This is a genomic window from Occultella aeris (assembly GCF_902703175.1).
GTDB classification, from domain to species: Bacteria; Actinomycetota; Actinomycetes; order Actinomycetales; family Beutenbergiaceae; genus Occultella; species Occultella aeris.
In genome coordinates this window covers 55,769-170,781 of record NZ_CACRYJ010000058.1, presented here as the reverse complement: position 1 = coordinate 170,781, position 115,013 = coordinate 55,769, and the positions used below count along the sequence as shown (strand labels likewise).

The window sequence follows — 115,013 nt, the reverse complement described above, 5'->3', positions numbered from 1 at the left end:
CCTGGACTCCGCCGTCGAGCGGGCCGAGACCGCGCAGCAGGCCTTTGCCGCCCTGGAACAGCAGGCGGTCGGCGCTCAGGAGGGTGAGGAGGGTCTCGACGAGGCACACGAGGCTGCCCTCGCCGCTCTCGAGGCCGCCACCGAGAAGGTTCGCGAGCTGCAGGAGGAGGAGCGGGAGGCCGAGGGTGCCCGTGCCACCTGGACCGCGCGACGCGATGCCCTCGACCTGTCCCTGACCCGCAAGGACGGCACCGGCTCGCTGCTCGAGGGGAGTCCGGTGCCGGGCGTGCTCGGCTCGCTCGCCGACGTGCTCACCGTCGAACCCGGCTTCGAGAACGCGATCGCCGCGGCGCTCGGTCCGCTCGCCGACGCGGCCGCCGTCGAGTCCGTCGAGGTCGCTGTCGACGCGCTCCGGCACGTTCGCGAGCAGGACGCCGGCCAGGCCCGGCTCGCGATCGCGGCACGGCCAGACGGCGCCGGCTCGCAGACGTCCCGGAGTGAGGCGCCCGGCGGTGGTCGGTGGGCGGGTGACCTCGTCCGGGTCGAGGGTCCGATGGCGCCGACCGTGGCCCGGCTGCTGCGCGGGGTCGTGGTCGTCGAGGACCTGCGCTCGGCCCGGGCGGCGCTGGCCGGCGCCGGTGACCACGAAGGGACCGGCGGCGCCGGACTCGTCGTGGTCACCAGTGACGGCGACGTGCTCAGCCACACCGACGCGCGTGGTGGCAGCGCCGGTGGTCCGAGCGTGCTCGAGGTGCACGCCGCCCGCGAGGAGGCGCAGACCGAGCTCACGGCCGCGATCGCCCGGGCCGAGCAGACCCGGTTCGCGCTCGGCCCGGCGAAGCAGGCACAGGCGGAGGCCAAGGCCGAGTCGGACCTCACCCTGAACGCGCTGCACGACTCCGACGCCCAGCTCGCCGCGGTCTCCGAGAAGCTCGGCCAGCACGGGTCCGCACTCCGGGCCGCCACCGCCGAGGCCGAGCGGGCCCGGCCGGCCATCGAGGCAGCCGAGGCCAAGCGGACCACGTACGCCGCCGAGCTGGCGGAGATCGCCGAACGGCTCCAGCACGCCCAACGCGAACCGGACCAGGCCGCGACGGACCTGGAGGGTGCCACCGCCGCACGGGACGAGACCGCGGCCGCGGCCACAGCCACCCGTGCGAAGGAGACCGACGCGCGGCTCGTGCTGCGCACCGTGGAGGAGCGGGTCCGGGCGATCTCCGGTCGCGCCGAGTCCCTCGAGCGCGCTGCGAAGGCGGAGCGGCACGCGCGCGAGGTCGCCGCCCAGCGCGCCCGACGCCGCGCCGAACAGTCCCGGGTGGCAGCCGCAGTGCGGGCCGGTGCGGCCCGCGCGCTCGAGCAGATCGAGTCATCCCTTGCCCTCGCCCACACCCAGCGGCAGCAGGCCGAGGACGCCCGCGCCCAACGGGATGCGGAGCTGACCACCGTCCGAGCGGACCTGGACGAGCTGTCCAGGCAGTACTCCGAACTCACCGACGTCGTGCACCGCGACGAGGTGGCCCGGGCCCAGCAGAAGCTGCGGATCGAGCAGTACGAGCAGCGCGCCGTCGAGGAGCTGGGGCTGGACCCGCAGGTGCTCGTCGCCGAGTACGGACCGGACCAGCTGGTTCCGGCCGTTCCCGCGCCGGGCACGCCGGAGGACGAAGTGCCCGAGCCGCACCCGTACGTGCGCGCCGAGCAGGAGAAGCGGCTGCGCGCGGCCGAGCGGGCGCTGTCCCTGCTCGGGCGGGTGAACCCGCTCGCTCTCGAGGAGCATGCCGCGCTCGAGGAGCGGCACCGGTTCCTCACCGAACAGCTGAACGACCTGAAGAAGTCCCGAGCGGACCTCCTCGAGATCGTCAAGGAGATCGACGAGCGGGTCGAGCGGGTGTTCACCGAGGCGTACCGGGACACGGCCGAACAGTTCGAGGGCGTCTTCTCCCGGCTGTTCCCCGGCGGGGAGGGCCGGCTCATCCTCACCGACCCGGAGAACATGCTCACCACCGGCATCGAGGTCGAGGCCCGCCCACCGGGCAAGAAGGTCAAGAGGCTCTCGCTGCTCTCCGGTGGTGAGCGTTCGCTGACCGCCGTGGCCCTCCTGGTCGCGATCTTCAAGGCCCGGCCGAGCCCGTTCTACGTCATGGACGAGGTGGAGGCCGCGCTCGACGACGTGAACCTCGGTCGCCTGCTGGACATCTTCCGAGAACTGCAGGAGGACTCGCAGCTCATCGTGGTCACCCACCAGAAGCGCACCATGGAGATCGCGGACGCCCTGTACGGGGTCACCATGCGCGGCGACGGCGTCACGACCCTGATCAGTCAGCGGCTGCACGAGAACGTCGGATGAACGCCGCGCGACGTGTGAGTGAGGTCATGGTCACGATCCGGTGACGACCCGGCGAGTCCGGGCCGACCGGGTCCCGGCGCGGGTGATACTCACGTGGTGATGGATGCAATGGTCGTGGTCGCAATCGGCGTGATCCTCGCCGTCGTCGTGGCGGCTGTCCTGGTGCGCCGGCACGTCCCGGCCGAGGGCGTGTTCTCCTGGCTCGGCGAGTCGCTGCGGTCCGTTCGTGCGCGCGCCGTCCCTGCCGCCGAGGGCGACCTTCGGGAGCAGCGCGGGGTGGATCCCCAGCGGTCCCTGACGGTCGCCGACATCCTCGACCTCGCCGAGGACGGTCCGGCCTACCACACCCCCGTGGACCTGCGTGAGGTCATGGACCGGGCCCGCCCCGGCCGCTGACGCCCGACCCCACGCCGGGAGTGGCTCCGGACCGCCGGCGTGGGCCACACTGAGATCGTGCTCGAAGACATCTGGATCTACCTCGTCCTGGCCGTCGTGGTCATCGGCGGCGGCGCCGTCGCCCTGTTCCGGGGGCGCGGCGGCAAGCCGCGCGACCTCCCGCCGGGCTCGGGTGCGAGCGGCGGTGCCCGCTCGGGGACCGCCACGCTCGACACGGACACCGACGCTGCCGCCGGCCCGGTCGCCCCGCCCGAGGCGGACACGGACACCACGGCGCAACCCACCGCCGTCGAACCGGCCGAACCCGAGGCACCCGCGCTCGAGCACCCCGAGCCGGCCGCCGGCCGCCTGGTCCGGCTCCGGGAACGGCTGGCCCGCTCGGGTGCGCTCGGCTCGACGCTGCTGCGGCTGCTCTCCCGCGGGGACATCTCCGAGGCCGACTGGGAGGAGATCGAGGAGACCCTGCTCCTCGCCGACATCGGCGCCGGCCCCACCGACGAGCTCATGCAGGCGCTGCGGACCCGGGTCAAGGTGCTCGGCACCACCGACCCGGAGCAGGTCCGCGACATCCTCCGGGAGGAACTGCTCACCCTGGTCGACCCGGGCATGGACCGTCGGCTGGCCGCCAGCCCCGTCGTCGGCGACGACGGCGAACCGCACCCCGCCACCATCCTCATGGTCGGCGTCAACGGCACCGGGAAGACCACGACGGTCGGCAAGCTCGCCCGCCTGCTCGTGGCCGAGGACCGGGACGTGCTGCTCGGCGCCGCGGACACGTTCCGCGCCGCCGCCGCGGACCAGCTCGCCACCTGGGGCGAGCGTGTGGGGGTCCCGGTGGTCCGCTCGGACCGGGACGGCGCCGACCCCGCCGCCGTCGCCTTCGACGCCGTCAAGGCGGGTCGCGAGGCCGGCGTGGACGTGGTGCTGATCGACACGGCCGGCCGCCTGCAGAACAAGGCCGGTCTGATGGACGAGCTCGGCAAGATCAAACGGGTCGTCGCCCGGCAGGCACCGGTGGCCGAGGTGTTGCTCGTCCTGGACGCGACCACCGGGCAGAACGGGATGCGGCAGGCGCAGGTGTTCGCCGACGTCGTCGACGTCACCGGGATCGTCCTGACCAAGCTCGACGGGACCGCGAAGGGCGGCATCGTGGTGGCCGTCCAGCGTGAGCTCGGGGTGCCCGTGAAGTTCGTCGGCCTGGGGGAGGGGCCGGACGACCTCGCGCCGTTCGACCCGAAGGGCTTCGTCGACGCGCTCGTCGCCTGACCCGCCGGCGCTCCCGCCGAAGGGTGCGCGTCTCAGGATCCGGGATCCAGGTCTCGCGAAACCTGACGTTCACATCGATCGCGAATCTGTCACACGCCCGTAACACCAGCGGTGGGGCAGTGAAACGCCACTCCAAGAGTCTTCTCCACAGACCGGCCGCCCGGCCGGCGTGTGGAAAGGCGAGCGAATGGAAGAGCTCAACTACGGAGCCACGGCCTGGATGCTGACGTCGGCGTCCCTCGTGCTCCTGATGACACCCGGCCTGGCGTTGTTCTACGGCGGCATGACGCGGAGCAAGTCCGTCCTGAACATGATGATGATGTCGTTCGGCGCCATGGGTGTCATCGGCGTGATCTACGTGCTCTGGGGTTGGTCGATGTCCTACGGAGCGGACGTCGGCGGAATCTTCGGCAACCCGTTCGACCAGTTCGGGCTGGTCGGGACGATCTACGACGAGAGCGGCGAGTTCATCATCGACGGGTTCGGCGTCCCGGCGATCGTCGGCGTCGCGTTCCAGGTGACGTTCGCGATCATCACGACCGCCCTGATCAGCGGCGCCATAGCCGACCGCACCAAGTTCTCCTCCTGGATGGTCTTCGTGGCCCTCTGGGTCACCCTCTCCTACTTCCCGATGGCCCACATGGTCTGGGGCGGCGGACTCCTCTCCGGTGACGGGCCCTTCGCCGGGATCGCGGCACCGATCGACTTCGCCGGTGGCACCGTGGTCCACATCAACGCCGGTGTGGCGGGCCTCGTCCTCGCGCTCATCATCGGCAAGCGCAAGGGCTTCGGCACGGACCCGATGCGACCGCACAACCTGCCGCTGGTGATGCTCGGTGCGGCGCTGCTCTGGTTCGGCTGGTTCGGCTTCAACGCCGGCTCGGCATTCACCGCCGACGGCACCGCCGGTCTGGCCTGGGTGAACACGACGTCGGCGACGGCGGCCGCCATGTTGGGCTGGCTGCTCACCGAGCGCATCAAGTACGGCAAGGGCACGTCGCTGGGCGCCGCGTCCGGGGTCGTCGCCGGCCTGGTCGCGATCACGCCGGCCGCCGGTGCGCTGAACCCGGTCACCTCGATCGCGCTCGGCGCCATCGCCGGGGTGCTGTGCGCCCTGGCCGTGGGACTCAAGCACAAGCTCGGCTACGACGACTCGCTCGACGTGGTCGGCGTACACCTGGTCGGTGGGCTGGTCGGCACCGTCCTGATCGGAGTCTTCGCCACCGACGGAGGACTGATCTTCGGCGGCGGCTTCAACCAGCTCGCCGTGCAGATCATCATCGCGGTGGTCGCGATCGTCTTCTCCGGGGTCATCACCGCCGTCATCGGGCTCGCCATCAAGGCCACCATGGGCTGGCGGGTGCCGGAGGAGGATGAGGTCCGGGGCATCGACCTGGCCGAGCACGCCGAGACCGCCTACGAGGAGATCAACTCATGAAGCTCATCACCGCAGTGATCCAGCCGCACAAGCTGGACGACGTCAAGTCCGCTCTCGAGGCCGCGGGTGTCCGTGGCATGACCGTCAGCGAGGCCAGCGGCTACGGCCGGCAGAAGGGTCACACCGAGGTCTACCGCGGTGCCGAGTACACCGTGGACCTGGTGCCGAAGGTGCGCGTGGAGGTGCTCGTCGAGGACGGCGACGCCACCACCCTCGCCGGGGTCGTGGTCAACGCCGCCCAGTCCGGGAAGATCGGCGACGGCAAGGTCTGGGTCAGCCCCGTCGAGGACGTCATCCGGGTCCGCACCGGAGCCAGCGGTCCGGACGCCCTGTAGACGTGATGTCCGCGTCCCCAACCGGGCACGAGGAGGCCCCGCAGCCCCTGCTGCGGGGCCTCCGCCGGGCTCGGCTCGAGCACCCCACCAGCCCCGCCGGCACCCGCTACCGGCAGGCGCTCGCCGACCTCGTCGACGGCGCCCTGATCGACCTCTGGCACGACGCCGCGGAGCGCAGCGGCGTGGACGTGAGCACCGGTGTGGCACTGGCAGCGGTCGGCTCCCACGGGCGCCGGGATGCCGGCCCCACCAGCGACCTCGACCTCATGCTCGTGCACGACGGCCAGACCCACGCGTCCGAGCAGGTCGCGGCCCTCGCCGAGGCACTCTGGTACCCGATCTGGGACTCCGGGCTGGACCTGGACCACTCGGTACGGAGCCTTGCCCAATGCCGACACGTCGCGTCCGCGGACCTGCCGGCCGCCGTCGGGCTCCTCGACGTGCGCTGCCTCGCCGGAGATGCCACCGTGCTGCACCGGGCCCGCTCCGCCGTGCTCGCGGACTGGCGCTCGGCTGCTCGCCGCCGGCTGCCCGAGCTGCTGAACTCGACCCGTGCCCGCGCCGAGCGACACGGCGAGCTGGCGTACCTGACCGAGCCGGACCTGAAGGAGGCCCGCGGCGGGATCCGGGACGCCATCGTGACCTGGGCGCTCGCTGCGACCTGGCTGACCGACCGGCCACACGGGGACGTGGACGGCGCTTACGAACACCTGCTCGACGTTCGTGACGCGCTCGCCTCCGTGACGGGCCGGCACACGAACCGGCTGCTCCGGGTCCACCAGGACGACGTGGCCGCGCGGCTGGGCCACACGGACGCCGACGAGCTGCTCGCCGGGATCGCGCACTCCGCCCGCGTCGTCGCGTACTCCCTCGACACCACGGTGCGCCACGCGAAGCAGGCCCTGCGGCGGCCCTCGCTGCGGCTGCGCCCGGCGCTCGTCCGGGGTCGGCGGGTGCCGCCCCGGTTGCGCACCGTGGCCGACAACCTCGTCGAGCACGACGGTGAGCTCGTCCTCGGTATCGACGCGCGGCCCGAGGTGGATGCGGAGTTGGCGCTGCGCGCCGCGGCGACGGCGGCCCGCACCAGGCTGCCGCTGTCGCCGGTGACGATCGCCTCGCTGCAGCGCACGGTGGACCTGCCGACGCCCTGGTCGGCGTCGGCGACCGAACATCTGCTCGCGCTGCTGCGCAGCGGCGAGGCCCAGATCCCGATCTGGGAGGTGCTCGACCTGGCCGGGCTGGTCACCCGGTGGTTCCCCGAGTGGGCCGCCGTCCGGAACCGGCCGCAGCGCAGCCCGGTGCACATCTACACCGTGGACCGGCACCTGGTGCAGACCGTCGCGAACGTGCACGGCGTCACCCGCCGCGGCGAGCTCGACGACGGCGGCGACGCCGCCGACCGCGACACCGTCCTGTGGGCCGCCCTCTTCCACGACATCGGCAAGGTCGCCGGAGCGCAGGACCACAGCGAGGTCGGGGAGCGGATCGTGGGCCCGATCCTGGAACGGCTCGGCCTGCCCGAGCAGACCCGCCACGACGTGGGGCTCCTGGTGCGCCACCATCTGATCCTGGCCGAGACCGCCACTCGCGCGGACCTGGAGGACCCCGCCGTCGCCGCCCGCGTGGCCGCCGCCATGGAGAACCGCCCGGCCATGGTGCGGCTGCTGCGCGTGCTCACCGAGGCCGACGCCCGCGCCGCCGGACCCAAGGCGTGGACCGCCTGGCGGGCGCAGCTCGTGGACACCCTGAGCACGCGGGTGCTGGCCCAGCTGGCGGCTGCGCCGGGGACCTGACCGGCCCAGACCGGGGGCACCGAGCCGGGCCGCGGGCCGAAGGTCGGCGACGGGAAGATATCCTGGAAGGCAGTCCCGCCCACTCGCTTAAGGAATCCGCGTGTTCGCCAGCCTCTCCGATCGGCTCTCCGCCACCTTCAAGTCGCTACGTGGCAAGGGGCGGTTGTCCGAAGCGGACATCGAGACGACCGTCTCGCAGATCCGCCGGGCACTGCTCGACGCCGACGTCGCGGTCCCGGCGGTCCGTGCGTTCACCTCCGCCGTGCGCGAGCGGGCCACCTCGGCCGAGGTGTCGCAGGCGCTGAACCCGGCGCAGCAGATCGTCAAGATCGTCAATGAGCAGCTCATCGAGATCCTCGGTGGCGAGAGCCGCGAGCTGGCCTTCGCCAAGCACCCGCCCACCGTGATCATGCTGGCAGGTCTGCAGGGTGCAGGTAAGACGACGCTCGCCGGAAAGCTCGGCAAGTGGCTGAAGGAGGAGGGCCACACCCCGCTGCTGGTGGCCTCGGACCTGCAGCGACCCAACGCCGTCACCCAGTTGCAGGTGGTCGGCGGCCAGGCCGGCGTGCCCGTGTGGGCGCCGGAACCGGGCAACGGGGTCGGGAACCCGATCGAGGTCGCGCGCAGCGGTGTGGCGCACGCCCGGGACAAGTACTACGACGTCGTCGTCGTGGACACCGCCGGCCGCCTGGGCGTCGACGCCGAGCTGATGCAGCAGGCCGCGGACATCCGCGATGCCGTGAACCCGGACGAGATCCTGTTCGTGGTCGACGCCATGATCGGTCAGGATGCGGTCACCACCGCCCAGGCGTTCGCGGACGGCGTCGGGTTCACCGGGGTGGTGCTCTCCAAGCTCGACGGCGACGCCCGCGGTGGTGCGGCGCTGTCCATCCGGACCGTCACCGGCAAGCCGGTCCTGTTCGCCTCGACAGGGGAGAAGCTCACCGACTTCGAGCGCTTCCACCCGGACCGGATGGCCTCGCGCATCCTGGACATGGGCGACGTCCTGACCCTCATCGAGCAGGCCGAGAAGGCCTTCGACGAGGGCCAGGCCGAGGAGATGGCCAACAAGATCGCCGGCGACGGCGACTTCACGCTGCAGGACTTCCTCGGTTACATGCAGCAGATGAAGCAGCTCGGCTCGATGAAGAAGATGCTCGGCATGCTGCCTGGCATGGGTCAGATGCGCGAGCAGCTGGAGAACTTCGACGAGCGTGAGGTCGTGCGGGTCGAGGCCATGGTCCAGTCCATGACCCCGGCCGAGCGCCAGAACCCGAAGATCATCAACGGCTCCCGCCGGTCCCGGATCGCGAAGGGGTCCGGTTCCACGGTGAGCGAGATCAACGGGCTCCTGGACCGGTTCGAGCAGGCGAAGACGATGATGCGCTCGATGGCCCGGGGCGGCATGAAGGGCGGTATGCCTGGGATGGGCGGCCTGCCCGGCATGGGTGGGATGCCCGGCGGTGGGAAGAAGTCCCGTGGCCGGATGGCCCCGCCGCCCAAGCGTGGCAAGAAGGGCAAGTCCGGGAACCCGGCGAAGCGTGCGCAGCAGGAGCGGGAGGCCGCCGAGCGTGCGTCCGCCCCGGCGAACGCGCCCGCCGGGTCCGCGTTCGGGATGGGCTCGGCGGACCCGACCACGGTGGACCCCTCGGCACTCGAGCTGCCGAAGGGCTTCGAGAAGTTCCTCGGCCGCTGACGCCCCGGCCGTCATGACCTCCGCCGGTGACGTGATCGCGCTCAGCGGCACGATCGTCGCCGACGGCGAACGCGAGTACGGGCGCGCCTGGGTTCGCGACGGGCGTCTCACCCTCGGTGAGCCCGGTTCGAGCCCGACGGCGGACGTCACCATCTCCGGGTGGGTGCTGCCGGGACTGGTGGACCTGCACTGCCACCTCGGCCTCGGCCCGGACGGCGCCGTCGACGAGGCCACTACCCTGGCTCAGGCCGCGACCGACCTCGCCGCCGGGACTCTGCTCGTGCGGGACGCCGGTTCGCCCATCGACTCCCGCTGGCTGCAGCACGCCCCGGCGGGGACTCCCTCGCGGGCGCGCGATTCCGCGGCGCAACCGCCGCTTCCGGCCGCGGGACCGCGCCCTCGTGTGGACGCACCGGAGCTCATCCGGGCCGGCCACCACCTCGCCCGGCCGAAGCGGTACCTGCGCCACTACGCCACGGAACTCGACGACGTCGCCGACCTGCCCGCGGCGATGGCGGAGCAGGCCGCCTTCGGCGACGGCTGGGTCAAGATCGTGGGGGACTGGATCGACCGGGCTCGCGGGGTCGAGAGCGACCTCGAGCCACTCTGGCCGGCGGATGTGGTGGCCTCAGGCGTCGCCGCCGCGCACGGCGCCGGCGCGCGCGTCACGGTGCACACGTTCGCGACCGAGACCATCGACCCGATGCTGGACGCCGGCGTGGACTGCCTCGAACACGGGACCGGGCTGACCCAAGCCCAGATCGAGCGCGCCGCCGCCGCGGGCGTCGCGGTGGTGCCGACCCTGCTGCAGATCGACCGGTTCGCCTCGATCGCGGCCCAGGGCGAGGCGAAGTACCCGCGTTACGCGGCCCGGATGCGGGCCATGCACGCGCGGCGGTACGCCCAGGTCCGCGACCTCCACGACGCCGGGGTGCGGCTGTTCCTCGGCACCGACGCCGGCGGCACCATCGGGCACGGCCGGATCGCCGACGAGGCCGCCGAACTCGTCCGGGCCGGCCTGACCGCCGCCCAGGTGGTGGCCGCGGCCAGCTGGCTGGCCCGTGACTACCTCGGCCGCCCGGGCATCGCCGACGGCGCGCCTGCCGACGTGGTCGTCTACCCGGCCGACCCCCGCGAGGACATCGCCGTCCTGGCCCACCCGAGCGCCGTCATCCGCGCCGGGCACCTGCTCCCGCGCTGACCGCGCGCTGGCCACCCGCGCGCCAGCCGGCCGAACCACCGCGTTGGTCCCCAACCCCTCGAGGTCGTGCTGAGTTTCTGGCTGACTCGAGGCGTTGGCGACCAGGTCGACGAGCGAGCGGACCGGTCGGTGCCTCGTACCCGACCACGCCTTGACACCTCTTCGGTTCTATGGTTCATTAGTCGAGTAATGAACCAGTGAACGGAGGTAGTCGTGTTCGACGGTCGAGAACCCATCTACATCCAGATCGCGGACCAGATCCGCGGCGACATCCTCGCGGGGCACCTCGCGGAGGGAGAACAGGTGATGTCGACCACCCAGTACGCGACGACGTTCCGAATCAACCCGGCCACCGCGGCCAAGGCCTTCGCCCAGCTCGTGGATGAGGGCGTGCTCTACAAGCAACGAGGAGTCGGCATGTTCGTCGCCGAAGGGGCACCTGACCGATTGCGGGCCGGCCGTCGCGAGACGTTCCTCGAGGACCTGCTCGAGCCGGTCCTGGCCGAGGCCCGGGTCCTGGGCATCAGCACCTCGGAACTGATCCGCTGGATCGAGCGCTCCGGCGCTGCTTCCGAACTGACCACCACCACCAACAGCACCGAAGGAGAGCAGCGATGAGCGGCTTTGCCGTCTCCGTCCGCGACCTGACCGTCCGCTACGGTCGCACCACCGCCGTCGACAACGTCTCGTTCGACCTCGAACCGGACGGCATCTACGGCCTGCTCGGCCGCAACGGCTCGGGCAAGACGAGCACGCTCTCGGTGCTCGCGTCGATGCGCAGGCCCACGGCGGGCTCCGTGCTCATCGACGGCGCCGAGCCGTTCGAGAACGAACGCGTCATGGCCGGCGTCAGTCTGATCCGCGAGAGCGGCGACGTCCTCGCCAACGAGAAGATCTCGGCGAGCCTGGCCTATTACGAACAGGCCCGCCCCGCGTGGGATGCGCAGTTCGCGGACGAGCTCGTGGACGCGTTCGGGCTGAACCGGAAGAAGGCGATCAGTACGTTCTCGCGGGGGCAGCGGTCCGCGTTCGGGGCGGTGATCGGCCTTGCCTGCCGCGCACCGCTGACGATGTTCGACGAGGTGTACCTCGGCATGGACGCGCCCTCGCGGTACCGGTTCTACGACCTGCTCCTGGCCGACTACGCCGAGCACCCGCGCACGATCATCCTGTCCAGCCACCTGATCAGTGAGATCGAGCGGTTGTTCTCGGGCGTGGTCATCCTCGATGAGGGCCGGCTCCTGCTGAACGAGGAGGTGGAGGACTTCCGCACCCGCGGCGCCACGCTCACCGGCCCCACCGCGCAGGTCGACGCCGTCACCGCCGGCCTGCGGGTCGTCGCGAGCCGTTCGCTCGGCCCGACCAAGGAGGTCACCGTGTTCGGCGACCTCGACGGCGCGGCACTCGACGCCGCGCGGGCCGCGGGTGTCGCGATCGGCGGCGTCGGCGTGCAGGACCTGTTCGTCCACCTGACCGAGAAGGAGTCCCGATGACTGCCACCGCACCGCAGTGGGCCCGCGCCGCCCAGCGGATGACACGTGCCTCACTGGTATCGGTTGCCTGGTTCTGGGCCATCTGCGTGATCGCCGCAGCCGTGGTGACGCTGGTGCTCGACTGGCGGATGGGGGAGCCGCCGTTCTCGATCATGTCGACGATCCGCTACGGCGGGATCTGGTACCCGTTCTCCGTCGCCCTGATCGTGGTGACCGCCACGATCAACGTCCACGTGGCCGCTGGGATGACCCGCCGGTCCTTCGTGATCGGGGCACTGATCAGCAACGTCGTGATCGGGGTGGTCAACGGCGTCGTGATGACGGCGGTGTTGGTGATCGAACGCGGCATCTACCTGGACCAGGGCTGGTCCTTCGCGGCCACGTCCGCCGCGCCGATCCCCTCGGCGTGGGGAGTCTCCCTGGTGTTCCACTGCGTCATGTTCGTGGCCGGCGGCCTCTCCGGTGTCCTCGTCGGTCTGACCTACTACCGGTGGGGGGCCTGGGCGACCGCGGCGCTGCCACTGACGGTTCTGCCGCCCATCATCGCGAGCGGTCTCGACCCCGCCGCCCTCACGGTCGCCGTGATCGCGGCGACCACGGCCGCCACCGCCGTGGCCAGTTACGCCATGGCCCGCACCATCGCCATCCGCAAGCCATTGGAGATGTCATGACCATCGTCGTGCAGGTCGAGAACCTGCGTAAGTCCTACGGAGCCAAGACCGCCGTGGCGGACGTCAGCTTCGCCGTCGAACGGGGAGAGATCTTCGGGATCCTCGGTCGCAACGGCGCCGGCAAGACCACCACTGTGGAGACACTGGCCGGCCTGCGTCGCGCCGACGGGGGGTCGCTGTCCGTCCTCGGCATAGACCCCAGGAAGGACCCCCAGGCGATTCGGGCAGTGCTCGGCGTGCAGCTTCAGGAGGCTCGCCTGCCCGCCAAGATCACGGTCATCGAGGCCCTCGAACTGTTCGCGTCGTTCTACCCGGACCCGGCGGACCCCGAGGAGCTGATCGGCATGCTCGGCCTCGGGGAGCACCGGCGCAAGCAGTTCGCGAAGCTCTCCGGCGGGCTCAAGCAGCGGCTGTCCATCGCCCTGGCGCTCGTGGGCAGTCCGCAGGTCGCGGTCCTGGACGAGCTGACCACAGGCCTGGACCCCCAGGCCCGGCGCGACGTCTGGGACCTGGTGGAGCGGGTCCGGGACTCGGGCGTCACGATCATCCTCGTCACCCACTTCATGGACGAGGCCGAGCGGCTCTGCGACAGGCTCGTCGTGATCGACGAGGGGCGCGTGGTGGCCGCCGGCTCCCCGAAGGAGCTGATCCGTGGCGGCAGCGACGAGCGCACCTTCCGGATGCGGCTGCCCGAGGGCGCTGCGGACCCGATCGAGCTGATCGAGTCGCTCGCCGACGTCCATGCGGTCTCCACGATCGAGGACGAGCTGGAGGTGACCGGCACGACCCATGTGCTGCCCGCCGTCATCCTCGCGCTCGCCGAGGTGGGCGTCGTCCCGGACGAGATCCGAACCATGACCAGAACGCTCGAGGACGTCTTCGTGGACGTGACCGGGCACCCGGTAGAAGAGGAGCTGGCCGCATGAGTGCCACGACCGCAGTACGCACCACGTCCACGGCGCGCCCGATGCGCGGCCTGGGCGCCCTGATCGCCTCCGAGTTCCGCCTGTTCCTGCGGGATACCGGCAGCGTGGTCTTCGCCCTGCTGTTCCCCGCCGTGCTCATGGTCGGTGTCGGCTACGCCCTGCCCGGGATGCGGGACCCCATCACCGGCATGGGGCAGCCCTGGGACGGTCACCTGGCGATCCACCTGTACGTCCCGATCGCGCTGTCGTTGGCGGTCGCGACGGTCGCGCTGAGCACGCTGCCGACGCAGATCGTCACGGCGCGTGAGCTCGGCGTGCTCCGGCGCATCTCGACGACGCCGATGCGCCCGCAGGGCGTGCTGATCGCGCAGGTCGTCGTCAACCTGGTCGCGCTCGTGGCGGCCAGCCTGCTCGCCCTGGCGGCCGGGGCGCTCGCGTTCGGGATTCCGGCACCACAGTCCCCGGCCGTGGCGGTGCTCGCGTTCCTCCTCGGTGCCGCGGCAACCGCGGGAATCGGGTTGTTGATCGGGGCGCTCGTGCGGAAGGCCTCGGCGGCCGGCGGGATCGGGATGCTGATCTACTTCCCGATGCTCTTCTTCGCAGGGATGTGGACCCCCGGGCCGCTCATGCCCGACGCGGTCGCCACGATCGCTGCGTTCACGCCGCTCGGTGCGCTCAGTCAGGCGCTCAGCGCCGCCTGGTTCACCGGGGAGTTCCCGGCCCTGCAGATGGTGGTGATGGCCGCCTACATCGCAGTCCTGTACCCGCTGGCCGCGAAACTGTTCCGGTGGCAGTGACCCAGCGGCCGTGATCGTGGGCGTCACACGACACCCGGGGTGAGGCATCTCACCCCGGGTGTCGCCATGTCGCCGGGCGGGCAGGTGGAACGCACCCGTGCGGGTCTGGCAGAATGACCCGCTGTACCCGCTGGTGTTCGGCCCTCTCACCGAGCAGCCGGCGTGTCCCGAGCCCGATCCGCAGCGCCGGCCCCACTGGCGCCCTCGAACGGGCTCACCCACACATGAACCAGGAGTGACCACCACAGTGGCCGTCAAGATCCGTTTGAAGCGTCACGGCAAGATCCGGACGCCGTTCTACCGTGTTGTCGTGGCCGACTCGCGCACCAAGCGCGATGGCCGCGTGATCGAGGAGATCGGGAAGTACCACCCCACCGAGGAACCCTCCCTGATCGAGATCAACCGCGAGCGCGCGCAGTACTGGCTCGGTGTCGGCGCCCAGCCGACCGAGCAGGTCCTCGCCCTGCTCAAGGTCACCGGCGACTGGCAGACCTTCAAGGGTCTCCCGGGCGCCGAGGGCACCCTGAGGGTCAAGGAGGGGGCCGCCGAGGCCGCCGCCGCCGTCAAGGCTGCCGAGGACGAGGCCGAGCTGCGCAAGGCCAAGGCGTCCGAGGCGAAGGCCGAGAAGGCCGCCGAGGAGGCGAAGGCTGCCGCGGACGCGAAGGCCGCCGAGGCTGCCGAGGCACCTGCCGCTGAGGAGAGCGCCGACGAGCCCGAGGCCCAGGCCTGATGTTGGCCGATGCACTCGAGCACCTCGTGCGTGGCATCGTCGACCACCCCGACGACGTCGAGGTCACCTCGCGCACCCTGCGTCGCGGTGACCTGCTCGAGGTTCGGGTGAACCCCAGCGACCTCGGCCGGGTGATCGGCCGCTCCGGCCGCACCGCCCGCGCACTGCGGACCGTCATCGGTTCGCTGTCCACGTCCGGCGCCGTCCGGGTGGACGTGGTGGACGTCGACCGCCGCTGAGGCACGAGTGTCATCGAATCAGGCCCGCCCCGGCCATGCCGGGTGCGGGCCTGATCCGTATCCGGCGCCGGTCGTCTCGGTGCCACGGGCCGGACCCGTTCGCCGGGCACCGTGCCGATGCGCCATGATCGACCAGTGAACGCATCTGAGAGCCTGCTCCGGGTCGCGACGGTGGGAGGCGCGCAAGGTCTGCGCGGTGAGGTGCGACTGGCTGTGCACACGGACGATCCCCAGACGCGTCTCGCCCCGGGTACGAGCCTGCAGACCGAACCCGCCGCCGCCGGGCCGCTGACCATCGCCGACCTGAGCCACCGGAGCAAGCACTGGTACGTCCGTTTCGAGGGCGTGACCGACCGGACCGCCGCCGAGGAGATGCGTGGCGTGGTGCTGCTCGCCGAACCCCTGACCGACGTCGAGGAGGACGCGTGGTATCCCCACGAGTTGTCCGGCCTGCGCGCCGAGACCCCTGACGGCGAGACCCTGGGTGAGATCGAGGGGATCCGGCACCTCCCCGCCCAGGACGTGCTGATCCTGCGCGAGCACTCGGGCGAGCGCACCCTGGTGCCGTTCGTCCGCGCGATCGTGCCGACCGTGGACGTGGCCGGCGGCCGCGTCATCATCGACGCACCGCTCGGTCTGCTCGCCGGCTCCGACGTGCCCGACGACGCGGAACCCGGGCAGGGGGAGGACCGGTGAGCGGACGGATCGACGTCCTCACCATCTTCCCCGGTTACCTGGCGCCGCTGGAACTGTCCTTGGTGGGAAAGGCGCGCCGCGACGGGTTGCTCGAGATCGGCGTCCACGACCTGCGGGACTGGACGAGCGACCGTCACCGCACGGTGGATGACACGCCGTTCGGCGGTGGCGCCGGCATGGTGATGCGGCCGGACGTGTGGGGCGACGCGCTCGATGGCGTCCTGGTCGCCGACAGCCCGTCCCGCACCGTCCTCGTGCCGACGCCGGCGGGGGACCGGATGACCCAGGCCATGGCCGAGGAACTGGCGCTGCTGGTGTCCGCCGGCGGGCAGTTGGTGTTCGCCTGTGGTCGGTACGAGGGTATCGACGCCCGCGTGAGCGAGCACTACTCCGGCCGTGACGACGTGACCATCAGGGAGATCTCCCTCGGCGACTACGTGCTCAACGGCGGCGAGGTGGCCGCGCTCGTGGTGATCGAGGCGGTCGCGCGGCTGTTGCCCGGCGTGATCGGCAACCCCGAGTCGCTCGTCGAGGAGTCGCACGGTGCGGCAGGGCTGCTCGAGTACCCGGTGTACACCAAGCCGCCGTCGTGGCGCGGACTGGACGTGCCCGAGGTGCTGCTCTCCGGCGATCACGGCCGGATCCGGTCGTGGCGCCGCGCCCGCGCCGTGGAACGCACGGCCCGGCGCCGCCCGGACCTCATCACGGGGCAGGGCTCACCCGAGATCCGGCTCGCCCGCCCCGTGGACGCTGAGGCTATCGCCGACGTCGCCGCCCGCACGTTCCCGCTCGCCTGCCCGCCACAACTGCCCGCCGAGGACGTCCTGGCCTTCATCGAGGAGCACCTCACCGCCGTCGACTTCCGCCGCTACCTGCGTGACCGCAACCGTGACGTGCACGTGGCCGAGGTCGCCGGCGCCGTCGTCGGCTACACGATGACCGTGCACGGCGAGCCGGCGGACCCGGACGTCGCCGCCGTCGTCACCGGGCGCCCGACGGCGGAACTGTCCAAGTGCTACGTGCTGCCGGAACACCACGGGGCCGGGGTGGCCCGGGCGCTCGTCGCGGCAACGGCGGCACGGGCGCTCGAGCGCGGCGTGCACACGCTCTGGCTCGGCGTGAACCAGCAGAACGAGCGCGCGCAGCGCTTCTACCGGGCGTGCGAGTTCACCCGCGCCGGTACCAAGCGGTTCACCGTCGGGACGTACCGGGCCGACGACTACGTGATGACGCGCACACTCCGCCCCGCGTGATTTCCGCCTGCCCGGACCGTGTGGCAAACTAGGTCAGTCGCGCGGGCCGCGACGTGCTCTGCCACAGGGGAGCGCGACTTCAGCCGCCCACCAACGCGACCACCACTGACATCAGGTGGCTCCGGCCACCCTGACCATCGCGCGTGACCTGTGCGCACGAGCGGGAAGGCATCACCATGCAGACTCTGGACAGCATCGACGCAGGCTCCCTGCGTTCGGACATCCCCTCGTTCCGCGCCGGCGACACCCTCAAGGTGCACGTGAAGGTCATCGAGGGCAGCCGCTCCCGTATCCAGGTGTTCCAGGGCGTCGTGATCGCCCGCTCCGGCGGCGGGGTCCGCGAGAGCTTCAAGGTCCGCAAGGTCAGCTTCGGCGTCGGCGTCGAGCGCACCTTCCCGCTGCACTCCCCGACGATCGACCACATCGAGGTCGTCACCCGCGGTGACGTGCGCCGCGCGAAGCTGTACTACCTGCGCAAGCGCCACGGCAAGGCCGCCAAGATCAAGGAGCGTCGCGACACCCCCGCGAGCTGAACGTAGTGACCAGCGGGCCCGGCCCGCTTGAGGATGACGGGACGGCGCGGTGACGCAACGGCATGACGGTCCAACGGACCTGCCCGAGGAGTCACCCGCCGACCCGGAAACCGACGCCGCCGAGACCGACGCCGCGACGCCGTCGTCCATCACCGACGAGGCCGGCGGCGAAGGCGACGAAACGAGCGACGGCGAGCAGAAGCCTCGTCGTGGTGCGCTCCGGTCGTTCCTGCACGAGTGCGTCATCGTGCTCGTTGCCGCGCTGGCGCTGTCGCTGATCATCAAGACCTTTCTGGCGCAGGCCTTCTACATCCCCAGCATCTCGATGGAGGACACCCTCCTGGTGGGCGACCGGCTGGTCGTCAGCAAGCTCACCCCGGGGCCGTTCGAACTCGAACGCGGAGACATCGTGGTCTTCCTCGATCCGGGCGGCTGGCTGGACAACCCCGAGTCGGAGCCGCTGAACCCGGTGGAGCAGGTGCTCACGTGGATCGGGATCCTGCCCGAGCACGCCGACGAACACCTCATCAAGCGGATCATCGGAGTGGCCGGCGACCACGTCGTCTGCTGCAACGAGGCCGGCCAGATCACGGTCAACGGCGCCGCCATCGACGAGCCGTACGTGATCGACGGCGCCGCGCCGAGCAACGACCCGTTCGACGTCGTGGTGCCCGAGGGGCACCTGTGGGTGATGGGGGACAACCGGCCGCGATCGGCGGATTCGCGATACAACGCCGCGTCGGTTGGCGGAGGGTTCGTTCCGATACGTAACGTGGTGGGTACCGCCTTCGTCATCATCTGGCCATTGGATTCGATCACGTGGTTGAGCAACCCCGAGGAAACGTTCGCCGACGTCCCCGACCCGTCGTGAGCCGCCCGCCCACCAGGCTGCTGGAGCGTGAGCTCCTGGCCGGGGGGCGACGCTACGTGGCCGGGATGGACGAGGTCGGACGCGGCGCGCTGGCGGGTCCGGTGAGCGTGGGAGTCGTCGTCATCGACGTCGACACCGGTCGCAGCCCCGCGGGCCTGCGCGACTCCAAGCTGCTGCGTCCCGAGGCACGGGAACGCTTGTGCGCGCCGATCCGCCGCTGGAGCGTCGCGAGTGCCGTCGGTCACGCGGAACCTGCGGAGATCGATCGGATCGGCATCATCGCGGCGCTCCGGCTCGCCGGCACCCGGGCGCTGACCGCGCTGGTGTGCGACGGCATCGAGGCGGACGTGGTGATCCTCGACGGCAATCACGACTGGCTCAGCGCGCCGGCTGACCTGTTCACCCCGGCGCCGGTGACGCCGCCGGTCACCACCCGGATCAAGGCGGACCTGACCTGCTCCGTGGTCGCGGCCGCGAGCGTGCTGGCCAAGTGCGAGCGGGACGCTATGATGCGCGAGCTGCACGAGGACTTTCCCGCCTACGGCTGGCACGGGAACAAGGGGTACTCGGCGCCGGAGCACCTGGCCGCGCTCACCGAGCACGGTCCGTGCGAGCTGCACCGCAGGAGCTGGTCGCTGCCCGGCGTGGCCGTCGGCACCGGCACACCCGTGGTCACCGGAGGGGGCATGATGGACCAGTGAGTGCAGAGGACCTCGAGAACTACGAGACGGACATGGAGCTCGCGCTCTACCGCGAGTACCGCGACGTCGTCGGACTCTTCTCCTACGTGGTGGAGACCGAGCGCCGGTTCTATCTGGCGAACCAGGTGGACCTGCAGGTCCGCTCGGCCGGCGGCGAGGTGTTCTTCGAACTGACCCTCGCCGACGCCTGGGTCTGGGACGTGTACCGGTCCGCGCGGTTCGTGAAGTCCGTCCGGGTCGTGACGTTCAAGGACGTCAACGTCGAGGAACTGGCCAAGCCGGACCTGGAGCTGCCCCGCTAGCGAGGCGCGCACCGGAACGGTGCGCCGGCCCTCTCCACAGTCGGTCGGTGATGCACCGCTTTCCACAGCCGCGTCCTCAGCGTGATCCTGGCCGCGCCGACGCGGGCAGCATCGCCTGCGGAGGTGGTCGCGATGCTCGCGAAGGACGAGGTGGGCAGGTCCGGGGAGCTGCGTGCCCGCAGATGGCTCGAACGCCAGGGCTACGAGGTGCTCGACACGAACTGGCGCTGCACGGCCGGTGAGATCGACATCGTCGCTCGGGACGGCGATGACGTGGTGGTCGTCGAGGTGAAGACGCGGACGTCGCTGAGTTTCGGGCATCCGGCCGAAGCCGTGGACCGGGCCAAACTGGCGCGGTTGCGCCGCCTGGCGGGACTGTGGCTGGCCGAGCACCCGACCCGAACCGCAGGGGTGCGGATCGATGTGATCGCCATCTGGCACCCCACCGGGCAGCGGCCGCGCCTCGAACACCTGCGCGGGGTGAGCTGAGGTGGGTCTTGGCCAGACCTGGTCGGTGGCTCTGATCGGCCTGCTCGGTCACCCCGTGCAGGTCGAGACCCACCTGCAGCCCGGGCTGCCGCATTTCGGCCTCGTCGGCCTGCCGGACGCGTCCCTCGGCGAGTCCAAGGAACGCGTCCGGGCCGCGGTGAGCTCGAGCGGACTTGCCTGGCCGGCGTCCCGGGTGACGGTCAACCTCTCTCCTGCGGACCTGCCGAAGTCCGGGTCCGGTTTCGATCTGGCGATCGCCGTCGCGAGCCTCCTCGCCGCCGGGAAGATCGACGGCGAGGTGGCGCGGCAACGGGTCCACCTCGGCGAACTGGGCCTCGACGGCCGGATCCACCCCGTGCGGGGGATTCTTCCGGCCGTCGCCGCGGCGGTCGCCGCCGGTCACCCGCACGTGGTGGTTCCCGAGGCCAACGCCGACGAGGCCCGCCTCGTGCCCGGCGCCGTGGTGTACGGCGCCGCGCACCTCGGCCATCTCGCTCAGGACTACGGAGCCGACATCCCCGCGGCCCGGCTGCGCGCCATCGCCGTCGTCCCGGCACCGCGCTCGGCGCCGGCCCCGCCGAGGATGCCGGTCGTGAAGGACCTGGTCGACGTGCTCGGGCAGGGCGAGGCTCGCCGGGGGCTTGAGGTCGCGGCCGCCGGCGGGCACCACCTCTACATGGTGGGACCGCCCGGGACCGGCAAGACGATGCTCGCCGCCCGGCTCCCCGGGCTGCTGCCGGACCTGACCGACTCCGAAGCGCTGGAGGTCACGTCGGTGCACTCGGTGGCAGGCACCTTCGACGCCGCCGGCGGCCTGTTGGTCCGGCCTCCGTTCGAGGATCCGCACCACACCGCCACGCCGGCGTCGGTGGTGGGCGGCGGCTCCGGGCTGCCCCGACCCGGGGCCGCCTCCCGGGCCCACCGCGGTGTGCTCTTTCTCGACGAGGCTCCGGAGTTCAGCGTTCGCGTGCTCGAGACCCTGCGCCAGCCCCTCGAGGAGGGGCAACTGGTCATCCACAGGGCCCGCGGCGTCGCCCGGTTCCCGGCCCGGTTCCAGCTCGTGCTCGCGGCGAACCCGTGCCCGTGCGGCCGGTCGGTGGGCAAGGGCCTGGACTGCACCTGTACGGCGATGGCCAGGCGTCGCTACGAGGCGCGGCTGAGCGGTCCGCTGCGAGACCGGATCGACATCCGGCTCGAGGTCCCCCTGGTGACGCGCGCCGAGTTGAATGCTGCCGCCGCGCCGGAGTCGACGGCGGTGGTGGCCGCCCGGGTCCGAGGAGCGCGGGAGCGGCAGCGCGAGCGGCTCGCGGGCACGGGCTGGGCCACGAATGCGGAGGTGCCCGGGTCCTGGCTGCGGGAGCGGACCCGCCGCGTCGGGCCGGCGATCGCGGGCCGGCTCGACGCCGAGCTCGATCGCGGGCGACTCAGCCTGCGAGGGCTGGACCGGGTCCTACGGGTCGCGTGGACGCTGGCCGATCTCGCCGAGCGTGACCAACCGACGAGCACCGACGTGGGCGAGGCTCTCGCACTGCGGATGGTGGGCAGCCATGCCTGACCGGCTGCCTTTCGACCACCTCGACGAGCGGCTCGCCCGCGCCGCTTGGAGCCGACTCACGGAACCGGACGACCGGGCCGCGAACCGGCTCGTGGCGACCCTGGGGGCGGGTCCGGCCCTGGACTGGCTGCTTGAGGCCGCCCGAGGGCTGTTCCGCGCGGTGCCCACTGAGCCACCACGCGGTGGCTGGCGCACCGCGGCCGCCCGGTGGACTCCCCGGCTCACCGATCTCGACCCCCGGCGCGAGCTCGAGGTGATCGCCCGCCGCGGTGGGTACCTGATCCTGCCCGGCTCGCCGGCCTGGCCCGTCGGACTCGACCAGCTGGGTGAGTCCGCGCCACTGTGCCTGTGGGCCATCGGTGCCCGCAACCCGGCGACCCTGACTGCCTCATCGGTCGCCTTGGTCGGCTCCCGGGCCAGCACCGCCTACGGTGAACGGGTCACCACGGACCTCGCAACGGGCATGGCAGAGCGGTCCATCACCGTGGTGTCCGGGGGCGCCTACGGCATCGATGCGGCTGCGCACCGGGCCACGCTGGGCGTGTACGGACCGGCTCTGGCCGTGATGGCCGGCGGACTCGACCGGTACTACCCGAACGGGAACTCCCAGCTCCTGGCGCAGGTCGCGGCCACGGGAGCGGTGTTGGCCGAGGTGCCGCCGGGCACGGCGCCGATGCGGACCAGATTCCTGTCCAGGAACCGGCTCATCGCGGCGCTCGCCCGGGCGACCGTGGTGGTGGAGGCGGCCTGGCGTTCGGGTGCGCTCAGCACCGCGGCCAGGGCGGCCGAGCTGCACCGGCCGGTCGGGGCGGTACCCGGGCCGGTGACCTCCGCCGCCTCGGCCGGGTGCCATCGGCTGCTCCGGGAGTCCCGCGCGACCTGCGTCACCGACGCCGCGGAGGTCGCCGAGCTCGTCCAGCCGGTCGGGACCGCGCTGCCCGAGGAGCCGACGGTGGCCGCGGGGCTGCTCGATGATCTCGACCTCGAGCAGGCTCGGGTGCTGGACGCCCTCCCCGCCCGCGGCGAGGCGGTGTTCGGCGCCGTCGTGCGGAGCGCCGGGCTGGACGAGGCCTCGGTGCGGGCCGCGCTCGGGTTCCTCGAACTCGCCGGCCGGGTGACCCGGGAAGGCAGCGCGTGGCGGCGGGCGCGCGTTCCACGTGGGTGAGGGTGCGTGCCGGTGGCCCGGCCCCGGCCCGCCGCGTGGCAGGCTGATGGCATGTCTGCAGCGCGCTCGCGTGCCGGCGCGACAAAGCCGCGCCGGATCCCCGAACGCCCGGGCGACACCGCCGTGCTCGCCGCCTTCGTCGCGCATCTGCAGGCCCAGCGCGGGCTTTCCGAGCACACCAGCCGGGCGTACCGCGGCGACGTGCGCACGCTCCTGGACGCCGTCCCGACCGACGACGCCGACACTCCCACCGACCTGGACGCCCTCGACCTGACCGCCCTGCGTTCCTGGTTGGCGGGCCAGTCGGCGCGAGGCCTGTCCCGCTCCACTCTGGCCCGCCGCGCCGCGGCGGCGCGCACGTTCACCGCGTGGGCGACGCGGACCGGCCGGATGACCGAGGACCCGGCGCTCCGCCTGCTCGCGCCGCGCCCGGACTCGGTGGTACCGGCCGTGCTCGCCGTCGACGAGGCAGACACGCTGCTGACCGTGGCCAGGACCCGCGCCGACGACGGCGAACCCGCTCACGTGCGTGACTGGGCTGTGCTCGAACTGCTCTACGCGTCGGGCCTGCGGGTATCCGAGCTCGTGGGTCTCGACCTCACGGACGTCGACCAGGGCCAACGTCTGGTGCGGGTACTCGGCAAGGGCAACAAGGAACGCATGGTGCCGTTCGGGGTGCCCGCCGCCCGGGCGCTCACGCAGTGGGTCGACGTCCGCGGGGGACTGATGGACGCCGCGACGACGACGAACGCCCTGTTCCTCGGGCACCGGGGCCGGCGTCTGGGGACCCGGCAGGTCCGCAGCACGGTCCATGAGCTGGCGGCTGCAGCCGGGGTGCGCGACCTGGCGCCCCACGGCGTCCGGCACTCCACGGCCACCCACCTGCTCGAGGGCGGCTCCGACCTGCGCTCGGTCCAGGAGGTCCTCGGACACGCGTCGCTGGCCACGACGCAGCGGTACACCCACATCTCGGCGGAGCGGTTGCGTGCTTCGTTCCAACAAGCCCATCCGCGGGCCTGACGGCGCCCCGGTTCCGGTGCGGGCAGCCTCACGTGGCCGGCGCCATCTCACGTTGCCGCCCCGAGCAGGCCGACTAGCCTGTGAGGTATGGCACAGGAGCCGGAGTCCCGTTCCCCCGTCGACGTGGCTCGAGAGTACGAGGAAGCCGTCTCGCCGATCGTCGCCCCGTTCGTGGCGGCGCTCATCGACGCCGCCCGGATCCCCGTCGGCGGCTCGGTCCTCGACCTGATCTGTGCCACGGGCGTCGCGACCCGGGCCGCCGCCGAGGCAGCTGGTCCGATGGGACGGGTGGCCGGGCTTGACGACGATCAGAACCTGCTGGACGTCGCCGCCGACCATCGCGGTCTCGTGATCGAGTGGGTGCAGGCCCAGCCGGACGCCCTTCCGTTCCCGAGCCGGACCTTCGACCGGGTGATCAGTCAGCAGGGTCTGCAACGGATCCCGGATCTTCGCGTGAGCGTCGAGGAGGCCTGCCGGGTCCTCCGGGTGGACGGCGGGTTCGCCGCCACGGTTTGGCTGCCGCCGGACCGAAACCCATTCTTCGCGGCCGAGGCGCGTGCCATCGCCGCCGTTGCCGGGCCCGAGGCGCTCGCCGGGATCGAGGACCTCCCGGACCGGTTGGCGCTCGTGGCCCACGAACTACGCGCCGGCGGCCTCGTGGAGGTCACCACCGCGGAGGTGACCGCCACCGTGGACCTCCCCGCGGACGAGGGGTTCATCGCCGACCACCTGGCCACCTCCTACTGGGCCAGGGACCTCGACGCCGCCGGCCGTGCGGAGGCCGCCGCGGCCGTGCTGGCCGACCTGGCCGAGCACCGCACGAACGCTGGCACCGTGCGCCTGCCGTTCGTGTCCGCGGTGGTGCACGCGTTCCCGTGAGCCGCGCTATCGGGTCCGCTGCGGCGGACCGACCTCCCGCTCGCCGGCGACGGGATAGAGGCGGATCACCGGATCCGCGACCAACAACGTCAACGGATCGAGGTAGCGCTCTCGACCCAGCCGGGCACCCCAGTGCAGGCACCACCGTGCCGGTCCGCAGTGCGGGCCGGCGTCGCCGTCGGCGAGCCGTCCGATCACGTCGCCGCGGCGCACCGCGGTGCCCACCGTCAGGGTCGTCGTGACCGGCTCGTAGGTGGTCCGGATCCCGTCGGGATGGTCGATGGAGAGCACCGGCCGATCCACGACCCGGCCCGTGAACGCCACCACACCGTCCGCCGCGGCCAGCACGTCCTGATCCGGTGTGCCGGCGAGGTCCACGCCCCGGTGCCCGGGCGACCAGACCTGTTCGGGTTCGCTGAACGGGGTCAGCACCGCCGGTTCGGGGGTCAACGGCCAGCCGTACGTGCCGGCCGCCGGAGGTGTGGTCGGTCCGACGCCGGTCTGTGCGCCCGGCTCGTCGGTGGGCGAGTCGACCCGGGCCGCTCCGGGCAGCGCTTCGCCCGGGGGTGAAGGGTCCAGCGGCGCCAGCAGGGCGAGCCCGGCCGCCAGCGTGATCGCGAGGGCGCCGAGGGTGGTGGAACGGGTACCGGCCATCCGCTCAGCAAACCCGACGGATCCCCGCGGGCGTCGGCGCGACGGACCGCCTGGGGACGGCGAGTCATCCCGGACGGGGCTGTGTGGGGCCGCCCCGCGGATCCGGTAGACTCGCACCTGCAGGTGGTACGTCCTTCGGGACCACCGCCTGACATCGCGCGCTCACAGACCACTCCCAGCGGGTGGGGTCGTGCGGCATGGTCCGGATCCTCGATCCGGTGCCGAACGGCCGTGAGCACCAGGAATGAGCACCACCCGGTGACTCAGAGACAACCGAGTTGTGCCCGGCGCAAGCGCCGCGGCACGTGATGTGTGGGGTTCCGCCCCACGTCGAAAGGACGAGCCATGGCCGTCGTCAGCATGCGTCAGCTCCTCGAGAGCGGTGTCCACTTCGGGCACCAGACCCGCCGTTGGAACCCGAAGATGAAGCGCTTCATCTTCACCGAGCGCAACGGCATCTACATCATCGACCTGCAGCAGTCGCTGCTGGACATCGACCGCGCGTACGAGTTCGTCAAGGAGACGGTCGCACGTGGCGGCACAATCCTGTTCGTCGGCACCAAGAAGCAGGCGCAGGAAGCCGTGGCCGAGCAGGCCACTCGCGTGGGGATGCCCTACGTGAACCAGCGCTGGCTCGGCGGCATGCTGACCAACTTCGGCACCGTGAGCAAGCGTCTGCAGCGCCTCAAGGAGCTCGAGGAGGTCGACTTCGACGACGTCGCCTCCAGCGCCTTCACCAAGAAGGAGCTGCTCATGCAGCGCCGTGAGCGGGACAAGCTCGCCCGTACCCTCGGCGGCATCCGCGACATGGCCAAGGTGCCTTCCGCCGTCTGGGTCGTGGACACCAAGAAGGAGCACCTCGCCGTTGCCGAGGCGCGCAAGCTCAACATCCCCGTCGTGGCCATCCTGGACACCAACTGCGACCCCGACGAGGTCGACTTCCCGATCCCGGGCAACGACGACGCGATCCGCGCCGTCAGCCTGCTGACCCGTGTGGTGGCCGACGCGGCCGCCGCGGGCCTGGTCGCCCGTCACGGTGGTGGCAGCGACGCGGCCACCACCGAGGCCGAGCCGCTGGCCGAGTGGGAGCGCGAGCTGCTCGCCACCCACGAGGCGCAGCAGGGTGCTGAGGCCAGCGCCGAGGGCACGGCCGCCGAGGCGACCGCTGCCGAGGCGGCCGCTCCGGCCGCGCCCGAGGTCGTCGTCGAGGCGGCGGACGCTGCTGACGTGACCCCGGCCGTCGAGGAGGCCCCGGCCGTCGAGGAGACCCCGGTTGCCGAGGAGGCCCCGGTTGCCGACGAGGCCACCGAAGCAGCCGAGGAGACCCCGGCCGCTCCCGAGCAGGCCTGACGCACAGTCCCCAAGACACCAAGGATCTGGGAAGGATCAGATATGGCGAACTACACCGCTGCCGACATCAAGGCCCTGCGCGAGCGCACGGGCGCCGGCATGCTCGACGTCAAGAAGGCTCTCGACGAGGCCGACGGTGACGCCGAGAAGGCGATCGAGATCATTCGGGTCAAGGGCCTGAAGGGTGTGAGCAAGCGCGAGGGTCGCTCCGCCTCGGACGGTCTGGTCGTGGCCTCGATCAACGCCACGCCCGACGGCGAGGGCCAGGTCGGCGTGTTGGTGGAGATCAACTCCGAGACCGACTTCGTGGCCAAGAACCAGGTGTTCATCTCGCTCGCGGACCGGGTCGTCGCCACTGCGGTGGCCTCCGGTGCCGCGGACGCGGACGCGCTGCTGGCCGCCGAGTCCGACGGAGTGGCCCTGTCCACCGTGGTGGACGAGACCGCCGCGACGCTGGGCGAGAAGATCGTGGTCCGCCGGGTGGCCCGACTGGCCGGCGAGCACGTCACCACGTACCTGCACCGCACCGCCAAGGACCTCCCGCCGCAGGTGGGCGTCCTGGTGTCCTCGGACGCGGCCGGCGCCGCGGTCGCGCACGACGTGGCGCTGCACATCGCGGCCTACTCCCCGCAGTACCTCAGCCGCGACGAGGTCCCCGCCGACAAGGTGGCCGACGAGCGTCGGATCGCCGAGGAGACCTCCCGCAACGAGGGCAAGCCGGAGCAGGCACTGCCGAAGATCGTCGAGGGTCGCCTGAACGGCTTCTTCAAGGAGGTGGCCCTCCTGGACCAGCCCTTCGCGAAGGACCCGAAGAAGTCGGTGGGCCAGGTCGTCACCGAGGCCGGTGGCACGATCACCGGCTTCGCGCGGTTCCGCGTCGGCGCCTGAGCAGCAACATCCGGCGGTGGCCCCGGTCCTGATCCAGGGCGGGGGCCACCGCTGTCATACGCTCACCCCAGCACATCCACTCAGCGTTCTCACCCAGGAGGATCTCGCCGATGCCTGCGCTCACCCCTGCCCCGACCACACGTCGGGTCCTGCTCAAACTCTCCGGTGAGGTGTTCGGCGGTGGCAGCGTCGGCCTCGATCCCGATGTGGTCGCCTCGATAGCCCGCGAGATCGCCGAGGCCGTGCACGAGGGCGTCCAGGTGGCCATCGTTGTCGGTGGTGGCAACTTCTTCCGTGGTGCCGAACTCTCGCAGCGTGGCATCGACCGTGCCCGAGCCGACTACATGGGCATGCTCGGCACCGTGATGAACTGCCTCGCCCTGCAGGACTTCCTCGAGAAGGCGGACGTCACCACCCGCGTGCAGACCGCCATCACGATGGGGCAGGTCGCTGAGCCCTACATCCCGCTGCGCGCGATCCGGCACCTCGAGAAGGGTCGCGCCGTGATCTTCGGCGCCGGCGCCGGGATGCCGTACTTCTCAACGGACACGGTTGCGATCCAGCGGGCACTGGAGACCCACTGCGAGGAGGTCCTCGTCGGCAAGAACGGGGTCGACGGTGTGTACACCGCAGACCCCCGTGTGGACCCGACCGCCACCAAGCTCGACTTCCTCACCTTCGACGACGCGATCCAGAAGGACCTACGGGTCGTGGACTCCACCGCCCTGGCGATGTGCCGCGACAACCAGCTCTCCATGCGCATCTTCGGCATGGAAGGGCCGGGTAACGTGGCCGCTGCACTTCGAGGTGAGAAGATCGGCACATCAATGACGTCCGGTGCAGGAACCGACCAGAGCAAGGAGCAAGCGTGATCGACGAGACCCTCTTCGAAGCCGAGGAGAAGATGGACAAGGCCGTCGAGGTGGCGCGTGAGGACTTCGGCAACATCCGCACGGGTCGCGCGAACGCCGGCATGTTCAACAAGCTCGAGGTCGAGTACTACGGCGCCCCCACCCCGCTTCAGCAACTCGCCTCGATCACGATTCCCGAGGCCCGCACCGTCATGCTCTCGCCCTACGACAAGACCTCGATGACGGCGATCGAGAAGGCCCTGCGCGAGTCCGACCTTGGCGTCAACCCGAGTAACGACGGCGTCCAGATCCGGATCATCCTGCCGACCCTCACCGAGGAGCGCCGCCGCGACTACGTCAAACTCGCCAAGACCAAGGGCGAGGACGCGCGGGTCGCGGTGCGGAACGTGCGTCGGCGTGCCAAGGAGGAGCTCGACCGCATCGCCAAGGACGGCGAGGCCGGCGAGGACGAGGTGAACCGCGCCCAGGCCGAGCTCGACGCGCTCACCAAGAAGCACACCGACACCGTCGACTCGCTGCTCGCCGGTAAGGAGAAGGAGCTGCTCGAGGTCTGAGCGGCCCCGGCCATGGTTGATCCAAGTCCGCCACCTGCCACCGGGAGCGACGGAGTGCCGCTCTCGCGGCGCGCCCTGCGCGCCGCGGAACGGGCCGCCCGGCTCGAGGCGGAGCTCGACGGCAGCGCCGGCGATGCCGAACCAGTCGGGCCCGCCGCGGCGGCCGGTCGTGCCGCCGTGACGGGGCGCGCCGAGCCACTCGCGGCCCGAGCCCGGTCTTCGGCGTCGGCCGCGTCGGCTGCGTCGCCGGAGCCCGCGACGAGCTCACCGAACGGCTCGCCGGCCAACGCCGCGACGCCGTCGGGCAGTCCTGAGGACCCGGCGACCGGACCCGGCGGCGCCGGTCCCGGCCGGCCGGGCACCAGAACGGACGAAGGTCCGAGCACGGACGCCCCGGCAACGTCCGTCGGATCCGCGGGCTCGGTCGGCTCAGCGGGCTCCGGCCAGTCCGCAGCATCCGCGGTCTCCGCCGATGAGCCTGCTCCTGCCTCACGCGCCGGACGGAACCTGCCGGCTGCGATCGGGGTTGGTCTCGGCCTCGGTGCCGTGCTGCTCGCCTCCCTGTTCATCCGCAAGGAGGCCTTCGTCGTCCTCGCCGTCGTCGCGTGTGCGATCGCGCTGTGGGAGCTCGAGCGGGCGTTGCGCACCCGTGACATCCGGCTGCCCTACCTGCCGCTCGTGGTCGGCACCGTCGGCATGCTCGTCTCCGCCTACCAGGCCGGCATCGAGGCACTACTCGTCGCCTTCCTGCTCACGGCCGGCGGCGTGTTCGTCTGGCGGGTGCTCGACGGGGGCGGCGGCGATGCGTTGCGCGATGCCACCGCCGGTATCTTCGCGGCCGCCTACATCCCGTTCCTCGCCGGCTTCCTGATGATCATGCTGTCCGCCGACGACGGGCAGTGGCGGGTCCTGATGTTCGTCGCGCTCGTGGTCGCCAACGACACCGGTGGATACATCGCCGGTGTCCTGTTCGGCAGGCACCCGATGGCGCCCTCGGTGAGCCCGAAGAAGTCCTGGGAGGGTGCTGCCGGGTCGGTGATCCTGGCCGCCCTGGTCGGGGTCGGTTTCGCGGTCTTCGCCATCGACGCCACGTGGTGGGCCGGGCTGGCCATCGGCGTGGTGGCCGTCGCCGGTGCGACCATGGGCGACCTGTCGGAGTCCATGCTCAAGCGGGACCTCGGGGTCAAGGACATGGGCAAGATCCTGCCCGGGCACGGCGGCATCCTGGACCGGGTGGACTCGATCCTGATCTGCTCCCCGGTCGTGTTCGCCCTGCTCCTCGTGGTCGCGCCGGCCTGAGTCGCCGTAGCGCCGGGCCGACCCGTCCGGGCGCCCACCACGATCCGGTCCGGGCCGGTCCCCGTTCGTGCGTGCACGAACGAGGACCGGGCCGCTGGGCCAGGGCCGCCGCGGCCGCGGCTCAGCCGGCCACGGAGCTGAGTTCGTTCGGGACCACCGGCAGCACGGCGCTGTCGATCACCTCGGCGCCGAGCAGGTCCACCACGAACACGGTCGACGTGGCCGGGTCGGTGACGTATGCGAACGAGCCCTCGACGCGCAGCGTCGGGCGCGGGTCCTGCCACTGCTCGGGCTCGGCCCAAGGGCCGGTCACCGGCACCTCTGCGGTCACGGTGCCCGCCTCGGGATCGATGATACGCAGCGCACCGTCGGTGCCCAGCACGAGCGCCTCGCCGCCGGGGCCACGTGCGAGCGAGCGGAAGCTGTAGCTCACGCCGAGGTCCACGAGCCGGATCTGCGCCGTCCGGGTGTCGATCAGGGAGATCCGGGTGGGCCGTTCGAGGTCGGCGTCCGGGTCGGACTTGTAGTCGCCGAGTACCACGGGGGAGGCGTCCGAGCCGGCCAGGTTCCCGATCCGTCCGTACGCGTCCGGCGCGGCCGCGTGGCTGAACTCCGACCCGGTCACGATCAGCGCGCCGTCCTCGCAGCCGAACACGACCGCCTCGTCGGCGGCCACGGTCTCACCGTGTACGCCGGGGCAGGTCTCGGCGCGCGCGACCTCGGCTCCCTCGGCGTCCAGGAGCACCACGCCCGAGCGGGACTCGGAATCGCCGATGGTGTGCAGGAGACTGTCGTCGGCGCGCACCACCGCGACCCCGTGGTGGGCCTGCGGCGTGCTCGTGGTCGCGAGCACCGGCGCCTGTGCACCGGCCGCAAGCTCGTGCGGGTCCAGCACCGTGATCTCGCCGGTGCCATCGGCGAACAGCACGGTGCGCTCGGCGTGGGCGACGACGTGACCGGGGTGATCCGCCGTGATCACGACGTCGGTGAGGAGGGGATCGGTCGTGTAGGAGTGGGAATGATCACCGTGCGCCTGGCTGAAGGCGCCGGTGTCGAGCAGTTGGAAACCCTCGGCGACGGTCAGGAACAGGTGCCGGTCGTCGCCGGCGGGGTTCAGCCGGATGAAGCCCTCGGCCGGGAAATCCGCGAGCACGTCGAGCGAGAGGGCGTCGACGATCAGGACGCCACCGTCATAGGTGACGGCCAGCCGCGGCGACGGGCCCGCCGCCTCCTCGGTTGGCCGGCCGTCCTCGGGCGCCGCCTCCTCGCCGTCGTGGTCGTGCTCGTCATGGGTCGCGGTGCCGCCGGCGTCCTCGGTGGTCGCCGTCGGAGCGGCGCAGGCGCCGAGGAGGACGACGGCGGAGGTGAGCAGGGCGAGTGGGGCCAGTCTTCGTGTTCGTCTCATAGCGAGAATGATTCTCACTCTATTTAGCTCCCGTCAAGTCCGGTGGCGGCGCGGCGTGGCCGCGCGTCTGGGACACTGGGGGCACCATGACCACTCCCGTACAGCCCCAGGTCCTGCCCGGGCATGCCCCGGACGCCGGTGACCGCCCGCGCCTGTCCTTCGCGGTGCCGCGCCGCGGCAAGCCGCCCCGGCACCTCGCCGACCTCACCTCCGCGGAGCGCGCCGCCGTCGTCACCGAGCTCGGCCAGCCCGCCTACCGGGCCAAGCAGATCTCCACGCACTACTTCGGGCACCTCACCCGCGACCCGGGGGCGATGACCGATCTGCCCGCCGGGATGCGCGAGGACCTGGTCCCGCAGCTCCTGCCCGAGCTGCTCACGGAGGTGCGCCGGCTGGAGGCCGACGGCGGTGACACCGTCAAGACCCTCTGGTCGCTGTTCGACGGCGTCAAGGTCGAGTCGGTCCTGATGGGCTACTCCGACCGGGCCACACTCTGTGTGTCCAGCCAGGCCGGGTGCGGCATGGCCTGCCCGTTCTGCGCGACCGGTCAGCAGGGCCTGACCCGCAACCTGTCCACCGCCGAGATCATCGAGCAGGTGCGCCGCGCCGCCATCAGCTGCCGCGACGGCGAGCTGCCCGGCGGCCCGCGCCGGCTCACGAACATCGTGTTCATGGGGATGGGTGAGCCGCTCGCGAACTACCGCACCGTGATCAACGCCGTGCGCCGGATGGTCGACCCGACGCCGGACGGCCTCGGCATGTCCGCCCGGCACATCACGGTCTCCACCGTGGGACTCGTGCCGGCGATGAGGAAGCTCACGGCCGAGGGGATCCCGGTCACGCTGGCGCTCTCGCTGCACGCCCCGGACGACGAACTGCGCTCGCAGCTGATCCCGATCAACACCCGCTGGACCGTCGGCGAGGCGCTCGACGCGGCTCGCGAGTACTTCGAGGTGACCGGCCGGCGGGTCAGTATCGAATACGCCCTGATCAAGGACATGAACGACCACGGGTGGCGCGCGGACCTGCTCGCCGCCGAGCTGCTCAAGCGCGGCAAGGGTTGGGTACACGTGAACCCGATCCCGCTGAACCCGACGCCGGGCTCGATCTGGACCGCGAGCGACAAGGACGTCGAGGACGAATTCGTGGCACGCTTGCGCTCGGCGGGGATCCCGACCACGGTGCGGGATACTCGCGGGAGCGACATCGACGGGGCGTGTGGGCAGCTCGCCGCGGAGGTATGAGCCACGATGCACCACCGTGGGTCGGGCCCGGGTCAGCCTGGCCACCCCCATAGGCTGAGCACGTACGCGCCGGAACGAGGAAAGGATCGTCGATGGAGGGCCTGTTCTCCACCGTCGGGAGTCTGTCGAGCGGGTATGACCGTGAGCAGGTCGATGAGTTCTTCGAGAGGGCGAAGGCGTCCTACGAGGGCAGCGGCGAGGAGACCCTGAGCGCCGCGGACGTGCGCCAGGTCGCCTTCGACCTGGTCCGGCACGGTTACAACCCCGCGGCCGTCGACGCCGCCCTGGACCGGCTCGAGGGTGCGTTCATCCAACGAGACCGTTCGGACTTCATCGCCACCCACGGCCAGGAGGCCTGGATGGAGCAGGTGGCCGAACGGGCGACCACGCTCTACCCGCGCCTGGTCCGGCCCGACGGCGAGCGGTTCGCGCCGCCGGAGCGGGGCCGCGGCTACGACGCCGATGCGGTGGACGAGGTCCTGGACCGGCTCGTGGACTACTTCGACTCCGGTGCCAAGCTCTCTGCGGCCGAACTGCGCCAGGCGACCTTCCCCTCGGCACCGCGCTCGCGTGCGTACGGCGAGGGGCCGGTGGACGCCTACCTCGACCGCGCCGTGGACGTGCTGCTCGCCGTCGAATGACCCGCACCGTCGCGCTGCTCGGGTCAACGGGGTCGGTCGGGACCCAGGCGCTCGACGTGATCGCCGCGGCACCCGAGTCGTTCCGGGTCACCGCGCTCGCGGCCGGCGGCGGACACCGCCAGCTCCTCGCGGAGCAGGCGGTCCGGTTCGAAGTAGAACTCGTCGCCCTGGCCGACGGGACCGCCGCGGCGTTCGCCGACCACCTCGACGACGCCGCGCAGCGGCTCGGCCTGCCCCGGCCCCGGCCCGAGGTGCTCATCGGTGCGGACGCGGCCTGCGCCGTCGCCGGCGTCGGTGCGGACGTCGTCCTGAACGCGATCACCGGCTCGATCGGGCTCGCCCCCACCCTGGCCGCGCTGCGCGCCGGCTCCACACTCGCGCTGGCGAACAAGGAGTCCCTGGTGGCCGGGGGAGCCCTGGTGCACGCTGCCCAGCAGCGCCCGGACCAGATCGTGCCGGTCGACTCCGAGCACTCGGCGATCGCGCAGGCGCTGCGCTCAGGCGCAACGGCGGAGGTCGCCCGGCTGATCCTGACCGCCTCCGGCGGGCCGTTCCGGGGCCGGACCCGCGCCGAGCTCGCGGGTGTGACGCCGCAGCAGGCGCTCGCGCACCCGACCTGGGCGATGGGTCCGATGGTCACCACGAACTCCGCGACGCTGGTCAACAAGGGGCTCGAGCTCATCGAGGCGCACCTGCTGTTCGGCGTGCCGGTCGCGGACATCGTGGTGGTGGTGCACCCGCAGTCCGTGGTGCACTCCATGGTCGAGTTCGTCGACGGTTCCACGATCGCGCAGGCATCTCCGCCGGACATGCGGCTGCCGATCTCCCTCGGCCTGGGCTGGCCGGACCGGGTGCCCGGTGCCGCCGCCGCGTGCCGGTGGGACCTGGCCACGTCGTGGACGTTCGAGCCCGTGGACGACGGCGTGTTCCCGGCTCTGGCGCTCGCGCGCGCCGCGGTCGCCGCGTCCGCCACCCACCCCGGTGTGCTGAACGCCGCGAACGAGGAGTGCGTGACCGCGTTCCTCGGTGGCCGGATCGCGTTCCTGGACATCGTGGACACCGTCGCCGCCGTGTTGGACGAGCACGCCGGCACCAGCGCCGCGGACCTGAGCGTCGAGGCCGTCGAGGATGCGGAGCGGTGGGCGCGGGCGCGGGCGGGGGAGCTGCTCGCCAGACGCTGAGCCGCGAGCCCTCCCTCGCCCCGCCCGGCGGTGGTGCGATCTGCCCACAGGTCACCTGGGTGGATCGGTGGCTCGTTCTCAGCAACGCGACGTACGCTGAGGCGGCACTGCGCAGCCGGGACGGTCCCGGGCCCGGTGCACTGGGGTAGGAATGGACTTCTGGTTGGGCGTGCTGTTCGTGGCGGTGGGGCTGATCATCTCCATCGCGCTGCACGAGATCGGCCACCTGGTGCCCGCGAAACTGTTCGGCGTCAAGGTCTCCCAGTACTTCGTCGGGTTCGGCAAGACGCTCTGGTCCACCAAGCGCGGCGAGACCGAGTACGGCATCAAGATGCTGCCGCTCGGCGGGTACGTGCGGATGGTCGGGATGTTCCCGCCCGCCCGCGAGGAGGTCAGCGCGGATGCCGCCGCTGAGGCGAGGCTGCGCCGTCGGGGCCTTCGTGGACTGATGGACTCGATGGCCGAGGACGCCCGCTCCGCCAGCGCCCAGGAGATCGGCGAGGAACTCGCCGACGGGCAGCGGCACCGGGTCTTCTACCAGCTCAGCACCCCGAAGAAGCTGGCCGTGATGTTCGGCGGACCCGTGGTGAACCTGATCATCTCCACGGTGCTGTTCGCGATCATCCTCACCGCGTTCGGGACCGCGACGGCCAGCAACCGGATCAGCAGCGTCTCCGAGTGCATCGTGCCGGCGGCCGAGCAGCGCGAGTGCGCCGCCGGCGACGTGGAGTCGCCCGCGGCGATGGCCGGCTTCGAGCAAGGGGACCGGATCGTCTCCTGGAACGGCGAGCCGGTCACCGAGTGGGCGGACATCTCCGCCTCGATCACCGACGGCGGCACCGAGCCCGCGACGGTCGTCGTCGACCGAGGCGGCGAGGACGTCACGCTCACCGTGACTCCGGTCCTCGAGGACCGACCGGTCGTGGCCGACGGCGCCGTGGTCACCGACGCCGACGGCGAACCGGTGCTCGCGCCGGTGCCGTTCGTGGGCATCTCGGCGGCTTACGAGCTGGTGCCGCAGCCGTTGTCCGCAGTGCCGGCCTTCGTGGGGTCGGTGTTCACGGGCACGGTCGACGTGGTGCTCTCGCTCCCGCAGCGTCTGGTCGCGATCGCCCAGGCCGTGTTCGGGACCGAGGAACGCGACCCCGGCGTGGTCGGGCTGATCGGCGTCGGCCGGTTCGCCGGCGAGATCGCCTCGATCGACTCGGCCGACTACGGAGCCGCTGAGCGCACCGCGGACCTGCTCTCGCTCGTGGCGTCGCTGAACATGGCGCTGTTCGTGTTCAACATGATCCCGTTGCTGCCCCTGGACGGCGGGCACATCGCCGGAGCCCTGTTCGAGGGGGCCAGGCGCCGCCTCGCGCAGGCGTTCGGACGCCCGGACCCGGGGCACGCGGACACCGCGAAGCTGATGCCGCTCACGTACCTGGTCATCATCGTGCTGGGCAGCATGAGCCTGCTGCTGGCCTTCGCCGACATCGTCAAACCCGTCACGCTGGGCTGAGGCGTGCGCGGCGGGCGCGGTGTGATACTTGAGGCGTGAGCGTTCCGATCAGTCTGGGCATGCCCGAGGTCAAGGAGACCCCGCCGGTGCTGGCACCGCGGCGAACCACCCGCAGGATCCGGGTCGGCACGGTCGACGTCGGTGGGGGCGCCCCGATCTCGGTGCAGTCGATGACCACAACGCCGACGAGCGACATCAACGCGACCCTGCAGCAGATCGCCGAACTCACTGCGGCCGGGTGTGACATCGTCCGGGTGGCCGTGCCCACCACCGAGGACGCGGCCGCGCTGCCCGTGATCGCGAAGAAGTCGCAGATCCCGGTGATCGCGGACATCCACTTCCAGCCCAAGTACGTGTTCGCCGCCATCGACGCCGGCTGCGCAGCGGTGCGCGTGAACCCGGGCAACATCCGCAAGTTCGACGACCAGGTCAAGGAGATCGCCCGTGCCGCGGCCGATGCCGGCACCTCGCTACGGATCGGGGTGAACGCGGGCTCGCTCGACAGACGGCTGCTCGAGAAGTACGGCCGGGCCACCCCCGAGGCACTCGTGGAGTCGGCCGTCTGGGAGGCCTCACTGTTCGAGGAGCACGGCTTCCACGACTTCAAGATCTCGGTCAAGCACAACGACCCGGTGGTCATGGTGCGGGCCTACGAACTGCTCTCGGAGGCAGGAGACTGGCCGTTGCACCTCGGGGTCACCGAAGCCGGCCCGGCGTTCCAGGGCACGATCAAGTCCGCGACCGCGTTCGGCGCCCTGCTCAGCCAGGGCATCGGCGACACGATCCGGGTGTCCCTGTCCGCGCCCCCGGTCGAGGAGGTCAAGGTCGGCATCCAGATCCTGCAGTCGCTGAACCTGGCTGAGCGCAAGCTCGAGATCGTCTCCTGCCCCTCGTGCGGGCGCGCCCAGGTGGACGTGTACACGCTCGCCGAGCGCGTCACCGCCGGTCTGGAGGGCATGGAGGTGCCCCTGCGGGTGGCCGTCATGGGCTGCGTCGTGAACGGGCCGGGGGAGGCCAGGGAGGCCGACCTCGGGGTGGCCTCCGGGAACGGCAAGGGCCAGATCTTCGTCAAGGGCGAGGTCATCAAGACCGTGCCCGAGGCGCTCATCGTCGAGACCCTGATCGAGGAGGCCATGCGGCTCGCGGAAGCCCAGCCGGGCGGTGCGACCGGCGGCCCGGTCGTCACCGTGTCCTGACCCGCCGGGTGAGGCACAATCGCAACATGCCGACGTGGCCATGGCGCGCACCCCTGCAGACCCACCCCGATGTGGTGGTCCAGGACGCGCGCTCGGCGGACGTGGCCGAGTTGATCGCGTTCGCCAAACAGGACCCGGTCGACGCCGCTCTGCTGGGCGAGCACGTCGAGGCGATGTCCTCCTACGGGTTCTACCGCGACCAGCTCCTGTGCATCCGGGAACCCCACGGGCTGACCGGTCTGTGCTGGACCGGCGGGAACCTGGTGCCGTTGCGCCTGTCGGACGTCGCGGTCGAGGCCGTCGCCGATCACGTGCGGCGACGCTCGCGCCGGTTCTCCTCGGTGGTCGGCCCCGCCCACGACGTGATGCGGCTGTGGGAGGCGATGCGCGGCTTCGCGCCCACGCCAAGGGACATCCGCCCCGACCAGCCGTCCATGGTCATCGACGGCGACCCGCTCGTCGCACCCGACCCCGGGGTCTCACTGACGTCCGTGAACGACCTCGACCTGCTGCTGCCGGCGTGCGTGGCGATGTTCACCGAGGAGGTCGGCTACTCCCCGCTGATGGCCGGTGGAGGATACGAGCGCCGAGTCCGATCCCTGGTTCAGGGCGGTCGGTCGCTGTCCCGGATCGACGAGGGCCCTGAGGGCCGTCGCGTGGTGTTCAAGGCCGAGCTCGGCACCGTGGCGCTCGGCGTCACCCAGGTCCAGGGTGTCTGGGTGCACCCGGACCTGCGCGGCCAGGGCCACGCCGTCGCCGGCATGGCCGCCGTGGTCGCGTACGCCCGCGCCCAGGTGGCCCCGCTGGTGTCCCTGTACGTGAACTCCTACAACGCACCCGCGCTCGCGGCCTACCGCAGGGTGGGCTTTCGCGAGGTGGGGACGTTCGCGACGATCCTGTTCTAGGACCACCCCGCTGACATCGCACCTTTGCCCTTGAGATCGGACCACGAACGTGTCCGATCTCGACCCCGTAGGTGCGATCTCAGCGCCTGGGGTCGCGCGCCTCAGCGGAGCAACTTCGACATCCGCCGGTCGGCAAGGATCTTCCCGCCGGTCTGGCAGGTCGCGCAGTACTGCAGGGCCGAGTCGGCGAACGAGACCTCCCGGATCACATCCCCGCAGACCCCGCATTCCTGTCCGGCGCGACCGTGCACGCGCATCCCGGACCGCTTCGCGTCCTTGAGCTCCGCTGCCGGACGGCCCGAGGACGCCTCTATCGCGGGCCGGAGCACCTCCCCGATGGCGTTGTACAGCCGGGTCACCGCCTCGTCGTCGAGCGAAGAGCTGATCGCGAACGGGCTCATCCGCGCCGCGTGCAGGATGTCGTCACTGTAGGCGTTCCCGATCCCGGCGATCGTGCCCTGCTCGCGCAGCACGCCCTTGATCTGCTGCTTGCGTCCGGCGAGGATCGCCGCGAACGCGTCCCGGGTGAACTCCGCCGAGAGCGGCTCGATGCCGAGGCTCGCGATCGCCGGAACCTCCTCGGGGGAGGCCACCACGTACACGGCGAGGCGCTTGCGGGTGCCGGCCTCGGTCAGGCTGAAACCGGACCCGTCGTCCAGGTCGACCCGCAGTGCGACCGGCGACTTCGGCGACCGGGACACGCCTCCGGGGAGCTTCTCGTGCCAGCGCAACCACCCGGCCCGGGCGAGGTGGAAGACCAGGTGCAGGTCGCCGTCGGGCAGGTCCTCGACCCGCAGGTCGAGCCACTTGCCGCGCCGGGCCACCTCCGCCACGGTTCCGCCGGCGAGCGCGTCCGGCGCGGGTGAGAACGTCTTCAGCGTCTGGATCCCGAGCACGTGCACGGCGGCGACCTTGCGGCCGACGGTGCGTTCGGTGAGGAAGTCGACGAGGCCCTGGACCTCCGGTAGCTCCGGCATCGTCCCAGTCTGGCAAGGGAGTTCGGCTCATGCCAGGGAGAATCCTGGCCAGTTGCAGCGGATAGACTCGCCCGCGTGCTGATGCGGATGTCGAAACTGTTCCTGCGGACCCTGCGAGAGGACCCGGCCGATGCCGAGGTCGCGAGCCACCGCCTCCTGGTGCGGGCGGGCTACATCCGCCGCACCGCCCCCGGGATCTACTCCTGGCTGCCGCTCGGACTGAAGGTCCTCGCCAAGGTCGAGGCGATCGTGCGCGAGGAGATGGACGCGACCGGGGCGCAGGAGGTGCACTTCCCGGCGCTGCTGCCGCGGGAGCCCTACGAGGCGACCGGCCGCTGGACCGAGTACGGCCCGAACCTGTTCCGGCTCCAGGACCGCAAGGAGGCCGACTACCTCCTCGCGCCCACGCACGAGGAGATGTTCACCCTCCTGGTCAAGGACCTGTACTCCTCCTACAAGGAGCTCCCGCTCACGCTCTACCAGATCCAGACCAAGTACCGCGACGAGTCCCGCCCGCGCGCCGGCCTGATCCGAGGCCGCGAGTTCATCATGAAGGACGCCTACTCCTTCGACATCGACGAGGCCGGCCTGGCCGCCTCCTACGACGCCCAGCGCGCCGCGTACGAGCGGATCTTCACCCGCCTCGGCCTCGACTACGTGATCGTCTCGGCGATGTCCGGGGCGATGGGCGGCTCGCGCTCGGAGGAGTTCCTGTTCCCGTGCGAGATCGGCGAGGACACCTACGTGCGCTCGCCCGGCGGGTACGCCGCGAACGTCGAGGCGGTGCACACGCCGTCGCCGGAGCCGGTCGAGGCGGCCGTGGTCGCCGGCCTGCCCGCCGCGTACGTCGCGGACACGCCGGACACCCCGACCATCGAGTCATTGGTCGACGTGGCCAACGCCACGCAGGCCAAGCCCGACGGCGGCGCGTGGACGGGCGCGGACACGCTGAAGAACGTCGTGGTCACCCTGGTCTCGCCCACCGGCGCCCGGGAGCTGCTCGTGATCGGCCTGCCGGGGGACCGGCAGGTGGACGCCAAGCGCCTCGAGGCCGCCGTGTTCCCGGCCGAGGTCGAGCAGGCCACCGCGAAGGACCTGGCCAGCCACCCCGAGCTGGTCGCCGGGTACATCGGACCCGGCGTGCTCGGCCCGAACGGTACGCCGCGTGACTCCGACGGCACCGACAGTGCTGAAGGGGCGGTTCGTTACCTGCTCGACCCGCGAGTGGTGGACGGCACCGCATGGATCACCGGGGCCAACGCGGCGGGCAAGCACGTCTTCGGGCTCGTCGCCGGGCGGGACTTCACCGCAGACGGCGTCATCGACGTCGCCGAGGTGCGCGTCGGCGACCCCGCCCCGGACGGTTCCGGTCCGCTCGAACTGGCTCGCGGCATCGAGATCGGTCACATCTTCGCCCTCGGGCAGAAGTTCGCCAAGGCCCTCGACCTGAAGGTGCTCGACTCCAACGGCAAGGCCGTCACGGTCACCATGGGTTCCTACGGGATCGGGGTCACCCGGGCGCTGGCCGCCATCGCCGAGAAGACCTGCGACGACAAGGGCCTGTCCTGGCCGGTCCAGGTCGCGCCCGCCCACGTGCACGTGCTCGCCACCGGCAAGGACGAGGCCGTCTTCACGACGGCGGAGGGCCTGGCCGCGCAGTTGGAGGCGGCCGGCGTCGAGGTGCTCTACGACGACCGGGTCAAGGTCTCGGCGGGCGTGAAGTTCGCCGACTCCGAGCTGCTCGGACTGCCGTTCGCGCTGGTGGTCGGTCGTGGGCTGGCCGACGGCGTGGTGGAGGTCCGCACCCGCGCCTCCGGCGACCGGGAGGAGCTGGCGCCCGACGCGGCCGTGGCCCGCCTGCTGGAGTTGCTCGCAGGGGCGTCAGCCTAGGCCGGGATACGTCGCGATCCGCAGGTCCGGGTCCTGGCCGAGGAACGCGGCCTGCGTCGCCAGCGCGATCAGCGGCGCCCGGACGGCGGTCTCGGCGTCAGGCACCTGGGCGAGCCATCCGGGCAGCAGCTCGGCGATGAGTGTCTCCCGGGCACCCTGCAGGTCCGCGGTGTCGATCGAGTACGCCGCCACGCGGGGGTCCGCGTCGGTGCCGTCGATGCCGGCCGCGACGGCGACGTCCTCCGCCATGTCGCGCAGCGTGAGGGCCGCAGCGGCCGCCTCGCCGCGCTCGGAGGAGTCCCCGCGGGCCGCGATGACCTCCTGGGTGTAGCCGAGCGCGTCCAGGGTTCGTACCACCGGCGCCGCCGACGCCGGGAGCGGGTCCGGAATGTCGAGGTCGGCGGTAGCCGGATCGGCTGAGCCGTCGGGGCCGCCCGGCAGACCGAGGTCGGCGCGGAGCTCGGCGGCCCACAGTGCCCGGTTGATCGCGATCGAGGCGAGCAGGGTCGCCAGGTCCGCGTCGGCGTCCGGATCGGCGGCGCTATCGGCGGCCGTGGAGCCCTCGAGCGCGTCGAGCACGTCCTCACCGGTGACCGGGCCCGACGGCGTGGGGGCGGGTTCGGTGGCCTCGTCGCCGGAGTCGGCGCCGTCGGTCGCCGAGGGCCGCGGCGGCGCGGTCCATACACCACCGAGATCGGTCAGGTGGGTGGTCGCGTCGGAGGCAATGTGCGCGAGATCACCCGGCGCGTCCCCGGTCGCGCCGGACGCCTGCGCCTCCGCCCCGGCGGCCTCGGCGAGCGCCAGGATCTCCGCCGTCTCAAGCGCGGCCTCCTGCCGCAGGATCTCGCCGGGTTCGGGGCTCGGGACCTCCGGAGGCGGCCCGTCCAAGCGCACCCCGCACCCGGCCAGCAGGAGGGCGCCGGACACAAGCAGGGCGCCGAGGAGGCGCCCCTGGGAGTGGCGGACGGAGGTGTGCACGCGTTGATCCTGCCACGGCGCACACCTACGCTGGGGTGTTCGCCGCGGGGACCGCGCGCCGCCGGAGTTGGGCGGGCATGATTGGTCCACACACCATCACTGAGACAGTGACAACTTCACAAGGAGAGTCCGATGAGCCGATCGCAGGGCCCTGGCGCCGACGTGGGCGCCCTGTTGTTCGAGGCGCTTGAGCCGGCCGTCACCGATGGCGGGCTGTTCCTCGAGGCCGTGTCCGTGGTCGGCTCGGGCCGGCACCGGGTGGTGCAGGTCACGGTCGACCTGGCCGACGGCCCGGGCGGGGTCGACTCCGACCTCCTCGCCGACGTGTCCAAGGCCGTGTCCACGCGCCTGGACGAGGTCGACGACCTGATCGACGGCGCCTACCTGCTCGAGGTCTCCACCCCGGGTCTGTCCCGGCCGCTCACAGAGCCGCGCCACTTCCGCCGCGCCGTGGGCCGCTTGGTGACGCTCACCACCTCCGGTGGCACCCTCACCGGCCGGATCCGTGAGGCGGACGGCACCGCGATCGTCCTGCAGCCCCCTGCCGATCGCGCCGAGCCCCTCATCGTCCCCCTGGCCGACGTGGTCCGGGGCACGGTCGAGGTCGACTTCCACCGCGTCGACGACGCGCAGGACTGAGAGGAACGTTTTCATGGACATCGACATGAACACCCTGCGCATGATCGAGCGGGAACGGGACATCCCGCTGGACGTCCTCGTCTCGGCGATCGAGCAGGCGCTGCTGTCCGCGTACCACCGCACGGAGGGCGCCGCCGATGACGCACGCGTCGAGCTGGACCGCACCAGCGGTCACGTCACCGTGTACGCGCGGGAGCGGCTCGAGGACGGCGAGCCGGGCGACTACGGCCCCGAGTACGACGACACCCCGGCCGACTTCGGTCGGATCGCCACCTCGACCGCGCGTCAGGTGATCCTGCAGCGGCTGCGGGACGCGGAGGACGACGCCGTGCTGGGGACCTTCCGTGGCAAGGAGGGCGACGTCGTCGCCGGCGTGATCCAACAGGGCTCCAACCCGAAGGTGGTCCTGGTGGACATCGGCGGGATCGAGGCGGTCCTGCCGGCTCACGAGCAGGTGCCGACCGAGACCTACACGCACGGCGAGCGACTGCGCGCCTACGTGCTCGAGGTCACCCGCGGGCCCAAGGGCCCGTCCATCACGATCTCGCGCACCCACCCCAACCTGGTCCGGCGCCTGTTCGCCCTCGAGGTCCCCGAGGTCGCCGACGGCAGCGTCGAGATCGCGGCGCTGGCCCGCGAGGCCGGGCACCGCAGCAAGATGGCGGTGCACTCCAAGGTGGCCGGGCTGGGCGCCAAGGGCGCCTGCATCGGTCCGATGGGGCAGCGGGTCCGCGCGGTCATGGCCGAGCTGCACGGCGAGAAGATCGACATCGTCGACTACAGCGACGACCCTGCGACGTTCGTGGCGTCCGCGCTGTCCCCGGCCCGGGTCAGCAGCGTCGAGATCGTCGACGCGGCAGCCCGTTCCGCGCGCGTCGTGGTCCCCGACTACCAGCTCTCGCTGGCCATCGGCAAGGAGGGCCAGAACGCCCGTCTGGCCGCCCGCCTGACCGGGTGGCGCATCGACATCCGGCCCGACACCCCGGTGCCGGGGGACGCGTACCCGGGATCGCCGGGCGAGCAGGAGTAGTACACTCATCCGTGGGCCTCCGCGCCCGACACCCCCACCTGCAGACGCATGCCGTTCAGGTGTGCCGGATTCCGGCCACCCGTGAGCTAAGAGGTCATTGCGATGACTGAGAGCATCCGACGGTCCCAGACCGCCGGACCGGTACGCACCTGCGTGGGATGTCGCGAGCGGGGTCCACGGTCCGGCCTGGTACGCCTGGTGGCAGATCGAACGATCGCGGCTCACGCCGTCGTCGTCGATGTGACCACGAGCGCACCGGGACGGGGAGCCTGGGTGCATCCGCATCCCGACTGCCTGGACCGCGCCGTCAACCGCCGAGCGATCGGACGCGCGCTTCGACTCGAAGCGCCGGCCGAGGTCTCCCGGGTGGAGGAGTGGTTCGTCCGGAACGTGCGCACGACACCGTCGATCATCGAACAAGAGAGCGGGTCAGAAGCCGATGGGCACCCGATGAGTACCCAGCGATGAGTAAGCAGCACTAACGACGGTCCGTCCCTGTCTTGGGCGGACCGAGACAGGAGAGTTGTGGCAAAGGTCCGCGTCCACGAGCTAGCGAAAGAGCTCGGCGTCGACAGCAAGTCCGTGATGGCGAAGTTGAACGAACTCGGAGAGTTCGTCAAGTCCGCCTCATCCACCATCGAGCCGCCGGTCCAGCGGCGGCTCCGCGAGGCCTTCCCGGCCGCGGAGGCCGCACCGGCCGCCCCGGCGAAGAAGCCCGCCAGCAAGCCCGCCCCGGCCCCGCGCCAGGCGGCGGCGAAGCCTGCGTCCGAGGCCGTTCCCGCGGCTCCGGTCGAGCAGGCCGCACCTGCACCGAGCCAGGCCGCACCGGTCGCCGAGGCGCCCGCGACACCTCCTCCGGCCGCCGCCGAGGCTCCGGCCGCACCAGCTGCGAAGGCCCCGGCCCCCGGTCCGCGGACTCCGCAGGAGCGTCCCGACGAGGCCAAGGCCGACTCTGCCGACCGGCCCACGCCGGGCGCCCGGCCGGCGCCGCGCCCGTCGACGGCGCGTCCCGGCAACAACCCGTTCGCGCCGTCGCAGGGCATGCCCCGCCCCGGCGCCCGACCCGAGCGTGGCGAGCGCCCCGACCGCGGCGACCGCCCGGATCGTGGCGACCGTCCCGACCGTGGCGACCGCACCGGCGGCCCTCGACCGCCCCGTCCCGGCAACAACCCGTTCGCGCCGTCGCAGGGCATGCCCCGTCCGGGCGGCACCGGCGCAGCCGGACCGCGTCCGGGCGGCACCGGCGGACCGCGCCCCGGTGGTGCCAACCGGCCCACCCCGGGCATGATGCCCGGCCGTAGTGCCGTGTCCCGCCCCGGTGCTCCCGCCCGTGGTGGCGGCCCCGGTGGTGGACGTGGCGCACCCGGCGGTGGCCGTGGTGGCCCCGGCGGTGCTGGTGGTGGCGGTGGCTTCGGCGGCCGTCCCGGCGGCGGCGGTGGCCCAGGTGCTGGTGGTGGCGGTGGCTTCGGCGGCCGTCCCGGCGGCGGTGGCCGAGGAGGGCGTGGCGGCACCCAGGGTGCGTTCGGTCGCGCCGGTGGCCGTCCCGTCCGTGGCCGCAAGTCCAAGCGGGCGAAGCGTCAAGAGTTCGAGCAGCAGTCCGCGCCGTCCATCGGCGGCGTCCAGGTCCCCCGTGGCGACGGCTCCACCGTCATCCGGATCCGGGCCGGTGCGTCCCTGGCGGATTTCGCGGACCGGATCGATGCGAACCCCGCGAGCCTGGTCACGGTCCTGTTCCACCTCGGTGAGATGGCGACCGCGACCCAGTCGCTGGACGAGGACACGTTCCAGTCCCTCGGCGCCGAGCTCGGGTACGTCATCGAGATCGTCTCGCCCGAGGAGGAGGACCGCGAGCTGCTCGGCACGTTCGACATCGACCTCGAGGCCGAAGAGGCCGCCGAGGACGATTCGGACCTGGAGCCCCGGCCGCCGGTCGTGACCGTCATGGGTCACGTCGACCACGGTAAGACGCGGCTGCTCGACGCGATCCGCAGCACCGACGTGGTGGCCGGCGAAGCCGGTGGCATCACCCAGCACATCGGTGCCTACCAGGTGCAGACCCAGCACGAGGGCGCCGACCGTGCGATCACGTTCATCGACACCCCCGGTCACGAGGCGTTCACCGCCATGCGTGCCCGTGGTGCGCAGGTGACCGACATCGCGATCCTGGTGGTCGCCGCGGACGACGGCGTGATGCCGCAGACCGTGGAGGCGCTGAACCACGTGCAGGCGGCCGGTGTGCCGATCGTGGTCGCCGTGAACAAGGTGGACAAGCCGGACGCCAACCCGGACAAGATCCGCCAGCAGCTCACCGAGTACAACCTGGTGGCTGAGGAGTACGGCGGCGACACCATGTTCGTGAACGTCTCGGCGCGTAACCGCACCGGCATCGACGAGCTTCTCGAGGCCGTTCTGCTGACCGCGGATGCCGCGCTGGAACTGCGGGCGAACCCCAACAAGGACGCCCGTGGTGTGGCCATCGAGGCCAACCTGGACAAGGGGCGCGGCGCCGTCGCGACCGTGCTGGTCCAGTCCGGGACGCTGCGCGTCGGGGACGCCATCGTGGCGGGGACGGCCCACGGCCGGGTCCGCGCGATGTTCGACGAGCACGGTGAGACCGTGCCCGAGGCGAGTCCGGCTCGTCCGGTGCAGGTCCTCGGTCTGACCTCAGTGCCGCGCGCCGGTGACACCTTCCTGGTGGCCCCGGACGACCGCACGGCCCGTCAGATCGCCGACAAGCGTGAGGCCGCGGAACGGGCCGCCACGCTGGCCAAGCGCCGCAAGCGGATCTCGCTCGAGGACTTCACCCAGGCGCTCGAGCAGGGCAAGGTCGAGACCCTCAACCTGGTCCTCAAGGGCGATGTCTCCGGTGCCGTGGAGGCACTCGAGGACGCGCTGCTCAAGATCGACGTGGGCGACGAGGTCGAGCTGCGGATCATCCACCGCGGTGTCGGTGCGATCACGCAGAACGACGTCAACCTGGCGACGGTGGACAACGCCGTCATCATCGGCTTCAACGTGCGGCCCGCGGAGCGGGTCACCGAGCTGGCCGACCGCGAAGGTGTCGAGATCAAGTACTACTCGGTCATCTACTCCGCGATCGAGGACGTCGAGGCTGCGCTCAAGGGCATGCTCAAGCCGGAGTTCGAGGAGGCTCAGCTCGGTACCGCCGAGGTGCGCCAGGTCTTCCGTTCCTCGAAGGTCGGCAGCATCGCCGGTTCGATCATCCGCTCGGGCACGATCCGGCGGAACACGAAGGCCCGGCTGTTGCGCGATGGCGTCGTCATCGCCGACAACCTCACGGTCGAGTCCCTGCGTCGCGAGAAGGATGACGTCACCGAGGTCCGCGAGGGCTTCGAGTGCGGTATCGGCCTCGGGTACCGGGACATCCAGGAGGGCGACACGATCGAGACCTTCGAGATGCGCGAGAAGCCGCGGGCCTGAGCGTCGGCCAATCGGCACGGTGTCGGCTCCGCGTGGGCCGGGCGGGATCTCTCCCGCCCGGCCCACGCAGCCATCGTGATCACAACAGTGGTGCCGCTCAGGTACCGACCACAGGAGGAGGAGCACGGTCATGGCAGACAGCGGACGTGCGCGCAAGCTCAGCGACCGGATCCAGCAGATCGTCGCGACCATGCTGGACACCCGGATCAAGGACCCACGGCTCGGTTTCGTGACCGTGACCGACGTCCGGGTCACCGGTGACCTCCAGCACGCGACGGTGTTCTACACCGTCCTCGGCGACGACGAGGCGCGGGTCGACTCGGCCGCGGCCCTGGAGTCCGCCCGCGGGCTGATCCGGTCCGAGGTGGGCAAGCAGACCGGGATCCGGCTCACCCCCACCCTGGAGTTCGTCCTCGACGCGGTGCCGGAGACGGCCGCCCACCTCGAGGACGCTCTGCGCAAGGCGGCCGAACACGACGCCGAACTCGCACGTCTGCGCGAAGGCGCGGCGTACGCGGGCGAGGCCGACCCGTACAAGAAGCCGGCGACCGACGACGGCAGCAGCGAGGCCTGACCGGCCTCGCCGCCGCACTGCCCGGCCGGCCTCAACCGCGCCGGTGGCGGGGTAGGAACATGGACGCCCCGGTGGCGACGGCGAGCGTGGCCGCTCCGACGGCGAGCGCCGGTACCAGCCCGCTCGCGTAGGTATCGGGTTCGAAGCCGCCGCCCGCCCCGAGGAAGACCGCGGTCAGGACGGCCACGCCGAGCGTCACACCGATCTCCCGCATGGTCGAGTTGACGCTCGAGGCGGTCGCCCGCTCGGACTCCGCCACATCGGCGAGCACGGCGGTGGACAGGGGCGCGAACGTCAGGCCCATGCCGAGGCCGGCGAGCACGAACGCGGGCACCAGCGCCGCGTAGACGGACGGGTCGGAGTGGATGCCCCATGCCATCCACCCGAGCGCCACGGTCTGCAGGGCGAGGCCGGTCACCACGAGTGGGCGCGCCCCGATGCGGCCGACCAGAAAACCGGCGAGGGGTGCGACGAGCATGGGTGCTGCCGTCCAGGGCAGCGTACGGACGCCGGCCTCCAGGGGCGAGAAGCCCTGGGAGATCTGCAGGAACTGCGTGAGCAGGAAGACCGCGCCGAACATGCCGAGCGAGAATGTGAATGCGGCGGCGTTCGCCGCGCTGAAGCTCCGCAGGCGGTAGAGCCGAAGGGGCACGAGCGGGTGGTCCGTGCGCGCCTGACGCAGCACGAACAGGGCCAGGAGCACGACGGCGGCGGCCAGCATCGCGATGATGCGCACCGAGGACCACCCCGCCTCGTTCGCGTCGACGATCGCCCAGACCCCGACGAGGATTCCCGTTCCGGCCAGGAGCAGGCCGGGCAGGTCGAGCCGCTGACGCCGACCCCTGGTCGCCCTCAGGCCGCGGAGGACGAGGGGGATCGCGACGGCGGCGACCGGCACGTTCAGCCAGAAGATGGCCGCCCAGTTCACGCCCTCGACCACGGCACCGCCGACGAGCGGGCCGATCGCGATGCCGAGGCCCGACACGCCGCCCCAGATCCCGATCGCGAGCGGCCGCCGGTGGTCCGGCACGGCGTCGGCCAGGAGCGTCAGGGACAGTGGCAGGATCGCGGCGGCGCCGACACCCTGGAGCGCCCGGGCCGCGATGAGTGCCTCCGCGGACCCGGACAGCGCGGCGGCCACGGAGCCCAGCGTGAACACGACGATGCCGGCCAGGAAGATGCGGCGTCGGCCGAGCCGGTCGCCGAGCGTGGCCGCCGGGATCATGAACGTCGCGAAGGCGAGCGTGTACGCGTTCACGAACCATTGCAGCTGCTCCACGGATGGGTGCAGCTCGGCGGCGATGACGGGCAGCGCGCCGGTCATCACGAGGTTGTCGAGCGTCGCCATGAACATCGGCAGGGAGGCCGCGAGCAGCGCGAGCCAGACGGCCGCCCGCCGGGCGGTCGCCGGGGTGCCGGCCGGGTCGTCGCGAACCAGGGTGGTTGTCACAGAGGTCTCCGATCGGAAAGTTGGCATCAACTGATTACAAGATGCGAGAGTGACGGTAGTTATCCGCTGATAACCTGTCAACCATGGATTCCGACGAGGCCACTACGACCGAGGGGGCCCGCCGCATGAACCGGGTCGAGCGGCGCGAACAGATCCTTGCCGCGGCCATCGTCGCGTTCGCGGAGGGCGGCTACGCCGGTACGACCACGGATCAGGTGGCACGGGTCGCCGGGGTGTCACAGCCCTACGTCGTGCGGCTGTTCGGCACGAAGGCAGACCTCTTCGTCGAGGTGTTCGACCATGTCGCGGGCCAGATCCTGGAACGGTTCGAGCGGGTCGCGCCCGGTCCGGATGCGAAGGAGCGGATGGCGGACGCCTACACAGACCTCATCGGGGACCCGAACTGGCTCCGGGTCCTCATGCACGGATTCGTGGTCGGCGCCGAACCCGCCGCCGTCGGCACGCGCGCCCGTGAGGTCCTTGGCCGCGTGTTCGAGCTGTACCGCAGCCGTACCGGCGCAGACGTGGACGCAGCGCGCACCTTCGTGGCGACCGGGATGCTGCTCAATGTGCTCTCCGCGCTCGAGGCGCCCCGGCACGTGGACGAGGACGAGAACCTGGCCGCGCTGGTCGAGTGCTCGATCGGCCGGATCGCGCGGGGCACCCGATGATCGACGGGATCGTCCTCGTCGACAAGCCGGACGGTCTGACCTCCCACGATGTCGTCGCCCGGGTACGAAGGTTCGCCGGCACGAAGAAGGTCGGGCACGCCGGCACCCTCGACCCGATGGCCACGGGCCTGCTGGTGCTGGGCGTCAACCGCGCCACCCGGTTGCTGACGTATCTGGTCGGGGCGGACAAGACGTACCTGGCCACGATCCGGCTCGGGCAGGCGACCGTCAGCGACGACGCCGAGGGCGAGATCACGGCGACCCCGGGCCTGCCCGAGACCGACGACGAGGCGGTGCGCTCCGCCGTCGCCGGCCTCACCGGTGCGATCGAGCAGGTACCGAGCGCCGTCAGTGCGATCAAGGTCGATGGCAAGCGGTCCTACGCCCGGGTGCGCGCCGGTGAGGACGTGGACCTGCCGGCCCGGCCGGTCACCGTCCATGCGTTCGAGGTGCTCGCGCGGCGGCCCGGCGTCGCCGCCGACGGCACCCTCGTCCAGGATCTCGACGTCGAGGTGCGCTGCTCCAGCGGCACCTACGTGCGCGCGCTCGCGCGTGACCTCGGTGCCGCGCTCGACAGCGCCGGTCACCTCACGGCATTGCGCCGGACCCAGGTGGGCGACTTCGACGTGGCGCAGGCGCAGACCCTGACGGACCTGGCCGACGACGGCGTCCGCGCCCTGGGGATGAGCGAGGTCGCCCGTCGGACCCTGCCGGGCCGTGACCTGACGGACGCCGAGACCACCGAACTGCGGTACGGGCGCCGCGTGCCACCGTCGGGCCGTGACGGCGTGGTGGCCGCGTTCGCACCGGACGGACACGTGGTCGCGCTGGTCACCGACCGCGGCGAGGTCGCGCGTGCGGTGCTCGTGCTAGACCCGGCCTGATCGACGACTGCCTGATCGACGACCCGGCCCGATCAGTCACCCGGCGCGACGGTGCCACGCAGGACGCGGGTCTGCATGGTCGAGCCCGGCTCGATGCCGACGCCGCGCCACCACGCATCCAGTTCCGGCGACGGCGTGCGGGCGAGCAGGTCGGCGTACGCGCGGGAGGAGTGCGGGTTGACCGAGTCCCAGACGCCGGTGACCTCGATCGCTGCGTCCGGGGCGCCGCCGATCCGGGCGACAGGGTCGAGCGGGTTGCGGACAGAGACCAGCGTGGTGCCGGCCGGGACCTCGAAGTTCCCGCCGCCCGCACCGGTCGTGACGATCGAGGCGAGGTCGTAGCGGGCTCGGATGAAGGGGTCGGCGGCGAGGTCGAGCGCCGCGAAGCTGCTCTGGCTGTGCGTGGCCAGATGGACCGGGACGCCGTCGGGTACCCGGTCCAGCGCCGCAAGCATGACCCGCCGGATCGGGGTGTCCTTGCCGGACACCGCCCCGACCGCGCCGTACGCGCCCATCGGGTTCGCGCCGTCGGGGTCCAGGGACCAGTCCTGGGTGCCGGGCACGTACATCAGCGCGATCTGGCTGCCGTCCGGCCGGGTGATCACGTCGAGGCGCACCGCGCCGTCGTGCTCGTACAGGTCGGCCATGTCGTGGAGCAGATCGGTCGGTCCGGTGGGCAGGGTGTCGGCGATCACGACCTCGTCGGTGACGTCGGCGACCGAGGTCCGAGCGGCCCGGTCGTCCGCCACCCCGACCAGGTGTTCGACGAGCCGCGGCCCCGCGACCGCACTGAGGACGGCCCCGACCGGCCCGCCGACCGCGCTTGCGATCAGGCCGAGCAGGACCCGTCCGGCGCCGCGCGCCCAGCCGGCCTCGCGCGCCTCCCGGGCGGCGTCGGCAGCCGCGTCGGGGCCGGCGAACGGGTCACCGGTCGGGGCAGGTGTCGGTCCGGTGTCGACGGGTGCGGTGCTGACGTTCTCCTGCTCGACGGCGTCCCTTGCGACCTGCGCGGACGCGCTCAGCAGTGCGTCGCCGACGCCCCGTAGGCCGGGCGCGCAGCGCCCGGTCCAGTCGTCGGCGAAGCGCTGCCGATCCGGGCCCGACCAGGTCAGGGCGGCGACGGCGATCTCGACCCGGCCCGCGACGTCGGCAAGGGTCCGTGCCGCCGCCGCGGCCGCCGACGCCCAGTCCCGCAGCGCGGCGACCTCCGCGCCGTGGGTGACGCTCACGTCGTCCGCTCCGGCACCAGTGCCTGCACGGCACCCGCCAGGCCCGGCCCGGCCTCGACGGTTCGGATCGTGCCGCCGGCATCGGCGACCATGACCACGGCGTCGGTCCCGAGCCGAGCCGCGATCTCGGCGACGGCCTCGCCCGCCGGTGTGCCGCCGTCGACCGCAGCGATCTCGAAGCCGTTGCGACCGTCCGGGACGACGAGCAGCACCCGGTCCCGGCCGATCGCGGCGAGCGCGGCCAGTGCGTCCGCCGTTCCGACCGAGACCAGCGCCTCGGCCGAGGTGAGCACGTCCCCAGCGATGGCCGTGTCGGGCCGGAGCAACTCGTCGTCGCCCAGAGCGTGAGGCGAGCCCTGCGAGGCCGCTCCGGCGGGAGGGGACACCGGGACTCCGAGCGCCGCCGCCACCAGGGCTGCCGACCGGCCCGGCCGCAGCGAGAGCAGCCACGCAAGTTCCGCCGTCATGAGCCGGAGCGCCGCGGTGGGGGAGGTGGGCATGCCGCCGACGCTAGGGGGCCGACGCCGGGCCGGACCAGAGCGGGTTGGGCGGAAACTTCCGCCGCCTGCCCTACGTGCCCTCGCCTGCGCAGCCGGGGCGCTGTCGGGTTCGCCGCGCGGCCACGTCCGTCTCCTCGGTGCACCGCGTCGCGCTCGCTCGGGCCGTGGGAGAAGCAGCGGACACGCCGAGTGGATCCCGCGCGGCCCTGGGTCGCGGCCCCACCGAACCGATGGCGTGGACGAGCCCGCCCGGGGCGGCCCGCGTCGTTAGCGTGGGTGCATGACCGCCTTCCAGGATCCGACCGTCGCCTTGCCCTCGGTCCCCGTCCTCCGTCTCGACACGAACGAGTTGGCCCTGCTGCTCGCGAACACGCCCACACCCGCGGCCCGGATCAGCAGGGCCGTCTTCGGCCTCGACCCCGAGACCGACAGCGACAGCGGCAGCGGCAGCGGCGGCGGCGGCCCGGACGTGGCCCGGGGCCGAGAATCGCTGGTCGGTCGAGGGCTGCTCGGTCCGTCCGGAGTGGTCGGGGACGCGAAGCGGGTGTCCCACGTCCTCACCCACTCCCGGGCCTGGATCAGAGTCATCGGCGCATCCGGGGATGCCGCGCACGTGGTGCTGGGCGCGGGGCGCGCCGTGCTCAGCTCACCGATCCCGAACGGCCATGAGTTCGCGCCGATCGTCGCGTCGGTGGCTGTCGCCGAGGCCGTCGCCGACCTGGTCGGCGCGGTCGTGCAGCGCTCGGGCAGACCCGCGAAGGTCCACGTGGTGCGGCTCGGGGCGGCGCGAACCGACGACGTCATCGACGTGCCCGTCGACTTCCTGGAGCGGGACGTCGTGATCGACGTGGTGCGGGCGCTCGGCCTCCCGCTCAGCGACGTGCGCTGACCTGCCGGCACCGCCACATGGCAGAACCGCCACTTGACGTTTGGCATATCGCGATATATCGTGAGCGTGTCGACGAAAGGAAAACGACATGACTTACCACGATGACTCACACATCGGCGGCGCCCGTGGGCGCCGTGGCCGGGGTGTTCCCGGTGAATCCCGCGCCCGTCGCGACCGCTACGGCGACGCGTTCGAACCCGGGCAGATGCCCGACGACCTCGCGGGCCGAGGCTTCGGTCCCCGCCGGCGCCGCGGTGGACGTGGCCCGATCCCCGAAGAGGCCGGTGCGCCGGACTTCGCGGGCGGACCCCACCGCGGCCACCGTGGCCATGGCCGCGGCCGCCGCGGGCCACGTCCGCGTGGCGACGTTCGAGCCGCGATCCTGCTCCTCCTGGCGGAGGAGCCGCGGCACGGCTACCAGCTGATCCAGGAGATCGGCGAGCGTAGCTCCGGAACGTGGACGCCGAGCCCCGGCTCCATCTACCCGACGCTGCAGGCACTCGAGGATGAGGGATTGCTCACCATCGAGAACATCGACGGCCGGCGCACCGCGGCACTGACCGCAGCGGGCCGTGCGTACGTGGAGGAGAACCGGGCGTCGCTCGGAACGCCCTGGGAGGTCGGTGGCCCCGATGCCGCGTTGGCCGTCCGCCGCAGCATGATGGCCTTCGTGGATGCCGCGAAGCAGGTGGTCCGGGTCGGCGACGCCGCGCAGCAGCAGGCTGCCGTGGCGATCCTGGACGGCGCTCGCAAGGACCTCTACCGGGTCCTCGCCGAGGACTCCGAGTCCGCCGACAGCGACACCGACCAGTAGCGCCTTCGCGCGCACCCGCCCGGAGGTGGCACGCTTGGCCTCGGTGTCCCGACCGGGACCACATGGGAGGCGGACAAGAACGTGCGGCGCTGGAACGGCATCACGGAGATTCCTGCGGATCTGACCGCGAGCGTGCTCACCATCGGCAACTTCGACGGCGTCCACCTCGGGCATCGCGCGGTGCTCGCCGAGGTGGTGGCCGCGGCACGCGCCGAGGGGGTTCCGGCCGTTGCGGTCACGTTCGACCCCCACCCCGCCACGGTGCACCGGCCCGGAAGCGCGCCGACGCTGCTCACAGGACTCGACGACCGGTTGGCGCTGATGGCGCAGACCGGCCTCGACGCCGTCCTGGTCATCGGCTACACGGAGGAGTTCGCCCGGCAGGCGCCGGAGGAGTTCGTGCGCCGCTACTTCGTGGAGGCACTCCACGCGCGCCGCGTCGTCATCGGGGAGGACATCCGGTTCGGCTGGGGCAACGTGGGGGACCGCACCACGATGACCGAGCTGGGCCGCCGCCTGGGGTTCGAGGTCGAGGTCGTCCACGACGTCGCCGAGCCGGGGGAGCGGCGCTGGTCCTCCACCTGGGTCCGGGAACTGCTCGCCGAGGGCGACTGTGCGGGCGTCACCCGCGTCCTCGGGCGGCCGCACCGGATGCGTGGGGTCGTCGTCCACGGCGAGGCCCGCGGGCGTGAGATGGGGTTCCCGACGGCGAACCTCGACACCGGCGCGACCGGCACCATCCCCGCCGACGGCGTGTACGCGGGCTGGCTCGTGCGGTACCCGGGTGCGCCGGAGGAGGTCTCGTTGCCTGCCGCCATCTCGATCGGAACGAACCCCACCTTCGACGGTGTCCAGCGCCGCGTGGAGGCCCACGTGCTCGGCCGCACCGACCTGGACCTCTATGACGAGGAGGTCGTGGTGGAGTTCGTGCGCCGGCTGCGTCCGACTCTTCGCTACGAGGGCATGGCTGCGCTCATCGAGCAGATGCGCCAGGACGTCATCTCCGCCGCCGACGTGCTCGGTGTACCGCACCCGGCCCAGCTGCCGGCCTCCGGCTCCGCCACGCACTGAAGCCGGACAGCCACGCGATTCCTCGGGCCGGTCCAGCGGGTGATAACCTGAGCGTTGCCGTCAGATCGGCCGCGGATTCGTCATGCCCGGGAGAACATGCCCCGGAGCTCCGCGCAACGAGTACACCAAGGAGAACCGTGGCCCTCGATGTCGCAGTCAAGAAGCAGATCATTGCCGAATACGCCACCCACGAGGGTGACACCGGCTCCCCCGAGGTCCAGATCGCGCTGCTCTCGCGGCGGATCAAGGACCTGACCGAGCACTTCAAGGAGCACAAGCACGACCACCACTCGCGTCGTGGCCTGCTGCTCCTGGTCGGCCAGCGCCGTCGCCTCCTCGGCTACCTGCGCGACGTCGACATCGAGCGTTACCGCTCGCTCATCGAGCGTCTCGGCCTGCGCCGATAGTGACGTGACCGGCCGGCCCGGGACCCCAGGGTTCCGGGCCGGCCGGTTCATGTGCCCGCCGGTGCGCGGGCGCCGTATCACCCACAACTACAGACAAACCACCCACTCGGGGCTTTCGTTGGTCCTCGGTAGTGGCTTCCGGACAGGCGTCCGTGGGCCTCGATCGATGACCGCCGAGCCCCGGACGAACACGAAGGAGGGCACCCCATGGAGGGTCCCGAGATTCAGTTCGCCGAAGCCGTCATCGACAACGGCAGTTTCGGCACGCGCACGGTCCGCTTCGAGACGGGTCGTCTCGCCAAGCAGTCGGGCGGCGCCGCCGTCGCGTACCTCGACGAGGACACGATGCTGCTGTCGACCACGACGGCCGGCAAGTACCCCAAGGACCAGTTCGACTTCTTCCCGCTGACGGTGGACGTCGAGGAGCGCCAGTACGCCGCCGGGAAGATCCCCGGCTCGTTCTTCCGCCGTGAGGGCCGCCCCTCGACCGAGGCGATCCTGGCCTGCCGCCTGATCGACCGGCCGCTGCGTCCGCTCTTCGTCAAGGGCCTGCGCAACGAGGTCCAGGTCGTTGAGACGATCCTCGCGATCCACCCCGACGACTCCTACGACATCCTCGCGATCAACGCGGCGTCGATGTCCACCCAGCTCTCCGGCCTGCCGTTCTCCGGCCCGGTCGGGGCGGTCCGGATCGCCCTGATCGATGGTCAGTGGGTCGCCTTCCCGCGCTACAGCGAGACCGAGCGCGCCGTGTTCTCCATGGTCGTCGCCGGCCGCGCGGTGACCGTCGCCGACGGCAGCACCGACGTCGCGATCGCGATGATCGAGGCCGAGGCCACCGACAACGCCTGGACGCTCATCAAGGAGCAGGGTGTCGGCGCCCCGACCGAAGAGGTCGTCGCGCAGGGCCTGGAGGCCGCGAAGCCCTTCATCAAGGTGCTCGTCGAGGCCCAGCAGGACCTCGCCACCCGCGCCGCGAAGGAGGTGCAGGAGTTCCCGCTGTTCCCCGACTACCAGGGTGACGCCTACGCCGCCGTGGAGGCCGAGGTCGGCCAGGCACTGTCCGACGCCCTCGCCATCGCAGGCAAGCAGGAGCGCGAGAGCCGGATCGACGAGATCAAGGACGCCATGGTCGGCGCCCTGCAGAACGGTTTCGACGGTCGCGAGAAGGAACTCTCCGCTGCCTACCGCGCTGTCACCAAGAAGCTGATCCGCCAGCGCATCCTCACCGACGGCTTCCGCATCGACGGGCGTGGGCTGCGGGACATCCGCACCCTCTCCGCCGAGGTCGAGGTGCTGCCCCGCGTGCACGGTTCGGCGCTGTTCGAGCGCGGCGAGACCCAGATCCTTGGCGTCACCACGCTGAACATGCTGAAGATGGAGCAGCAGCTCGACACGCTGTCCCCGCAGACGCGCAAGCGCTACATGCACAACTACAACTTCCCGCCCTACTCGACCGGTGAGACCGGCCGGGTGGGCAGCCCGAAGCGGCGCGAGATCGGGCACGGCGCCCTCGCCGAGCGCGCGATCATGCCGGTGCTGCCGAGCCGCGAGGAGTTCCCGTACGCGATCCGTCAGGTGTCCGAGGCCCTCGGCTCCAACGGTTCGACGTCGATGGGCTCCGTGTGCGCCTCGACACTGTCCCTGCTGAACGCCGGGGTGCCGCTGCGCGCGCCCGTCGCCGGCATCGCGATGGGCCTGGTCTCGGACACCGTTGACGGGGAGACCCGCTACGCGGCGCTCACCGACATCCTTGGCGCCGAGGACGCGTTCGGCGACATGGACTTCAAGGTCGCAGGTACCCGCGAGTTCGTCACCGCGATCCAGCTCGACACCAAGCTCGACGGCATCCCCGCCTCCGTGCTCGGTGGTGCGCTCACCCAGGCCCGCGAGGCCCGGCTGCACATCCTGGACGTCATGGCCGAGGCCATCGACACCCCGGACGAGATGGCTCCGACGGCGCCGCGCGTGATCACCGTCCAGGTCCCGGTATCCAAGATCGGCGAGGTCATCGGGCCGAAGGGCAAGATGATCAACCAGATCCAGGAGGACACTGGCGCCGACATCTCCATCGAGGACGACGGCACCGTGTTCATCGGCGCGACGGACGGCCCTTCGGCCGAGGCCGCGCGTCAGGCGATCAACGCGATCGCCAACCCGCAGATGCCCGAGGTGGGCGAACGGTTCGTGGGGACGGTCGTCAAGACGACCTCCTTCGGCGCGTTCGTGTCGCTGTCCCCGGGCAAGGACGGGCTGCTGCACATCTCCCAGGTGCGCCGCCTCGTCGGTGGCAAGCGGGTGGAGAACGTCGAGGACGTGCTGTCCGTGGGTCAGAAGGTCGAGGTCGAACTGGCCGAGATCGACCCGCGCGGCAAGCTCTCGCTGCACGCCGTCATCGCAGAGGACGACGCCGAGAAGTCGGAGTCCGCGCCTGCGGATGCGTGACGTGTCCGAACTGATCCTCGGCCCGGCGGGATCGCCGGGTACGGAGATCACCGTGGAGACCGGAGCCGGCGCCGTCGTGCGCCGCTCCGTTCTCCCCGGTGGGATCCGGGTGCTGACCGAGGCCATGCCCGGTCAGCGCTCGGCCGCGATCGGTGCCTGGGTGGCCGTCGGGTCTCGTGACGAGACCGACGGCCACCACGGCTCCACGCATTTCCTCGAACACCTGCTGTTCAAGGGCACGCCCTCCCGAGACGCGATGGAGATCGCCTCGGCGTTCGACGCCGTCGGGGGAGAGGCGAACGCCGCGACCGGCAAGGAGCACACCTGCTACTACGCGCGGGTGCTCGACGCAGACCTGCCGATGGCGACCGACGTCATCCTCGACATGGTCACCTCCGCGACGCTCGACGCCGACGACTTCGACAGCGAGCGCGAGGTCATCCTCGAGGAACTCGCGATGAACGAGGACGACCCCGTCGACGTCGCACACGAGCGCTTCTCGGCCCTCGTCTTCGGGGACCACCCGCTCGGCCGTCCGATCGGGGGCACCCCGGAGAGTATCCGTGCCGTGCCCAGGGACGCCGTCCACGAGCACTACCGGCGCACCTACACGCCGTCCGAGCTCGTGGTCACAGCCGCTGGCGGGGTTGATCACGACACGCTCTGCGAGGCCGTCGCACGCGCCGTCGCCGCGGGCGGCTGGTCACTGAACCCGGCGGCCGCGCCGGCCCCGCGCCGCAGCCCGACCACCAACGGTCTGGACCTGCTCCCGGTGCAGGGCTCCGCCGCGACCGTGCGTCGCAGCACGGAGCAGGCCAACATCATCCTCGGCGGTCTCGGCCCGGTGGCGGGCGACGATCGGCGCTTCGTGCTCTCCGTGCTGAACGCGGTCCTCGGCGGCTCGATGAGTTCACGCCTGTTCCAGGAGATCCGCGAGAAGCGCGGCCTCGCGTACTCGGTCTACTCGTTCGCCTCGGGATACGCCGAGACCGGCACCTTCGGTCTCTATGCCGGCTGCGCGCCGGGCAAGGTGGCACAGGTCGTCGAACTCCTTGACGCAGAGTGGGCCCGCCTGGCCACGACGGTGATGGACGACGACGAGCTCGCGCGGGGCATCGGGCAGATGTCCGGTGGACTCGTCCTCGGCCTCGAGGACTCCGGCTCCCGGATGTCGCGCCTCGGTCGCGCCGAGATCACCATGGGCGAGTTCGTCGGCCTCGACGAGACGCTCGCGCGGATCCGGTCCGTGACTGCCGAGCAGATCCGGGACCTGGCCGCGGAACTGTACGCCGCGGCGCGCCACCTGGTCGTCGTCGGCCCGTTCGAGGAGGACGTCGCGGCCACCGCGTTCGGGGCTCTGCCGACCGCTGCCTGAGGCGAGGAGCCGGTGGGCGCGCGGATAGCATGGCGATCATGCCGAACACGCCGAACGCCGTCGCTGAGCCCATGATGATCGCCGTCCTCGGAGCCGCCGGGCGGATGGGATCGACCGTCTGCGACGCCATCGAGAGTGCCGGCGACCTCGTCCTCGGCCCCAGGCTCGACGTCGGCGACGATGTGGCGACCCTGGCCGACAGCGGGGCCGCGGTGGCCGTGGACTTCACCGTGCCGTCCGCCACCGAGGCGAACGTGCACGCCCTCATCGACGCTGGTCTGCACGCCGTGGTCGGGACCACCGGCTGGACCGAGGAGTCCCTCGGGCGGGTGCGCACCCACCTCGCCGACGACGGTCGCGGGCTCGGCGTCCTGATTGCTCCGAACTTCGCACTCTCCGCGGTACTCGCGATGCGGTTCGCGGCCCAGGCGGCCCGTTACTTCGAGTCCGCGGAGGTCATCGAGCTGCACCACCCGAACAAGGTGGACGCGCCATCCGGGACGGCCGTGCACACGGCCCGCGCGATCGCTGCCGTCCGCGCGCAGGCCGGCCTGGCAGCCGGCCCGGACGCTACCGAGACCACCCTCGACGGCGCCCGCGGCGCCGTCGTCGACGGCGTGCACGTGCACGCCGTGCGGCTGCGCGGTCTGGTCGCGCACGAGGAGGTGCTGTTCGGCAACCCGGGGGAGCAGCTGACGATCCGCACGGACAGTTTCGAGCGGTCCTCGTTCATGCCGGGCGTGCTGCTCGCCGTTCGCGCCGTGGCCGAGCACCCGGGGCTGACCGTCGGGCTCGACGGGTACCTGGACCTCGGCTGATCCGGCCGGGCCGGGCAGTCCCGGGACCCTGCGGATCGGCCGGATGACCCCGGCGCTCGGACCGGACCGGGATGGCCCTGTTCGGATGTCGGGGGTCGGGGTTAGATTGGCGACCATGTCAACGACGCGAGCTGTCGATGCCGATTTCGCCGAGATCATCGCTCCCTTCGAGCGCGAGATCTTCGCCCACTGCTACCGGATGATGGGCTCGGTCCACGATGCCGAGGACCTCGCCCAGGAGACCATGCTGCGTGCGTGGCGCGGCTACGCCCGGTTCGCCGGAGCCTCCTCGGTGCGGACCTGGATCCACAAGATCGCGACGAACACGTGCCTGTCCGCCCTGGAGTCACGGCAGCGCCGGCCGCTGCCGACCGGTCTGGGCGCACCGAGCACCGCGCCCGACGCGCCGTTGGTGGAACAGGACATCCTCTGGCTCGAACCGGCCCCGGACGGTGCGCTCGGTCACGACGACCCGGGGGACGTGGCCGAGTCCCGGGAGTCGGTGCGACTGGCCTTCGTGGCCGCGCTCCAGCTCCTCCCGCCGCGCCAGCGCGCCGTGTTGATCCTGCGGGATGTCCTGGCCTGGCGGGCCGCCGAGGTGGCCGAGGCGACCGGTCAGAGCGTCGCGGCCGTGAACAGCCTGCTGCAACGGGCCCGGGAGAAGGTGGCGCAGGCTGCGCCGACGCGAGAGGACGCGCTCGAGCCGCACTCCGCTGCCGAGCGGGAGCTCCTGGCGCGCTATGTGGACGGCTTCGAGCGTTACGACATCGCGGGCCTGGTGGAACTGTTCACCGCGGACGCGGTCTGGGAGATGCCGCCGTTCGAGGGCTGGTACACCGGTCCCGAGGACATCGGTGAGCTCATCGCGACCCAGTGCCCGGCCACCGGACCGGGGGACATGCTGCTGGTGCCCACCCGGGCGAACGGGCAGCCCGCCTACGGTCTCTACATGCGCGGCGAGGACGGTCGTCATCACCCGTTCCACCTGCACGTGGTCGAGTGCTCCGGCGGGGGAGTGCGGCATGTCGCCGCGTTCTTCGACACCTCACTGTTCGAGACGTTCGGACTCCCGCCCGTGGTGGACGCCCCGACCGCCTGATGGCGCCTGCGCCGGCTGCCGCAGTACCGGGCGGTGGTCAGCTCGCGGTCGTGAACACGGCCGCCGACTCGGTGTCGGCACCGGCGAGCAGCTGCTCCCGGTCCCGGCGCCGGCGGTCCGCGCGCTCCAGAACGATGCCCAGCCCGATCCCGAGCAGCGTGCCGGCCGCGACCCCGATCGCGATGTCCACGACGATGGTGCCGAGCGCCACGCCCACGGCCATGCCGAGTCCGATGCCGGTGCCGAGCCAGGAGCCACGCGGCGAGGTCACGGTGGGCTTCCGAGCGCCGGGGGTGCTGGTCTGGATCATGGCTCCAGCCTAGGAATCATGCCGATGCGGCGCGTCCGTCGCCCGGACGATCCTTGCCTCCACCCAAGGGTGGACGGCCATCGTCCGGGTGGTCGTCGAACGGTGTCGGCGACCCGCCGGCCTCATCCGGACGGATGAGGCCGGGGGCGGCTCAGTGCTGGGACTCGAGAGCCCGACCGTCGCCCTGGTCGTCGGCCGGAGCGGCGTCCCCGGCAGCGGACCGTGCGTTCGCGGCCCGCTGGTGGGAGGTGAGCGACATCCGGTCGATCAGCGCGAGCGCGACCGCCGAGAGGATGAACGCGATGTGGATGACGGTCTGCCAGAGCATGACCTCGGGGTCAGTTGTGTTGCTCTCGATGAACGTGCGGAGCAGGTGGATCGAGGAGATCCCGATGATCGACATCGCGAGCTTCGTCTTCAGCACGTTCGCGTTCACGTGGGAGAGCCACTCCGGCTGATCCGGGTGGTTGTCGATCCGGATCCGGGAGACGAACGTCTCGTACCCGCCGATGATCACCATGATCAGCAGGTTCGAGATCATCACCACGTCCACCAGCCCGAGCACGATCAGCATCGTGTCCGCCTCGTCCATCCGGTGGCCGGAGAACACCTCGGAGATCAGGTGCCACAGCTCCTGCATGAACATCACCACGTACGCCGCCTGTGCCACGATCAGGCCGAGGTACAGCGGCGCCTGCAGCCATCGGGACAGGAAGATCAGATAGCCGAGGGATGCTGCTGCGGGGTGGCTCGGGTTGTGGTCGGCTCGCTTGAGCATGGCCAGGGTCCTCTCGGTCCGTCGGTGGGATGTGGGTGCCCCACTGACGGCGGGGCGGCGCTGACTTTAGCAGTCGTTCGTGATCACTTCGTGACCTAGAACGAGCGCTCCGCGTTCACGGTTCCCAGATGTGAGGCAGATCGCTCACCGGGGACCTGACGCGGCCACCGGCGGACCCGGTAGGGGCCGCCGGTGGAGCCGGAGAGGTCAATCAGCCGGCGAGGTGGCTCCACTTGGGAGCGAGCCGGTCCCAGGGCCCGACGTCGGCCACGGTGCCATCGACCAGCACCACGACCCGGTCCGCCCGCGCGAGCGCGGCTCGCTTCGACGTCGCGCCGACCACGGTTGTGCCCCGTTCGCGCAGGGCTGCCCACAGCTCGATCTCGGTCGAGGCGTCCAGGGCGCTGGAGACGTCGTCGGCGAGCAGGAGCTCGGTGTCCGCGGCGAGGGCTCGCGCGAGCGCGAGGCGCTGCACCTGACCACCGGACAGGCGCACGCCGCGGTGCCCGACCAGTGCGTGTGGTCCGCCCGCCTCCTCCACGTCCTGCGTCAGGCGTGCGCCCCGGATCGGGCCGTCGAGGTCGCGGGCGTGGTCCAGCCGGACGTTGTCGGAGAAGGTGCCGGACAGCACTCGCGGCACCTGTGCCACGTGCGAGACCTGGGCCGGTCGCAGGAACGCCTGCGCGTCGCTCACCGCGACTCCGTTCCACCGGACCTCACCGGTGTGCTCAACCAGGCCGGCGAGCGAGGAGAGCAGCGACGACTTGCCCGAGCCGACCTGCCCGAGCAGCAGGATGAGCTCGCCGCGACGGACCTCGAGATCGACGTCGTAGACGCCGATCGTGCCGTCGTCGTGCACGGCACTCAGATGCTGCAGCTCGAGGCGCTCGAGCGGCTCGTGCGCGGGTGCGGTGGGCGCAGGGGCGACGCCGGTGACCAGGTCGACCCCGGGCCGGGCTGCGACGAGGTCGGCGCCGTCGGCGAACCGGGCGGTAGCGACCTGCCAGGCCCGGGTTCCGGGCGCCTCGGTGACCACGGCGCCCGCGACGACCCCGAACCAGGCGAACCCCATCACGGCGTTGGCGACGAGCAGGGTGGTGGCCAGGTCCCACCGGCCGGTGAGCAGGAACCCCCACGCGACGACGACGCCCACGTACAGCGTGACCATCGGGACCGAGTCGAGAACGGCCTGGACGCGGTGCTCGAAGATCGCCGCGCGCACCCGGCCCGAGTCGACCTCGCCGAGGTGCCGGCGCACGTCCGGGGTGCGGGCCGCGAGCTTCACCGTGCGGGCCGAGTCCAGCGCGGAGACGAGGGCCCGGCCGAAGCGGGCCCGGGCCGCGGACGACGCGGTCGCCGAGCGGCCCGCGATCGGCCGGCCGATCGCCGAGGCCGCGGCGGAGACCACCATCACGGCCAGGAGCACGGCGCCCGCGGTCCAGGTCCCGCTGATCAGGGCGGTGACGGCCACGATCAGGAGGCCGTTGATGAAGTCGACCCACCGGTCCGCGTACCGCGCGAACCGGTCCGCGTCCATCGCCCGGGCCACGACCTCGCCCGGCGGCGTGGCCGGCAGCCGGTGTTGCCGGGTCTGTCCGTGCATGACGGTCATCCGGATCCGCAGCAGGACCTCGACCCACCACCGCGGGTACAGGCCGATGGCTCGGGACAGGATCAGCGGCTGCGCGAGCAGCAGCACCGCGAGCGCGACGACGAGCACCACGGGAACCGTGCCCGTCTGCACCTGCTGGACCGTGCGGCCCCAGAGGTACCCGCTGACCGCACCCTGGGCGGCGACGAGACTCGCCAGCAGGAACAGGAAGGCGGCGAAGATCCCCCACCGCGGCCGCACCAGCAGGCCGTTGAGGATGCCGCGGGCCAGGCTCGGCCCCGTGCCCGGCTCGGGCACGTCCGGCGGGGTTCCCGTCCGACGGCGCCCGCCCACCGACTCCGCAGCATTCAGCGCGCCCGCCTCACTGCCGGAACCCGCCGGGGTCGCCTCGTCGGGCGCGCTCCGCCGGAGCGGGTCGCCTGCCTGCGCACCGGCGTCGACCGGGTTCGCGTCGACCGAGCCATCGGAGGCACCGTCCTTCTCGTAGTCCTCGTCGTCCAGCGAGCCGTCGCTCGCGCCGGCCTCCACCAGCGTGCGGAACGGGCCGGGCGTGCGGGCCAGCTCGGCTCGCTTGCCCTGCTGCACCACGCGGCCGTGATCGAGCACCGCGACCAGCCCGGCGCGCTCGATGGTGCCGAGACGGTGTGCGACCAGGACGCCGGTGCGCCCGCTGAGCAGCCGGTCCGATGCCGCCACCACGCGCGCCTCGGTGAGCGGGTCCATCCGGGCGGTCGCCTCGTCGAGGACCACCAGTTGCACGTCCCGAACGAGCAGGCGCGCGAACGCGACCAGCTGCTCCTCGCCGGCGGACAGCGTGGTGCCACCAGGGCCGAGGAGGGTGTCCAGGCCGTCGGGCATTCCGGACGCCCACTCGGTCAGCCCGAGCTCACGGACCGCCGCCTCGATGTCGGCCCGCGGGACGTCAGCGAACAGCGCGATGTTCTCGGCGAGCGTCCCGGCCAGGATCTCCGTGCGCTGGGTGACCACACCGACGGCGCGACGCAGTTTCTGCAGGTCGAGGCCGCGGACGTCGGCGCCACCGAGGAACACCATGCCGCGCTCCGGCTCCACGGCCCTCGACAGCAGCGCGGCCAGTGTCGACTTGCCGGAGCCGGTCCGGCCGACGAGCGCGATCGTCTCGCCCGCCGGGACCCGCAGGTCGACGCCGCTGAGTGCGAAGGTGCCCTCGGCGTAGGAGAACTCCAGGTCGCGCAGTTCCAGGTCGAGCGATCCGGCCGGGACGTCGTCCCCGCCCTCGGGTTCGGGCTCCAGGGCCAGCATCTGCCGCAGTCGCAGCACCGCGCCGAGCCCTTCCTGGATGTCGGGCAGGTGGTGGACCAGGTTGTCGATCTGTCCGATGAACATCGCGGTGACCAGGAACAACGTCACGAGCTGCTGCACGGACAGGCCACCGTCGGCGGCGATCACAGCGCTGACCACGGCGATCGCGGCCAGCAGCGAGTACGTCAGGAGGCCGGCGCGCCGGATCAGCCGCTCCTCGACCCGCACCACCTTGTGGAACTTCTCGTGAACGAGCGCCGAGAGCTGAGCGAGGCGACGCACCGCGAACGCCTGACCGAGGCTGGTGCGCAGGTCGTTGCGGGCGGCGACGGCCTCCTCGAAGGCCGCGGCGTGGTCCGTCCAGGCCATCTCCTCGATCACCTTGCGGCGAGCGATCTCGTCGAGCATCTTCCGGGTCACGAGCCAGACGACCACGGCGAGCAGCGGGAACAGGAACCACGACGGCCACCAGGTGAGGCCGGCGACGATCCACATCGGCACGGTGCCGGCGACGGTGCGACCCGCGCCCCAGAGCTGGCGGCGCACCAGGGTCCCGACGGCGTGGGTGTCGTCGTCGACCCGGTCGAGCACCTCGCCGACGGCCTGCTCGGAGAGCGCCGCGAGCGGCTGACGCAGGGCCGCGCTGAGCAGGTCGCTACGGAGCTTTCCCTCGGCCCGGTCCACGACACCGGCCCAGATCACCTGACCGACGCCGTCGAGCAGCGCACCGCCCACCACGCACACCGCGAGCAGCACGAGCCCGGCCAGCGTGGCGTTCTCGGCCAGCCGGCCGGCCGCAGCCGTGCCGAGGACCTGGCCGAGGGCGCCGATCGTGAGCGCGACCAGGGCGATCGCGGCGGCGGGCCGACGCAGGCGCCGCCAGTCGAGCCGGCGAGCGGGGTCGGTCGGGACCGGCGCAGGCAGCGGCGACGCCTCGGTAACGGGCGTGGTCTCGGGGGTGCGTGGTGCGTCGATCATCGCCCCCGAGGTTACGTCCAGCCACCGACATCTCCCGCCTCTATTTTCCGCCCGGCGACCCGTCCACGCACCCCGGTCGGCCGGTTCCGGCAGACTCCTGATCACCGGGTGTGACCACGATCACCTCGTGGCCCGTCAGGGCGGGTATCGACACCCAGAGGCGCTGCCCGTCCCGCTGGGTCGGCAGCGCGTTCCCGGAGACCAGGCCGTGGGCATGGGTCAGCGATCCGTCGGGGTCGTGGACCCCGAGCCGGTAGGGCCCCATGCTCCACAGGTCCTCGACCGTGCCGGGGGTGGCTTCCGACCGGCCGGCGTCCAGGAGGTGGATCACCCACCGGTCCGTCTGCCGGTACGGGTGCAGGTCGATCCGGCCCGGACCTTCCAGCAGCACCGGCTCAGGCCCGTCAAGGGTCCAGCGGACGAGCCCGGCGAGCAGGTGGTGGTGGTCGGCGAGATCGTTGCGGCCAGCACACCGGTCGAGGTCGGCGGCGAGGTGCACGGTGCGTCCGCGTCCGTCCTCGCCCTCGGTGACCACGATCGCGGGCAGTGCGGGCTCCGACACGGGCGGGCGCCATGAGGTCTCGGGTGGGTACACGCCGAAGGCCGGGACCGCTGTGGCCAGGACGTGCGCACCGGGCCGGACCGCCACGTGGTCGAGGTGGCCGCCGAATCCGATCAGGTCGGTGCCCGCGAGATCGGACCAGATGGGCGCGGCCGAGGCGGGCCAGTCGGTGGTGCGTTCGAGGTAGGTGTGCCGGCGGGCGTCCTCGAAGCCGCCGGTGTGCGGACCCGTCTCCCCGGTGGCCTGCCCGAGGAGGCGGGTTCCGAGGATCTCGCAGAGCGGCCCGTCCGGTGCCGGGTCACCGTTCTCGTCGAGCGCGCCGAGGCGTCCGGAGGCGATCAGGTTGCCGCCCGCCGCGACGAACGAGGCGACGGCGTCGCGTTGCGCGGCGGTGAGCACGGCCAGGTGGGGCAGGACCACGGTGGTGAACCGATGCCCCTGCGCCGCCAGGTCGTCGATGTGCATGGGCGTGACCGGGATCCGAGCCGCGAGCAGGGCGCTACGGAACCCGTCCGCCGGCGTGCTCGTGCGGGAGGCGGCGTCCTCCCCGCCGTACACCGCGGCATTCAGATCCGACCAGACCAGCGCGACCCGGCTCACCGGGGTGCGGTCGCGCAGGTAGGCCTCGTTGCGCCGGTGCCACGTGAACAGCGACCCGGCCCGGTCGTACTGGCGCCGGTCGCCATGGACGGCGCCGATGTGGTGCCACCAGGGGTCGATGCCCCCAGCGGCGCCCGCCGCCATCCACAGCGTCGTCTCGCCTGCCGGCATGGCAGCGAGCCGGAACACCGGGGTGCCCGAGCGGTACATCGCCATCGACTCGGCCAGGACGGACCCGGCGGGCATCAGCTCGGTGAGTCTGCGCCCGGTCTCGGCGTTGTCCTCGAAGCCGCGCCGGCCCCGGAACTGGTGGTCCAGGAGCGCGAGGCGGGCGTCGGAGAGCAGGGCGCGGGCGTCGATGAAGCGGTCCACCTGGGCGGTGACGGAGCCGGGCAGCATGCCCAGCCAGAGGCAGTCCGCGCCGCCGAGCTCGCGCACGATCCGAGCGTTCTCGGACCAGATCCGGTTCCGACGGGCCACGTTCCAGCGGTACCAGGACCGGTAGCCGGCGTCGCTCTGGTCGATCACGGTGGGCAGGGCGAGGCCGGTGGCGTCGTGGAAGCCCGTACGGCAGTGCTCGCAGTGGCAGACCCGACGGCGGTCCAGGCCCGCCCAGCTGTTGTCGGCGAAGCCGTCGGGCCGGTAGGCCGCGATGACCTCCGCGAGCACGGCCGGCAGGTGTTCGGTGTAGTACGGGCTGTTCACGCACGCCACGGTCAGGTCGCCGGCCCGGTACGGCGCGCCCGACGCATCGCGGGCCAGCCACTCGGGCCGGCGCACAGCCGCGTCGGCACCGACCCGGGAGGAGTCCATCCGCGCCACGACGGCGAGGCCTGCCGCCCGGGCATCGGCGACGACCTCACCGAAGAGGTCCCGGTCACCGAGGTACCGGGCGCGGGCGTGGTCGTCGATGGCCGTGGGGTAGTAGGCGACGATGCCGCCGGCGTTGACGATCACCGCGTCGATCCCGGTGGTGCGCCACTGCTCGCGCCAGCGGTCGTTCGGGTACCACGTGGGGTCCAGTTCGGTGAGGTTCGTCTGACCCCAGCGGCGGACCCTGGTGAACCAGGGAGCGGATGCGGCGCCGGTCATGAGGTGTTCGCTCCTTCGCGTGATGCAGATCTTGGCTTGCCGGAGAACTTGTTTGACAAGATTACATTGCGACTGCACACTATCAGCGAACCGCTTCGACAGCCGTTCCGGCTTCGAGCGGTGCGCAGCCCCCACGCCACGACGAAGTGAAGGTGATCCACAGATGAATCCCCGCCAACCGACGCGTATCGCTCGGCGTTCGTTCCTCACCCTGGCCGCGGGCAGCGCCGCGGCCGTACCGCTGCTCGCCGCGTGTGGCTCCGGCCCAACGGGACCCGAGTCGGGCCCCTCCGGCGGCGTCGGCGACGTCGACTCGGTGATCCCGGACTACATCCCGCGGGACATCGTCACGCCGGACTTCCCGAGCGTCGACGGCTCCACCCCCGGCTATCTGAGCTTCCCTGACGAGTTCGTGGCCTCGGTCGAGGAGGTTCCCGGCCGCGGCAGCTCGTTCACCGCGATGACCCCGTTGTGGTCCACGGTGCCACCGGGTCTGCCGGACAACAGTTACATGGTCACCGTGAACGAGGAGGTCAACGCCGACTTCCGGTTCCAGATCACCGACGGCAACGCCTACGGCGAGAAGCTCCAGGCGGTGCTTGCCGCCGAGTCGAGCGTGCCTGACTTCGTCACCATCCCGTCCTGGACCCTGCCGCCGCGCTTCGGACAGGCGGCCGAGAACCTGTTCGCCGACCTGACGCCCTACCTGGCCGGGGACAAGATCACGAAGTACCCGAACCTGGCCAACATCTCCTCGGACGCGTGGCGGTGCTGCGTGTTCAACGGCAAGCTCTACGGCCTGCCGTATCCGAGCGACCTGATCAACTCGGTCATCTTCTACCGGCACGACCTCACCGCCGAGCTCGGCATCGAGGTGGCCCCGGCGAACGCGCAGGAGTTCCTCGACCTCGCCCTCGAGCTGACCGACCCCGGCGCGAACCGCTGGGCCATGAACGACATGTGGGCCGGTGCCCAGCTCATGTTCCGGGTCCCGGACAAGTGGATCCTGGAGGACGGCAACCTGGTGCACCGCGTCGAGAGCGAGGCCTACCGCCAGGCTCTGGAGTTCCAGGCGGAGCTGTTCGCGGCGGGTGTGGTCCACCCGGACGCGGTCGCCGGTAACGAGCAGCAGGCGCGGCAGCGGTTCATCTCCGGCGAGGTCGTCCTCACCCCCGACGGCGCGGGTGGTTGGCTGAGCGCGACCCGGGAGGCCTACGCCGGCAACCCCGACTACAACCAGCAGCCGGTCCCGGCGTTCGCCGGCGACGGCGGGACGCCCGTGATCTTCAAGGGCACGCCGTCGAACCTGTTCACCTTCATCAAGCAGACCGACGACACGGAGCGTCTCGAGGAGCAGCTCGCCCTCGCGAACTACTTCGCGGCCCCGTTCGGCACGAAGGAGCAGATGCTCCTCGAGTACGGCGCCGAGGGAGTGCACCACGATCTGGACGAGGCGAACGTGCCGACGCTCAACGAGACCGGCCTGCGCGAGGTGGCGCGGACCTACACCTGGATCACCCGGCCGCCGATCGTCGCATCCCAGGTGCAGTACCCCTCCTACGTCGAGGACTTCGCCACCTGGATGGCAGGCGTGATGGAGTACGCCGTCGACCCGGTGTTCTACACGCAGCAGATCGTGGAGCCGCCCGAGTTCGGGGCTCTCGAGCAACCCTTCATCGACCTCGAGATGGACATCGCGCGGGGCCGCAGCGACATCTCGGCCCTGGACGCGGCGATCGAGAACTGGCGTTCGGCCGGTGGTGAGCGGCTGCGCGAGTTCTACGCCGAGTACCTGGACGAGCAGTGACGGCAGCTCCGCAGGCGGCGCGGCGCGAGCGGACCGGCACGCCGGTGCAGGAGGCGAAGCCCTCACCGCGCCGCAAGCGTCCGTTCCTGTCCCGGCTGCGCGAGGACTATCCGCTGCTGCTCATGTGCGCGCCGGTGGTCATCCTGCTCGCGGTGTTCATGTACGCCCCGATGCTCGGCAACGTCATCGCCTGGATGGACTACTCGCCGTACGTGGGGATCCTCGGCTCGGACTTCGTCGGCTGGTGGAACTTCCAGCGCGTCGTCGCCGACCCGCGGTTCTGGCACGCGGTCTCCAACACGCTGATCATCACCGGGTTCCAGCTGCTGTTCTTCTTCCCGGTGCCGATCGCGATGGCGATCCTGCTGAACAGCGTGCTCACCCGGCGGGTCCGGACAGCGATCCAGTCGATCGTGTACCTGCCGCACTTCTTCTCCTGGGTCATCGTCGTCTCGATCTTCCAGCAGATCCTCGGTGGCGCCGGTCTGGTGAACCAGTTCCTGCGCTCCCGTGGGCTCGAGGCCGTCGAGGTCATGACGAACCCGGACACGTTCCTGTTGCTGATCACCTCCCAGCAGGTCTGGAAGGACGCCGGCTGGGGCATGATCGTCTTCCTCGCGGCGCTGTCCACCGTGGACCGGTCACAGTACGAGGCGGCCGCCGTGGACGGCGCGGGGGCCTGGCGCAGGATCTGGCACGTGACCCTGCCGGCGCTCCGGCCGGTGATCATCCTGCTCCTCATCCTGCGGCTGGGCGACGCCCTGACGGTCGGGTTCGAGCAACTGATCCTGCAGCGAGACGCCGTCGGTGCCGGGGCCGCCGAGGTGCTCGACACCTTCGTCTACTACTCGGGCATCGTCTATGGCGACTGGAGCTATGCGGCCGCGGCCGGCCTGATCAAGGGCACCGTCAGTCTGATCCTGGTGCTCGGGGCCAACAAGATCGCGCACGTGTTCGGTGAGGCAGGGGTGTACCAACGATGACCACGACAGTCCCAAGAACGTCCGCGCCGGTGACCGGCTCGGGAGGCACCGCGACGCCCGGACCCGGGCGCCGCCGTCGGCACCCCGATCGGCCGCCCTACGAGGCGGAGCCGGGCCCGGTCGCCAAGACCGCGAAGACGACCGCCCTGACCCTGATCGTGCTGGCCGTGCTGGTGCCTCTGTGGACGGTCGTGGTCACCAGCCTGTCCACCCAGGCCGCGATCAACGACGCCGGCGGCCTGGTCCTGGTACCCGGTGAGCTGACCTTCAAGGCCTACACCGACATCATCGCCGGCGGCGTGGTCACCCGTGCGGTCGGCGTGAGCGTCTTCGTGACCGCGGTCGGGACCGCGCTCAGCCTGGCGGTGGCCATCCTCACCGCCTACGGGCTCTCCCGGCCCGGGTCGCTCGGCCACCGGCCGATCCTGTTCATGCTGCTCATCACCATGTTCTTCGGGGCCGGGATGATCCCGACCTATCTGGTGGTGGCCGGGCTCGGCCTGATCGACTCGCTGTGGGCGCTGATCCTGCCCACCGCCGTCTCCGCGTTCAACATCCTCATCATGCGGAACTTCTTCATGAACATCGACCGGGGCATCCTCGACAGCGCCCGGATCGACGGCGCCAGCGAGTGGCGCATCCTCGGCCAGATCGTGCTGCCGCTGTCCAAGGCCGTGATCGCGGTGGTCGGCCTGTTCTACGGGGTCGCCTACTGGAACGCGTTCTTCAACGCGGTGCTCTACATCAACGACTCGGCCAAGTGGCCGCTGCAGTTGGTGCTGCGCTCCTACGTGCTCCAGGGCCAGGCGGTGCCGGGCACCACGTTCGACCCGTCCAGCCTCGACGGCGGCCAGACGGCCGGCCTCGCCATCCAGATGGCCGTCGTGGTGCTCGCCATGGTGCCGGTGCTGATCGTCTACCCGTTCGTCCAGAGGCACTTCTCCAGCGGCGTCATGATCGGCGCCATCAAGGGCTGAGCACGCTCGCCGGCCCCCAACCCGAAGGGAACATCCATGACCGATTCCGACACCCCGCTCCGCGTGCTCGTCTGGGGCGAGAACCGGCACGAACAGCTCGAGGAGCATGTGGCCGCGCTCTACCCGGCCGGGATGCACGGGGCCATCGCCGCCGGCATCGCCGAACAGGCACAGGTCCCCATCGAGGTCGCCACCGCCACCCTCGACGACCCTGAGCACGGGCTCACCGAGGAGGTCCTCGCAGCCACCGACGTGCTCACCTGGTGGGGGCACAAGGCGCACCGGGAGGTCTCCGACGAGGTCGTCGACCGGGTCCAGCAGCACGTGCTGGCCGGGATGGGCCTGGTGGTGCTGCACTCCGGGCACTTCTCGAAGATCTTCAAGCGGCTGATGGGCACGACCTGCAGCCTCCGATGGCGCAACGACGCCGAGCGCGAGCTGGTCTGGACCGTCGCCCCCGACCACCCGATCGCGGCCGGGGTGCCGCACCCGATCGTGATCGAGGCTCAGGAGATGTACGGGGAGTTCTTCGATGTCCCGGTCCCGGACGAGACCGTGTTCCTGAGCACGTTCGCCGGCGGCGAGGTCTTCCGGAGCGGGCTGGTGTACCGCCGTGGGCGCGGGAAGATCTTCTACTTCTCACCCGGCGACCAGGAGTACCCCGTGTACCACCACCGCGATGTCCGGCGCGTGATCGCCAACGCCGTCGACTGGGCCCGCCCGGACGTGTCGCAGCGATCGCTGCCGGGCCTGGTCCGGGTGGGGGAGCAGCAGGACTGGACCGCCCACGCGAGCCTGCCCGAGCCGGCGCGATGACCACCGCGTCCGAGCGCCGGGTGGTCGTGGCGGGCGCGGGCAACATGGGCCGCAAGTGGATCGCTGCCATCGCCGCGACCCCGGGCGCACGCGTCGTGGGCATCGTCGACGTCGACGCGGCGGCCGCGTCCGCCGCGGCTGGGTCCCTCGGAGGCCGTGTGCACCTCGGCACCGATCTGGCCGACCTGGTCGCGGCCACCGGCGCGGACGTCGTGATGGATGCCACCGTCCCGGCCGCGCACCACGCCGTCACCGCCATCGCGCTGCGCGCGGGCTGCGCGGTGATCGGGGAGAAACCGGCGGCACAGACCCTCGCGCAGGCACTGTCCCTGTGCGCGGGTGCCGAGGCCTACGACCGGCTCGTGCTGGTCAGCCAGTCCCGCCGGTACAACCCGCACGTGGACGCGCTCGCGGCCCACGGCGCGAGCCTCGGCGGGCTCGGGATCGGCCAGACCGACTTCTACCGGGCACCGCATTTCGGCGGGTTCAGGGAGGAGATGGACCACCCGCTGCTGCTGGACATGGCGATCCACCCGTTCGACACCGCCCGCTACGTGCTCGATGCCGAACCGGTCAGCGTGTACTGCCGCTCGTTCAACCCACCCTGGAGCTGGTACCGCGGGGACGCGGCCGCGGTGGCGACGTTCGAGATGGACTCCGGTGCGCAGTACACCTACAACGCCAGCTGGTGCAGTGACGGCGCCGAGACGTCCTGGAACGGTGCCTGGCGGCTGAACGGCGCCGGCGGCACGGTGCGCTGGGACGGCGAGTCCGAGCCGGTGCTCGACGCGGCCGTGGACGTTACCCCTGCGGGACCGGCGTCGGGGGCGAGCGGGGCCCGGTCCGGTATCGCCGGCGCCTGGGACGCGTTCCTGGCGGCACTCGACGCCCCGCCGACCACGCCCCGCCCGCGCGGGCACATCCACGAGAACGTGCTCAGCCTGGCCATGGTCGAGGCCGCGATCTACTCCGCGCGAGCCGGTCTGCCGGTGGTGATCGACGACCTGCTCGAGCGGGCCCGGGAGCAAGCGCTCGCGGACGAGACCGACCCCCTCGTCCGGGAGCGGCTGGCCGGCTGGGGGCCGGTGCGCGACCACCTGCTCCGCGCGGGCCGAGCCGCGGCGGTCGGGTAGGGCTCAGGTCCCGATGCCCGACGGCGGTCGCCGGCTCGGGCGCTCGGCTGTACCGGGCGTCATGCCCGACGGCGGTCGCCGGCTCGGGCGGTCGGTCTGCCGGGGTCGCGTCAGAGCGTCGCGGCCCAGGCCGCCTCGGGCACCTGGGTGCCGGCGACCTCGAGCACGCGCCGGACCCCGAGCGGCTCGAACCCGGCGGTGCCCAGGAAGTCCTCCCTGGCGGCGTCGCCCTCGAGCACCCACGTGCGCACCAGGCTGGCGCTCGTGCTGCCGAGGATGTCGGTGCACGCGGCGAGCAGCCGCGAGCCGTGGCCCTCGCGAACGTGCTCGGGGTCCACGTACAGGGCCACGATCTCACCGGTGTCGTTCGACTCGGGAGCCGGTGCGAGGGCCGCGAAGCCGACCACCTCGGGGCCGGCACACGCCGTCAACAACCGGTGCTTCGCCGTCGGCGGGGTAGTGATGGCAGCGCGCCACGCGCCCGCGAACACGTCCGGGTCGAGCCCGGCGAGGACCTCCGCCGGGACGACCGCGGCGTGCGCCGCGCGCCACGCCGCGACCTGGATGGCACCGAGGGTCGCGGCGTCCTCCGCCAGCGACGGCCGGACCGAGACGTCGGCCGTGAGTCCGTGGGAGTGGCCGGCGTGCGAGCTCTGCGAAGTCATCCACCCAGGCTAGGCGCTGCCGGGCGCGGCTGCGTCCAGCCGGCGCCCGGCCGGCACGGCGGGCCGGCCGGTGGTCCGATACGCCTGCGGAGGCGCGCAAGCGGTACCGTCATCCCATGCCCAGCCTGAGCCCTTCGCGCACGTTCGGGTCCGTCTCGGTGGCGATGGTCACCCCGATGAACTCCGACGGCAGCATCGACATACCGTCATCTCGTCGACTCGCCCGGCACCTGGTCAAGTCGGGCTGCGATGCCCTGGTCCTGAACGGAACCACGGGGGAGTCCCCGACGACGCACCAGCCGGAGAAGGACGAGTTCGTCGCTGCGGTGGTCGACGAGGTCGGTGCGGAGGCGATGATCATCGCCGGGGCTGGCTCCAACGACACCGCGCACGCGGTCCGGATCGCCGAGGCAGCGCAGCGCACCGGTGCCGACGGCCTGCTCGTGGTGAGCCCCTACTACAACCGGCCCTCGCAGGAGGGCGTCTACCAGCACATCCGAGCCGTCGTCGACTCCGTCGACCTGCCGGTCATGCTCTACGACATCCCCGGCCGTACCGGCGTCGCGATCGGAGATGCGATCCTCGATCGGCTCGCCGAACACCCGCGCGTCCTGGCCGTCAAGGACGCCACCGGCGACGTCGCCCAGGGCTTCGACCGGATGCGCCGAACCGGCCTGGAGTTCTACTCCGGTGACGACGCCCTCAACCTCGCGTGGCTGACCCACGGCGCCTCCGGCGTGGTGAGCGTCGTCGGGCACGTCGTGGCCGGCGGCTACGTGGACATGGTCCGCGCCATCGACGACGGCGACCTCTCCCGAGCGCGCGACCTGTCGGCAGGCCTCACCCCGATCCTGGACGCGCTGATGGGCGGCGGCCAGGGTGCCGTGATGGCCAAGGCTGCGCTCGCCCTGCAGGGCGTCATTCCGCATCCCACCGTCCGCCTGCCCCTCGTGGAGCCGAGCGACACCGAGATCTCTGACCTGCGCGCCGTCTTGCGCGCCCACGGACTACTTGAGGAAGTCACTACATGAGTCATCCCCACCCCGACCTTCAACTCCCCGGGCCGCTCGCGCCCGGCGCACTTCGCATCGTCCCCCTCGGGGGCCTCGGCGAGGTCGGCCGCAACATGACGGTGTTCGAGTACGACGGCAAGCTCCTGATCATCGACTGCGGGGTGCTGTTCCCCGAGGACCACCAGCCCGGCGTCGACCTGATCCTGCCCGACTTCGACTACATCTCCGACCGCCTGAACGACATCGAGGCGATCGTGCTCACACACGGTCATGAAGACCACATCGGCGCGGTGCCCTACCTGCTGCGGCTGCGGCGGGACATCCCGCTGGTCGGCTCCCAGCTCACCCTCGCGTTCCTCGAGGCGAAGCTGAAGGAACACCGGATCACCCCGAACCTGCAGCCGGTCTCCGAGGGCCAGCGACGCAAGTTCGGCGCGTTCGACCTCGAGTTCGTGGCCGTGAACCACTCGATCCCGGACGCGCTGGCCGTGGCCGTACGGACCCCGGCCGGATCGATCCTGCACACTGGCGACTTCAAGATGGACCAGCTGCCACTCGACGGGCGCATCACCGACCTGCGTGCGTTCGCCCGACTCGGCGAGGAGGGCATCGACCTGTTCATGGTCGACTCCACCAATGCCGAGGTGCCCGGCTTCACCGTGGCCGAGCGGGAGATCGGGCCCGTTCTGGACGGCGTCTTCACGCGGGCCGACGGCCGGATCGTGGTGGCCTCGTTCTCCTCGCACGTGCACCGCGTGCAGCAGGTCCTCGATGCCGCGAACGCGCACGGGCGCCGGGTGGCGCTGGTCGGCCGGTCGATGGTGCGGAACATGACCATCGCCGCCGAGCTCGGCTACCTGCACGTACCCGACGGTGTCCTCATCGACGTCAAGAAGATCGACGACCTGCCCGACGACCGGGTGGTGCTGATGTGCACCGGGTCCCAGGGTGAGCCGATGGCGGCGCTGTCCCGGATCGCGAACCGGGACCACCGGGTCTCGGTCGGCCCAGGGGACACCGTGATCCTCGCGTCCTCGCTGATCCCCGGCAACGAGAACGCCGTGTTCCGGATCATCAACGGCCTGATCCGGCTCGGCGCGAAGGTGGTGCACCAGTCCAACGCGCGCGTGCACGTCTCCGGGCACGCCTCCGCCGGCGAGCTGCTGTACTGCTACAACATCGTGCGACCGAAGAACGTGATGCCGGTGCACGGCGAGATCCGCCACCTGGTCGCCAACGGGGCGCTCGCCGTCTCCACCGGTGTGCCTCCGGAGCGGGTCGTCCTCGCCGAGGACGGCGTGGTCGTCGACCTGATCAAGGGCAAGGCCCGCATCGCCGGCGCCGTGCCGTGCGGCTATGTGTACGTGGACGGCTCGTCCGTCGGCGGGGTCACCGAGGCCGAGCTCAAGGACCGCCGGATCCTCGGCGAGGAGGGCTTCATCTCCATCTTCGCGGTGGTGGACTCCTCGACGGGCAAGGTGGTCTCCGGCCCCCAGCTGCACGCCCGCGGCGTGGCCGAGGACGACGCGAAGCTTGCCGAGATCGTCCCCGAGCTGACCAAGGCGCTGTCCGAGGCGACTGCCGGTGGCACCGCTGACACCCACCAGCTGCAGCAGGTCATCCGCCGGGTCGTGGGCCGCTGGGCCTCGACCCGGCTGCGCCGCCGCCCGATGATCATCCCTGTCGTCGTCGAGGCCTGAACCACAGGCGCTGCACTCTCGAGGGCCCTCGGCACACCGTGCCGGGGGCCCTCGCACACCGGGGCCTCAGCGTGCCGGGCGTCAGCCTGCTGAGGACCGGAGCGCCGCGGCGTACCGGTGGGCGTGTTCGCTCTCGTCACCCGGCAGCAGACCGGCCAGCTCCAGGCTGACCAGCCCGTGCACGAGACCCCACAGGCGTAGCGCCATCGGCTCGGGGCCGGCATCGCCGACCTCCGCACGAGGAAGCCGGGCGACGGCGTCACGCAGGACGCCGAACGTCGGCTCGGCCAGGGTGTCCTTGGACCGGCGGACCCCGCCCGCCGCGAACATCACCCGGTAGAAGTGCGGGTCGGCCAACGCGCTCTCGCGGTAGGCCAGCCCCAGCGCGAACAGGTCCGCTCCCGGATCGCCCGTGCGGGGCACCGTCGCCAGGTGCCGACCGAACCGCTCGAACCCCTCGTCCACCACCGCCGCGATCAGCCCGTCACGCCCACCGAACAGCGTGTACACGGCGGCCGTAGTGGTGCCGGCGGCGGCGGTCACCGCCCGCAGCGACATGCCGTCCGGTCCGTTGGCCGACAGCGCCCGGGAGGCGTGCTCGAGCAGGCTCGTGCGCAGGGTGTCGTCATGGGTGCGGGGGCGGGCCATGAGGCGAGTCTAGGGCTTGACACAGGTTTTCTCACAGCGTTAGATAACAGTGTTAGTAAACCGGAGCAGAGATCGGATGATCGCCATGATCGAGTTGTCCCAGGCCGCCACAACGACGGCCGGCGTTGCGATCCTCGCCGCCGTGACCGTGACCAGCGGCGGCTACTTCCTGACGAAGGTGGTCACAGGCAAGGTGCCCACCACCGCCTTCCAGACCGCGTTCTTCCGCGCTGGGCACGCCCACGCCGGCGTGCTCATCGTGTTCGGCCTGGTCTGCCTCCTGCTCACCGAGGCGACGGCGTTGGCCGGCTTCTGGCGCTGGCTCGCCGGCACCGGGGTGCTGGTCGCGGCGATCGCCATGCCGGCCGGGTTCTTCTTCTCCGCGATGGGCAAGGGCCGGGAGCGTCCGAGCCGCTGGATCGCGCTCCTCTACCTGGGCGCACTCTCCCTGATCGCCGGTCTCATCACCCTGGGGATCGGCCTCCTGAACGTGTGAACCCGGTGCGCCGGACTCGAATGGGGCCGGCGGTCACTTCCTGCGTCGTGTCGCTCAGCGGTACACCCGGAACCAGTCGAATCGGGCGCTGATGGGCGGTTGGTCGGGCCGAGCCGCCAGATCCTGTGCCACCAGTCCGACCTGGGGCTGCGGTCCAGCAGGAAGCGTGCGCGTGCCGTGCCAGACCCAGTGCTCGCCATCCATGCTGATCGCGGCCCGATAGAGATGCTCGCCGTTCTCGGCGACGGTGTGCTGCAGTCGCAGCCACATGGTGTCGCGGCTGGGGCCGAGGGCGGCATGACCGTAGGCGACCGGACCGCCGCTGGGCGTCTCCCTTGCGAACGCTACGAAGCGGCGTGACTCCCGGGTGGTGTATGCCAGTTCGACCCACTCGTCGTCACCTGTGTACGCGATCAGCCCAGCCTGGGGCCAGCCGTAGGGGATGGAGTCCCCGAACGGGATCGTCACCCTCGTCTCGGCCGTCCAGGTGCCCTCCGGCATGTCACGCAACAACAGTGACGGCCGGGTCTCGGCCTGGGGGCGGCTGTTGATCAGGGTCGACCGCTGGATGCCGAATTCGAGTTCGCCATCAGCGACGGTGGCCGCTGGGTCACGCAGCCAAGTCCACGCCGCGGCGAGACCGTCGTCGAACTCGTCGGAGTAGGTCGGGTCGAGTGACCCCACCGTGGGTTCGGCGACCTGCTCCGTGACCGGCGTGAACAGGCGCGCTACCGTCACGTCGTCGAAGTCCGCAGCAGTTCCGTCCGCATGCAACGTCACCACCCCGGACCGGGAGGCGTTCGGGATCCTGAGCGAGATCTCCGCAACCGGGTCGTACTGGCCGGACTCGCTGACGGCGGCGCGCAGGGCCCCGCCGGAGACGACCAGCTCGATCTCATGCCAGCTCTCGTAGTCGAAGTTCGCAGGCAGGGGCGCGGTAGCCGCTGCGCGTGGTCCTCTCCCGGTCAGACCCGAGACCACGAGTTGCGACGACGCGCGATCGATGGACACAGTCAGATGACGGCCCCCCTGCGCCGGGATCGAGATGCTGGCCAGGCCTCCCGGTCCGGCGGACAGCCGCACCAGAGCGCGAGCACGGAGATCGCCGTCGACCGTGGCGATCGAGGTGAGCGGGGCGCCGGAACCGGTGTGGACGTATCCGCCGGTCACTCCCTGACGGCGCTCCCAACCATCCGTACCGTTCCAGCCGGAGAGGTCGTGCTCGAACGCGTCACTGATGAACGCGTCGTTGTTCGGTCCGGGGACCGGCCCCGACGGCATCCCTTCGCCGGCACTGCCGATCGGCCACCCGTCGATCCAGTCCAGCCTGGTGAGCGCGAGACCGCGCGCGTTCTCCGTGCCGGCGACGTATGGATCGAACCGGTTCAGCGCATGGCTGACGATCCAGTCCTGTCCGGACAGATCGGTGGCGACCGCGTTGTGGCCGGTGCTGACGAACTCGTTCCCGTTGGGCGCCAGGACCGGGGTTCCACCCCCTTGCGGCCCGTTCAGGGTGTGCCCGTCGCGATCGAGGAACGGGCCGGTCGGTTCCGTCGAGCGGCCCACCATGATCGGATAGCCGGAGGCGGCCCCGGCGCAGCAGCCGCCGATCACCGACAGGAACAGGTAGTAGTAGCCGTCTCGATGAACGACGTAGGGCGCTTCGTAGCGATGTGCGTCGGTCAGCTGAACGGGGTCGCCGTCGGCGCGCAGACCGTCCGCGGACAGTTTGACGACCCGTACGCCGCCCTGCACCGACCCGTAGTACAGGTAGCGAGTGCCGTCGGGCGTCGTCACCAGCTCCGGGTCGATGTTGTTGCGGATCTCGGTGACGCCGGGCCGCACCTCCCAGGTCTCGTTGCCCACGACGACCTCACCCGTGTCCGTCCACGGACCGGCCGGGTGCTCAGCGGTCGCCGCCGCCACCGTCCGCCAGGGCGTGCCGGGCGCCTGGACGACGTACGAGTAGTAGAGCACGTAGCGGCCGTCGAGATAGGCGATCTCCGGCGCCCAGAACTGCCGGTTGGCGTCGGCCGGCTTGCCGTCGTAGGTGGGAATCGTCTCAGGCGTGAACACAGGGCCGACCCACTCCCAGTTCACCAGGTCGTCGGACCGGCTGATCATCATGTTCTGCTTCTGGTCCCCGTCGTAGCGCCGCCCGTTGGTCGCATACGCGTACCAGTAGCCGTCGTGCCCGCGGATGATCGTGGGGTCGGCGAAGTTCTGGGTGAAGCTCGTGGACACGGGGTTCGTGTAGGTGGTCATGGTTTCCTGGACTGTGGCGTGGCCGTGACCGGGCGCGAGCGTGCCGGCCAGTGTGGTGAGGGCGATGGCGATACTGAGCAGTCGGCGCATGGCACTTCCCTGTCGTGAGGTTGTCATGGGGCCCGAGGGGGTCACCAGTGGGCAAGCCGGGGATTGCTCCGGTCCTCGGTTGCGACCAGGACGTCGATGAGCTTCTCCTGCAGGGCGCCACGAGTCGATCGATACGCCTCGTCATCCCACAGGTTCGTGAGTTCGTCCGGGTCTGCCTGGAGGTCGTAGAGCTCGCCGGTGTACGCGCGCGCGGTCGCGGGCCGGCCGTGGTGGACCACGAGCTTCCAACGGTCGTGGCGCAGCATCGTCACATGCACCGGCGGGTCGTAGGGGTGCCCGCTGTCGCGGTACTGACACATGGCCCAGTCGCGCCAGTCGGGGTCGCCTCCGCGGATCAGCCCTTCGAGACTCGCACCTTGGATCGCCGGCGGCACCGGAAGGCCGGCCGCCTGAAGGAACGTCGGTGCGAGATCGACCCACTGCACGAGCTCGCTGCGGCGCGCACCCGGCGAAGCGATACCGGGCCACCGGACGATGAGCGGCACGCGCACCGCGCACTCGTACATGAACGGTCCCTTGAGCATGAGTTGGTGGTCGCCCAGCATCTCGCCGTGGTCGCTGGTGAAGACGACGACGGTGTTGTCGGCGAGGCCCTCGTCCGCGAGGGCGTCGAGGACGCGGCCCACCTCGTCGTCGACGAGAGAGACCATCGCGTAGTAGGCCTTGCGCACCTCCTGCAGCGCCTCGGGACTGTAGGAGGTGTACCCGGGAGCGTGCCCACCGTATGACCGCTGGGAGGCTTCGGTTTGGATCGGCGGCTTGCTGTCGAGCTCGCCGTCGCGCGTGACGACCGGCGGCAGGTCCACGTCGTCGTAGCGACGTATGTACTCCTCCGGCGCACCGAATCCGTGGTGCGGGTCGAAGAAGTTCGCAACGAAGAAGAACGGCTTGTCACGATCCCGTGACGAGCGAAGGAAATCGATCGTCTCCTCGCCGATCCAGTGGCTGTAGTGCGCGTGGGTCGGCATGCTGTCGAACAACCTGGGCTGCTGCAGCGTATCCGAGTACAGGTCCGGGTGCCGCCCCTGCAACCACTGGTGGTAGGCGTTCGTCGGCGACCCGGGGTAGGGGTCGTGCGCCCAGCGGAACACACGGAAGCCGTCATCGAGGCGCGGCTCGGCGCGACCGCCGAAGCAGGCGCCGAGATGCAACTTGCCGACCAGCCCGCAGTCGTAACCCGCGTCGGCAAGGCGTTTGGAGAACAGCTCCTCGTGGGCTGCCAGGTCGACGCCGTTCGCATGGAGGCCGTGCGCGGACACGTGCCGTCCCGTCATCAGGCTCGCGCGCGAGGGCGCGCAGACGGGGTTCTGGACGTAGCAGTTCTCGAAGAGGACGCCTTGCTCGGCGAGTCGATCGAGGTTCGGCGTCGACACTGCCGTATTGCCGTACGCGCCGACCATGTCGAACCGCTGCTGGTCGGTGCTGATGAGCAGGATGTTCGGACGCTGCATGTCAGCGGCCACTGAGATCGAACGTGAGGACGTTCACGGAGTGCGGCGAGATGAGCCAGCCGCCGTCGACGGCCTCAACCCTGCCCAGGTCCCGGACGCCGACGACATCCGGCTCCGCGAGGCTGTTCGCAGCGGTGACCTCGGCGTCCGCGCCGATGGCGAGCAGCCTCGCCGAACGGGGTGTGCCATCGGTCCGGCCGTCGAACACCGGGTGCAGCCGGATGGGCTCGTCGCGGTGCCGGTTGATGACGGCGAGACGCACCGTGCCGTCGTCGGCGCGGGTGGCCGAGACGTCGATGTAGGGCACGGTCATGGTCGCGGCCCTGAGCTGACCGGACGGCTCACGATTGTCCCCGAGCGGCACCGGCGCGGTGCGTGAGGGACCGTCGACCTCGGCGGGCAGTACGGTGCGCCCCAGGTGGCGCCCGTACAGGTGCCAGACGTGATAGAGCGCCGAGCCGAATGCGCCACCCGGCCGTGCCACGACGAGTCCGTTCGCGTTGACGAGGTTGACCGGGTTCGCCATCGTGACCGGCGTGGCGTGGCCCGCGGTGCGGTGGATGGCGTGGAAGACCCCTGCGCTGAACAGCGCATCACCCATGGTGCGTGGGCTCCACCGGTTCACCCGGAGCCCGGACGGCCAGCCGTCGACACCGCCCGTGTCGCGGGCTGCGATCGCGCCGTCGTCACCCGCGAGCGGGTCGGGCCATGCGGTGGGCTCGAGGTGGCGCATCGTCCACTCGTCGAGGGCGAGCTGCGGTGGAGTGTCCAGGCCGCTGCGCTGAGCGAGTGTCGTCACCAGATGCGAGTAGGTGTTGATCTCCTGCTCGAAGTACAGCGACTGCGCAACGGTGTTCTCGTAGTCGTCACCGGTCCACAGGTGGGTGGTCGCGCCGTAGAGGTGCAGCGAGAGGTAGTCGAAGTACTGCCCGGCCTGCTCGAGGAGAGTACGGGTCCAGGACTCCTGGTCCCAAGGGATCCCGACCCCGATGAGCTTGAGGTCGGGGTCGACGAGCCGCATGAAGCGGGCGTGCTCGCGAGCGGCGGCGGCGTACTGCTCTGCCGACCGGTGCCCCATCTGCCACGGTCCGTAGACTTCGTTGCCGACGCCCCAGTACCGGACCTTCCAGGCTTCGTTCCGCCCGTTCTTCCTGCGCATCCGGGTGAGGGTGGTGTCGCTGGTGGAGTTGGTGTACTCGACCCACCGCACCGCCTCGTCGACGTCCCGGCAGGAGTGGACCAGATACGGGTCGGCGCCGACCTCCTCGGACCAGGCGAGGAACTCATCGGTACCGAAGCGGTTGGTCTCGGTGTCGCCCCAGGCGAGGTCGAGGCGCGTCGGGCGGTCGTCCCGCGGGCCGATTCCGTCCTCCCAGCGGTAGCCGGACGTGAAGTTGCCTCCTGGCCAGCGGATCGGGCCGGGAGCAAGGTCTCGGACCAGATCCGCCACGTCGCGGCGAATGCCGTTCAGCAGTCCCGGTTCGCTGACGGACAGCGCAGATCCCTCGTCGAACACACCGCCCTCGATGTTCCCGAAGAACGCGGATTCGAGGAAGTGGCCGTAGACGTCGCCGCTGATCCTCCCGAGCGGTCGTGAGGTATCGACCGTGACTCGGGCTTCGCGGCCGGTTGGGCCATGGGCGTTGGACATTCCGAAGGGCTCCGTTCCTTGTGTGGCCGTCACTGCTTCACTGCTCCGGCGACGCTGTCGACGAACTTGCGCTGCAGCACGACGAACACGAGCATCACCGGGACCAGCGAGATGACGGCGGCGGCTGCCATTCCTGACCAGTCCTGCCCGTACTCTCCGACGAACACCGTCATGCCGATCGCCAGCGTGCGCAGGTCCGGCTCGCTGAGGGTGAACACCAACGGCAGGAGGTAGGCGTTCCAGGCGAACAGGAACGTCAGGATCACCACGGTTGCGGTGATCGGCCATGCCAGGGGCAGCATCACCTGGAAGAACGTCCGGAACTGACCGGCGCCGTCGAGCCGGGCGCTCTCCTCGAGCTCCTTGGGCAGCCCCCGGAAGTAGCCGGCGTACAGCAGCGTGGCAGCGACCTGACCGCCGGCGCCCAGGCCCAGGATCACACCCGCGTGGGTGTTGAGCAGGCCGAGCTGGTCGGTCAGTTGCGTGACGGGAATGATCGTGTAGCCCTCGGGGAGGAAGAACGTGACCAGGAAGACCCCGATGAGCAGCTTCTTGCCGGCGAAGGCGAACCTGCCCAGCACGTAGCCGGCGAGGGCGCTGCGGATGACCACCAGGAGCACCGTTCCGGCCGTGATCAGTACCGTGTTCACGAAGTACGAGGCGAAGCCGGCTTCGATCCAGGCCTTCGCGTAGTTCTCCCAGACGAACTCATCAGGAACAAGATCGAACCCGCTGCCGAAGATCTCAGAGGAGTGCTTGAGGGACGCCGAGACCAGCCAGAGGAACGGGTAGATCCACACGAGCGCCAGCACGAGTAGCGCGACAGCGGCGAGAACCCGGGCCGGACGCACGTTCCGCCGGCGTCGGGGACCGCGGCGCGAGGTGGGCGCATCGGTCGCAGATTCGGGTCGGGTCGCGGCGGGCGCGCTCACGCGACGCCCTTCGGCTGCCGGCGCGCCCACCGAACCCCGACGGCCTGGACGACCGCGAGGACCATCGTCAGGAGCCCGAAGAGCACCGCTGCGGCGGAGGCGTAGCCGAGCTGGGGAACCGTTGCCGCGAAGGCCGTCCGGTAGATGAAGATCTCGATCACCTCCGAGGAGAAGGACGGGCCGCCGCCTGTGAGCGTCTGCATCAGGTCGAAGACGTTGAGCGCTCCGACGGTGTCGATGAGGGTGATGATCACCAGGAAGGGCACCAACAGCGGCAACGTGACGTGCCAGAACTCCTTGCGCGCATTCGCTCCGTCGAGCATCGCGGCCTCGTGCACATCCTGCGGAATGGTCTGCAGGGCCGCCAGCCAGTAGATCATCGTGATACCGAGCCACTTCCATACCCAGACGGCGATACCCGCGTAGAGAGAGGTACCGGCGCTGGCCACGAGATTCGTGGGGGAGTCCGTGATCCCTGCCCAGACCAGGGCAAGGCTGATGGGACCGTTGGCGTCCAGCAGCAGCGTGAAGACGATGCCGATGATCGCGCTCGTGGTGACGACCGGAAGGAAGAACAGAGTTCGGAAGAACCCCTGGAACGGTGTCTTCCTGCTGTTCAGCCACAGCGCGAGCAGCAGCGCCAGGCCCACCCGCGCGGGCACGGCCACCACGAGGAAGAGCAGCGACTTCCTGAACGCGTTCCAGAACAGATCATCGGACAACAACTGCCGGAAGTTGTCGAGCCCGGTGAACGTGCCCGTCATGGCGAAACCAGGCCAGTCGAGGAACGCGTACCACCATGACGCGACCAGCGGGTACACGGTGTACGCGCCGTATCCCAGCAGCGTCGGGAGCAGGAAGAGGTAGATCCACCAGTCCCGCCGCAGGCGGCGCACCAGGCCGGGGCGAGTGGATCCCTTCGCAGTCGTTGAGCTGACCGCAGGCGCGGGGGCGGACGTCGTGATCGTCATGGAGTCATCGGGCCGCGTAGGCGGCTTGGTCGTAGTCCTGGCTCGCGTCCCAGTTGGCGAACACCCAGTCCTGGATGCTCACCTCGGCACCCTCGTCGGCGACTGCGGCGATGGCCCGGTCACGCTCGGCGCTCATCGCGTCGTTGAACGTCGTCAGCTCGCCCCTGATGTCGCTGCTGCTGCCGGTGAGGATCGCCTGCGCGATCTCGCCGAGGTTCGGATGGATGTCCTGTGACTCAGCGGCCACGCGCCAGGTCGAGGGGTTGCCGGTCTCGGGGACCGGGCTGATGCGGACGTCCTCGGACATGTAGGCGATGTTGCGAGCGTAGGCAGGGTGCACGTCGGCTTCCGCGACGACGTCGATGAGTGCGGGTGGCTGGTCCATCGCGCTCGCCAGCTGCGCCTGGAACTCCCGGGAACTCATCTGCAGCAACAGTTCCGCAGCGATCTGGGGCTGCTGCGACTCGTTGCTGACCCAGAACACTCCGGCACCGGGACCGCTGTGGATAACGTTGCGGGTCGTCTCCGGGCAGGGCAGCTGCCAGGCGTCGATCCCTCGCTCGACGGCCTCGGGCTCGTCCACCATGAGCCCGCCGATGATCCACGGTCCCCACGGGTAGATGGCGGCTTCGCCCGCCGCCCACCGCGCGCGAGCGTCCCGGGCGCCCATCGATGCCGATGACGGGTGGACCACCCCGTCCTGCTGGAGCGAGACCAGGAACTCCAGCGCGTCGATGAACGGCTGGGAGTTGAACACATACGCCCCGGTCGTCCAGTCGATGCCGCCGGGCGCTCCGGCGCTCTGCGCCAGCCGGTTGACGAGCGCCGTGAGGTACGGGACCTCCTTCGTCGGCACAAGGAGCCCGGGAACGCCCGCCTTGTCGGTGATCTGTTGGGCTGTGGCCCGCAGCTCGTCCCAAGTCGCCGGACTCTGTGCGGGGTCGATGCCAGCCTGGCCGAGCAGTTCGGTGTTGACCCACGGCGTCGCTTCGTGGAAACGACCGGAGAACAGCGGAACGGAGTAGATCTCCCCGTCGAACCGGTGCAGGCCATCGAACAACTGGTCGGCGATCTCGGTGCTCTCAAAATCGGCCTGGCCGCCGATGGGCTGGAACCAGTCCTCGCTGACGAGCGCGGCAGGTGTCGCCTCCAGACCTGCGAGGGAATGAACGTCCGGCATCTGGTTGCTACGCCGAGCCACCTGGAGCGCCTGCCCCAGGTCCGGAGGATCCATCTGCCGACGCTCGATCGTGATGCCCGAGTTGGCCGCCGTGTACGGTTCGAACAGGCTGGTCTCGAGCATGCTCGTCAGGGGGCGGAACTGGTCCCACCACTGGAGGACGCCGTCATCGGCGCTCTGCGCGTCGGACGACTGTCCGCCACCCGTGCACGCGGCGAGCAGCGCCCCCAGGCTGCCGGCGCCGACGGTTCCGAGGAATCCCCGGCGGTTGATCGCGAATGCTGCGCCCGGCACGGTCCCCATCCGGGACCCGACGCCGTTGTCTGCCTTCTTGTTCATGCCATCTCCAGTTCTGAGCGGTTCAGCGCTGCACGTCGTCGAAGGAACTGAGCGAGACGTCGTAGTCCTTCTCTCCGACGGGGTACATCGACGCCATCCAGTGGTAGAAGTTGTCGCCCCGCTCCCGCAGCTGCGTGTAGAGCCGCTGGAGCAGGCCGGTGCGAACCTGTGCGAGTTCGGGATGTGCGTAACGGTTCTGCAACTCGTCGGGGTCATCGACGAGGTCATACAGCTCGTTGACCGACTCGGGATTGACGACGATCTTGTATCGGTCGGTGATGAGCATGCGCTGGGGATAGGGGAAGTGATGCCCATGGAACTCGAGCACGAGATCGTCGCGCCAAGGCGGCTGCTCGCCTCGGACGAGGGGTGCGAGGCTCGTGCCGTCGACAGCCTGGGCGCTGTCCAGCCCGGCAACGTCGAGGATCGTCGCCGTGAGATCGAGCAGCGACGCGAAGCGATCCGTGACCTGCGGCTCGTGGCCGCCGGGTAGGCGAACGACGCCGGGAACGCGGTAGATGTCCTCGTAGGCCGCGGGCCCCTTGTCGTGAAGCCGGTGCGCACCCGTGAACTCGCCGTGGTCGGCGCTGAAGAACACCGCGGAGTCGTCGTAGACGCCGAGCTCCTTCGCGACCGCGATGATGCGGCCGATCTGTTCATCGATCATCGTGACGTAGCCCCAGTAGGCCGCGATGAGTTTCTTCGACGTCGCCGTCGAAAGCGTGTCGAAAGTCCAGTGCGCGGAATAGTTCGCCTGCACCGGCGGCTTGTTCGCGAAGGTCTCGGCCACCGACTTCGGCAGGGTGATCGCCTCGGGGTCGTACATATCGAAGTAGTGCGAGGGAATGTTGTAGGGCAGGTGAGGGCCGAAGAAGTGGGTCGCCAGGAAGAACGGCTTGCCTTCGGCCGTGTGTTCGGCCGCGTAGCTGCGCAGCAGGCCGATCGCACGCTCGGCGAGGAAGTACTCGAACGTGGCCTCGAGCGGCTGGTCCAGGCGGGCCGCGAGCAGATTGCCCGGCGTGCCGTTGGGAAAGGTACCGCGAATCTCGTCGGTGAGCGCATACGGCGGCAGGTCGTTCTCGTCGAGATACGCGACGTACTCCGCGTGGTCCACCGGGTTGTGCCAGCCGTGCATCGGGATTCCGTCGAAGCCGTAGTCATGCTGGGTGCGATGCAGCCCCACGTGCCACTTGCCGATCAGTCCGACGTTGTAGTCAGCCTCGCGCAGCGCCCTGCTGAACGTGAACTGATCGTCGGCGAGTTCGTCGCGATAGCCCACATTGCGCTCGTAGTTCGCCAGCAACTGGTGCCGGAACGGTGCGGCCCCGGTCAGAAGACTCGCGCGGGCGGGGGTGCAGATCGCCGTCGGCGTGTAGAAGCGTCGGAACGTCGTGCCCTCCTCGGCGATCGCGTCCAGGGCCTGGGTCGAGACGAGGCCGTTGCCGTAGCAACCCAGCGTGTCGGTTCGGTGCTGATCGGTGAGGAAGAAGAGGATGTTCGCCGTCACGCCGTTCGACCCCTCTCATCTCGTGCGGTCGCGGATGTCGTGCGAGCGCCGACCGGGATCGTGCGGTCGCGCAGCACCAGTGCGACGCTGCCCAGCGCGCCGTCGAGACTGCCGAGCTGCGCGACCTGGATCTTCAGGTTCTCCGCGATGCCCGCGTTCACGTGGCGCACGATCGTCTGCCGCACGGAGCGCACGAGATACTCACCGGCCTCCGAGAGTGCGCCGCCGAGAACGATCGAAGACAGGTCGAGAATGCTGCAGGCGTTCGCCAGCACCAGGCCGATGCGTGCGCCTGCGTCTGCGATGACCGCATGTGCCCGAGACTCGGAACGATCCAGCGCATCCACCAGATCTTCGACGGATGCTGCTCCCGCTCGGCGAAGCACGGCTCCCATCCCGACGTACGCCTCCAGGCACCCGCGGTTCGAACACCGGCACACCGGACCGTTCGGGTCGAGGCAGACGTGACCGAACTCGCCGGCGGACCCGGTATTACCCAGGCGCGGCTCGTCATCGATGATCAGCAGGCCGCCGACGCCCTCGGACAGGCGCATGTAGATGAGATCGCGCATGTCTTGCCCGGCTCCCCAGGAGAACTCGGCGAGCCCGGCGAGGCGTGCGTTGTTCTCCGTGCGGATCGGAACTCGGTAGTGCTCCGTCAGTCGCTGCTCAAGTGCGGCCAGCACCTGCGCGCGCCCCGAGATCACCCCCGGGACGCCGACACCGATGGCTCGCAGCGGGAACGAGGCCGCGCCGGTGGAGACGAGTTGGCCGACGAAGTCGGTCGCAGTCGTGAAGCGCTGCTCCCATGGTTCTTCCTTGCCGTGGTCCAGCATCCGCGAGCCCAGCACACGGTGGGTGATGTCGCATGCCACGACCGTCACCCGCGTGTGACTGAACTCCACGCCGACGATCACACCCGTCGCCGGATTCAGGGTCAGATGCTCCGGAGTGCGTCCCACTCGCGTGCTGCCGGCGGGCGCCTGCGCGAGGACGACGAGCCCGGCGTCTCGAAGCTCGGCGGTGATCTCCGAGATCGTCGCGCGGGACAGTGCGGTGCCCTCGGCGATCTGGGCTCGACTGGCGCTCCCACGCACTCGGAGAAGATCCAGCACCTGCGCTTGGTGGTGCGTCCGACGCGATCGGCGGGACGCTGTTATCGGCTTCGACACGGGTCCAGCGTGGGGGCGAGACACCATTGCGTCAACGCCTTGACGCAACTTCTGCCTAAACTCGACAAAACTAGACAGAACACCGGTCATCGGCCTGCCCACCGCGTGAGGGGAGCGGCCGGGAGGACGCACGTCCGTGCGTGTCATCCCGGACTCGACGGCGGATCTTTGGTTGAGTAGAGCCGACAGGCTTGTCTCGGCATGCCTGACCCGAGAGGACAACCAACAATCATGGCGACCCGTACGACTTCCCCCGGACGGTCCGCCTCACCTGGACGCAAGAAGAGTTCGCCGGCCGCGAGTCGGGCGGGCTCCACCTCGCGTTCCGGCGGGAGTGGGCGCAAGAAGCCGGCGCAGCAGCAGTCACCGCTGCCCGTGCGCATCGTGCGCGGGATCTGGATGGGACTCGCCCACCTAGTCGGAGGGACGGCGCGCAGCATCGGATCCGGAGCCCGCAACCTCGACCCCGCCCATCGCAGGGACGGCATCGCCTTCCTGCTGCTCGCCCTCGCCGTGATCGTCGCCGTGCGCGAGTGGTTCGGTCTCTCCGGCGCCGCCGGGGAGATCGTCCACGCCGCCGCCGCCGGCCTCGTCGGCGTGCTCGCCATCGTGATCCCCGTGATCCTGGTCCTCATCGCCGTGCGCCTGATGCGTCACCCGGAGCGCAGGGAGGTCAACGGCCGCGTCTTCATCGGCCTGAGCGCCATCACGGTGGCGGCCTGTGGACTGGTCCAGGTGGCCTCCGGGCTGCCCGCACCGCCCGCATGGCAGGACGTGTTCGCCGCGGGTGGCCTGATCGGCTTCGTCGCCGCCAACCCGCTCTCGGCAGCCCTGACCAGCTGGGTGACGGTGCCCCTGCTGGTGCTGCTGGCGTTCTTCGGTCTGCTCGTGGTGACCGCCACGCCGGTCGCCGCCATCCCGCGCCGGATCCGTCAGGGCGTCGACTGGGTCACCGGCGCCGACATCGACGCCCGCGAGGCCGACGCCGCCCAAGGCGCCCAGGACCCCGACGCGACCGAGGAGCTGAACGGACGGCCCCGCCGTCGTAAGCCGAAGGCGAAGGGGACCCCCGCCGTCGAGCCCGGCGCGTACACCGGTGACGAGGCCTTCGTGCACCCGCACGAGACCGAGCCCGGCGACGAGCCCGCCGAGGCTCCCCGCGGCCGCACCCGCGCCCCTCGGGCGGGGAAGGCCGCCCCGGCGCCGGAACCGGCCGCCGTCGAGCCGTTCGACGAGCCGGGTGAGGAGAGCGCCGCCCCCGAGGACCTGATCGCTCCGCCCACCCAGGCGCTGCCTGCCCGCGCCGAGCAACTGGTCCTCGACCCGGGCCTGACCTACACGCTCCCCGGCGACGAGACGCTCGTGCAGGGCGCGCCGCACAAGCTCCGCTCGCCCGCGAACGACCGGGTCGTCGAGGCGCTGACGACCGTGCTCACCGACTTCGGCGTGGACGCCCAGGTGACCGGCTTCACCCGGGGCCCGACGGTCACCCGCTACGAGGTGGAGCTCGGCTCCGGGGTGAAGGTCGAGCGGGTCACAGCGCTCAGCAAGAACATCGCCTACGCCGTCGCCAGCGCGGACGTGCGGATCCTGTCCCCGATCCCGGGCAAGAAGGCCATCGGTATCGAGATCCCGAACGCCGACCGCGAGATCGTCGTCCTCGGTGACGTGTTGCGGTCCGCTGTGGCCCGCCGCAACGAGCACCCGATGGTGATCGGCGTCGGCAAGGACGTCGAGGGCGGCTACGTGGTGGCCAACCTCGCGAAGATGCCGCACATCCTCGTCGCCGGAGCCACCGGCGCCGGTAAGTCCTCATTCGTGAACTCGATGATCACCTCGATCATGATGCGCGCCACCCCCGAGGAGGTGCGGATGGTGCTGGTCGACCCGAAGCGGGTCGAGCTGACCATCTACGAGGGCATCCCGCACCTGATCACGCCGATCATCACGAACCCCAAGAAGGCCGCCGAGGCGCTCGAGTGGGTGGTCCGGGAGATGGACGCCCGCTACGACGACCTCGCCGCGTTCGGGTACAAGCACATCGACGACTTCAACGCCGGGGTGCGCGCCGGCAAGGTGAAGCCGCTGCCCGGCAGTGAGCGCAAGATCGCGCCGTACCCGTACCTGCTCGTGGTGGTCGACGAGCTCGCCGACCTGATGATGGTCGCGCCGCGGGACGTGGAGGCGTCGATCCAGCGGATCACCCAGCTCGCCCGGGCCGCCGGCATCCACCTGGTGCTGGCCACGCAGCGCCCGAGCGTCGACGTGGTCACCGGCCTGATCAAGGCGAACGTGCCCTCCCGACTCGCGTTCGCGACCTCCTCGCTCGCCGACTCGCGCGTGGTTCTGGACCAGCCGGGCGCTGAGAAGCTCATCGGGCAGGGTGACGCGCTGTTCCTGCCGATGGGGGCGTCCAAGCCGATGCGCGTGCAGGGTGCCTGGGTCAGCGAGACCGAGGTGCACGCCGTCGTCGAGCACGTGAAGAGCCAGCTCAAGCCGACCTACCGCGAGGACATCGTGGTGTCCGCGGCGAAGAAGCAGGTCGACGAGGACATCGGCGACGACCTGGACCTGCTGCTGCAGGCGGCCGAGCTCGTGGTCACCACCCAGTTCGGGTCCACCTCGATGCTGCAGCGCAAGCTCCGGGTCGGGTTCGCCAAGGCCGGCCGGCTGATGGACCTGCTCGAGTCGCGCGAGATCGTCGGGCCCTCCGAGGGATCGAAGGCCCGCGATGTGCTGGTCCAGCCCGACGACCTGCCCGCCACGCTCGCCATGCTGCGTGGCGACGGTCCCGCACCCGCGGCGGACTTGGACGACGAACCCGGCTACGACGATGGCCCCGAGGACCTCGTGGCCGCCGATCTCGCCGAGCGAGAGCAGGCCGTGGACTACTACGACTCGGACGACGAGGACGGCTCCGAGGACGCCTGGGAGCTCACCGAGCGGAGCTGAGTCGGCCCGGGCGTGAGGCCTTGCCGCGCCGAGCGACGTGGCATATCGTTTGTCGATAATATCGATGGACGATAAGGGGACGACGATGTCGAAGGGGCGGAAGTCCGGAGATCCGCGGTCCGAGGCGACCAGGCTGGCGATCGGGTTCATTCGTTGGCTAGCCATACTCGGCGGTGTCGTCGCGGTGGTGCAGTTCGTCGCGATCGTCCGTGGTCGGTCCTGGAGCTCGAACTCGGCAGACCCGCCGCTCGAGATCCAGTACCTGCCCCAGATCACCATGGCGCAGCCGGGAGCAGGCAACAGCATGACCGCAGTGGACCTGTCGTGGTGGATCAGGCTGTCCGCAGCACTGCCGGGCCTGCTCCAGGCTGTCCTACTCCTGCTGGCTGCGTTGCTCCTGGTCCGGATTCTGCGCGCGATCGCAGCGCATCGGTCGTTCGGGCCCGAGGTCCGGCGCGACCTGTCCGGCATCAGCCTGCTGCTCATCCTCGGCGGCGTCGCCATGGCGTTGCTGGACCTGCTCGCCGTGGTGCTGCTCACTCAGACCTTCTACCCTCTGGACGGCAGGGTCTGGGAGCGGTTCGGGATCGAACTGCCCTCGGTCCCCGTCTTCCTGATCGCCCTCGGCTTCGTCGCCTCCGCGTTCATGTACGCGATCCGGGACGGCGCCGACCTCGAGAAGGAGGCCGTCGGTGTCGTCTGAGCCCGACCACCGGATCGTCTGCCACCTCGACCGCGTCCTCGAGGAGCGCGGCGTCACGCTCACCGAGTTGTCCGAGCGCACCGGGATCACCCTCGCGAACCTGTCCATCCTGAAGACGAACAAGGCCCGCGCGATCCGGTTCACGACGCTCACGGCGATCTGCGACGCCCTCGACACCACGCCCGCGGACCTTTTCAGCCTGCGCATCGGTTGAGGCCGGTGCACGACCGGCCCCGCTCGTTCAGGAGCGGGGGACCACCGCGGCCTCGTCGCCCGTGGGCGTCGGCGGCTCGGTCCGCTCGGGGAAGTCGGCGCCGCTGGAGTTCGCCATCACCTGCTCCACGAGCGACTGCCGGTTCTCGAGCGTCCCCGAGGACAGCGTCAGGCCCGACGGCGTGTCCCCGGCCAGCAGCGCGGGCAGCGGGTAGACCCGCTGGGCGCCGACCCGGTCAACGGTCATCGGGGTCCACTCCAGGCCGGTCACCCGAGCCGGGCCGTCGGCTGGCTTGACGACGGTCGCCGTCAGGAACAGCCCGGTGCCGGTCTGCGGGACACAGCACAGGCCGTCCTGGTTGGAGATGAAGTTCCCCAACGAGTAGGCGACCCACATGCCGGAACTGTCCGGGCCGCCGTCGAGCAGTGCCATCGGCTGGGGCACGTGCGGGTGGTTGCCGATGATCAGGTCCACCTGCCCGGATGCGGCGAGCGCCTCGGCGACCGCGACCTGGTCGTCGGCGGGCGAGTTCTGGTACTCGTAGCCCCAGTGCAGTGTGGCCACGACCAGGTCCGCCCCGGCCTCGCGGGCCGCCGTCGCCTGCGCGATGAGCGCGTCGGCGTCGATGATCGTGACGGCCCAGGGGGCGTCGGCGGGGATCGGCAGGCCGTTCGTGCCGTAGGTCGCACCGATCTGGGCGATCCGGATCGTCTGCCCCTCCCGCTCCAGTTCGTAGAACTGCGGCGCGAGCTCCTCCTCGGCGCTCCGGGCCGAGCCGGCGTGGCCAAGGCCCGCCTCGTCGAAGGTGTCGAGGGTGTAGGCGAGGTTGTCGTAACCGCGGTCGAGGGAGTGGTTCGTGCCGGTGGAGCACCCGTCCCAGCCGAGGTCGGCGAGGTTGCCCGCGATCTCGGTGGGCGCACCGAACAGCGGATAGCCCGACGGCGTCTCGTCCGGCAGCGAGAGCGGCACCTCCATGTTGCACAGCGCCAGGTCCACGCCCGAGCTCCAGGGCCGGGTCGCCTCCAGCATGGGCGTGAAGTCGTATCCGCCGTCGGTCCGGGCGTTGCGGATCACCGTGTCGTGCGGCAGCACGTCGCCGGCGGCACCGATCGTGAAGACGGCGTCCGCCTGCGGCTGCGGAGTCGTCGGCTCTGTCGTGGCAGTCGGCTCACTTGTGCTGGTCGGCTCGCCGGGGCCGGTGCTCGGCCCACCGGTAGGGCCGGGCGTGCCGCCGGCGTTCCACGGCTGCCAGGCCGCGACCGCGCCACCGACGCCGAGGCTCAGCGCGAGGATCAGCAGGATCGCGGGGAGCGGGAGGCCGCGTCGACGGCGTCGGCGCCGACGCTGGGTGGGGGTCTCAGACACCGGAAGAGTGTATGTCGGCGTGGTGCTGCGTCTGTGCCCGGTTCGGTCCCGGTCCCGTACCCTGATCGCGTGACGAGTGAATCCCGGTCCAGCGACGAGGCGACCGCCGAGGTCTGGAACCTGCCCAATGTCTTGACGATGGTGCGGGTCGTCCTCGTCCCGGTCTTCGCGGTCCTGCTCTGGCAGGACTCGACCACGGCCCGCGTCGCAGCGCTCGTGGTGTTCCTGGTCGCGGCCTACACTGACCGGCTCGACGGCCAGATCGCCCGCAGCCGCGGCATCGTGACGAACTTCGGCAAGATCGCCGACCCGTTCGCCGACAAGCTGCTCACCGGCACCGCAATGGTGATGCTGTCCATCATCGATTCCGGCCTGATGCCGTGGTGGGCCACGATCGCGATCCTGGTCCGTGAGATCGGGATCACCGTGCTCCGGTTCGTAATGGTCCGTCGCGGTGTCGTGATGCCCGCGTCCAAGGGCGGCAAGCTCAAGACCGTCCTGCAGATCGTCTTCATCTCGCTGATGCTGCTCACCGTCGCCCTGGCCGATCTCGCCTTCGGTGACGTCCTGCGGATCGTCGCCTTCGTCATCATGTTGGCCGCGCTCGCGGTCACGGTGGTGACCGGCGTGGACTACTGCTGGAAGGCCTGGCAGTCGGCCCGTTCGGGCGGCGGCGCCGCGGCCGAACCGGGTGCCCGCTGACGCCGATGCCCGTTCACAGCGCTGCCGGGATCGTCGCGCGCCTGATCGAAGCGGGCCGCACCGTCGCCGTCGCGGAGTCCCTCACCGGTGGGGCGCTCGCGGCCGAGCTGGTCTCGGTCCCCGGCGTGTCCGCGGTGCTGCGCGGCGGTGTGGTTGCCTACGCGACCGACGTCAAGGCCTCGCTGCTCGGCGTCGACGCGGACCTGCTCGCCGCCCATGGTCCCGTGCACCCGCAGGTGGCCCTCGAGATGGCTGACGGCGTGCGGGCGGCACTCGGTGCCGAGATCGGGCTGGGCACCACCGGCGTGGCCGGCCCCGGGCCGGCCGACGGGCAGCCGGCCGGCACCGTGTTCGTCGCGTGCACCACGCCGACCTGGCGCGCCGTGCGCGGCTATCACCTCGCGGGCGCCCGTCCCGCGGTCCGGTCCGCCACCGTGGCGCTCGCACTCGCACTGCTTCGCCAGGCCGGGGAACAAGCGGGGCGGCCGCGGCGTTGGGAAGAGTAATGAAGCACAACATGACGCCAGTGAACGCCCGGCCGGCGACCGGGGCACCGAAGGGGCGAGGGACTCACCGTTCGTCCACGGTGCGCAGCGCACCCGTCGCACCATCGGGGTACGGTAGGACTACGGCAAAGGCAACAGCGCGAGAGGAGGGACGCACCATGGTGGTACTACGGCGAGAGATCGGTGATGTCCTTCGGGGCGCACGCCAACGTCAGGGACGCACTCTGCGTGAGGTGTCCTCGGCAGCACGGGTCTCCCTCGGCTACCTCTCGGAGGTCGAGCGGGGCCAGAAGGAGGCCTCCTCGGAGTTGCTCTCCTCGATCTGCACGGCTCTGAACATCCCACTCTCGGTGGTGCTGCGCGAGGTCTCCGACCGCGTCGCACTCGTCGAGGGCATCGCGATCCCGGACACCATTCCCGCGGACTTCGCCTATCAGCTCGGCCGCGACGAGGACCTCGCCACCGTCTGATCCCCTATCACTCAGGAACCGATGGCCCCGGCACTGCGCCGGGGCCATCGGTGTCTTCGCAGGTCCGCGGTCAGCAGGTGTTGTTCCTGACCTCGCCGGGCGCGAGCACCAGGGGAGTCGCCGACCGGCAACTGAGCGTGCCGTTCACCGTCATCCCGATGAGGACGACCTCGCCCACGGCGTCGATGAGTTCGATCGGCCCGGTGACCGTGCTGTCCTGCAACCAGGCGGTACCGGTGCCCCCGGCGAGTGTGAGCGGTCCCTGCACCTCGGTGTCGAGCAGGTCGATCAGTCCTGCGCCGGTGGCGTCCAGAGGTCCGCGGATCACGGAGTCCTGCGCCCGCAGGCCACCGCCGGCAGCGACGGTGACCGCGCCCCGCACCTGTGCGTCATCCAGGCACAGGACCTCGCCGTCGCCCACCGTGACCGCGTCGATCACCGTCCCGGTCAGGGTCCGTGTGCAGGCGTTCTCGACGGCCAACCTGACGGTGAGGACGGGAGCCGTCGCCCCGGCCTCGCGGCTCGCGATGGTCGCGCCGGCGAGTTGTGGGTCGGTGGGGGACTGCAGGAATGCCAGCCCCAGCTCCTCGCCGACTGCCGCTGCGACGGCGGTGGTCACGTCGACCGTGATCGCTTGCTGGGTCTCGGGTGCCACGAAGGTGCCGACCGGTTCGGTGCCGATCGGTGGTCGCGTGTTCCACGACAGGGTGGACTCTGTCCAGTCGGTCCCCGCGGTCACGACGTCGATCTGCATCGTGCGGCCGACGGAGACCCCGGCCGTGAGCGTCAGCTCGGCCGAGACCACCGACCCGGCCTCGATCGTGGACAGGTCGAACACCGCCAGGGCCTGCCGGGTGCCGCCCACGGTGCGCGGGTCGTTCTTGACGGTCATCGAGGGCAGCCGACCGTAGCGGCCGCCGGCGTACTCACCGTCGCGGATGAAGCCGTCCCGGGTGGCGACGATCGTCCGCTGCGACGGGTCGACGACGCGGACCGCGGCGCGCACGAAGGCGAGGCGTCCCGCCGCGTCACGGTAGCGGCCGTGGATCACGGCCTCGCCCGGAGCCAGGGCCACGATCACGCCGTCGACCACCTCGGCGACGTCCGGCGCCGAACTGACGAGCTCGACGTCGTCGGCCCCGATCGCGGTCGTGCTGCCATCCGAGTACGTCGCCACGATGCTCGGTCGCGTCGCGCTGCGCAGGGTGAGCTCGCTCGGTATGTCCGCGACGAGTCCGGTCAGCTCGGCCTCGCCGACCGCCGCGCCCGGCCAGGTCTGCCCGTCGGCGACGAGCCGGAAGTCCGCGAGCGAGTTCCACTCGTTGGCGTTGCTGCCGTATCCGATCAACCGGACGTAGCGTGCGGTGACAGGGACGAACGAGTGGGGCTCGGGTTCCGCCGTGGTGCCGGAGGAGGTCGAAGTGAGCGCCTCGGTCCAGGTCACACCGTCCAAGGAGGTCTCGATCGTGAACGAGTACTCGCGCGCTGCCCCCTGGCTCCACGCCAGCCGGACCCCGTCGACCGTGCGCGCCTCGGGCAGATTGAGCTGGATCCACTGGCCTCGGCCCTGCGCCGACCAGAAGGTCGCCAGATCGTCGTCGATGGCACGCTCAGCGGGGTTGACGCCGACGACGCTCGCGACGACCGGGGCCCGGAACGGATCGAGCAGGTCGATCGTGTACCTGGCCGAGCACGAAGGCGCGGCGCCGACGCAGATCACCGCGGTGCCGGGCACCTGTGCCGCCTGCTCGACGTGAACGTCCGCCCCGGCCGCGCCGACCGCCTCGATGACCGGAACGCCGCTCGCGGCGGGGCGCTCGATCATGTAGCTGTGGGAGTCTGCGGAGAATCCGTCGAGCGGCTCGCCGTCGACCGTGACCGACGCCAGCGACGCCGTCGGCGCCGGCGGCACCGTCCAGTCCGCAAGCGGCGTGGGCGTGGGGGCGGCTTCAGGATCCGCGCCGGTCGGGAGTGGCTCCAGCAGCACCGAGATCCGGAAGTCGGCGCTCTCCTCGCCGGTGACGACGAGCTTGCGCGTTCCGGCGTTCGCGTTCTGGCCGGCGGGGGCCGGCGAGGTCGGCAGCGGCACCGCGTCCATCACGGACAGCTGTGCCCCCGGCGGACCCTCGAGCAGCCGGGCGCTCATCTGGCGGCCGTCGATGGTCAGGGTCGCGGACAGGCCATCCGGCGCGACGTCGACCGCGGCGGCGGTGTGCATGAACCACCACGGCTCGACCGGCTCGGTGGCGGTCACCTCGTCCTGGATCAGGAACCGGGAACGGTCGTCGATCAGCGCGACGCCCCGGTCCCAGTTCGTGACGCCGAGGTCGGCGTACGCCTGGGTGAGGTCGGAGACCACGAAGCTGCCTCCCGGGCTCGAGCCCGTCGCCACGATGGTCCCGGTCGCATCGAGCGCCTGCCCGCCACCGGAACCAGGATTGAGCACCAGTGTGTTCTGACCCTCGGTGCGGGTGCGGTAGTAGGTCCAGCGCGGCCCGTTCGGGCCGGCGGATGAGTACCCGGGCAATCCGTAGTTGTCCGGGCCGAGCTCGCTCGCCCACCGCATGCCCATCGAGTCGATCACGAAGCTGCCGAGGTCGAGGTGGCTGTGGTTGACGCCGTTCTGCCCGGCCTTGTACCCGAAGAAGTTCGCCATCGAGTCCCATCCACTGCGGGCCAGATAGGTCTGCAGCCGTTCGAACCGGCGATCCAGTGGCGTGCCCGCGTCCGCGGGCGAGGTTGAGTCCTGCAGCCCCTGCCAGAGCAGGTAGAACGGTGGGTAGGTGAGGTTGTTCGTCCGGGCGAGCTCCTCGGCGAGCCACGCGTACACCGGGTCGTCGTAGCGGGCGGCAAGCCAGGCGCCGACGGAGCCGCCCTCCGGCGAGCTCGCCGCGGCGTCGTAATAGTTGAAACCCAGCCCGGTCGGGCCTGTCATGTAGAGCGGGAAGTCGAGGGTGCGGTCCAGCCCGGGGAGCTCGGAGATCCCGAAGTCGTCTCCGACGGCGCTCTCCAGCGAAGCCATCAGAGGCACCAGGTAGCGGGTCGCGTAGCCCCAGTACACGATGCCCTCGGTGTACCCGCCGTCCGGACCGTACTCCGCAAGTGCGACCGGCAGTCGGTCAAGTGCCTGCGCGATCATCGAGTTCGCCAGCTCCGGCTCCTCGTCCGCGATCGCCAAGGATGCGATGACGATCGCGCTGTTGCACACGACGTTCCAGTTGTGCTTCGCCCGGGTCCAGGACGTCTCGGCGTCATAGTGGTCCTGCGCCGGGGCCAGCCCGAGCTCCACGATCGCCGTGCGAACGACCGTGCGCTGCTCGGCGTCCATCCACGTGTACAGCCAGTCGTAGGAGACCGCGTACGCGTGCAGCAGTTCCGCCGTCGACAGGAAGCTCACCGGGTTCCAGTCGCTGAAGGCGGCCACCGCGGCAAGCTCGTCGTAGGCACGCTGGGCGTAGACCTCATCGCCGGTCAGCCGGTAGGCCATCGAGAGCACGTAGGAGCGGTGCAGGACCTCCCGCGCGACGAGCAGCAGCGTGCGGCCGTCCGGGAACTCGTAGGTGGAGACCGGCTCGGTGAGCAACCCGTCCGCCGCTTCGATCAGCTCCTCGTTGAGCCGCTCTGCGAACGGGTCGGTACCGATCTCGGCCAAGATGCGCGCCACGTCGGCGTCACCGAGCATGAGCCGCGGATGAGCGCCGACGAGCGAGGCGACGTCCTCGGGGGCGTCGATGACCGGGATATCATCGGCGCTCGCCGGGGCCCCGATCCCGATGGCCGAGACGAGGACGAGCGTCGCCGTCGTCACCATCGCCAGGATCGAGGGTCTCCTACGGCGCGCGGGGCGTGGTCGGTTCGGTGTTCGCACGGTGCGTTCAGCTCCATCACTGGTCGTCGGCGGCGGGTGGCTGGGCAGCGGTTGCGGCCCGGGTCTTTGGTTCCTATCGGGACGGTTCGTGGAGCCCGACGGCGTCTTCCGGGCGGATCCGGGTGAGGTCACCGCTGTAGTGGCGCAGGTCGTGGCGCACGTAGGGATGCCGGGACATCGCCTCGAGGTCGAGCTCGACGCCCAGGCCCGGTCGGTCGGGGATGGCGGCGCGACCGGCGACGATCGGGGGCTCGTCGATGACGACGTCGCGTCGCCACGGCACATCGGTCGCCATGGTCTCGAGCAGGCCGAAGTTCGGGACGCAGCCCGCCAGCTGGAGCGTTGCCGCGTGCGCGACCGGGCCCGAGGGGTTGTGCGGCATGAACGGGATCTGCCACATCTCCGCGATCGTTGCGACGGCGCGCGCCTCCCAGATCCCGCCGACGTGCGAGACGTCGGGCTGCACCACATCGGCAGCGTGTCGCTGGAACACCTCCACGAAGTCCCAGCGGGTGTACAGCCGCTCGCCGAGCCCGATCGGGGTCGCGGTGGCGGACCGCAGCTCGGCCGCGTTCGCGAGGTTCCCGGGGATCAACGGCTCCTCGAGCCACAGCAGGTCGAAGGGCTCCAGCGCCCGCGCCACCCGCAGCGCAGTGGGCATCTCGAACCTGCCGTGCGCCTCGACGATCAGTGACGCATCGTGGCCGACCTCCGTCGCAACCGCCTCGACCACCGCGAGGGCGTCGCGCAGTTCGGCACGGTCGAGGCTGCGGAAGGCCGATCCGAACGGATCCCACTTCAAGGCTCGGTAGCCCCAGTCGAGGGCGGTGCGTGCCCGCTGCGCGAACTCGGCTGGCGTCGTCGCGCCGGCGAACCAGGCATTGGCGTAACACTCGACGTCCTGGCGGACGGCCCCGCCGAGGAGCTGGTGCACCGGCACACCGAGAGCCTTGCCCTTGAGGTCCCAGAGTGCCATCTCGACCGCGGAGAGTGCGCTCGTCAGGACCGCGCCGCCGCGCCAGTACGCGTCCCGGTAGGCGCGCTGCCACCACGCCTGGATGTCGTGCAGCTCGACGTCCGCGAGCCCGGCCTCGAGGTAGCGGATCGCTTCCTCCACGACATGCTCGCGGTACTCCAGGGTCGCCTCACCCCAGCCGTAGCAGCCGTCGTCGGTCTCGAGCCGTACGAACACCCAGTTGGTGCGGTACGCGTCGCAGACGTAGGTGGTCATCGAGCGCAGCCTCATCGCATCCTCACCCTCGAGTCTGTTAACCGGTTGACACGGTGCAATTGAGCCATGCACGGGTGGTCCTGTCAAGGTTTCCCGGCCGGCCGGCCGTGACGTACGCTCAGGCAGACCGCGGTGGATCAGCACCGGGGGGAGCCGTCGCGACGACCACACCGGGAGGCCAGATGCCGAGGACGCCGAGCGACGCTGCGACGCCCCGGCGGCGGACCACCATCTATGACATCGCCAGGACCGCGGGCGTCAGCGCGGCCGCCGTCTCGCTGGCCCTGAACCAGCCCGGACGACTGAACGCGGACAGCGAGCGCCGCATCCTGGCCGTCGCGGACGAGCTTGGCTATCGTGCCAACCCGTTCGCGCGCGCCGTGGCGACCGGCACGACGCAACTGATCGGCCTACTCGTCCATGACAGTGCGAACCCGGTCTTCGCCGGCGCCGTCCGCGGCGTCACCGACGCCGCCGCGAGGGTCGGCTACACCGTCGTGGTATCCGACACCCACGATCTCGCGACACCGGTCACGACCATCCTCGAGCGACTGCTGCCGCTCGTCGACGGCGCGGTCTCCTGCTCGGCGCGGGTGACTCCCGAGGCACTGGCCACCGTGGCTGGGACACCGATCGTCCTGGTCAACCGTGAGGTAGCCGGCCGGGATTCGGTGGTCCCGGACGTCGGGACCGCGACCCGCGCCGCGATCGAGCTGCTTGTCGGTCGGGGTCATCGGGACCTCGGGTTCATCGCCGGCCCGCAGGATTCGTGGCTGAGCCGACACCGGCTCGCCCTGCTCGAGCGGGAGGTGGCGGCGAGCGCCGCGCGGCTGCAGGTGGTGGCCTCGGTCGAGCCGACGATCGACGGCGGCCGGGAGGCACTCGCCCAACTGGAGGGCCGCTGCACCGCCGTGCTGACGTTCAATGACCTGATCGCTTTCGGCGTGCTGCTCCAGGCGCGAGATCGTGGGCTCCGGGTGCCGGAGGACCTGAGTGTGGTCGGGTTCGACGACACGTTCGCGGCCATGCTCGTGACCCCCGCACTCACCACGATCAGCACGGAGCTCGAACCGGCTAGCAGGCTCGCGACGGTTCGGCTCCTTGCCGCCCTCGGCCACCCGAACTCGGACCCGGACGCGCGCATCGAGGGCCGGCTGACCGTGCGCGACTCGGTCGGCGCGGGGCCGCACCGGTGAGGCGGGCTCAGTCCGGTTGGCAGGCGGGGCAGTAGTAGGCCGGCCTGGTCATCGGTTCCACGCCGATCGGGGCGACCACGATCAGGGTGCGGCAGCGCCGGCAGCCCCGGCCCTCGCGCCCGTGCACGTGGGTGGTGTGCCCCGCGCGGGTGTCCCCGGTGGCCGTCAGGGACGGGCCGTCCGCCGAGCGGCGCATCAGTCGGTGCGCCGTCGCGAACAGTTCGCGGGGTGCCTGCACTCCCGAGGAGGATCGCCACGGGTTGATCCGGTGCCGCCACAGCGTCTCGGCCAGGTAGATCGTGCCGATGCCCGCGGCCACGGACTGGTCCAGCAGGGCCTCTCCGATGGGTCGCTCCGGGTCTGCCTGCAGGTTCGCGACGGCGGTGTCGAGGTCCGGGTCGTCGGCCATCAGATCCGGGCCGAGGTGCCGGAGCAGCGAGGCCTCCTCACGGGTGCGGACCAGGTCCATCATGCCCAGTTGCAGCCCGACGCAGGTCCACTGGTCGGTGCCGAGCACGGCCCGGACGTTCGGGCGCCGGAGCGGCTCGGGCGGATCCGCGGTGTGCCGGACCTGCCAGGTGCCGTCCATGCGCAGGTGGGTGTGCAAGGTGCGGCCGTCGTCGAGCCGGGTGAGCAGATGCTTGCCGTAGGAGACCGTGCCGACCGAGCGCAGGCCGGTCAGGTCGTGACCGGCCAGGCTGGGCCAGCGCAGTTCGCCGCGCAGCAGGGGCCGGTCGCTCAGCGCGAGGCTGAGCCGCCGTGCGACCCGCAACAACACATCGCCCTCGGGCATCGGTGCTTCACCTCTTGTCCTGCCGCAACCTTAACCCGCGGGGTGTCGCGATGAACCCGGCTTCGGCCAGGGCGACCACGAGCGGGGAACGTTCGGAGAGCGCGGGTGCGCCGTCCGCCCGATGCACCGTGAACCGCCCGAGAGCGCCGGTCCGGGCGACCCGGGCCAGCTCCTGTGCGGCCGGTCCGAGGGCTGCCGGGTCCCGCGTGAAGGACAGCAGGGTCTTCGCGCCACGCTCGAGGTAGAGCGCCAGTTCCCCGCCGACGAGGATGATGCTGGCGCCGACCTTGCGCCCGGGCCGGTGCCCGCTGGTCTGCTCCACCATGCCCACCGGCTCCGGCCAGCCGAGCGCGGCGCCGTAGGGGTTCGCCGGGTCGGTGGCCGCCAGCAGCAGGGCGCCGACGCCGGCGCGGGCGTCCGAGCGGAGCCGGTCCACGCTCTCCGGCAGAGCGAACTGTGCGGCGCCGAGACCCTCGACGAAGTAGCCGCGTCGCACCTGGCCGGTCTCCTCCAGCCCCGCCAGAACCCGGTACACGCTCGAGAACCCGCCGACGAACCTGTCTCCGACGGTGCCGCGGGTCAGCAGCCCGTCCCGCTCGAGCAGGGCGACGGCGGCGGCGGTGGCCCGGCGGGCCTCGTCCGAACGGGCCGGGACGCCGGACCACCGCCCGACGGCGTCGTCGGGCGTCGCCGGTCCGAGCGGGTTGGTACCGGGTCGGCGCAGGGCCACGGCGCGCAGCGACCGTCCGCGGGGCCGGGCCCGGTGGGTGGTGCGGGTGCCCGCCCGCGGTTTCGCGCCGAGGCGGGCTCGCAGCGGCGTGAGCGTGTCGTTGGTGGCGACGCCGTCCCAGGCCGCCTCCCAGAGCGCGTCGAGGATCTCACCGGCCTCCGGCGGGGTGCCGGACTCGGCCCACTCGAGGCGGACCTGGGCCACGATGTCCCGGAAGAAGCGACCACCGCCGTCGCCGAGCACCTCGCGCACCACCCGGCCCACCGCCGTCGGCGGGTCGGAGCCGACCGGCGGGGCGAGGTCGGCCACGGCGTCCGCGGTGAGCAGCGCGACCATGCCGTCGGTGCCGGGCCCGCCACCGGCGCCGACCCAGGCGACCTCACCGGCGGAGGTGAGTTCGTCGAGCATCTCCGGTGCGTAGTCGACCACCCGGGCGGGAAGGACGAGCGACTCCAGGGCGGAGGCGGCCACGGGTGTGCCGGCGAGCTGGTCGATGGCGGTGAGCAGTCCGTCGACGCCGCGTAGCTGGCGGACCTGGTGCCACCGGGGCAGGAACACCCCGAGCGCCTCGGGTGGCACCGCTTCCACCTCCGCGCGCAGCACGGCGAGCGAGCGACGACGGATCCGGCGCAGCACGTCGGCGTCGCAGTAGTCGGGGCCGGGCAGGGCGAGGGTCTGCGCGGTGTGCGAGTCGGCGGGGCGCAGCGTGCCGGACTCGACCAGGCCGCGGTCGGTCAGGTCCCGCAGCACCGGGGCCAGGGCGGCGGTGCCGAGTCCGTATCGGGCCGCGACCTGCCCGGCGCGGAACGGGCCGTGGGTGCGCGCGTGCCGGCGGACCAGGTCCGTCAGCGCCGTCGGGACCGCGCCGGTGATGGCCTCCGGTAGGCCCACCGGGAGAGCGACCCCGAGCGCGTCCCGCAGCCGGCCGGCGTCCTCGACCACGCACCACTGCGCCTGCCCGGCGACCCGGACGCTGAGGATCCGGCGGGACGCGGCGAGTTCCGTGAGCCAGCCGTCCAGCAGATCCGGAGTGCGCACCCGCGTGGCCAGCTCGGCGTCCGTGATCGGCCCGAGCCGGCGGATGTGGTCGAGCGCGGCCTCGGCGCTGCCCGCCAGGGAGTTCTCGGTGCGGAGCCCGACCTCGGCCTCTACGGACGCCAGTGCGCCCGGGTCGAGCAGTTCGGCGACGTCGGCGCCCTCGCCGAGCAGCTCGGCGAGCAGCGTCGGGTCGAGGGTGAGGGCGGCGGCCCGGCGCTCGGCCAGCGGCGCGTCCCCCTCGTACAGGAACTGGGCGACGTATCCGAACATCAGGGACTGCGCGAACGGGGACGGGTGGGAGGTGTGCACCTCGACGACCCGGATCCGCCGGCCCTGGACCGCCCTCATCAGGTCGGTCAGCGCGGGCACGTCGAAGTCGTCCTGGAGGCACTCGCGCACGGCCTCCAGCACCACTGGGAAGTCCGGATACTCGGCGGCCACGGAGAGCAGCTGGGCGCTGCGCTGGCGCTGCTGCCAGAGTGGCTGGCGCTTGTCGGGGCGCCGTCGCGGCAGCAGCAGGGAGCGTGCTGCGGCCTCCCGGAACCGGGCCGCGAAGTGGGCCGAGCCGGCCAGCGCCGCGACCACCTCGCGTGAGGTCGCGTCCGGTTCCAGGAGCAGATCCTCGAGCGGCACCTCGCCGGCCGTGACGGTGGCGCCGGCGGTTCCGGTGGCTTCGGGACCGCCGGTGTCCCAGTCGGCGTCCCAGACATCCGCAGTGTCCGGCAGGCGCAGCACGATCCCGTCATCGGAGTGCATCGCGGCCACGTCCATGCCGAACCGACGGCGCAGGTTCGCCGCGAGCACGAGCGCCCACGGGGCGTGCACCTTCGCGCCATAGGGGGAGTGGATCACCACGCGCCAGTCCCCGAGCTCGTCCCGGAACCGCTCCACCACGATCGTCCGGTCGGTGCTCAGCCGCCCGGTCGCGGCCTCCTGATCGCGCAGGTAGGCGAGCAGGTTGTCCCGGGCCCAGTCGTCCAGGCCCCAGTCCTCGAGCGACTCCGGGGCGAAGGCGGCCGCGCCGATCTCCCGGATCATCGCGCCGATCGCCCGGCCCAGCTCGGCGGGCCGGCCGGGGGCGTCGCCCTTCCAGAACGGCAGCCGCCCGGGCAGCCCCGGCGCGGGGGAGACGAGCACCCGGTCCGGGGTGATGTCCTCGATCCGCCACGTGCTCGAGCCGAGGGTGAACGTGTCGCCCACCCGGGACTCGTAGACCATCTCCTCGTCGAGTTCGCCGACCCGTTTGCCGCCCCGCGCGCTGGTCTCCTGTCCCACCACGTAGACGCCGTACAGGCCGCGGTCGGGGATGGTGCCGCCGCTGGTCGCGGCCAGCCGCAGGGCTCCCGGGCGGCCGGTCAGGGTGCCGGCGATCCGGTCCCAGACGATCCGTGGGCGCAGTTCGGCGAAGTCCTCGCTGGGGTAGCGCCCGGCGAGCATGTCCAGCACGGCGGCGAGGACCCCGGGCCCGAGGTCCGCGAACGGCGCGGCCCGGCGCACCAGCGTGGTCAGCTCGCCGACGTCCCAGACGTCAAGGGCCGTCATCGCCACGATCTGCTGGGCCAGCACGTCCAGCGGGTTCGCCGGCACCGTGACCGCTTCGATCTGGCCCTCGCGTGCCCGCACCGACGTGGTCGCGGCAGCGAGCAGGTCACCCCGGTGCGTGGGCAGGACGACCCCGTGGGACAGGGCGCCCACCTGGTGCCCGGCCCGGCCGATCCGCTGCAACGCGCTCGCCACCGATGGCGGCGCGCCCACCTGCACCACGAGGTCCACCGCACCCATGTCGATGCCGAGCTCGAGGGAGCTGGTGGCCACCACGGCGGGCAGGACCCCGGACTTCAGTGCGGACTCGATCGAGGTCCGCTCGTCGCGGCTCATCGACCCATGGTGGGCGCGGGCGATGATCGCATCCGCAGGTAGCGCGAGCCCGGTCCCGGACTGGGCCGGCGTCTGAGCCGCCTGGGCGGCGCCCGCGTCGACGTCCGGAGCGAGCCCGAGCCGCTCCGCCTGGACCTCGTTGATGCGGGCCGTGAGCCGCTCCGCGCCGCGGCGTGAGTTCGTGAAGACGATCGTGGACCGGTGCGAGGTGATCAGGTCCACGACCCGCTCGGTGACGTGCGGCCAGATCGACCCGCCGGCCGGCGGTCGCGCCTGCGGCGCGGCGCCCGCGGCGTTACCGGACAGATCGAGGTGAGCCCCGCCGTCGGGCGTCTCGTTGCCGGAGGCGACCCCGAGCGGATCGAACGCCTCCGCGCCCGGCCGGCCGGACGCCGTCGGGGTTCCTGCGACGTCCGCCAGGTCCGGGACCGGGACCACCACGTCGATCCGTAGTTCCTTGTCCACGTTCGGCTGCACGATCCGGGTGGTGCGGCCACCGTCGGCCAGGGAGCGGGCGCCGGCCAGGTACCCGGCCACGGTGTCCACCGGCTGCACGGTCGCGGACAGCCCGATCCGCTGCGCCGGTGCGTCCAGCAGGGCGTCCAGCCGCTCGAGCGATAGGGCAAGGTGGGCGCCGCGCTTGTTCCCGGCGAGCGCGTGCACCTCGTCCAGGATCACGTACTCCACCCCGCGCAGGCCCTCGCGCGCGGCCGAGGTGAGCACCAGGAACAGAGACTCCGGGGTGGTGATCAGGATGTCCGGCGGCTTCGTGCCGAACGACCGGCGTTCCGAGGCGGGCGTGTCCCCGGTCCGCACGCCGACCCGCACGTCGTTGACCGGCTCGCCCAGGCCGGTGGCCAGTCGGGTGATGCCCACCAGCGGCGAGCGCAGGTTCCGTTCGACGTCCGCGGCCAGAGCCTTCAGCGGCGAGACGTAGAGCACCCGGCAGCGCCGCGCCCGCTGCGCCGGCGGAGGCGCGAGGAGCAGATGGTCCAGCGCCCACAGGAAGGCGGCGAGCGTCTTGCCGGAACCCGTCGGGGCGACCACGAGCGCATGGTGCCCGGACGAGATCGCCTCCCAGGCCCCGGCCTGCGCGGAGGTGGGGGCGTCGAACGCACCCGAGAACCAGGCCCGGGTCGGCGCGCTGAAGCCCGCCAGCACGCGTTCGCTCGCCTCCGTGGTCACCTGGGCCATTCTGCCCCGGGCCACCGACATCGGATCGCCCGGAGCGCGGTGTCACTGGGGTGACCTACGCTGGCCCGCGTGAAGCACTCCGAGTTCTGGGCCGCCATGGAGGACACGTTCGGTCGCTACGGCGCCTCGCTGGCGCAGGACTTGGTCCTCGCGCCGCTGAACGGCCGCACCGCGAACGAGGCGCTCGCGGACGGGGAGAGCCCGCAGCGGGTCTGGGAGGCGATCTGCACCGTCAACGAACTCCCGGAATCGGTGCGCTGGCACCACCGTACGAGTGACCACAAGTCCAAGCGGAGTTAGGGTGTTAGGTTGCTAGCATCCTGGCAGATGTGGTGACATAGAACCATGTCCCTGATCCGCGGCACCGGCCTGCGCAAGACGTTCGGTGACTTCGTCGCCGTCGACGGCATCGACATCGAGGTCGCCGCGGGGGAGTCCTTCGGATTCCTCGGCCCGAACGGCGCCGGCAAGACCTCCACGATGCGCATGATCGGCGCCACCTCCCCGGTCTCCGGTGGTGAGCTGCGCGTGTTCGGCATGGATCCTGCCACGCACGCGTCGGCGATCAAGGCGCGACTGGGCGTGGTGCCGCAGACCGACGCCCTCGACGAGGAGCTGCGGGTGCGCGAGAACCTCCTCGTCTACGGGCGCTACTTCGGGCTCTCGCGCGAGCAGGTGCGGGCGCGGACCGGACCCCTGCTCGAGTTCGCGCAGCTGACCGAGAAGACCGACGCCGTCGTCGAGTCGCTGTCCGGCGGGATGAAGCGCCGGCTGACCATCGCCCGCGCGCTCATCAACGAGCCGAGCCTGCTCCTCCTCGACGAGCCGACCACCGGCCTGGACCCGCAGGCCCGGCACGTCCTGTGGGACCGGCTGTTCCGGCTCAAGCGGGACGGCGTCACACTCGTGCTGACGACGCACTACATGGACGAGGCGGAGCAGCTCTGCGACCGGCTCGTGGTGATGGACCGCGGCCGGATCGTCGCGGAGGGCTCACCCCGCTCGCTGATCGCCCAGCACGCCTCCCGTGAGGTCCTCGAACTGCGCTTCGACGCCGCCGATCACGCCGAGCGCGTCGCGGACGTCGCCGGCATCGCCGAGCGGGTCGAGGTCCTCGCCGACCGGCTCCTGCTCTACGTCCACGACGGCGACGGCGCTCTCGAGACGGTCGCCGCGCGAGGTGTGCACCCGCTCTCGGCCCTGGTGCGCCGTGCCTCGCTCGAGGACGTCTTCCTGCGGCTGACCGGGCGGAGCCTGGTCGAGTGAGCCGGGCGGACGAGCAGAGCCCGACGGCGCAGCCCGGCTCCCCGGGTGAGGTCGCCCCGGGAGGAGGTTCCGCCGTCGACGACACCCGGCGCGAAGCGGGTCCGGCGCCGCGCCCCGCCGGCGGCGGCTGGCAGGCGGTGTTCGGCTACTGGTTCGCCGTCTACAAGCGGATCTGGCGCTCCACGGTGATCTCCTCGTTCCTGGCCCCACTGCTCTACCTCGCCGGGATGGGTTACGGACTCGGCGCGCTCATCGACGCCGGGGACCGCACGGCCGTGCCCGGGGTGCCGTACGTGGCGTTCGTCGCGAGCGGGCTGGTGGCCGCGCAGGCGATGATGACGGCGTCCGCCGAGACCACCTACAACGTGTTCGGCGCGATCAAGTGGTTGCACACCTACGACGCGATGCTGGTGACGCCACTGCGCGTGGTCGACCTGGTCCGTGGCCACCTCGTCTACGTGTTGATGCGCCTGACCCTCGTCGCCGGCGTGTTCGTGGGGGTCGCGCTCGCCCTGCGGGCCATGGACTCAGCCCTCGCCCTGGCCGCGGTGCCCGCCGCGGTGCTCGGCGGGCTCGCGTTCGCGACCCCGATCTACGCGTTCTCCGCGACCATCGACAGCGAGCAGGGCTTCAACGTGCTGCAGCGGTTCATCATCATGCCGTTGTTCCTGTTCTCCGGGACGTTCTTCCCGCTCACACAACTGCCCGTCGCCCTGCAGGTGTTCGGTTGGATCTCGCCGCTGACCCACACGGTCGCGCTCACCCGGGCGCTCGGCCTGGGCGCGGACTCGGCGCTCTGGCTCGAGCCGTGGCGGTTCGTGGTCCATGTCGCCTACCTCGCCCTCTGGGCAGGGGTGGGCTACCTGCTCGCGGTGCGCGCCCTGCGGCGCCGGATGGTGGTCTGAGTGACGACGACCAGTACCGCCCCGTCCCGCCGCGCACTGCCGTTCCCGGTCGCGATGGCCCGCCCCGCGGCGCTCGTGGAGCGCAACCTGCGCGCCGCCCGGCACTACTGGCTCACCTTCGTCTCCGGCTTCTTCGAGCCGGTGTTCTACCTGTTCGCGATGGGCGTCGGCATCGGGGCGCTGGTCGGCTCGGTCGAGGTCGACGGGCATGAGATCCCGTACGCCGTGTTCGTCGCGCCGGCGATGATGGCGACGTCGGCGATGAACGGCGCCGTGTACGACTCGACCGGGAACGTCTTCTACAAGCTCAAGCACTCCAAGCTCTACCGGTCCGTGCTGTCCACGCCGCTGCGGCCGTGGGACATCGCGGCGGGGGAGATCTCCTGGGCGCTGCTGCGCGGGCTGATCTACTCGGCCGCGTTCCTGCTCGTCGCGGCCGTGGCCGGGTTCATCCCATCGTGGTGGGCGCTGCTCGCGATCCCGGCCTGCACGCTGATCGGGCTCGGCTTCGCAGCCGTCGGCATGGCGGCCACCACGTACATGCGGTCGTGGAACGACATGGATTACGTGCAGCTCGCGATCCTGCCGATGTTCCTGTTCTCGGCGACCTTCTACCCGCTCGCGACCTACCCGCCGGCATTGCAATGGGTGGTGCAGGCGACGCCGCTGTATCACGGTGTGGATCTGGTCCGCGCTCTGACGATGGGGGACCTGCACGCGGGCCTGCTGGTCCACGTCGCCTACCTCGCGGTCTTCTCCGCCGTCGGACTCCTGGCCACCACCCGCCGGATCGGAAAGCTGCTGCTCACCTGAGGGCCGTCAGCGTCGACCGTCCCGCCACGAGTGCACCGGGGCGTAGCGCAGGACCCGGCGGGCCTTGTCGATCGAGAGCATGGTGTCGTGCTCGCCGAGGTCGCGCTTGTGGGGCACGTCCGGGAAGACCTCGGCCACGAGCTCGGCGTTCGGCCGCGTCGTCACCGTGTCCGGGGAGGCGATGATGAACCGGTCGAACCCGGTAGCGTCGAGTTCGAGCGCGCGCAGCACGGCCTGCGCGCCGTCGCGGGCATCGATGTAGGACCACAGGTTCCACTTGCGTGCGAGCGGGTCCGCGTCGAACGGGAACGCCTCATAGTCCTCGGGGTACATCACGTTCGAGAACCGCAGCGCGATGATCTTCAGCGCCGGGTCCCAGCGGGTCAGCTCGATCGCCATCGTCTCCTCGAGGTGCTTCACGAGGGAGTAGGTCGACTCGGGCCGCGCCGGGTACTCCTCGTCCACCGGGAGGTACGGGGGCGGCGTGTCGAACGGGAGCCCGAGCACCGTCTCGCTGGAGGCGTACGCGACGTTCCGGATCCCCAGTCGCCTGGCCGCCTGGAACACGTGGAACGTGGACAGGATGTTGTTCTCGAAGGTGGCGACGTCGCTGGCGAGGCCGGGCGCCGGGATCGCCGCGAGGTGTACGAGGGCGTCCAGCCCGTCATGGGAGCCGTCGATGCCGGCCAGCGCGTCCACCACCTGCCCGTGGTCGGTCAGGTCCACGCGCGTGAAGCCCGGCCCGCGCTCGCCGTACCGGTCAAGGGCGACGACGGCGTGCCCCGCCTCGCGCAGGTACGTCACCACGACTCGACCCAACTTGCCGGACGCCCCGGTCACCGCGATGTGCATGCGCCGAGACTACGCCCCGCCGGCATCAGGCCGACACGGCGCCACCATGGCTTCTCACCCGGCCGTGACCGCCGTCGGGACCGGCACCGTGAGCGCGTGCCGCGCCAGCATCGTCAGCCAGACCATCGTGAACGGGATCACCGTCACGTTCTTGATCGCCAGTTCCCAGGATTGGTAGGTCGGCCGCGCAGACGCGTCCAGGCCAGCTCCGATGGCGTCCGGGATCACCTTCGCGATGATCGTCAGGGCCACCAGGAGCGCGGCGCTGGCAAGCAGCACACCGGTCCGACCGTCGACGAACCGGCCCAGGCGGGCACCCACCTCGGACCACGGCACGTCGGAGTCGGTGAATGCGCGCCTGATCACCCAGGTCAGGAACAGCACCCGCACCGCCGCCGTCACCACCTCGCCGCCGACCCCGCCCGCCCACGCGAACCGCTCGTCACCGCCGACGGCGAGGAACCGCTGCACCGACGCCACCGCCCCGAAGGCGAACACGATCGGGTAGTGCCGGATGAAGAATCCGCCGGATGCAACGAACACCCCGATCGCCTCGCCCCATGCCCCGCTCCACCGCATCTCCTCAATCCCTTCAGTCGCCTAAATGATTCAGTGGACTAAAAGGTAACAGAAGGTGGAGGATGTGACCATGGCCGACTCGCAACCTGTCCAGATGCCCGAGCCGGACCGCCTCGGGGCCGAACTGAGCGACGCCGTGGTGCTGTTCCACGAGGCGATCGGCTCCCTGATGGGACTGTCCGCCGCGGACCACAAGGCGCTCGGCATCCTTGGCCGGGAGGGGCCGATGTCCGCCGGCGAACTGGCCGAGCGCACGGCGCTCACGGCCGGCGCGGTGACCGGATTGGTGGACCGCCTCGAGCGCACCGGGCTGGCCCGCCGCGAGCGGGACCCCGAGGACCGGCGCCGCCTCGTGGTCACGGCGGCCCGGCCCGACGACCCCCGGGTGGCCGAGGCGTTCGCGAGCCTCGGCGCGGCGATGGCCGAGGTGACCGCGCAGTTCACCCCGGATCAGCTCGTCGCGATAGCCGAGTGGGTCGCTTTGTCGAGTGCGGCGCTGCGCGCCCAAGCCGCGGCGATCGCGGCCCGGCGCGAGACGTAGGGCAGCCGCCCGTCACGGAGTGCCCGACGGCGGACCATCCTCGGCAGGTGTGCTCGCCTCCGAGGTGGGAGCGTCGGGCGTCGCGGTCGCATCGGCGGGCGGCTCGACCGGGTCGGCCGGGTCCTCCTCGCCGGCCGCGCCGTCGGTCGCCGCCGCGCCCTCGGTCGCCTCCGGGTCGGTGGCCGGGTCGCCGGTCGTCGCACCCTCGAGCGGGAACAGGGAAGCCGCAGGCCAGACCGGCTCGATCGCGAGGGCGCCGGGGCTCGGCACGAGTAGCCCGTTCGCGCCCGGCTCGAAGTCGTCCACCGCGAAGAAGGTGTACGGGAAGGCGTTCAGCGGGATCTGGGAGTCCGTCGCCCCGAGCGGTATGTCGCCCCAGGTCGGCTCACCGCCCCACTGCGCCCACGACCGACCCAGCTCGGGCTCGGTGAGGACCACGGGCTTGCCATCCTGGTCGACTATGCGCGCATCGGCGATCGGGGCGCCGTCCGCGCCGTAGACGAACAGGTTCGTCGCCGGAACGC

The 115,013-nt window shown here is 71.2% G+C and carries 102 protein-coding genes and 1 pseudogene (2 of these 103 running past the window's edge); 74 read left to right on the top strand and 29 right to left on the bottom strand.

Going from position 1 to position 115,013, the window contains the following annotated elements; all coding sequences use genetic code 11:
* The 27 genes and pseudogenes from smc to HALOF300_RS19815 all read left to right on the top strand — a co-directional run.
* Positions 1-2,344 carry the 3' portion of a chromosome segregation protein SMC gene (gene smc, locus HALOF300_RS19940; protein ID WP_156742643.1) on the top strand. Its footprint begins 1,250 nt before the window's first position, so the window shows 2,344 of its 3,594 coding nt (coding positions 1,251-3,594); the start codon falls outside the window, past its left edge; the stop codon is at positions 2,342-2,344.
* A gap of 96 nt (positions 2,345-2,440) precedes the next feature.
* Positions 2,441-2,740, top strand: a complete 300-nt coding sequence (locus HALOF300_RS19935) for a hypothetical protein (RefSeq protein ID WP_156742642.1) — start codon at positions 2,441-2,443, stop codon at positions 2,738-2,740.
* Between the two features lie 57 nt (positions 2,741-2,797).
* On the top strand, positions 2,798-4,006 hold the full coding sequence (gene ftsY / locus HALOF300_RS19930) for a signal recognition particle-docking protein FtsY (RefSeq protein ID WP_156742641.1): 1,209 nt from the start codon (positions 2,798-2,800) through the stop codon (positions 4,004-4,006).
* A 187-nt stretch (positions 4,007-4,193) separates the two neighbouring features.
* Complete coding sequence (locus tag HALOF300_RS19925) at positions 4,194-5,444, top strand: ammonium transporter (RefSeq protein WP_156742640.1); 1,251 nt, start codon at positions 4,194-4,196, stop codon at positions 5,442-5,444.
* On the top strand, positions 5,441-5,779 hold the full coding sequence (locus tag HALOF300_RS19920; RefSeq protein ID WP_154793537.1) for a P-II family nitrogen regulator: 339 nt from the start codon (positions 5,441-5,443) through the stop codon (positions 5,777-5,779). The genes HALOF300_RS19925 and HALOF300_RS19920 overlap by 4 nt, the downstream gene beginning before the upstream one ends.
* A 5-nt stretch (positions 5,780-5,784) precedes the next feature.
* A complete protein-coding gene (locus HALOF300_RS19915) occupies positions 5,785-7,572 on the top strand; it encodes a [protein-PII] uridylyltransferase family protein (RefSeq protein WP_156742639.1) in 1,788 nt (595 codons plus the stop codon).
* Between the two features lie 100 nt (positions 7,573-7,672).
* Complete coding sequence (ffh, locus tag HALOF300_RS19910) at positions 7,673-9,268, top strand: signal recognition particle protein (RefSeq protein WP_156742638.1); 1,596 nt, start codon at positions 7,673-7,675, stop codon at positions 9,266-9,268.
* Positions 9,269-9,281: 13 nt separating this feature from the next.
* Positions 9,282-10,469 (top strand): amidohydrolase family protein, encoded by a 1,188-nt coding sequence (locus HALOF300_RS19905; protein WP_156742637.1) that lies wholly within the window; start codon positions 9,282-9,284, stop codon positions 10,467-10,469.
* 213 nt (positions 10,470-10,682) lie between these two features.
* A complete protein-coding gene (locus HALOF300_RS19900) occupies positions 10,683-11,087 on the top strand; it encodes a GntR family transcriptional regulator (RefSeq protein WP_156742636.1) in 405 nt (134 codons plus the stop codon).
* Positions 11,084-11,962, top strand: coding sequence for an ATP-binding cassette domain-containing protein (locus HALOF300_RS19895; protein ID WP_156742635.1), 879 nt, complete (start codon positions 11,084-11,086; stop codon positions 11,960-11,962). Before HALOF300_RS19900 ends, HALOF300_RS19895 begins: the two co-directional genes overlap by 4 nt.
* Positions 11,959-12,633 carry a hypothetical protein gene (locus HALOF300_RS19890; RefSeq protein WP_156742634.1) on the top strand — a complete coding sequence of 225 codons (675 nt, stop codon included), beginning with the start codon at positions 11,959-11,961 and terminating at the stop codon, positions 12,631-12,633. The genes HALOF300_RS19895 and HALOF300_RS19890 overlap by 4 nt, the downstream gene beginning before the upstream one ends.
* Positions 12,630-13,559, top strand: a complete 930-nt coding sequence (locus tag HALOF300_RS19885; protein ID WP_156742633.1) for an ABC transporter ATP-binding protein — start codon at positions 12,630-12,632, stop codon at positions 13,557-13,559. Before HALOF300_RS19890 ends, HALOF300_RS19885 begins: the two co-directional genes overlap by 4 nt.
* Positions 13,556-14,356: an ABC transporter permease gene (locus HALOF300_RS19880; protein ID WP_156742632.1), complete on the top strand. Its 801-nt coding sequence runs from the start codon at positions 13,556-13,558 to the stop codon at positions 14,354-14,356. The genes HALOF300_RS19885 and HALOF300_RS19880 overlap by 4 nt, the downstream gene beginning before the upstream one ends.
* A gap of 247 nt (positions 14,357-14,603) precedes the next feature.
* The gene (gene rpsP, locus HALOF300_RS19875) at positions 14,604-15,086 is read left to right on the top strand and encodes a 30S ribosomal protein S16 (RefSeq protein ID WP_154796622.1); all 483 of its coding nucleotides are present in this window, start codon (positions 14,604-14,606) and stop codon (positions 15,084-15,086) included.
* A complete protein-coding gene (locus HALOF300_RS19870; protein WP_156742631.1) occupies positions 15,086-15,325 on the top strand; it encodes an RNA-binding protein in 240 nt (79 codons plus the stop codon). The genes rpsP and HALOF300_RS19870 overlap by 1 nt, the downstream gene beginning before the upstream one ends.
* A gap of 135 nt (positions 15,326-15,460) precedes the next feature.
* Positions 15,461-16,021 (top strand): ribosome maturation factor RimM, encoded by a 561-nt coding sequence (gene rimM / locus HALOF300_RS19865; RefSeq protein WP_231955635.1) that lies wholly within the window; start codon positions 15,461-15,463, stop codon positions 16,019-16,021.
* Positions 16,018-16,791: pseudogene (gene trmD / locus HALOF300_RS27405) on the top strand (tRNA (guanosine(37)-N1)-methyltransferase TrmD); the annotation flags it as partial. The gene rimM and the pseudogene trmD, both read left to right, overlap by 4 nt.
* Positions 16,765-17,274 carry a GNAT family N-acetyltransferase gene (locus HALOF300_RS27400; RefSeq protein WP_231955648.1) on the top strand — a complete coding sequence of 170 codons (510 nt, stop codon included), beginning with the start codon at positions 16,765-16,767 and terminating at the stop codon, positions 17,272-17,274. The pseudogene trmD and the gene HALOF300_RS27400, both read left to right, overlap by 27 nt.
* 176 nt (positions 17,275-17,450) lie before the next feature.
* Positions 17,451-17,807 carry a 50S ribosomal protein L19 gene (rplS, locus tag HALOF300_RS19855; protein WP_154793549.1) on the top strand — a complete coding sequence of 119 codons (357 nt, stop codon included), beginning with the start codon at positions 17,451-17,453 and terminating at the stop codon, positions 17,805-17,807.
* 49 nt (positions 17,808-17,856) lie between these two features.
* Entirely contained in the window at positions 17,857-18,678 is an 822-nt protein-coding gene (gene lepB / locus HALOF300_RS19850; protein WP_231955634.1) for a signal peptidase I, read from the top strand.
* Positions 18,675-19,379, top strand: coding sequence for a ribonuclease HII (locus HALOF300_RS19845; RefSeq protein ID WP_231955633.1), 705 nt, complete (start codon positions 18,675-18,677; stop codon positions 19,377-19,379). The genes lepB and HALOF300_RS19845 overlap by 4 nt, the downstream gene beginning before the upstream one ends.
* Positions 19,376-19,681, top strand: coding sequence for a DUF2469 domain-containing protein (locus HALOF300_RS19840; protein ID WP_154793551.1), 306 nt, complete (start codon positions 19,376-19,378; stop codon positions 19,679-19,681). Before HALOF300_RS19845 ends, HALOF300_RS19840 begins: the two co-directional genes overlap by 4 nt.
* 123 nt (positions 19,682-19,804) lie before the next feature.
* Positions 19,805-20,170 carry a YraN family protein gene (locus tag HALOF300_RS19835; protein ID WP_156742685.1) on the top strand — a complete coding sequence of 122 codons (366 nt, stop codon included), beginning with the start codon at positions 19,805-19,807 and terminating at the stop codon, positions 20,168-20,170.
* Between the two features lies 1 nt (position 20,171).
* Positions 20,172-21,725 carry a YifB family Mg chelatase-like AAA ATPase gene (locus tag HALOF300_RS19830; protein WP_156742628.1) on the top strand — a complete coding sequence of 518 codons (1,554 nt, stop codon included), beginning with the start codon at positions 20,172-20,174 and terminating at the stop codon, positions 21,723-21,725.
* Positions 21,718-22,890, top strand: a complete 1,173-nt coding sequence (gene dprA / locus HALOF300_RS19825) for a DNA-processing protein DprA (RefSeq protein WP_156742627.1) — start codon at positions 21,718-21,720, stop codon at positions 22,888-22,890. Before HALOF300_RS19830 ends, dprA begins: the two co-directional genes overlap by 8 nt.
* A 51-nt stretch (positions 22,891-22,941) precedes the next feature.
* Complete coding sequence (locus HALOF300_RS19820) at positions 22,942-23,910, top strand: tyrosine-type recombinase/integrase (protein WP_156742626.1); 969 nt, start codon at positions 22,942-22,944, stop codon at positions 23,908-23,910.
* Positions 23,911-23,997: 87 nt separating this feature from the next.
* Positions 23,998-24,789, top strand: coding sequence for a class I SAM-dependent methyltransferase (locus HALOF300_RS19815; RefSeq protein WP_156742625.1), 792 nt, complete (start codon positions 23,998-24,000; stop codon positions 24,787-24,789).
* Positions 24,790-24,795: 6 nt separating this feature from the next.
* Here the strand turns inward: HALOF300_RS19815 and HALOF300_RS19810 are convergent, their stop codons facing one another.
* Positions 24,796-25,443, bottom strand: coding sequence for a M23 family metallopeptidase (locus HALOF300_RS19810; protein WP_156742624.1), 648 nt, complete (start codon positions 25,441-25,443; stop codon positions 24,796-24,798).
* 345 nt (positions 25,444-25,788) lie between these two features.
* On the opposite strand from HALOF300_RS19810, the gene rpsB reads away from it, so the two are divergent.
* The 5 genes from rpsB to HALOF300_RS27635 all read left to right on the top strand — a co-directional run bounded on the left by rpsB (position 25,789) and on the right by HALOF300_RS27635 (position 30,406).
* Positions 25,789-26,793 carry a 30S ribosomal protein S2 gene (gene rpsB / locus HALOF300_RS19805; RefSeq protein ID WP_156742623.1) on the top strand — a complete coding sequence of 335 codons (1,005 nt, stop codon included), beginning with the start codon at positions 25,789-25,791 and terminating at the stop codon, positions 26,791-26,793.
* A 42-nt stretch (positions 26,794-26,835) separates the two neighbouring features.
* Positions 26,836-27,681 (top strand): translation elongation factor Ts, encoded by an 846-nt coding sequence (gene tsf, locus HALOF300_RS19800; protein WP_156742622.1) that lies wholly within the window; start codon positions 26,836-26,838, stop codon positions 27,679-27,681.
* Positions 27,682-27,791: 110 nt separating this feature from the next.
* Entirely contained in the window at positions 27,792-28,553 is a 762-nt protein-coding gene (gene pyrH / locus HALOF300_RS19795; protein WP_154793560.1) for a UMP kinase, read from the top strand.
* Positions 28,550-29,107: a ribosome recycling factor gene (frr, locus tag HALOF300_RS19790; protein ID WP_154793561.1), complete on the top strand. Its 558-nt coding sequence runs from the start codon at positions 28,550-28,552 to the stop codon at positions 29,105-29,107. Before pyrH ends, frr begins: the two co-directional genes overlap by 4 nt.
* Before the next feature lie 54 nt (positions 29,108-29,161).
* On the top strand, positions 29,162-30,406 hold the full coding sequence (locus tag HALOF300_RS27635; RefSeq protein WP_331716249.1) for a phosphatidate cytidylyltransferase: 1,245 nt from the start codon (positions 29,162-29,164) through the stop codon (positions 30,404-30,406).
* 121 nt (positions 30,407-30,527) lie between these two features.
* On the opposite strand, the gene aztD is transcribed toward HALOF300_RS27635, so the two are convergent.
* Positions 30,528-31,811 carry a zinc metallochaperone AztD gene (aztD, locus tag HALOF300_RS19780; RefSeq protein WP_156742620.1) on the bottom strand — a complete coding sequence of 428 codons (1,284 nt, stop codon included), beginning with the start codon at positions 31,809-31,811 and terminating at the stop codon, positions 30,528-30,530.
* An 86-nt stretch (positions 31,812-31,897) separates the two neighbouring features.
* On the opposite strand from aztD, the gene rlmN reads away from it, so the two are divergent.
* From rlmN to HALOF300_RS19750, 6 genes are all read left to right on the top strand, one after another.
* Positions 31,898-33,055 (top strand): 23S rRNA (adenine(2503)-C(2))-methyltransferase RlmN, encoded by a 1,158-nt coding sequence (rlmN, locus tag HALOF300_RS19775; protein ID WP_156742619.1) that lies wholly within the window; start codon positions 31,898-31,900, stop codon positions 33,053-33,055.
* A gap of 92 nt (positions 33,056-33,147) precedes the next feature.
* Positions 33,148-33,696, top strand: a complete 549-nt coding sequence (locus tag HALOF300_RS19770; RefSeq protein WP_156742618.1) for a DivIVA domain-containing protein — start codon at positions 33,148-33,150, stop codon at positions 33,694-33,696.
* Positions 33,693-34,877, top strand: a complete 1,185-nt coding sequence (gene dxr / locus HALOF300_RS19765) for a 1-deoxy-D-xylulose-5-phosphate reductoisomerase (RefSeq protein ID WP_156742617.1) — start codon at positions 33,693-33,695, stop codon at positions 34,875-34,877. The genes HALOF300_RS19770 and dxr overlap by 4 nt, the downstream gene beginning before the upstream one ends.
* Positions 34,878-35,028: 151 nt before the next feature.
* Positions 35,029-36,381, top strand: a complete 1,353-nt coding sequence (locus HALOF300_RS19760; protein WP_156742616.1) for a M50 family metallopeptidase — start codon at positions 35,029-35,031, stop codon at positions 36,379-36,381.
* Between the two features lie 35 nt (positions 36,382-36,416).
* The gene (gene ispG, locus HALOF300_RS19755; RefSeq protein ID WP_156742615.1) at positions 36,417-37,577 is read left to right on the top strand and encodes a flavodoxin-dependent (E)-4-hydroxy-3-methylbut-2-enyl-diphosphate synthase; all 1,161 of its coding nucleotides are present in this window, start codon (positions 36,417-36,419) and stop codon (positions 37,575-37,577) included.
* A gap of 26 nt (positions 37,578-37,603) precedes the next feature.
* Entirely contained in the window at positions 37,604-38,482 is an 879-nt protein-coding gene (locus HALOF300_RS19750) for a GNAT family N-acetyltransferase (RefSeq protein ID WP_156742614.1), read from the top strand.
* 101 nt (positions 38,483-38,583) lie between these two features.
* On the opposite strand, the gene HALOF300_RS19745 is transcribed toward HALOF300_RS19750, so the two are convergent.
* The gene (locus HALOF300_RS19745; RefSeq protein ID WP_156742613.1) at positions 38,584-39,459 is read right to left on the bottom strand and encodes an Fpg/Nei family DNA glycosylase; all 876 of its coding nucleotides are present in this window, start codon (positions 39,457-39,459) and stop codon (positions 38,584-38,586) included.
* Positions 39,460-39,534: 75 nt separating this feature from the next.
* On the opposite strand from HALOF300_RS19745, the gene HALOF300_RS19740 reads away from it, so the two are divergent.
* Positions 39,535-41,349: a proline--tRNA ligase gene (locus HALOF300_RS19740; RefSeq protein ID WP_156742612.1), complete on the top strand. Its 1,815-nt coding sequence runs from the start codon at positions 39,535-39,537 to the stop codon at positions 41,347-41,349.
* On the opposite strand, the gene HALOF300_RS19735 is transcribed toward HALOF300_RS19740, so the two are convergent.
* Entirely contained in the window at positions 41,341-42,327 is a 987-nt protein-coding gene (locus tag HALOF300_RS19735) for a hypothetical protein (RefSeq protein WP_156742611.1), read from the bottom strand. The two genes, HALOF300_RS19740 and HALOF300_RS19735, sit on opposite strands and share 9 nt — an antisense overlap.
* Positions 42,328-42,459: 132 nt before the next feature.
* Between HALOF300_RS19735 and HALOF300_RS19730 the strand changes: the two genes are divergently transcribed.
* The 5 genes from HALOF300_RS19730 (at position 42,460) to rbfA (ending at position 48,011) form a co-directional block, all read left to right on the top strand.
* The gene (locus HALOF300_RS19730) at positions 42,460-42,966 is read left to right on the top strand and encodes a ribosome maturation factor RimP (protein ID WP_156742610.1); all 507 of its coding nucleotides are present in this window, start codon (positions 42,460-42,462) and stop codon (positions 42,964-42,966) included.
* 13 nt (positions 42,967-42,979) lie between these two features.
* Positions 42,980-43,996, top strand: a complete 1,017-nt coding sequence (gene nusA, locus HALOF300_RS19725; RefSeq protein ID WP_156742609.1) for a transcription termination factor NusA — start codon at positions 42,980-42,982, stop codon at positions 43,994-43,996.
* A 102-nt stretch (positions 43,997-44,098) separates the two neighbouring features.
* Entirely contained in the window at positions 44,099-44,464 is a 366-nt protein-coding gene (locus HALOF300_RS19720; RefSeq protein ID WP_154793574.1) for a YlxR family protein, read from the top strand.
* A 57-nt stretch (positions 44,465-44,521) separates the two neighbouring features.
* On the top strand, positions 44,522-47,437 hold the full coding sequence (gene infB / locus HALOF300_RS19715) for a translation initiation factor IF-2 (protein ID WP_156742608.1): 2,916 nt from the start codon (positions 44,522-44,524) through the stop codon (positions 47,435-47,437).
* A gap of 130 nt (positions 47,438-47,567) precedes the next feature.
* Positions 47,568-48,011, top strand: a complete 444-nt coding sequence (gene rbfA / locus HALOF300_RS19710) for a 30S ribosome-binding factor RbfA (protein ID WP_154793576.1) — start codon at positions 47,568-47,570, stop codon at positions 48,009-48,011.
* A gap of 31 nt (positions 48,012-48,042) precedes the next feature.
* Here rbfA and HALOF300_RS19705 read toward each other — a convergent pair whose 3' ends face one another.
* Positions 48,043-49,461, bottom strand: coding sequence for an MFS transporter (locus HALOF300_RS19705; protein WP_269455314.1), 1,419 nt, complete (start codon positions 49,459-49,461; stop codon positions 48,043-48,045).
* 83 nt (positions 49,462-49,544) lie between these two features.
* Here HALOF300_RS19705 and HALOF300_RS19700 point away from each other — a divergent pair, with 83 nt between their 5' ends.
* Entirely contained in the window at positions 49,545-50,132 is a 588-nt protein-coding gene (locus HALOF300_RS19700) for a TetR/AcrR family transcriptional regulator (protein ID WP_231955632.1), read from the top strand.
* A complete protein-coding gene (gene truB / locus HALOF300_RS19695; protein ID WP_156742606.1) occupies positions 50,129-51,016 on the top strand; it encodes a tRNA pseudouridine(55) synthase TruB in 888 nt (295 codons plus the stop codon). The genes HALOF300_RS19700 and truB overlap by 4 nt, the downstream gene beginning before the upstream one ends.
* A 32-nt stretch (positions 51,017-51,048) precedes the next feature.
* Here the strand turns inward: truB and HALOF300_RS19690 are convergent, their stop codons facing one another.
* On the bottom strand, positions 51,049-52,245 hold the full coding sequence (locus tag HALOF300_RS19690) for a hypothetical protein (protein ID WP_156742605.1): 1,197 nt from the start codon (positions 52,243-52,245) through the stop codon (positions 51,049-51,051).
* Positions 52,242-52,745, bottom strand: coding sequence for a hypothetical protein (locus tag HALOF300_RS19685; protein WP_156742604.1), 504 nt, complete (start codon positions 52,743-52,745; stop codon positions 52,242-52,244). The genes HALOF300_RS19690 and HALOF300_RS19685 overlap by 4 nt, the downstream gene beginning before the upstream one ends.
* A 280-nt stretch (positions 52,746-53,025) precedes the next feature.
* Here HALOF300_RS19685 and HALOF300_RS19680 point away from each other — a divergent pair, with 280 nt between their 5' ends.
* The 8 genes from HALOF300_RS19680 to HALOF300_RS19645 all read left to right on the top strand — a co-directional run bounded on the left by HALOF300_RS19680 (position 53,026) and on the right by HALOF300_RS19645 (position 61,663).
* Positions 53,026-53,634 carry a hypothetical protein gene (locus tag HALOF300_RS19680; protein ID WP_156742603.1) on the top strand — a complete coding sequence of 203 codons (609 nt, stop codon included), beginning with the start codon at positions 53,026-53,028 and terminating at the stop codon, positions 53,632-53,634.
* Positions 53,635-53,722: 88 nt separating this feature from the next.
* The gene (locus HALOF300_RS19675) at positions 53,723-54,448 is read left to right on the top strand and encodes a PadR family transcriptional regulator (RefSeq protein WP_156742602.1); all 726 of its coding nucleotides are present in this window, start codon (positions 53,723-53,725) and stop codon (positions 54,446-54,448) included.
* A gap of 81 nt (positions 54,449-54,529) precedes the next feature.
* Positions 54,530-55,519 (top strand): bifunctional riboflavin kinase/FAD synthetase, encoded by a 990-nt coding sequence (locus HALOF300_RS19670; RefSeq protein WP_156742601.1) that lies wholly within the window; start codon positions 54,530-54,532, stop codon positions 55,517-55,519.
* Between the two features lie 137 nt (positions 55,520-55,656).
* The gene (rpsO, locus tag HALOF300_RS19665; RefSeq protein ID WP_133108806.1) at positions 55,657-55,926 is read left to right on the top strand and encodes a 30S ribosomal protein S15; all 270 of its coding nucleotides are present in this window, start codon (positions 55,657-55,659) and stop codon (positions 55,924-55,926) included.
* Positions 55,927-56,133: 207 nt separating this feature from the next.
* Positions 56,134-58,371, top strand: coding sequence for a polyribonucleotide nucleotidyltransferase (locus HALOF300_RS19660; protein WP_156742600.1), 2,238 nt, complete (start codon positions 56,134-56,136; stop codon positions 58,369-58,371).
* Complete coding sequence (locus HALOF300_RS19655; RefSeq protein ID WP_156742599.1) at positions 58,364-59,746, top strand: M16 family metallopeptidase; 1,383 nt, start codon at positions 58,364-58,366, stop codon at positions 59,744-59,746. Before HALOF300_RS19660 ends, HALOF300_RS19655 begins: the two co-directional genes overlap by 8 nt.
* 38 nt (positions 59,747-59,784) lie before the next feature.
* Positions 59,785-60,564, top strand: a complete 780-nt coding sequence (gene dapB / locus HALOF300_RS19650) for a 4-hydroxy-tetrahydrodipicolinate reductase (RefSeq protein WP_197522696.1) — start codon at positions 59,785-59,787, stop codon at positions 60,562-60,564.
* Positions 60,565-60,679: 115 nt separating this feature from the next.
* Complete coding sequence (locus HALOF300_RS19645; protein WP_156742598.1) at positions 60,680-61,663, top strand: sigma-70 family RNA polymerase sigma factor; 984 nt, start codon at positions 60,680-60,682, stop codon at positions 61,661-61,663.
* A gap of 37 nt (positions 61,664-61,700) precedes the next feature.
* Here the strand turns inward: HALOF300_RS19645 and HALOF300_RS19640 are convergent, their stop codons facing one another.
* From HALOF300_RS19640 to HALOF300_RS19625, 4 genes are all read right to left on the bottom strand, one after another.
* On the bottom strand, positions 61,701-61,973 hold the full coding sequence (locus HALOF300_RS19640) for a hypothetical protein (RefSeq protein WP_156742597.1): 273 nt from the start codon (positions 61,971-61,973) through the stop codon (positions 61,701-61,703).
* A 151-nt stretch (positions 61,974-62,124) separates the two neighbouring features.
* Positions 62,125-62,751: a TIGR00645 family protein gene (locus HALOF300_RS19635; RefSeq protein WP_156742596.1), complete on the bottom strand. Its 627-nt coding sequence runs from the start codon at positions 62,749-62,751 to the stop codon at positions 62,125-62,127.
* A 211-nt stretch (positions 62,752-62,962) separates the two neighbouring features.
* On the bottom strand, positions 62,963-66,622 hold the full coding sequence (locus tag HALOF300_RS19630; protein WP_156742595.1) for an ATP-binding cassette domain-containing protein: 3,660 nt from the start codon (positions 66,620-66,622) through the stop codon (positions 62,963-62,965).
* 40 nt (positions 66,623-66,662) lie between these two features.
* A complete protein-coding gene (locus tag HALOF300_RS19625; RefSeq protein WP_156742594.1) occupies positions 66,663-68,876 on the bottom strand; it encodes an alpha-amylase family protein in 2,214 nt (737 codons plus the stop codon).
* Positions 68,877-69,039: 163 nt separating this feature from the next.
* Between HALOF300_RS19625 and HALOF300_RS19620 the strand changes: the two genes are divergently transcribed.
* From HALOF300_RS19620 to HALOF300_RS19600, 5 genes are read left to right on the top strand one after another with little or no spacing between them, the layout of a single operon-like run.
* Entirely contained in the window at positions 69,040-70,683 is a 1,644-nt protein-coding gene (locus tag HALOF300_RS19620) for an extracellular solute-binding protein (RefSeq protein WP_156742593.1), read from the top strand.
* Complete coding sequence (locus HALOF300_RS19615) at positions 70,680-71,666, top strand: ABC transporter permease (RefSeq protein WP_408636973.1); 987 nt, start codon at positions 70,680-70,682, stop codon at positions 71,664-71,666. Before HALOF300_RS19620 ends, HALOF300_RS19615 begins: the two co-directional genes overlap by 4 nt.
* Positions 71,663-72,643, top strand: coding sequence for a carbohydrate ABC transporter permease (locus HALOF300_RS19610; protein ID WP_156742592.1), 981 nt, complete (start codon positions 71,663-71,665; stop codon positions 72,641-72,643). Before HALOF300_RS19615 ends, HALOF300_RS19610 begins: the two co-directional genes overlap by 4 nt.
* Before the next feature lie 36 nt (positions 72,644-72,679).
* Positions 72,680-73,459 (top strand): ThuA domain-containing protein, encoded by a 780-nt coding sequence (locus HALOF300_RS19605; protein WP_156742591.1) that lies wholly within the window; start codon positions 72,680-72,682, stop codon positions 73,457-73,459.
* Positions 73,456-74,592, top strand: coding sequence for a Gfo/Idh/MocA family protein (locus tag HALOF300_RS19600; RefSeq protein ID WP_156742590.1), 1,137 nt, complete (start codon positions 73,456-73,458; stop codon positions 74,590-74,592). Before HALOF300_RS19605 ends, HALOF300_RS19600 begins: the two co-directional genes overlap by 4 nt.
* A 110-nt stretch (positions 74,593-74,702) precedes the next feature.
* On the opposite strand, the gene HALOF300_RS19595 is transcribed toward HALOF300_RS19600, so the two are convergent.
* On the bottom strand, positions 74,703-75,257 hold the full coding sequence (locus HALOF300_RS19595; RefSeq protein ID WP_156742589.1) for a GNAT family N-acetyltransferase: 555 nt from the start codon (positions 75,255-75,257) through the stop codon (positions 74,703-74,705).
* Positions 75,258-75,373: 116 nt separating this feature from the next.
* On the opposite strand from HALOF300_RS19595, the gene dapA reads away from it, so the two are divergent.
* Entirely contained in the window at positions 75,374-76,288 is a 915-nt protein-coding gene (gene dapA, locus HALOF300_RS19590; protein WP_156742588.1) for a 4-hydroxy-tetrahydrodipicolinate synthase, read from the top strand.
* On the top strand, positions 76,285-77,970 hold the full coding sequence (locus tag HALOF300_RS19585) for a ribonuclease J (protein WP_156742587.1): 1,686 nt from the start codon (positions 76,285-76,287) through the stop codon (positions 77,968-77,970). The genes dapA and HALOF300_RS19585 overlap by 4 nt, the downstream gene beginning before the upstream one ends.
* An 81-nt stretch (positions 77,971-78,051) precedes the next feature.
* Here the strand turns inward: HALOF300_RS19585 and HALOF300_RS19580 are convergent, their stop codons facing one another.
* Positions 78,052-78,618, bottom strand: coding sequence for a TetR/AcrR family transcriptional regulator (locus HALOF300_RS19580; RefSeq protein WP_156742586.1), 567 nt, complete (start codon positions 78,616-78,618; stop codon positions 78,052-78,054).
* Between the two features lie 85 nt (positions 78,619-78,703).
* On the opposite strand from HALOF300_RS19580, the gene HALOF300_RS19575 reads away from it, so the two are divergent.
* Complete coding sequence (locus HALOF300_RS19575; RefSeq protein ID WP_156742585.1) at positions 78,704-79,114, top strand: hypothetical protein; 411 nt, start codon at positions 78,704-78,706, stop codon at positions 79,112-79,114.
* 54 nt (positions 79,115-79,168) lie between these two features.
* On the opposite strand, the gene HALOF300_RS19570 is transcribed toward HALOF300_RS19575, so the two are convergent.
* Genes HALOF300_RS19570 through HALOF300_RS19535 form a run of 8 tightly spaced genes read right to left on the bottom strand, consistent with a single transcriptional unit; the run spans position 79,169 to position 90,636 of the window.
* Positions 79,169-81,469 carry a family 43 glycosylhydrolase gene (locus tag HALOF300_RS19570; protein ID WP_197522694.1) on the bottom strand — a complete coding sequence of 767 codons (2,301 nt, stop codon included), beginning with the start codon at positions 81,467-81,469 and terminating at the stop codon, positions 79,169-79,171.
* A 41-nt stretch (positions 81,470-81,510) separates the two neighbouring features.
* Positions 81,511-82,941: a sulfatase-like hydrolase/transferase gene (locus HALOF300_RS19565; protein ID WP_156742583.1), complete on the bottom strand. Its 1,431-nt coding sequence runs from the start codon at positions 82,939-82,941 to the stop codon at positions 81,511-81,513.
* A gap of 1 nt (position 82,942) precedes the next feature.
* A complete protein-coding gene (locus tag HALOF300_RS19560; protein ID WP_156742582.1) occupies positions 82,943-84,592 on the bottom strand; it encodes an alpha-L-arabinofuranosidase C-terminal domain-containing protein in 1,650 nt (549 codons plus the stop codon).
* Between the two features lie 29 nt (positions 84,593-84,621).
* Entirely contained in the window at positions 84,622-85,524 is a 903-nt protein-coding gene (locus HALOF300_RS19555) for a carbohydrate ABC transporter permease (protein WP_231955631.1), read from the bottom strand.
* Positions 85,521-86,495: a carbohydrate ABC transporter permease gene (locus HALOF300_RS19550; protein WP_156742581.1), complete on the bottom strand. Its 975-nt coding sequence runs from the start codon at positions 86,493-86,495 to the stop codon at positions 85,521-85,523. Before HALOF300_RS19550 ends, HALOF300_RS19555 begins: the two co-directional genes overlap by 4 nt.
* Before the next feature lie 4 nt (positions 86,496-86,499).
* Positions 86,500-88,014, bottom strand: a complete 1,515-nt coding sequence (locus HALOF300_RS19545; protein ID WP_156742580.1) for an ABC transporter substrate-binding protein — start codon at positions 88,012-88,014, stop codon at positions 86,500-86,502.
* Positions 88,015-88,036: 22 nt separating this feature from the next.
* The gene (locus HALOF300_RS19540) at positions 88,037-89,521 is read right to left on the bottom strand and encodes a sulfatase-like hydrolase/transferase (RefSeq protein WP_156742579.1); all 1,485 of its coding nucleotides are present in this window, start codon (positions 89,519-89,521) and stop codon (positions 88,037-88,039) included.
* Positions 89,518-90,636: an ROK family transcriptional regulator gene (locus HALOF300_RS19535; RefSeq protein ID WP_197522693.1), complete on the bottom strand. Its 1,119-nt coding sequence runs from the start codon at positions 90,634-90,636 to the stop codon at positions 89,518-89,520. Before HALOF300_RS19535 ends, HALOF300_RS19540 begins: the two co-directional genes overlap by 4 nt.
* A gap of 456 nt (positions 90,637-91,092) precedes the next feature.
* Between HALOF300_RS19535 and HALOF300_RS19530 the strand changes: the two genes are divergently transcribed.
* From HALOF300_RS19530 to HALOF300_RS19520, 3 genes are all read left to right on the top strand, one after another.
* A complete protein-coding gene (locus HALOF300_RS19530; protein ID WP_231955630.1) occupies positions 91,093-93,645 on the top strand; it encodes an FtsK/SpoIIIE family DNA translocase in 2,553 nt (850 codons plus the stop codon).
* Positions 93,646-93,730: 85 nt separating this feature from the next.
* A complete protein-coding gene (locus HALOF300_RS19525) occupies positions 93,731-94,348 on the top strand; it encodes a hypothetical protein (RefSeq protein ID WP_156742576.1) in 618 nt (205 codons plus the stop codon).
* On the top strand, positions 94,338-94,562 hold the full coding sequence (locus tag HALOF300_RS19520) for a helix-turn-helix domain-containing protein (RefSeq protein WP_156742575.1): 225 nt from the start codon (positions 94,338-94,340) through the stop codon (positions 94,560-94,562). The genes HALOF300_RS19525 and HALOF300_RS19520 overlap by 11 nt, the downstream gene beginning before the upstream one ends.
* A 27-nt stretch (positions 94,563-94,589) precedes the next feature.
* Here the strand turns inward: HALOF300_RS19520 and HALOF300_RS19515 are convergent, their stop codons facing one another.
* The gene (locus HALOF300_RS19515) at positions 94,590-95,927 is read right to left on the bottom strand and encodes a CapA family protein (RefSeq protein WP_156742574.1); all 1,338 of its coding nucleotides are present in this window, start codon (positions 95,925-95,927) and stop codon (positions 94,590-94,592) included.
* Between the two features lie 69 nt (positions 95,928-95,996).
* Here HALOF300_RS19515 and pgsA point away from each other — a divergent pair, with 69 nt between their 5' ends.
* The 3 genes from pgsA (at position 95,997) to HALOF300_RS19500 (ending at position 97,605) form a co-directional block, all read left to right on the top strand.
* Positions 95,997-96,629, top strand: coding sequence for a CDP-diacylglycerol--glycerol-3-phosphate 3-phosphatidyltransferase (pgsA, locus tag HALOF300_RS19510; RefSeq protein WP_231955629.1), 633 nt, complete (start codon positions 95,997-95,999; stop codon positions 96,627-96,629).
* 5 nt (positions 96,630-96,634) lie between these two features.
* On the top strand, positions 96,635-97,135 hold the full coding sequence (locus HALOF300_RS19505; protein WP_156742573.1) for a CinA family protein: 501 nt from the start codon (positions 96,635-96,637) through the stop codon (positions 97,133-97,135).
* A 158-nt stretch (positions 97,136-97,293) separates the two neighbouring features.
* On the top strand, positions 97,294-97,605 hold the full coding sequence (locus HALOF300_RS19500; RefSeq protein ID WP_154793605.1) for a helix-turn-helix domain-containing protein: 312 nt from the start codon (positions 97,294-97,296) through the stop codon (positions 97,603-97,605).
* Between the two features lie 70 nt (positions 97,606-97,675).
* Here the strand turns inward: HALOF300_RS19500 and HALOF300_RS19495 are convergent, their stop codons facing one another.
* Together HALOF300_RS19495 and HALOF300_RS19490 are read right to left on the bottom strand one after the other, a co-directional pair.
* Positions 97,676-101,413, bottom strand: coding sequence for a CBM96 family carbohydrate-binding protein (locus tag HALOF300_RS19495; RefSeq protein ID WP_197522692.1), 3,738 nt, complete (start codon positions 101,411-101,413; stop codon positions 97,676-97,678).
* Between the two features lie 133 nt (positions 101,414-101,546).
* Complete coding sequence (locus HALOF300_RS19490) at positions 101,547-102,704, bottom strand: mandelate racemase/muconate lactonizing enzyme family protein (protein WP_231955628.1); 1,158 nt, start codon at positions 102,702-102,704, stop codon at positions 101,547-101,549.
* 182 nt (positions 102,705-102,886) lie between these two features.
* On the opposite strand from HALOF300_RS19490, the gene HALOF300_RS19485 reads away from it, so the two are divergent.
* The gene (locus HALOF300_RS19485) at positions 102,887-103,900 is read left to right on the top strand and encodes a LacI family DNA-binding transcriptional regulator (RefSeq protein ID WP_156742570.1); all 1,014 of its coding nucleotides are present in this window, start codon (positions 102,887-102,889) and stop codon (positions 103,898-103,900) included.
* A gap of 7 nt (positions 103,901-103,907) precedes the next feature.
* On the opposite strand, the gene HALOF300_RS19480 is transcribed toward HALOF300_RS19485, so the two are convergent.
* Complete coding sequence (locus HALOF300_RS19480; RefSeq protein WP_156742569.1) at positions 103,908-104,693, bottom strand: DNA-formamidopyrimidine glycosylase family protein; 786 nt, start codon at positions 104,691-104,693, stop codon at positions 103,908-103,910.
* A 7-nt stretch (positions 104,694-104,700) separates the two neighbouring features.
* Complete coding sequence (locus HALOF300_RS19475; RefSeq protein ID WP_197522699.1) at positions 104,701-109,533, bottom strand: DEAD/DEAH box helicase; 4,833 nt, start codon at positions 109,531-109,533, stop codon at positions 104,701-104,703.
* 69 nt (positions 109,534-109,602) lie between these two features.
* Between HALOF300_RS19475 and HALOF300_RS19470 the strand changes: the two genes are divergently transcribed.
* From HALOF300_RS19470 to HALOF300_RS19455, 4 genes are read left to right on the top strand one after another with little or no spacing between them, the layout of a single operon-like run.
* Entirely contained in the window at positions 109,603-109,833 is a 231-nt protein-coding gene (locus tag HALOF300_RS19470) for a DUF3046 domain-containing protein (RefSeq protein ID WP_156742567.1), read from the top strand.
* 45 nt (positions 109,834-109,878) lie between these two features.
* Positions 109,879-110,799: an ABC transporter ATP-binding protein gene (locus HALOF300_RS19465; protein ID WP_156742566.1), complete on the top strand. Its 921-nt coding sequence runs from the start codon at positions 109,879-109,881 to the stop codon at positions 110,797-110,799.
* Positions 110,796-111,704, top strand: a complete 909-nt coding sequence (locus HALOF300_RS19460) for an ABC transporter permease (protein ID WP_197522691.1) — start codon at positions 110,796-110,798, stop codon at positions 111,702-111,704. The genes HALOF300_RS19465 and HALOF300_RS19460 overlap by 4 nt, the downstream gene beginning before the upstream one ends.
* A complete protein-coding gene (locus HALOF300_RS19455) occupies positions 111,705-112,517 on the top strand; it encodes an ABC transporter permease (protein WP_231955626.1) in 813 nt (270 codons plus the stop codon). It abuts the gene before it with no gap.
* 6 nt (positions 112,518-112,523) lie between these two features.
* On the opposite strand, the gene HALOF300_RS19450 is transcribed toward HALOF300_RS19455, so the two are convergent.
* Together HALOF300_RS19450 and HALOF300_RS19445 are read right to left on the bottom strand one after the other, a co-directional pair.
* Positions 112,524-113,369, bottom strand: a complete 846-nt coding sequence (locus HALOF300_RS19450; protein WP_156742565.1) for an NAD-dependent epimerase/dehydratase family protein — start codon at positions 113,367-113,369, stop codon at positions 112,524-112,526.
* Positions 113,370-113,423: 54 nt separating this feature from the next.
* Positions 113,424-113,948, bottom strand: coding sequence for a hypothetical protein (locus HALOF300_RS19445; RefSeq protein ID WP_156742564.1), 525 nt, complete (start codon positions 113,946-113,948; stop codon positions 113,424-113,426).
* A gap of 70 nt (positions 113,949-114,018) precedes the next feature.
* On the opposite strand from HALOF300_RS19445, the gene HALOF300_RS19440 reads away from it, so the two are divergent.
* Positions 114,019-114,489, top strand: coding sequence for a MarR family transcriptional regulator (locus HALOF300_RS19440; RefSeq protein WP_197522690.1), 471 nt, complete (start codon positions 114,019-114,021; stop codon positions 114,487-114,489).
* A 12-nt stretch (positions 114,490-114,501) separates the two neighbouring features.
* Here the strand turns inward: HALOF300_RS19440 and HALOF300_RS19435 are convergent, their stop codons facing one another.
* Positions 114,502-115,013, bottom strand: the end of a protein-coding gene (locus tag HALOF300_RS19435; RefSeq protein WP_156742563.1) for a hypothetical protein. Its footprint extends 730 nt past the window's final position; only the last 512 of its 1,242 coding nucleotides appear in the window; the start codon falls outside the window, past its right edge — the gene reads right to left on this strand; its stop codon occupies positions 114,502-114,504.

Excerpts from the sequence above, each read along its gene's own strand:
- HALOF300_RS19870 (WP_156742631.1), top strand. The coding sequence starts at position 15,086 with ATGTTGGCCGATGCACTCGAGCACCTCGTGCGTGGCATCGTCGACCAC.
- HALOF300_RS19605 (WP_156742591.1), top strand. The coding sequence starts at position 72,680 with ATGACCGATTCCGACACCCCGCTCCGCGTGCTCGTCTGGGGCGAGAAC.
- rlmN (WP_156742619.1), top strand. The coding sequence starts at position 31,898 with ATGACCACTCCCGTACAGCCCCAGGTCCTGCCCGGGCATGCCCCGGAC.
- HALOF300_RS19545 (WP_156742580.1), bottom strand. The coding sequence starts at position 88,014 with ATGAACAAGAAGGCAGACAACGGCGTCGGGTCCCGGATGGGGACCGTG.
- HALOF300_RS19585 (WP_156742587.1), top strand. The coding sequence starts at position 76,285 with ATGAGTCATCCCCACCCCGACCTTCAACTCCCCGGGCCGCTCGCGCCC.
- HALOF300_RS19920 (WP_154793537.1), top strand. The coding sequence starts at position 5,441 with ATGAAGCTCATCACCGCAGTGATCCAGCCGCACAAGCTGGACGACGTC.
- HALOF300_RS19730 (WP_156742610.1), top strand. The coding sequence starts at position 42,460 with ATGAGCCGATCGCAGGGCCCTGGCGCCGACGTGGGCGCCCTGTTGTTC.
- HALOF300_RS19760 (WP_156742616.1), top strand. The coding sequence starts at position 35,029 with ATGGACTTCTGGTTGGGCGTGCTGTTCGTGGCGGTGGGGCTGATCATC.
- HALOF300_RS19810 (WP_156742624.1), bottom strand. The coding sequence starts at position 25,443 with ATGGCCGGTACCCGTTCCACCACCCTCGGCGCCCTCGCGATCACGCTG.
- HALOF300_RS19880 (WP_156742632.1), top strand. The coding sequence starts at position 13,556 with ATGAGTGCCACGACCGCAGTACGCACCACGTCCACGGCGCGCCCGATG.
- HALOF300_RS19635 (WP_156742596.1), bottom strand. The coding sequence starts at position 62,751 with ATGCTCAAGCGAGCCGACCACAACCCGAGCCACCCCGCAGCAGCATCC.
- dprA (WP_156742627.1), top strand. The coding sequence starts at position 21,718 with ATGCCTGACCGGCTGCCTTTCGACCACCTCGACGAGCGGCTCGCCCGC.
- HALOF300_RS19620 (WP_156742593.1), top strand. The coding sequence starts at position 69,040 with ATGAATCCCCGCCAACCGACGCGTATCGCTCGGCGTTCGTTCCTCACC.
- tsf (WP_156742622.1), top strand. The coding sequence starts at position 26,836 with ATGGCGAACTACACCGCTGCCGACATCAAGGCCCTGCGCGAGCGCACG.
- HALOF300_RS19685 (WP_156742604.1), bottom strand. The coding sequence starts at position 52,745 with ATGCCCACCTCCCCCACCGCGGCGCTCCGGCTCATGACGGCGGAACTT.
- HALOF300_RS19890 (WP_156742634.1), top strand. The coding sequence starts at position 11,959 with ATGACTGCCACCGCACCGCAGTGGGCCCGCGCCGCCCAGCGGATGACA.
- HALOF300_RS19600 (WP_156742590.1), top strand. The coding sequence starts at position 73,456 with ATGACCACCGCGTCCGAGCGCCGGGTGGTCGTGGCGGGCGCGGGCAAC.
- HALOF300_RS19480 (WP_156742569.1), bottom strand. The coding sequence starts at position 104,693 with ATGCCCGAGGGCGATGTGTTGTTGCGGGTCGCACGGCGGCTCAGCCTC.
- dapB (WP_197522696.1), top strand. The coding sequence starts at position 59,785 with ATGCCGAACACGCCGAACGCCGTCGCTGAGCCCATGATGATCGCCGTC.
- rpsB (WP_156742623.1), top strand. The coding sequence starts at position 25,789 with ATGGCCGTCGTCAGCATGCGTCAGCTCCTCGAGAGCGGTGTCCACTTC.
- HALOF300_RS19915 (WP_156742639.1), top strand. The coding sequence starts at position 5,785 with ATGTCCGCGTCCCCAACCGGGCACGAGGAGGCCCCGCAGCCCCTGCTG.
- HALOF300_RS19895 (WP_156742635.1), top strand. The coding sequence starts at position 11,084 with ATGAGCGGCTTTGCCGTCTCCGTCCGCGACCTGACCGTCCGCTACGGT.
- rplS (WP_154793549.1), top strand. The coding sequence starts at position 17,451 with ATGCAGACTCTGGACAGCATCGACGCAGGCTCCCTGCGTTCGGACATC.
- truB (WP_156742606.1), top strand. The coding sequence starts at position 50,129 with ATGATCGACGGGATCGTCCTCGTCGACAAGCCGGACGGTCTGACCTCC.
- HALOF300_RS19770 (WP_156742618.1), top strand. The coding sequence starts at position 33,148 with ATGGAGGGCCTGTTCTCCACCGTCGGGAGTCTGTCGAGCGGGTATGAC.
- HALOF300_RS19640 (WP_156742597.1), bottom strand. The coding sequence starts at position 61,973 with ATGATCCAGACCAGCACCCCCGGCGCTCGGAAGCCCACCGTGACCTCG.
- HALOF300_RS19610 (WP_156742592.1), top strand. The coding sequence starts at position 71,663 with ATGACCACGACAGTCCCAAGAACGTCCGCGCCGGTGACCGGCTCGGGA.
- HALOF300_RS19700 (WP_231955632.1), top strand. The coding sequence starts at position 49,545 with ATGGATTCCGACGAGGCCACTACGACCGAGGGGGCCCGCCGCATGAAC.
- HALOF300_RS19465 (WP_156742566.1), top strand. The coding sequence starts at position 109,879 with ATGTCCCTGATCCGCGGCACCGGCCTGCGCAAGACGTTCGGTGACTTC.
- HALOF300_RS19630 (WP_156742595.1), bottom strand. The coding sequence starts at position 66,622 with ATGATCGACGCACCACGCACCCCCGAGACCACGCCCGTTACCGAGGCG.
- HALOF300_RS19440 (WP_197522690.1), top strand. The coding sequence starts at position 114,019 with ATGGCCGACTCGCAACCTGTCCAGATGCCCGAGCCGGACCGCCTCGGG.
- HALOF300_RS19450 (WP_156742565.1), bottom strand. The coding sequence starts at position 113,369 with ATGCACATCGCGGTGACCGGGGCGTCCGGCAAGTTGGGTCGAGTCGTG.
- HALOF300_RS19720 (WP_154793574.1), top strand. The coding sequence starts at position 44,099 with ATGACTGAGAGCATCCGACGGTCCCAGACCGCCGGACCGGTACGCACC.
- HALOF300_RS19530 (WP_231955630.1), top strand. The coding sequence starts at position 91,093 with ATGGGACTCGCCCACCTAGTCGGAGGGACGGCGCGCAGCATCGGATCC.
- HALOF300_RS19820 (WP_156742626.1), top strand. The coding sequence starts at position 22,942 with ATGTCTGCAGCGCGCTCGCGTGCCGGCGCGACAAAGCCGCGCCGGATC.
- HALOF300_RS19885 (WP_156742633.1), top strand. The coding sequence starts at position 12,630 with ATGACCATCGTCGTGCAGGTCGAGAACCTGCGTAAGTCCTACGGAGCC.
- rbfA (WP_154793576.1), top strand. The coding sequence starts at position 47,568 with ATGGCAGACAGCGGACGTGCGCGCAAGCTCAGCGACCGGATCCAGCAG.
- HALOF300_RS19560 (WP_156742582.1), bottom strand. The coding sequence starts at position 84,592 with ATGTCCAACGCCCATGGCCCAACCGGCCGCGAAGCCCGAGTCACGGTC.
- HALOF300_RS19570 (WP_197522694.1), bottom strand. The coding sequence starts at position 81,469 with ATGCGCCGACTGCTCAGTATCGCCATCGCCCTCACCACACTGGCCGGC.
- HALOF300_RS19525 (WP_156742576.1), top strand. The coding sequence starts at position 93,731 with ATGTCGAAGGGGCGGAAGTCCGGAGATCCGCGGTCCGAGGCGACCAGG.
- HALOF300_RS19625 (WP_156742594.1), bottom strand. The coding sequence starts at position 68,876 with ATGACCGGCGCCGCATCCGCTCCCTGGTTCACCAGGGTCCGCCGCTGG.
- HALOF300_RS19595 (WP_156742589.1), bottom strand. The coding sequence starts at position 75,257 with ATGACTTCGCAGAGCTCGCACGCCGGCCACTCCCACGGACTCACGGCC.
- nusA (WP_156742609.1), top strand. The coding sequence starts at position 42,980 with ATGGACATCGACATGAACACCCTGCGCATGATCGAGCGGGAACGGGAC.
- pyrH (WP_154793560.1), top strand. The coding sequence starts at position 27,792 with ATGCCTGCGCTCACCCCTGCCCCGACCACACGTCGGGTCCTGCTCAAA.
- HALOF300_RS19580 (WP_156742586.1), bottom strand. The coding sequence starts at position 78,618 with ATGGCCCGCCCCCGCACCCATGACGACACCCTGCGCACGAGCCTGCTC.
- HALOF300_RS19500 (WP_154793605.1), top strand. The coding sequence starts at position 97,294 with ATGGTGGTACTACGGCGAGAGATCGGTGATGTCCTTCGGGGCGCACGC.
- HALOF300_RS19680 (WP_156742603.1), top strand. The coding sequence starts at position 53,026 with ATGACCGCCTTCCAGGATCCGACCGTCGCCTTGCCCTCGGTCCCCGTC.
- HALOF300_RS19645 (WP_156742598.1), top strand. The coding sequence starts at position 60,680 with ATGTCAACGACGCGAGCTGTCGATGCCGATTTCGCCGAGATCATCGCT.
- aztD (WP_156742620.1), bottom strand. The coding sequence starts at position 31,811 with ATGAGACGAACACGAAGACTGGCCCCACTCGCCCTGCTCACCTCCGCC.
- HALOF300_RS19575 (WP_156742585.1), top strand. The coding sequence starts at position 78,704 with ATGATCGAGTTGTCCCAGGCCGCCACAACGACGGCCGGCGTTGCGATC.
- HALOF300_RS19815 (WP_156742625.1), top strand. The coding sequence starts at position 23,998 with ATGGCACAGGAGCCGGAGTCCCGTTCCCCCGTCGACGTGGCTCGAGAG.
- HALOF300_RS19505 (WP_156742573.1), top strand. The coding sequence starts at position 96,635 with ATGCCCGTTCACAGCGCTGCCGGGATCGTCGCGCGCCTGATCGAAGCG.
- HALOF300_RS19490 (WP_231955628.1), bottom strand. The coding sequence starts at position 102,704 with ATGACCACCTACGTCTGCGACGCGTACCGCACCAACTGGGTGTTCGTA.
- dxr (WP_156742617.1), top strand. The coding sequence starts at position 33,693 with ATGACCCGCACCGTCGCGCTGCTCGGGTCAACGGGGTCGGTCGGGACC.
- HALOF300_RS19475 (WP_197522699.1), bottom strand. The coding sequence starts at position 109,533 with ATGGCCCAGGTGACCACGGAGGCGAGCGAACGCGTGCTGGCGGGCTTC.
- HALOF300_RS19675 (WP_156742602.1), top strand. The coding sequence starts at position 53,723 with ATGACTTACCACGATGACTCACACATCGGCGGCGCCCGTGGGCGCCGT.
- HALOF300_RS19745 (WP_156742613.1), bottom strand. The coding sequence starts at position 39,459 with ATGCCGGAGCTACCGGAGGTCCAGGGCCTCGTCGACTTCCTCACCGAA.
- HALOF300_RS19445 (WP_156742564.1), bottom strand. The coding sequence starts at position 113,948 with ATGCGGTGGAGCGGGGCATGGGGCGAGGCGATCGGGGTGTTCGTTGCA.
- HALOF300_RS19750 (WP_156742614.1), top strand. The coding sequence starts at position 37,604 with ATGCCGACGTGGCCATGGCGCGCACCCCTGCAGACCCACCCCGATGTG.
- HALOF300_RS19565 (WP_156742583.1), bottom strand. The coding sequence starts at position 82,941 with ATGCAGCGTCCGAACATCCTGCTCATCAGCACCGACCAGCAGCGGTTC.
- HALOF300_RS19925 (WP_156742640.1), top strand. The coding sequence starts at position 4,194 with ATGGAAGAGCTCAACTACGGAGCCACGGCCTGGATGCTGACGTCGGCG.
- HALOF300_RS19550 (WP_156742581.1), bottom strand. The coding sequence starts at position 86,495 with ATGACGATCACGACGTCCGCCCCCGCGCCTGCGGTCAGCTCAACGACT.
- HALOF300_RS19485 (WP_156742570.1), top strand. The coding sequence starts at position 102,887 with ATGCCGAGGACGCCGAGCGACGCTGCGACGCCCCGGCGGCGGACCACC.
- HALOF300_RS19905 (WP_156742637.1), top strand. The coding sequence starts at position 9,282 with ATGACCTCCGCCGGTGACGTGATCGCGCTCAGCGGCACGATCGTCGCC.
- dapA (WP_156742588.1), top strand. The coding sequence starts at position 75,374 with ATGCCCAGCCTGAGCCCTTCGCGCACGTTCGGGTCCGTCTCGGTGGCG.
- HALOF300_RS19655 (WP_156742599.1), top strand. The coding sequence starts at position 58,364 with ATGCGTGACGTGTCCGAACTGATCCTCGGCCCGGCGGGATCGCCGGGT.
- HALOF300_RS19660 (WP_156742600.1), top strand. The coding sequence starts at position 56,134 with ATGGAGGGTCCCGAGATTCAGTTCGCCGAAGCCGTCATCGACAACGGC.